Raw genomic sequence first — 111,442 nt, 5'->3', positions numbered from 1 at the left:
ATTCGAAGGCCGCATCACCCCAACGGTGATCTAGATTCATGCGCCAGAACTGGATCCACCGATGTTCTGACAGTCCCCTGCCGCGGTCCTGGGTACGGGCATCGCTCCGGCCCTGGTGGCTGCTGGGGTCGGGATGGGCGCGTACTACGGGACCCGGTGGGCCTACGGCAAGCTTCCGGACGGAGTCAAGGGCACCATTGATGACGCGGTTGGTGCGGTCGGTCATTCCATCGGCAATGCATGGAATTCGATGTTTGGGTAGGGATGCGTTGTGTTCTGGAAATACGTTAAGTGGCTCGGAAAGTGCTTTGTCTATTGGGTTGCGACGTTTATCAGCGGCGGCCTCGACACCGGCGACCCCCCGCGCCGTCCTCGGCGCGGGATACAGGACTATCCGTCATATAACCCGGATGCCGATGGACGGAAATGAACCTGTGAAAAACAGCGATGTGCGGTCTCGGCGTACAACGGTGTTGGTCGCAGCCGTATGCGGGTTAGCGGTGTATCTCGGCGCCGTCGCATTGTTCGGTTACGCGTGGAGCCACGCCCAATCGGATTGGGCGAGGCTCGGACTCGTGGTAGCAGGGCTGTGCGTGGGGACGCCGATGATCATCGGCGTCGGCCACGTTGGGCGGGCCGCCGGTCGGCGGAATCTCGTCTGACCACGCCTCCGTGAATTTTGGAGGCGGGCGCAAAGTAGTGAATCGTCCCGGGTCTGATGCGCACCTCCTTTCTTGGGAAGGTGATCTTATGCCCAATGTCTATCCAACCGAGGTGCGGGAGAAGGCGATAGCGTCCGTTCGTGCGGTGGATTTTGCGAGGGCAACCGGAGGCCGCTCCCATTGCCCCGCACTCGAGGGTGCGGGCCCGTCTTCGGCAGCGGTCCTCGAGGTAGTCGGGCTGTCTTCCTTTGGAGCGCAGGGTGGAAGTCGCTATTCAGTTGCCGATCTTGAACGTGTTTCCGTTGGTGTCCTCGCAGTGGTGATAGGACATGGCGTGGCTGCGTCCCTCGACGTTGGGCCAGGAGCATGTCCAGTTGTCGATGGTCAGGAAATGTCCTTGGCCTTGTGATTGGGCGAGGTTGTTGATGTAGTGCTGGGCGGTCGTCAAAGCGGTGGGGCAGTGGACCTCACCGTGCAGGACGATCACTGGAAGGGATTTGCTGTTGGCGACGATGAAGTCGCACATGATTCCGGCAGCGGTGAGCTTCCGGGCGGTCGGCGGCAGTGAGGGCCATGGGGTGTCATTGGTGGGTGTGCTGTCGAATGGGGTGATGTCATCGGTGGGACTGCGTGCAATGCGTGTTTCTTCTGCTGGGCAGTCGAAGTGGGTGTTGTCGAATGCGTGGCCCGGAGTCGGGAGGTTTTCCCGTGTGGCGCCTTCTTGCCAACTGGCGGCGCGGTAGGTGTAGTCCATTCGCGTGCGGGACCGAAGTCCATGCCGGTGATTTGGGTGATTGTTCCCGGAGATTTTGGTGCGCACCGACTGTAGCTGTAGTCACCGCCGGCGGTGGCGTAGGTATTCCATATGTCGCGGTTGCCCCATTTGCTGTAGAGCGAGCCATCGACGGGTGTGAGTGAAGTCCGATTCAGGGTGAGGACTTGGAATTCGTTGTGGTCAGCGAATTCACCTGTCCACAGGATGAGTTCGGGTGTGCCGTCACCATCGATGTCGGTGACGGTCTCGAGTGCGGCATCCTGTTTGCCTGCGAAGCTATCGCTGGTGGGTCCCAGTCCGCCTTGTTGGCTCGAGGTAGAGCCAGGGTAGGTGGCGACAGAGTCGCTGAGGCCGACGTGAACTTGCAGGCTGGGTCCGGTGGTGATCGCGATGGCGATGGGGCTTGAGGGGGGCAGGTCCGCTCAGGGGTGCGTGGGCAACGATCCGGCACATGGATCCGGTGTCTGGGGCGGCGCTGCAGGGGTCTGCGTAGTCGGCTTGGGGTTCGGGTGGTGTCGTTGTGCTGGTCAGCTTGGGTGTGGGGGCGCCGGCCACCGGCGCCGGATTCGGGTTCGTGGTTGATCCACAGGATGCGAAAGTGCAGGTCCAGTTTGCGTTGCACGAGCCGGCGTAGAGCCGAGTCCGCGAGCAGCTTGTACTCGCGTGGCCGACGGCGATTCCGTTTGGCTGCGTGGTCGGCGGACCGCGGAAGGTAGCGGCCGTGCGCATTTGGTTCCCGAAGCGGAGGGCGGTTCGGCCGGCCCCGAATTTCCACATGCATTCCCAGCACCGCGGCGTAACCACGATGCGCTCGTATCTACGTCATGGCAATTGATGGGTGTGGTCGAACCTGTCGACGGACAATCCCATGACCGGAACCGTTCCCGGCGTTGTCAGCGCGCCCCGGAGACGGTCACGCGCCAGGTCGAGACGGGAGGCGATGTGAGTGGGATTGTCCGCCGACGATGCGGGCGATCGCTTCTGCGCAGGATCGGGCGGTCAGCGTCGGCGGCGGGATCGACGTGTCCCACTGCCGTCCACGGGTGATCCACGCGGTGGACAGGCCGGCGGCCCGTCCGCCTTCTATGTCCGCGACTGGGTGGTCACCGACCATCCAGCCTCCGTCGAGGCCGATTCCGGTCGCTGCCGCCGCTTTTCGGAAGATCCGCGCGTCGGGTTTGCGGACCCCGACCGCTCCGGAGATCACCGATCCGGAAAGGTGCCGGTCGAGACCCGAGAGAGCGAGCTTCGCCTCCTGTTGGCGTGCGTCCCCATTGGTGACGACCACGGGGGTCCACCCGGCGGCGGACGCGGCAGTGAGTGCGTCGAGAACGTTCGGTTGGACGCGGATGTCGGCCAGGTGCTCCATCAGAGCCTCGACGATCGAGTCTGTCGATCGCGTGAGCGTGTAGCGCTCACGGATCGCCTCGGCGAGCTGGCGCCGTGGCTGGTAACCGTCCCGATCGGCCCCGATTAACCACTGGGCCTCCTGGGCGCCGCCGCCGAACTGTGCGACGAATCGTACGCACCAGGTACCGAATGCGGCGGTACGGTCGATGAGGGTGTTGTCGAGGTCGAGCAGCAGCAACGACACGTCATGAAGCCTATCTACACGTGACCTTCTGTGTTGCGGGGGGAGTAATCGGACCTGCGACTGTCGGAGCTGTCTGTCACACTCGAGGTATGGAGGGGGCCAACAAGTATGCGCGTGAGGTGATTGCTGCGTTGCGTCCGGTACTGCCGGCGCGGACGCTCGATCATGTGAGTTTCTCGCTGGAGACCGGTCAGGTCGACAAGGCGCTGATCGAAGCGCTGGGTGGGGCGGTCAAGCACGAGGTGACCGTTCCCGCCATTGTGGTCGAGGCGGTGCGGAAGTTGCTGGCGGAGGGGTCGTTGCGGCGCCGCGATGCCCGTGCGGTGCACCGGATGCTGCCGCGGCTGCGCGTGGACACCGGGACCTGACTCGTGGGCACCATCCGCATGATCACACGGGATGGAATGCGGTGGCCGGTCACTGTGTACGTCGTCGCCGCGGTTTGGGTGTGTTGGTGCGGCCGCCTTGGCCGGGCCGGTTGTTCGCCACTGATCGCCGCCCTGGTGGCATCTGGGCTGTGCGGAAGATTTGGAGGGCGGGTAGGCGGCGGTCCCCGAACATGCGGACTGCAGTTTCTCGCTGTGCCGCGTGATGGTCGGCCCACCTCGGGGTCGGGGTCACGTCGCGCTGCGTTCGTCGGATTCGATCGCCTCACACAAAGCTTCCCGGGTGGCCGGGGTGCCGGTGATCGCGTACTCGGTCGGACCGTTGATCAGCAACCTCTGCCAGGTGGTCGGGTCGAATTCCAGCGGGCGGGTCGCGGACAGAAACGTCTCGACGGTCCGCAGGAACCGCACCGGGTCGTCGCGGAAGGGAAAATGACCGGCGCCGCGGAAGATTTCGAGGTGCGAACCGGGCAGCGCGGCATGGGCCAGATACGCGTGATCGACCGGGATGACGACGTCCCGATCGCCCCAGATGAGCTGGACGGGGACGTTCTCGGTCAGGTAGCAGCGGTCGAGCATCGTGACCACCTGCCCGCGCCAGTCCATCACCGCACGCAGGGTACGCAGGTAGGCAGCGTGAGCGGTCGGCTCGGCCAGCCCTGCCAGGATACGAGTCAGATCCGCGGTGTCGTGCAGCGCCGCACCGAGTGGGAGGCCGGTGCCGCGGATCTGATCGTGGACGGTGCCGATCAGCCGCACGGCGGGCAGTGCGCCGGGAAGGCGCAGCAGTTTCAGGGCCTCGTTGAGAACCGGCACCGAGCTGAGCCGGAGAAGGGGATGGACCTCCTTCGCGACGCCACCGGCGGAGACGAGGATCAGCCGATCGACCATCTGCGGGAACTGATACGCGAACTGGGCCGCGACCCCGCCGCCGAGAGAGTGCCCGAGGATGGTGACACGGGCGACGCCCAGGGCGGCGAGCAGATCGCGCATCCCGTTCGCGTACGCCGCGACGGAGTAGTCGGCACGCGGCTTGTCGGACCGGCCGTGGCCGAGTAGATCGGGGGCGATGACGGTGTGCGTGCTCGCCAGGTGCGGGATGATCTCGGCCCAGGTGGACGAGTCGTCACCGATACCGTGCAGCAACAACAGCGCAGGACCGTCCCCGGCCATGCGCACCGCCCGCCGATACCCGTGGATGGTGCGGAACACGGTCCGCACCCCGGTCTCGGGAACAGGTTTCAGAGTGCGACCTCGCACATTACTCATCTCGCCCGCCTTCACTGCGTCGGGCCCACATTCGGACTCCATCGGGTAGTTAACGGAAATGTAGCTGGACGTTACTTCTCGAGTTGAGATGTGTGCAAACCCGTGAAACAGTAACATCCGAATTTGCGGTGATGCCCGGTCCCGTTCCCTAGTTTCCGGCGGCGCATCCTGCCTGATCGATGTGTAACCACCAATTCACGGAAGGCGCGTCCCGTGTTCAAAGGATTCAAAGATTTCGTGCTGCGAGGGAACGTCCTCGACCTCGCTGTGGCCGTCGTGGTCGGCGCCGCGTTCACGGCCATCGTCACGTCCTTCACTCAAAACGTGATCAACCCGCTCGTCGCGGTGGCCGGCGGCGGCAATGAGCTGGGGTGGGGCTACCAACTTCTGGCGGACAACCCAGCGACCTTCGTCAACCTCGGCGCGGTCGTCACCGCGGTGATCAACTTCGTGATCATCGCCGCGGTCGTCTACTTCATCCTCATCGTCCCGGCCAACGCCGCGAAGAAGCGGTTCGTCACCGAACCAGGGGACAAGAAGGCCAGCGAAACGGACCTGCTCATCCAGATCCGAGACCTCCTCGAAACCCGGCTGGACACCAAGGGAACCCCGGCTGTGACGATCAGCCCCCGCAGCCCTCTGTCCTGAGCCGCCACGGCGGCCGACGTGGCCAGTGTGGGGCGCCCGCGACAGGAGTGGCCCGGCACTCGGCGCGCATCCGATCCAGTCCACGGTCCACGGTCCACGACGTTGTCCAATTGCTTCTCACCGTGGAGAGAGGTCGACCTGCGTACGGTTGGGACTGTGTACGGCTGGGATGCGCATCGCCTGGCCGACGACCTTCAGGCCTGCTGCGAGCCCCGGCAACCGCGAGTTCGGCCGAGCGCTCGGGGTCGACGCCGAGGTCACCGGGCCACGCCACGGGCGAGTACTCGGGCTCCCGCCTGGTCGGGCACCGTGACCGCGTCAAAGGGAAGCACTGGCTGCGGTCAGCATTCACTGGGCGCCGAGCTCGTCCCGGTGACGGCCCCCTACTGGTGCGGTTACAGGCAGTCGAAGTGACGTGGACGAGGGGAGGCTACCGATGTGGTGATACGCCCTGACCTGGACCAAGCCCTACCACTGACAATCGCCGTGTGGCGCTACACCGAGTAGCCCCCGGGCGTGGGGCATTGCCGTCCGGCGATGACTTCTGCGTCACGGAAAATACCTTTGAGCTGCATATATAGAAATCTCTCTGTACGGTGATGGAAGCGATCGAACGTATGGCACGGAGGGGGCTGGGCTGCATGACCACTGCACACATCGCCACCACACCCACCGCATCACGCGGTGTCGAAGAGTCGGTGCGGTTCGCAGCTGCAGGGGTTCGTCTTGCCGGCGGCACCGTCACCGAAGCCGACAAGGCGGCTGCGCGCCGCGTTGCTCGTGGCGTGAGCACTCCAGAGGAAGAGTTGGCGGCGTTCCGCGAGGAACTCGAACTCTGATCGTCCATTGCCTTCGACAACTTCACAGTTTCGTTCCACGCCGTTACGGCTACTACCCCGGCGTGGGTGATCCGATCCGCGAGGCAGCAGAAAGGCAGTTCCGGAAGCTGGTGGCCGAGAACCTGGGGCGCGGGCGTGGCCGCACAGAGTTCGTCGCCGGCTCGCCGATTACTGGGGCGAAATCAATACTGGTGGAAGGCCATCATCCAAGGAGTGATGTCGTCGCCGATGTCGTCGAGGGTTCGTCCGTCCGAACGGTTTGCACGGCGACGGCAACGGGTGCCTGTCGGCTGAAAGTGTGCTTGCATACTGCGTTCGAACTCATGGATTCGCTGCCGCGGTCTCGTCTGCACGGTTCGGAGGAGCGCGGTGCCACGTCGCTCTCACTGCCCGAGTGGCTGACGCGGTCGATTATCGTGTAGCCGGCGTTCGAGGTCAGTCGGTCAAGCACCGCACGCGGAGTTGACGGGTGCCTTGTTGATTCGGTCCCACAGGAATTTTGCCGCAAGCGGCATCCCGGTCGCCGCTCCGAAATCGTGACTAAGAGTTGATCCCGGTAGCAGCGGCGGTGTGATGTCGTCTTGTGTGTATTCGACTTCCGCCCCCAATGCGCACCATCTGTCTCTCAGTGCTGCAATGGAATCAGCGGGAACGATGTCGTCGTTGGTGGACGTGTGCAGGTATACCGGGGCAGAGGGGGCCGTGCGACCGATCTGTTGATCGTCGACTACCGCCGCGAGTTCCGGCTCTTCGGACAGGATCTGCGAGAAGGATTTTCCATCGACGCTGTAGTCGGTACTACGAGTACCCAACGATGTCAGCCCGGTATCCGGCACGCATTGCGTCGCGCTGGTCTTAAGCCATTGCTTTCCCTTGTCGTTGAGCCGCTTGTCGAAGATCGGCCCTAGCTCGGGGTACCTCTCCATCAGGCTGTTGAGGGTGTATCCGATCGCTCCGGTGAGCAGTGACCCATCTGCCTTGCGGAGAACTTCGCGCAGGTCGGGATCGGCGGCCCCCGCATAGGTTCCGAGCATATTCAGCTCCGGTGCCCGTTCACCGACGATTTCTGCAGCGGATGCGCTCGCCCCGCCGCCTTGGGAGTAACCCCAGAACGCGATCGGCGTGGAGTCAGGCAGATTCCACAGTTGATTCGAGGCCCGCGCGGCATCGACGACGGCGTTGCCCTGCTCGACTCTGTTGACGTAGGTGTGAATCCCGGGAGTGCCGAGTCCGATGTAGTCGGGCATGACTACGCGAAACCCTGCGGTGAGCAGCAGGTCCGCATCTGTGACGTTGTAGTTGACGGGCAGGCTCAGCTGAGGGCTGATCTGAATATTGAAGGCCCACGCAAGGTTCTTCGAACCGGCGCATTGATCGCCCTGGCCGAACGTACCCGGAGCAACGACGACGGTAGGCCGTTCGCCGGGGCCTCGCCAGGGAAACGCGGGCGTGATAGCTGCGCCCGTGGTGGCCACGGGAGTTCCGTCCACGAGAGTGGAGGTGTACATGATCTTCTCGCTGTTACCCGGCCACGTGTCAGGGATGCCGGGTATCTGGCCGAACAGGGGGGTGGGCTCGGACTTGATCATCGTGCCCTCCCCTGCCGGCAATATCGTGGGTGGTTGATAAAAATCTTGCGATTCCGCGTGGGCGAGAGCGGGAGTCATGGAAACGGCTCCGACAGCGAGTAAGCCCACTGCCGCGAGACGGAGGAGCGCAGCCTTATGCATTTCTTCTCAGATCTTCCGTGTCAGACATTGGTGTCTAACTTTCCTTCAAAGTAGCGTACTTGTGATGGGACTCGCAATGGGGGTTGCGCATCGGTGTTCGCCACAGTTGGCGTTCATGAGCGTGCTTGCAGGCGAGCTGCTGCCGAGGAAGATTCCTGGCCTGCGGAGAAGTGCCGGGATGCCGAATGGTCTCGACGAGAAGAGAGAGGATCGGATTTCGGATCAGCTGGTCGAGGCGTCGGTGCCGATCAGAGCGCTCAGAATCGTGGACATGACTTTGACGAGACCGTCGACGGGCGGACGGGTGGGGGCAGTGCTCCACTGGTGCACGAGAGCCATGAGTGCGCCGATGAACGCCGTCGACGCCATGTCGTATCCGCCGGGGGGAACAAAATCCTCACCCACGGCATTTTGAACTGTCGTTTTGAAGAACGCGACCCATTCTGTGCGACGCGCTACTCGGTGTGCTTCCACTCGGGGACTGACCCCGACGATGTCTACGAACAAGATCTGGGCTCGCCGAGGATCAAGGCCGATCGACTCGACGAACGCCGTCATCGCCGCTTCCGCGCGATCGGCAAGTGTCGCGGGGTTTTCGGCGGCGATCGCGGTCAACATCGCGTCCCGCGCGTCGCTCTGAATCTGGTCGTACAGTGCGATCAGCAGATCTTCACGGCTGTCGAACTCGTCGTAGAACTGTTGTCTTGCAAGACTCGCGGCGGCACAGATATCTGCGACCGAACTTGATGCGTAACCCTTGTGCGAGAAGACGTCCAGCGCAGCCCAAATGAACTGCAGTCTTCGTTCGGCACGCCGAGCCGATACGGGTCGACCACCGTAGTTTCGAGTCTCGTCGCTGACCTCCTGCACGTCGTACATGATAGTCCCCTCCCTCGGTGGGCGACGCAGAGACCTCAGGCGTAGATCGCCTCCACGTCGGAAGCGTAATGTGCGAGGACGACGTCACGTTTGATCGACAGCTTCGGCGTCAGTTCTCCGGCACTCTGAGTCCATTCGGTGTCGAGGATGCGGAACTGTTTGATCTGTTCCGCCTTCAAGACCATTTTGTTGGTTTTCGATACCGCGCCGTCGATTTCGGCGTGCAGGCCGTGAACGAGTTGCAGGTCGGAGACGGATACTTCCTGGGGCAGGCCTCGCCGCTCCCGCCACGCCCGAAGCGCCGTGGAATCGAGCGTGATCAGCGCACTGACGAAGGGGCGTGCGTCGCCGAGCACCATCGCCTGATTGATCAAAGGATGGGCACGGAGGGCATTTTCGAGTGGGGCCGGCCGATGCCGTTGAAGTAGTGCCCGAGTCGTGTCCCGAGAGGCACGCCGCCTGAGACGACGTGGGTGCACTGCCCTCCGAGCGCGGTCTTGATTTTCGTAACGCGTCGACGCCATGATCGCCACGCGATCCCCCAGCGTGATACCCGAGGCGATCAACCCGGCAGCGCAGCTGTGACGTGCTCCGCGAATTCTGCCGCAGTGACATCGGTCCACTGTGCGTCCTCACCGCGTTTCCTGAACGCGACGAAGTTCGGCGACTCGGCTGCGTAGCGAAATAGGTTATCAGCCAAAGATATCCGATTCGGCGATCAGTGTGACTGGTAAGTTGAAAGCGCGCATGTCTGTCGATTCCCTTCGAGAGGCAGCTCGATGGCAGTCTCCCGCCGGGTTCGACAACTGTCAGGCACAAGCATCTCACTCTGTCGAGTGCTGCCTCTGCGCCGCGCGCAACTTCCGGCCCCACCGGGTGCCTAATACTGCAACGCCAGTTATGGGACGTGTCCGAGGTTCAGGTGGTCAGGTTCAGCGCGGCGGCCTCCGCGGTCTGCGGTCGAACCGCAGTTGTCACTAGTCGGACTATCCGTTGTGCCCCCTCGACTGCCGTGCCTGCGTCGGTTCCGTGCAGGCCGAGTACCGGGTCGAGACCTTGCACGTGAGGTGCCAATGCGATCTGAGGGAGAAGTACCAACAAGGTCGCCAGAAGAGCTGCACGATCGGCGTCTGCGCGAATCTGACCGCTCCGCACACCCGCATCGATGATTGGCTCGAGCATGGCGAGGTAATGCGGATCGATAGCGGCTCGGACCGCCGAGCGGCCGCGCGCATCGGGTTCGAGCGTCGAGGCTGCGGTCAAAGCACGCTCGACAGGATGGTCAAAAAAGTAGCGTACCCACCGCTCGACCATGCTCTCCAGTGCACCGAAGAAGTCCACGTCCCAGGGAAGCGTAACCGCGTATTCGTTCATCGCTGCCCGCACCCGCTCACCGGACAACTCGGTCAGATGGGCATACAGGTCGGCCTTGTCATCGAAGTACTGGAATAAACTGCCCTTTGACACGCCCGCGTTACGGCAGATCGTGTTCAGGCTGGCTCCGCTGTAGCCGTGGGCGCAGAACTCATCCTGCGCTGCACTTAGCACGGCGCTGCGCCGCGCCTCCGGTAGCCGCGCCCAGGTCGATGTCGGCACCCGTCCTCCTTCTTGCGTTTGACGACGTATAAGAGCTGGTCTAGCTTATGACCACTGGTCACATGACCGGTGGTCACACGGAAAATGGAGATGTCATGCCAACCTACACCGATCCACCAACCGCGGCCGACGCCAATCCGATCGAGCGAGTCCTTTCGCGGATTCGTACCAAGTCCGCCGATCTTCCTACCCCCGAGGAGGTTGAAGGCTTTCGCCTGGCTCAGAAGCTCTCTTTCTCCTGTGCCCAGGCCGTGGCAGCCGAGATGCGACCCGGCTGGACCGAAGGCCAGACCCAGGACTGGATGACGAGCTACCTCCACGACCATGGGGTGAGGACCAGCTTGCACAAACCGATCGTTGGTTTCGGCCCGCGCTCCCTCGCGCCCGATGCCGAGTGGTTTCCCGCCAAAGGCGCCGGCTTGACGCTCGAGGACAACGACGTCGCCATCATCGACTGCGCACCCATCGTCAACGGTTATGCCGGTGATGTGGCGTACACAATCCAAGTGGGCGATGTCCCTGAGCTCACCGAAGCGATGGACTTCCTGTCCGATCTGCGCAATCGCATCCCGGGACAGTTCACCCTCCCGGAGACTGCGGCCACGATATTCGAGTGGGTGACAGGCGAAATGGAAGGGGCCGGCTACCAGAATGCAGTCAACGGATACCACGGTCACATCCTGGGTCACCGCGTCTATCGTCACCGGCCTGCCTCGGCCAACTTCCGCCACTACCTGCCGACGGTGCCGTTCGGCTACAAGGCGAGCTGGCATTCGCCCGGCTTCCTCCTGAAGTCGATACGTCGTGCCCTCATGCCTGAGCTTCTGGGCCCGTTCCACACAGGGCCCAAGACCGGTGTTTGGGCGATCGAACCTCACCTGCGCGTCGGCACGAAGTACGGCGTCAAATTTGAGGAGCTGCTAGTCGTCGAGGATGGGTACGCATATTGGCTCGACGACACCTCTCAGAAGCGCATCGTCATAACGGCTGGGAACTGAACAGCTGGACAGGAAGGTGAGCTTCCGCCGGATCGAACAGATTCACCAGCCCCGCCGTCGCGACGGCGCACGCTTACCACCGAGGCTACAAACGCACGGGGCACGACAGTCACGGCCCACCATCCGCCATTGCCAGCAACCTGCCTGGCCGAGATCACTTGGAGTGTCGGCTTATTCGAATTGTGCGGCCTCCACGGTGAGCTTAGCTCAGCCCGACGTGCCGTGCGTCTGTGCAGGCACGGTGGCCGACGTCCGACCAGGCACCTGATCACCAGGTATCACCTCAGCTTGGTTGAGGCTGGCGCCGCGACACACCGAATCTCGTCGGGCACTCGCGACTGACGCTGGCGGCACCCGTACAGGAGGTCGCCGAGACCCCGAGCTCCACACCATCGGCAGAGTCCGAGAACCCAATCACAAGGGCTGGAACAACTCGTTAGAAAGGGCGGATAGATGGCACGCGCGAAGTTTGCTGACTACCTGGATAAGAACATACTGATCACAGGGGCGGCGTCGGGACTTGGACTCGCACTGACGCACCAATTCGTGCGCCAAGGCGCCCACGTCATCCTGCTGGGGCGTTCTGCGGACAAGCTGGAGCAAGCGCTCACGAGCATCCAAGATCTGGGCGGTAGTGGGACCGCGCAATCCGTCTCGGTGGACGTGGTGGACAACGAAGCATTGCAGGCTGCGCTCGAGCCACTCCTGACCGAACTCGGTGGGCTGGATGTCGTAATCAACAACGCGGGTATCAGCGGAGAAGCCTACATCGAGGATGTGCCTCTGTCGGAGCACCACAGGTTCATGGAGACAAACTATTTCGGGTGCCTGAACGTGATTCAGGCGACTCTGCCCTACCTGAAAGCCAGCCATGGCACGTTGATCAATGTGGCGTCAGTCGCTGGCCTGCTCGGTTCCTTCGGTTTCTCGGCTTATTGCGCATCCAAGCACGCGCTGGTGGGGCTTACCGAGGTCCTCAAGTATGAGCTCGAGCCACAGGGAGTCAGGGTGCATCTCGTGTGTCCGAGCGAATTCATGACCCCGATGGTTGAGTCACTGGAGATAGCTCGGACACCCGAAAATCGTGCGGCTACCCAGACCATTCCTCGGGTGACGACGGAGCTTGTCGTGGCGGAGATACTCGACGGGATCGATGCCGGTATCTACCGAATCATTCCAGGAATTCGGACGAGGGTGCTGGTCCGAGTCGGGCTGGCTTTGCCGGGATTGAGTCGCTGGCTGGTCGCCAGGCGCATTGGTGCTGTCTACGTCGGCCCCGGACGGCCGTCCCCTCGGGTAATCCATGATCGGCGGGTATTAAGTGCAGTCGGACGAGTCGCACTACAAACCGGCGGCACCGCGCCGCCACGGCCACGCCTGGGCATCGTCATCGGCGGGAAGGGTGTAGCGCCCGGCGTCACACCGCAGGCCGGTGTCTCGATACAGCCACCCCACCGCCACGAACATCCGAATTGCTGTTCACGGACCAAGTCGCGCACGGCGGCCTGTGGCTCGCAGCGTACGAACCGCGCAGCGCTCTGGCGGTGGCTGCAGTCTTCGGTGCGCCGGCAATCGGGAAACTCTGACACTCAGAAAGGCTCGATCCAGTGACCTCGACGGACCTCGAATCCACCCCTCGCCTATAGCGCTCGCGTGTTCTCCGGCTGGAGGAATAGTCAAATCCTTGAGTTAGGCGACCTCCGATACCAGGGTCAGCGCGCTCGAGGGCGCTTGCTGCACGGGTCGGGTCTGACGCGCGGAGTTGATGCGTCTGGCGGCGCAGCGGGTGCTCGAGGCTCCCGGAATGATCGAACACGCGGTGAATCGCGAGATCTTCCGCGGCGAGAAGAACAGAGCCCATCTGATGGCCCGCCACGCCCGACGCCAGGCGCGGCGCCGCACGCAACCGGACTGACCCGCCGGGCACCCTTCCGCACCCACAGGAACTGACCGACCGCTGCTGTGGGTCAGTGCGTGGAAGCCTGGGTGCGTGTCGATGTATCCGCCTCCGGCGGTTTCCAGGCCACCTGCGGTGTCCTCCGAATTGAGCGGCGCTGCGCTCCCCTGGAAGAGCGGCGGTTATCTGCGGGACCTGCTCGCGGGGCGATCAGCTCGGCGATCGTCGTGGGGGTCCCCCATCTGGCGCAGATGACTGCGGACCCCAGATCAGGGTAGAGCTTTCGACGCAGCACAGTGAACCATTTTCGGTACCGGCGGCCGCTCCGGCTCACTGCTGAACCGAACGCGGTCTGAGCACGACCGATACTCCGGAATGCCGGGCACGCCTGAACACGCATTACCCGCTCACACGATCGGTGAGAATTCGGTCCATTCTGAGGTGGCCGCGCGGACGGCGGATTTGGTGTGATGATCTGCGGTGATGGGGGTTCCACCGATATCGTCGACGAGGTGCGTTTGCGGGAAGTTGGTGTGGTTGACAGGGCTTGCGCGTCACGGCGAGCGACGTGAACTGAGCAGCCGCGGTGGTCGGGCCCAAACTTTCGTTGGAGGTGTGTATGACGGTCGCTGACACGGTGGCGCCGCTGGTTCGCGCGGTGCTGGGGGCGCAGGTCCCGGTAGGGATCAGGTGTTGGGACGGTAGTCGCAGTGGGCCTTCGGACGCGCCGTGGCAGGTGCACATCGTCAATCGGCGTGGTTTGCGGCGGTTGCTGTGGGCGCCGAACGACCTCGGTTTCGCTCGGGCCTACGTGTCCGGCGACATCGACGTCGAGGGAGACCTTCTCGCCGGACTGGACGTGTTGGAGCAGGTGTCGGATCCGAGTCGGGGACCGGGTGTGCGGATCGACAGGCAAACGAAGAAGGCACTGGTGACAGCGGCGCTGCGCCTGGGGATCATCGGGCTGCCACCGAAGCCGCCGGCGGAGGAGATGAAACTGGCGCGCGGCGGGCGCCGGCACGACAAGGGTCGTGACGCTGCCGCGATCAGTCATCACTACGACGTCGGCAACGACTTCTATCGACTCGTGCTCGGTGAGTCGATGACCTACTCGTGTGCGTACTGGGCGCAGCAGAGTGAGGATTTGGGTGCGGCCCAGTACGCCAAATGCGATCTGGTGGCGCGCAAGCTCGGCCTGACCGCGGGGATGCGGGTACTCGACGTCGGCTGTGGGTGGGGGACCTTTGCACTGCACGCGGCACGTCACTACGGCGTGCACGTCGTCGGTGTCACTCTGTCCCAGGAGCAGGCGGACTATGCCCGCAAACGGATGGTCGACGAGGGCGTGGGAGAGTTGGTGGAGATTCGAGTTCAGGACTACCGCGACGTCACAGACGGCCCCTACGATGCGATCTCGAGCATCGGCATGGCCGAGCATGTCGGCGCCGCGATGCTCGCGACCTACGCCGCGGACCTGTTCGCGCTGCTACGCCCTCGGGGGCGGTTGCTCAACCATGCGATCTCGCGGCGACCACGCAAACCTGCTGCCAAATTTTCGAAGACGTCGTTCATCGATCGCTATGTGTTCCCCGACGGAGAAATCGAACCGATCGCGACGATGATCGAGGCGCTCGAAGGGGCCGGTTTCGAGGTGCGTGACGTCGAGGCGCTGCGCGAGCACTACGCGCTGACCCTGCGGGCCTGGGTGGGGAACCTGGATGCGAACTGGGACGAGGCAGTGGCCTATAGCAGCGCCGGGCGGGCACGAGTGTGGCGGCTGTACATGGCCGGCGCGGCGTTGGCTTTTGCGGCGAACCGGCTCGGGGTCAACCAGGTTTTGGCAGTCAAATGCGCCGAACGGGGGCAGAGCGGCATGCCCGGTACTCGTGCCGAACTTTTGCAGCCATCCGCCCCGATACCGTCCCCGCCGGGTCTCGAAGTTCCAGGTCGAGGCGTGCCTTCTGGACACCTCACTCTCGATCCCGGCGCACAGTAAGCCGGGTTCGCCGCGCCGTTGACCGGATGCAGCTGACAGCGTAGTTGTCCCCAGGGGTATGTATGACTCTGATAGGGAAGGGTCGGTGGGGTTCTTCCCGGAGCCGCTCAACGTGCCCCACTCGATTTACTCCTCGGGCGGAGTGCCCAGAGTCGCGAACATCGCTTTCACCACGGCCTCGATGAGTGCTTGGCCCAGTCCTCGATGAGGGTCTTGAACCTCGAACTCCTTGAGGGTGAAGCCTTGCCGTGTCGCCGATCAACGTCAAGAATGCTTCCCGCGCCGTCTCCGGGAAATCGCACCTCAGCGCGTTCTTCGCGCGTCGAACAAGTGTCGGATGGTGTCGATAGCCTGCTGGTCATGACGATCGCCCAGGGACTACGCACCGCCGAGCTGCCCGCGGCTGCTGTTATCAGCGACACCGCGGTGTTTCCAGATCTGTCGGAGGCGGTGGCTGCGCGGATCGGGCGGGCGATGGCCGAGTCCCGGTCCGAGGGCACCCGCCGCACCTACGCGTCGGCGTGGCGGCGGTTCGAGCAGTGGTGTCACACGCACGGCCACGCCTCGTTGCCGGCGCACCCGGCGACGGTCGCGGCCTACCTTGTCGACGCCGCCGACACCATCGGCTCGGACGGTATCCGGGTCCGTCGTCGAGCTCTCCAGGCCGGTTTCGATCCCGCCCTCGTGACTCAGCTCGGCGGACACTCACTGCGTGCCGGGTTCGTCACCCAGGCCTTCAACCGAACCGTCATCGGCGTCGAATGGGCGACTGGATCACCGCGAATCACCGCTTCCTCGCCAGAACGTTGGACGTTGTCCTGAACCGTCTCGCCCGTGGTGTGTTTCATCCTCCAACACCGAACTTGGTGCCACTGGATCGACTTCCTGCTGAACTTGCCGGTCCGCTCCCTGCCGCCGTCTCGTGCGCACGGTTGTCGTACCGAGCTGAAATCAGCGCCATGACGCCTTGCCTCCGAACCCGATGAAACGCCGATCGTTAGCTCGGCTGGAACCTCATTCCGCCCTTATAGACAGTGATTTTACCTCTTCAAATTACCGAACGACTGCTAGGGGGCGCTCGTGGTCGTGGCGCTATTCTGGGGTGGTCGTGTGATGGGTGGAGCGGGGATGGAGACGATCATGTGTGCTGCGAAGGTGACTGATTCCAGTGCGCGTACCGGGCGGCAGGTGATTCTCGACTCTGCGGTGGCCAATATGAATGAGCGCGGTTATCACGGCACCTCGATGCGTGACATTGCCCGCGGCGCCGATATCACTGTTGCGTCGATCTACCATCACTTCGCGTCGAAGCAGGAGATTCTGCAGGAAATCATGGTGCGGGCCTTGCACGACGCCCTCGCGATGACTCGGGGTGCATTGTTGCGTTCGGGGGGTTCCCCGGTCGATCAGCTACAAGCGTTGATGCGGGCATGGATCTTGTTCCACACCACTCGTCAGTTGGATGCGATGGTCGGCGCCACCGAGTTACGCAGCCTCGATGACGTCGGTCGTCGACTTGTGGTCGCCCTCCGGGACGAACAGGAACACCTCTTCCGCGACGTCATCGAGCGTGGTGTGGAGGAGGGTGATTTCGCGACGAAATACCCGCGGGACGCCGTCCGAGGAATCATCAACATGGGCCAGTCGGTGTGTGCGTGGTGGCGCCCTGACGGCCCTATGAAGCCCGACGAACTCGCCGATCGCTACGCCGACTTGGCCCTCGCGATGGTGAGACCGGTCGTCCCGCGGGGTTGAGCCGAAATCCGGTTTCGTCAGCGCACCGATGTGTTGGCGAAGCGTTCCTTCAGCGTGCGTTTGACGAGCTTTCCGGTCGGTGTCCGGGGAAGGTCGTGGGCGAATTCGATTCGGCGGGGCAGCTTGTACTTGGCGATGCGTTCGCTGAGGTAGTCGAGTAACTCGGTGGCGAGGGCGTCGTCGCCGTCGACCTCGGTTCCCGGGTCGATGACTGCGGTGACGATTTCGCCCATCTCGTTGTCGGGCAACCCTATTACGCAGGCGTCGAGAACTTTGGGGTGCTCGACGAGGGCGTTCTCGATCTCCTGGGGGTAAATGTTGACGCCGCCGGAGATGATCATGAACGAGTCACGATCGGTGAGGAAGAGGTAGCCGTCCTCGTCGAGGTAGCCGACGTCACCGGTGGTGGTCCAGGTGGGGTGAACCGGATGTTGCGCGCCGCGGGTCTTCTCCGGTGCGTTGTGGTACTCGAACGGCAGGGTGTCGCGTTCGAAGTAGATCGTCCCGGTCTGCCCTGCCGGCAATTCCTCACCCCGATCCCCACAGATGCGGACGATGCCGAGCGCGGCGCGTCCCACCGTGCCGGGTTTGGACAGCCATTGTTCGGTGTCGACGAGGGTCATGCCGTTGAGTTCGGTGGAGGAGTAGTACTCCGACAGGATCGGCCCCCACCACTCGATCATCTGCCGTTTGATCTCGACCGGGCAGGGTGCGGCGGCGTGCACGGCAACCTGGAGGCTGGACACGTCGTAGCGGGCGCGCACATTCTCGGGGAGTTTGAGCATGCGCACGAACATCGTCGGCACCCACTGGCTGTAAGTGACCCGGTAGCGCTGGATGTACTCCAGCGCCTTTTCGGCATCGAAACGGTCCATCACAACGACGGTGCCGCCGAGGGCTTGAACGGCGGCACATGTGCGCAGTGGCGCCGCGTGATAGAGCGGCGCCGGCGAGAGGTAGACCGTCTCGGCGGTGACGTCCCACACCGTGGCGTTCATGGTGGTCATGGTGTCGCCGGGCTCGTCGACCTGACGGTCCGGCAGGGCCGGTTTGATGCCCTTGGGCCGGCCGGTGGTGCCGGACGAGTAGAGCATGTCCGCTCCACGAGGTTGGTCCTCGAGCGGTACGTCCGACTCTGCGGCGGCCGCCCGGTCCAGGTCGGCATAGCCTGCGAGGGGACCACCGAAGGCCAGTCGGTGCTCGGTGCCGGGTGCCAAATCCCGGAGTTCACCGGCGATCTCCGTGAGTGTCGCATCGACGAGCACAGCCTTCGCGCCGCAGTCGGTGACGATGTAGGCGGCCTCTGCGGCCGTGAGATGCCAGTTGACCATCGTGATGTAGAGGCCGGAGCGCATTGCTGCCCAATAGATGTCGAATACTCGCGGCGTGTTGCGAGCAAGCACGGCGAGATGGTCCCCCCGCCGCAGCCCCAGCGCGCGCAGATGTCGCGCGATGCGAATCGAGTTGGTTTCGAGCTCGGCGAAGGTGACGGTCTGACCGGACCCAGCCATGATGAGGGCCGGCTTGGTGGGTGTGGTGTCGACGTACGCACCGGGATACATCAGGTCTCCAAACGATCGTGTGCTGTACAGGTCAACGTCGCCGGGTGGCGAGAACGGCGAGGCACCCGAGCGCGAGAGCCGACAGTGCGGTGATCAGCAGGCCCACCCGCCAGAGATTGGCCACCTCGCCGTTGATGAGAGCAACCATAGCCATGGGTGCCATGCCGCCGAAGATCGCCGCAGCCTGGTATCCGAGCGAGGCACCCGAGTAGCGGATCTCCGGCGGGAAGAGCTCGGCGAACAGGGCGGCTTGGGGTCCGGTCTGGAACGACATGACCAGGCAGGAGACGATCAGCGCCACGGCCAGCGGCCAGATGTTCTGAGCGCTCGACGCTCCGACGAGCTGCCACATCGGGACGGCCCACAGGCCCATGCCGACGATCCCGATTCCATAGATCAGCTTGCGGCCGTAACGGTCCGACAGGTACGCGGTGTACGGCACCATGGGCACGAGCACACCGGCGGCAACAAGGATGATCGCCAGTACGTCGGAGCGGGCGATGCCGAGGGTGGTGGTCGCGACCTGCACAGAACCGGTAATGGTGATGTAGAACATCACAATGCCGACCAGGTAGGTGCCGCCCGCCAACAGCACCGTGCCGGAGTTGTGCCGAAGAACTTCCAGGATCGGTGAGCGCCGTTGCGTGGGCGCGGTCGCGAGCTTGGCCTCGACCCGCTGGAATTCAGGCGTTTCTTCGAGGTAGCGGTGAATCGCGAAGGCAACGAACAGCATGAACAAGCTGATCCAGAACGGCACTCGCCAGCCCCACGACGTGAACGCGTCCGGAGAGACTGCCCAGGCCACGATCAAGAAGATCGCGTTGCCCGCCACCACGCCGATCGGTATGCCGAGTTGGGCGAAGCTTCCATAGAAGCCGCGCCTGTTCGCCGGTGCGTATTCGGTGGCCAGCAGAACCGCACCGCCCCACTGCGCACCGACGGCCAACCCCTGGCAGATGCGCAGCAGGACGAGCATCGCGGGGGCGAGCCAGGCGATCGACGTGCTGGGGACGAAGCCGATCAGGGTGGTCGCAATTCCCATCAGCAAAATTGCGGTAACCAGAACGGGCTTGCGGCCGACTTTGTCACCGAAGTGGCCCGAGACGATCCCGCCGATGGGACGGGCGATGAAGCCGACTGCGACGGTCGCGAACGAATTGAGGGCGGCGACGACTTCGCTGTCGGTAGCGAAGAACGTCTTGTTGAACACCAGCGCCGCGGCGGTGGCATAGATGAAGAAGTCGTACCACTCGAGAGAGGTCGACACGGCGGCGGCGAGCGCCGCCTTACGGGCGGCTTTCTGTTGGGACGGCGTGGTCTCTGTCGAGGACGCGCCCGTTGCGACGTGCTGCGCCGGGGAGGTCGGGGAGGTGGCCATGAATGCCTCTTTCACGGTAGATCCGAGATGTCGCCTAGCGATCGTTCGGTTGCTGCCGGAGAACCTATGTGACACGGCGCACCGTCGTCAACACCCTTTCGAGCGAATGTTGGGATTCGGCACGCAGACCAGGTGTAACGGCCCATTCACCAGGTATGGCGGGAGGTCGTGCACCCGGGGGGCGGGCCTATGAGCCGGCTCCTTCGGCGTTGACATTTAGCGATCGTTAAGGCAACACTGGAAACGGTAGCCGATCGATCGTTCGGCGATAATGGAACAACGAAGGGGCCACGCGAATGACGACGTCCTCCGCCGAAGCGACCGTAAGTGACGATCGGGAGAGGGCCGCGGGTCTCGATGTGGCGGCGCTGACGACCTATCTCTCCGACGCGCTCGACGAAGGACTGGGTGGGCAGCTGACGGCGTCGTTGATCAGCGGTGGTCGGTCGAATCCGACGTATCGGGTGACCGACGGGACCCGAATCTGGGTGTTGCGGCGTCCGCCCTACGGGCACGTGTTGCCCAGTGCCCACGACATGAAGCGCGAGTTCACCGTGATCCGGGCCCTGTCGGGTACCGGCGTGCCGGTGCCGCAGGCGGTGCTGCTGTGCGAGGACACCGAGGTGCTCGGCGCGTCGTTCTACCTGATGGAACTGGTCGACGGCACACCGGTCGGCACCGTCGAACAGGCCTCCGCTCTCGCACCGGCCGAGCGGCGGCGACTTGGATTCGCGCTGGCCGACACCCTCGCGGACTTGCACGAGGTGGACCCGGACGCAGTCGGACTCAGCTCGTTCGGCCGACCGGACGGCTATCTCGAACGTCAACTCGATCGGTGGGCGCGCCAGTGGGAGGCCTCGCGCACCGCGGACCGCCCGGAGGTGGCGGTGCTGCTGGACAAGCTGCGACGCGCGCTCCCCGTGACCCGATTCCCGGGCATCGTGCACGGTGACGTCAAACTCGACAACGTCCTTGCCGCGCCCGCCGATCCTGGACGGATCGTGGCGGTGCTGGATTGGGAGATGGCCACCCTCGGTGACAGTCTCGCGGACGTCGGGATCATGCTCAGCTTCTGGGACCAGCCCGGCTCGGTGGACAACCCGATCACCAAAGGTCTGGCTCGCCTCGACGGATTCCCCACCCGCGCGGAACTCCTCGACCGGTACGCCACCCGGCGGGGGATCGAACTCCCGGACGTCGACTGGTACACCGTGTTCGCCGACTTCAAGATCGCCGTCATCCTCGAGGGCATCGGCGCCCGGCACGCGCAGGGCGACACCGTAGGGGAGGGCTTCGACCACATCGCCGACATGGTCGGGCCGTTGCTGCAGCGTGCCCTCGACCTGGCTGCGACCTCGACAGTGACCGAACTGCGTCGCTGACCGCATCGACAAGAGAGACCGAGAAAATGGATTTCGAGTACAGCCCGAAAGTGCAAGATTTGCAGGCGAAGCTGACCACGTTCATGCAGGAGCGGGTACTGCCGGCCGAGGCAATCGCCGAGCAGCAACTCGCCGACAAGCCCGACCACTGGGGTGCACCACCGATCGTGGCCGACCTGAAGGCAGCCGCGAAACGCGAAGGCCTGTGGAACCTCTTCCTGCCCGCGCGAGAGGGTGCGGGCCTGACGAACCTCGAGTACGCACCACTGGCCGAGCTCACCGGGTGGAGCCCGCTGATCGCGCCCGAGGTGTTCAACTGCAACCCGCCGGACACCGGCAACATGGAACTGCTGCACCTCTACGGCACCGACGAACAGAAGCAGCAGTGGCTCGAACCGCTTCTCGCCGGCGACATCCGGTCGTGCTTTTCGATGACCGAACCCGAGGTCGCGAGTTCGGACGCGAACAACGTCCGGCTCGAGATCGCCGAGGACGGTGACGACTGGGTGCTGACCGGCCGCAAGTGGTGGTCGACTGCGGCGCTACGGCACGACTGCCGGGTCGCGATGGTCATGGGCGTCACCGACCCGGACGCCCCCGTCGGACAGCGGCACAGCATCGTCCTCGTGCCGATGGAGACACCGGGGGTGACCATCTCCCGGTCCACCACGGTTCTCGGCTTCACCGACCGCCACGAGGGCGGGCACGCGGAGATCGTCTTCGATCAGGTGCGTGTCCCCAAGGCCAACCTTCTCGGCCCGCGCGGCAAGGGCTTCGCCGTCGCGCAGGCTCGCCTCGGTCCGGGTCGCATCCATCACTGCATGCGGTTGATCGGCATGGCCGAGCGGGCGATCGCGTTGATGACCGAACGCGCCCGCACCCGGGTGGCTTTCGGCAAGCCCCTCGCCGACGAGGGTGTCGTGCAGGCGACCGTCGCGGACGCGCGGATCCACCTCGATGCCGCCCGGTTACTGGTGCTCCGGGCCGCCTGGCGGATGGACGTCGAGGGCACCAAGGCGGCCCGTCACGACATCGCCGCCGCCAAGGTGATGGTCCCGCTCACGGTCAAGCAGATCGTCGACGACGCGATGCAGATCTTCGGCGGCGCCGGACTGTCGCAGGACACGATCCTGCCCGTGCTGTACGCACAGGCTCGGTTCTTGCAGATAGCCGACGGCCCCGACCAGGTGCACCGCCGCTCGCTCGCCCGCGCAGAATTCGCCGCCACCCCGGTTTTGAACGAAGTCCGCTAGTCACCGCGTGATCGTCACTCGCGGGGCGGTCGCCCTGCTGGACGCCCACACGTCATGGGAGGTAGCAAGCCAGTGCCTGGTCCACTCCACGGTCTCGAGGTCCTCGAACTCGCCGGAATCGGCCCCGGGCCGCACGCGGCAATGATCCTCGGCGATCTCGGAGCCGATGTCGTGCGAGTCGAACGCCCCCAGGGCGGACTCGATGTGACCAATGGGAAACCCGATCACATGCTGCGCAACCGCCGCTCGGTCAGCGCCGACCTGAAAACCGACGAAGGTCGGGATCGCGTTCTCGCTCTCGCCTCGGTCGCCGACGTGCTGATCGAAGGCTTCCGGCCCGGAACGACAGAACGGCTCGGCCTCGGGCCGCAGGACTGTGCCGAGGTCAACCCCGGCCTGATCTACGCCCGCATGACCGGCTGGGGGCAGGACGGTCCGCTCAGTACCCGGGCCGGGCACGACATCAACTACATCTCTTTGACCGGAGCTCTGCATGCGATCGGTGACCCCGAGGGCAAGCCGACACCACCGTTGAATCTGGTCGGTGACTTCGGGGGAGGGTCGATGTTCCTCCTCGTCGGTATCCTCTCCGCCCTGTTCGAACGGCAACGATCTGGTTCGGGGCAAGTTGTCGACGCCGCGATGGTCGACGGAACCAGCGTGCTCATGCAGATGATGTGGGCCATGCGCGGTGCGGGGGCGTGGACCGACGAAAGGGGAGCCAACCTCCTCGACGGCGGTGCCCCCTTTTACGACACCTATCGCTGCGCGGACGGCAAGTGGATCGCCGTCGGCGCGATCGAGCCCCAGTTCTATGCCCAGCTGCTGGATGGCCTCGGCCTCGATCCCGCCGAGCTACCCGACCAGAACGACCGCGAGCAGTGGCCGACCCTGCGGAAACGCCTTGCCGCCGTCATCGCCACCCGAAACCGGGACCAGTGGGCCGCAGTGTTCTCCGACACCGATGCATGTGTCACACCGGTGCTCGCGCTCGACGAGGTGGCCGCTGGTCACCATGTGGCACACCGAGGCACGCTCATCGAGATAGACGGGGTGCGGCAGGCGGCGCCGGCGCCGCGTTTCTCCCGAACACCGTCCGCATCACCGAGGAGCCCGCGACCGGTCGGGGCCGACACCGACGCTGTACTCGAGGATTGGCTGGGGGTCTCGGCCCGGCAAGGTTTCGCAGAGGTCGAGCAGATCTGAGCCAGGTGTCGGTGCGCCCAGCCATACCGGAACTTCACATGCCCACCAGGGCAATCAATGATCACGCAGCACTGCTGCACGCCCGCAAAGGATTTCGTGATGAGTCTTCCTTCCGTCCTGCAAGACCGGTTGCGCCTGCCCGTCGTGGCGTCGCCGATGTTCATCGTGTCCGGTCCCGACCTGGTGATCGCCCAGTGCACCTCGGGTGTGGTCGGCTCCTTCCCGTCCCTCAACGCGCGGCCACAGCCCGTCTTGCGGGAATGGCTCACCCGCATCACCGAAGAGCTGGCCAAGCACGACGCCAACAACCCGGAGTCGCCGTCCGCCCCCTTCGCGGTGAACCTGATCGTCCACAAGAGCAACGACCGGCTCGACGAGGACCTGGCCACCGTCGTCGAGTTCGAGGTCCCGATCGTCATCACCTCCCTCGGCGCCCGCACCGACGTCAACGACGCCGTCCATTCCTACGGCGGCATCGTTCTGCACGACGTCATCAACAACAGGTTCGCGAAGAAGGCCGTCGAGAAGGGTGCCGACGGTCTCATCGCCGTCGCCGCGGGTGCGGGTGGACACGCAGGCACCCAGTCACCGTTCGCGTTGCTGCAGGAAATCCGCGAATGGTTCGACGGCCCCGTGTTGCTGTCCGGCTCGATCGCCCACGGACGTTCGGTACTCGCCGCGCAGGCCGCCGGCGCCGATCTCGCCTACATCGGGTCCGCCTTCATCGCCACCGACGAGGCCAACGCCGACGCCGCCTACAAGCAGATGATCGTCGACTCCACCGCCTCGGACATCATCTACTCCAACCTCTTCACCGGCGTGCACGGAAACTACCTCCGCGGCAGCATCGAGGCCGTCGGACTGGACCCGAACAACCTCGCCCAATCCGACCCATCCGCCATGGACTTCGGTGTCGGCGAGACCGCGGACACCGTGGCGAACTCGAAAGCCAAGCCGTGGCGCGATATCTGGGGCGCCGGACAGGGTGTCGGTGCCGTCGACGCGGTGGTCCCGGTCGCCGAGATCGTCGAACGCCTGACCCACGAATACGCCGACGCGAGAGCGCTCCTGCAGGCGTGAGAGAAGCACTTCCGCACCCGGAATGTAACTACGGCGCTGCCCCGATCTCGCAGACCAGTGATCGCGTGTGTCACACACCACATCTTGCCGGGTGCTGTGGCTGGTCAGCGGTGTTGCGGTGGATTCACGGCGAGATGCCGTGACACCGGACGAGCTATGACGGAATGTCAACGAAACTGACGGGCACCGTCCATGTGTTGATGGAGAGAAGGTTCCGGCGGCGGAGCGGGGCGGCCGCCGGACCGGTTCACCGCGGAAGAGTGGTCGCGGTGGCGTTCCCTCGGTTGTGGTGCTGACGTAGCGAGTGTGCTGCCGCGGTGACGAGCCGTTCGGCGGGTACGTCGAGTGTGGCGGGCGCGCTCATTCTCGGACATGCCACCCCAGATGCCGTAACTCTCGGCGGTGGTGAAGGCGTGGGCGCGGCAGTCGGCGAGCACGGGGCAGTCCTGGCAGATCTGTTTGGCGGCGCGCTCACGTTGGGCCCGGGTCGAGCCGCGTTCACCGTCAGGGGAGAAGAAGATCTCGGTGTCGGCACCGCGGCAGGAGGCGCGGCCTTGCCAAGCAAGGTTGATGAGGTGGTGCGGATGATCAGGCACTGCGGGATAAGTCGCTTTCGGAGTCGAACGGTCAAACGATTCGCTGGCAAGAGCGGGCACGCACTAGTGCGAATGGCGGGGTTGGGCCAATCGCCGACGGTGCGTGCACAAAAATCGATACGGGTATGGGTTGGTGTGGCCTCCTTAGGGAGAAGGGAGTTGGACCGAGTCCGCGCAACAGCGCTCGCAAAGGCGTTTGCGACACGACGCCGCAAACGCATCAGGATTTCACTCTTGATGCTGAAGAGGAGTTCGTCAGCCAGCGACTGCTGCAGTCGCTGCGGCACCTCATCCGCAACCGAAGTGGGAGTGTGTTGCGCTGATGCCTGGTCTCGACATCGGGTGGGCTGGGAGGCGTCCGGATGTCCGGGGTCTCCACACACCGTTCTTCGTCTCGCGAGCAAGTGAAACGGTGTGATTTCGAGGCTATCGACACTCTGGTGGACAAATCAGAGGAATCGCTCAAAAGTAACTGGCGTCACATCGGAGGCGCCGAACAAGGGCACACGATCGGGTGTGGTCCAGCGTGTTACCAATGGTCAAGGTCCGGAGCCCGTTGCCGGTACCAGCTCGCCGCGACGCAGCCGCGCGGGGTGGGCACCAGCGCTCTCGTCACCATGGCTGAAGCGTGTCGTTATCCGTTCATATGATGTGGATCGATCTCACGCGGGCACCGCTTCGATGACGGAGGAGCGGGGGCCGGGTGTGATTGATTCCAGCGTGAAACCGTGACCACTCAACAATCGGCGCCATTCGGTGGCCGTCCGTTCCCGACCACCCAGCAGAACCAGCATGTGGAGGTCCAGTAGGGCCATGGGGTGGGCGGTAGCCACTTCGGGCAAGACTTGCTCGACGATCAGCAGGCGGCCGTTTCTCGGGATCGCTCGCCGACAATTGCGGAGAATCTTGCCAGCGGATTCGTCGTCCCAGTCGTGCAGAATCTGGGACAACACATATACATCACCATTCTGCGGGACCTCTTCGAAGAAGTCGCCACCGACAACAGTCGTTCGGTCACCAATTCCGGCCGAGCAGAACGTCGATGCCGATTCCGCGACGACGTGCGGCAAATCGAACACTGTGCCCCGCAGGTGTGCGTGACTCCGGAGTAGGCGTTCGATCAATGTGCCGGCCCCGCCGCCGATATCGACGACGGTCATTGTTTCCGTCCAGTCGCGGTTGAGCAACGGCAACAGGCGCACCTCGACCAGTCCTGCTTGGCACCTGTCGAATTCATCAGCCGCCGAGGGGTTCTCGGACAACCACTCGAAGTATGGCCTTCCGAACGCCTCGGTGAACGACTCTTTCCCGGTTCGGACAGAGTGGAGCGAGTGTCCCCACACGGTGTAGGCCTCCTTTGACATCAGTCCGACCAGGTGACGCAGTGAACCGGGAGTGTCGACCCGTAGGAGCCCGCCGGCCTCCGTCAACGCAAATCGTCCCGCGGTCTCTTCCGTGAACAGTCCTTCTGCCACGAGTACCCGCATGAATCGGCCGAGAGCATCGGCATCGGCGCCGACACTGGTTGCAAGATCGGGCAGCGAGCGGGATCCATTCGACAATTTGTCGGGGACTCCGAGTTCGCAAACGGCAGCAATTGCCTGGGACACGATGTATCCCATAATCTGCTTTCTGACCCGGTTGTTGATGTCGCTCATGCTCATGCCGCCTGGGGGAGTCCGGGAAAGAGTGGCACCTTTGCGGCACTCTGCAAATACGACGCGCCTGCCGTGCCACCGGTTCCCGGTACTGTGCCGATGACCTTCAAGGTGATGCCCCAGTGGCCACGCTTCATCGCACCCCACGCGCGGTCGAGACGCCGCATCGATTCCTCGAGAGGCACTGCATCAGGGAGTGCATGCCGCATCGCCAGAAATACGGTTTCCAGAGTCGGCTGCTCGTCGTGGACCTTCGGGGCGTGGTCGGTGCTGCGTTGGCTACGCGGCGCGCACGCGAACTCGACGTCGCGGAATGCGCGCGACTGAACAGCGCTCCGCCCATGGGTGAAGCCGCGAATGATGGAGAAGGCGTCGACCGGCATCGTCGTCAGAACACGGAAGAGAGCAGGTATCGCCTCGAGGCGACCTGACGCCCGATCGAGGCGATTCTTCGCATCAGCGGCATTTCCGTCGAGGAGGTCCGTGATCGCCGTCGATATCGCCGTTGCAATCTGCCGGTACAGGCCCTCGAATATCTGGATGCATCGGATGAACATCTGCTCGTCGTGCAGACGAGTCGTCGGCAGCAAAGTCAGCCGAACTGCGGCTCCGATGTCTTCGGGAACACTTCTCAGCGCCAGCGTGGCAGCAGAACCAAACGAGTCGTAGGTGGCACCGGCCTCGGCAAGCGCTGCGGCGCCCTCCGCAGCCACACTGGGATCGAGCTTGAAATCGGGTGCGAGACGGGAGAGTTGTGACACGACTCGGACGGCCGCACGCGTCCTGACCGATTGGGGAGGTCGGGGCGCCGCTGCCAACGCTCTTGTCTCCAGCAGTGCGAGGTCGATGGCTGCCGCGGTTACGAACGCGTCGACACGCTCGCAGTCGGCCGATCGGACGACCTGGTCGAAGTAGTCGAGTCCGACATACGACGAATAGGAGGCATCGTTGTCGTCGAACGTCATCGGTAGCCATTCGCCGAGAACCGGGTCGGATCGGGATATGCCGTGGAGATCGCGCAACATGGCCGCGACGTGTGGCCGCACACCGTTTCGTCCGACCACCTGATAGTGGTCGACGACGGCCGTGAACGGAAACTCGGTGTGTCCCGCGGCCCATTGCCGGAGCGCTTCCGGTACCTTGCGGCCGGACCGGGTATCGGGCGATGCGTCAGCGGCCTGAAGGCAGGTGCCGCCGACACCGATCGGGGTGCTGTGAACGAGTTCAGCTTCAGCTTCGAGCAACGTTTCGGAAATCAACAAGGGATGTGCCTTTCATCCGTTCCTGCTCTGCGGTATTCCGCAATCTTGTGTGCCGACAGGCAAAACGGATAGGCACCCTAGGGAGCCGCATCGGCCACCCCTGCTGCTGGGGTGAAGCTTCGGCCCCCTAGGGTGCCTATTCGCCGGGCCGACGCGCGCTGACCATTGGGTATCAGAGAAGCCAGGGTTTGGATAGCGAGGGCAATTGACCACCGACGACGGGCAGCGCAGGAGACACATCATCCTGATCGGCGGGCATGATGAAACATTCCCGCATTTCGCGGGGTTGGGCTTCGAGTTCACCGTTCTACAGCTGCACGGCGCGATTGGTCCGAACCTGCGCGGCCTGACCGAACGCATCAGTCCCGTGGCTGATTTCGGTCCGGACACCGTGGTCGCTGAGATCACACGAATAATGAGGTCCGAACGGGTCGACCACATTTTCTCCTTTACCGAGGGTGGGTTGCTTTCCGCGGCCCTTGCAAGCCACCGCCTCTCTGTCCCGGGTCTCGACCTCAGCGCATGCGAGCTGTGTATCGACAAGCAATTGATGCGGTCATTTCTCGACAGCACCGAGTTCGCCGTAGCGAACACGATATGTCGCACGCCGGCCGAGGTACGAGCCTTCCTCCTCCATCACCCCCAGGGGCTGGTTCTCAAGGAGCCGGCTGGGTCGGGCAGCGAAGGCGTGTTCATCGTCCGCGACGAACGCGAACTGACCGCGGCGCTTGCCGAGCTGACAGGGGACGGTTTCGTCATGCTCGCCGAAGAGTACTTACCCGGACGCGAAATCAGTGTCGAGACCCTGACCATCGACGGGAAGCATCGAGTTCTCGCCGTGACGAACAAGAAGCTGCACAGAAAATCCCTTGCAGAACAACAGCACATCATCTCACCCGATGTCGTGGACGACGACATGTTCCACATTGTCAGTGACTACTGCGAAAAACTGCTCACCCGAATCAATTACCAGCACGGGCCGTGTCATATCGAGGTAAAGATCACGGTTGGCGGGCTTCGCCTGATCGAGATCAACAACCGGGTGGGCGGCGACTACATCGGGCTTCTGGTCGAACTCACGACCGGCGTGAGCCAATTCAGAGAAACGGTTCGTTGCTGGAGCGAAGTCGACTCGTCCGGCGTCGGCCGGGAACAGGCGCGATATACCTACGCCGCGTCACACCAATTCTACGAACCCATCGACCCCGAGTCTCTTCGGAGCGCGCTGCGGGGCGTCGACATCATCAGGCTCCATATCGAGCCGGCACCGTTGCGACTCGACAGACCCCGGACAAACGACGACAAGATCGGTTGGATTGTATTCGCCTGCAACGAGAGGGAGCCATTCAAGCGAGCCATCGACTATCTCGACGTCCACTGTTCCTGAAAATCAACGCGATCATGGAAACCGCGTCCTCTAATCAAGAAGGGAAGAAATCGATGCAGATTATTGCCAGAAGCGCTCTCGAAACGATCAACGAGGTGGTGGTCGACGGCCATGTCCACAATCTGGGTGTCGTCAAGATCTTCTCCCAACACCCGGAACTGGCCCAGTTCATTCCCGCTTCCAGCAATCTGGCGATCAGCTGGGTCAGGTTGGAATGCGGTCAGGTGCTATCTGTGCACAAACACCCGGAAGCGAGCCTCATCCTGGTCTGCGAGGGTTCCGGACGAACGATGGGTAGCACAGAGCAGGACGTCGCTGCGGGAGACATGATCCTCGTACCCGGCGACTCATGGCACGGCTTCGAGGGAACTCGCAACGGGTTCTGGGCGCTGTCGATCCAGTTCAACGGCAAGGCCCTGTACGAAGATACCGACAACCCGAACGCCATGTTTGCAGCCGCTGGGTCCGGTCCGGCGGTCGTGATCCTCGAGGACAACGAGAAGTACCTGGAGCAATTCAGGAACAGCAGTCTGCTGCGGTTGATCGACACCTCCTCGATGACCGACCCGGGCGTTCGCGAAAGACTACTCGACTGCCAGCAAGCCTGGTCGGATGTGTTCCAAGATTTGCTGCACCTGCGTGTGGCGATGACTACTGATCCGCAACACAAGCATGTCGCACTCGATCATCTGGTCGAAGAACTGGGACACAACAACAACCTCAGACAGCAACGGAACTCGTCGCACTCGCCGGTCTCAGATGCGACGTTCGTATCGACAATGGACTGGTTCAGGCAGCAGATGCTCTGCAGGAGCGACATGGTGCGAACGTTGCTGATGCACGTAGTGCTGGAAGGTAGTGGCGAAGTCTGGCACCGAGAAGCCGCGCGCGCGTTTCCTGGCATTCCACACTTCCAAGAGCATGGTGAAGACGACGGCCACCATGTGAGCATGGGGATCGACCTTCTCGATCGAGCAAATCCAACGGAGATCCACGAATTGCGGGAAGCGCTCGGCGAGGGATGGACGATGATCACACGATTGTGCGACAGAATCGCTTCCATCGCCGTAAATGACACCGCAGACGCCACGCCGTCCACATGCTGAGTGCGCTGAAAAGAGTCGTCTGGTTCGAGATTCCTCGTTGTGGAACCCAGTTCGACCGGCATACCAACGCGTTTCATCTTTCGCGATGGCAGCGCTGGTGCGAAGCTGCGCGACAAGACGACCTGAACGCGCCCCAAGGCGAGCGACTCCACAGATCCGTGCTCAGAGCCCTCCGTCGCGACGTTCTGCTTGCGCTCCTCGCCATAGCGTTCAACGCTGGTTGCGCATTCGGCGCAGCTGTCACGCTGCGATCACTGATCCAGCACCTCGTCGAACCCGGCACACCGCCGATGGTGAACCTGACGCTGGGGATCACCTGCATACTGCTGACGTACTCGGCGTGGTTGGCGCTCAACCACACCTTCCTGCTCGCCGAACTGGCAGGCATCGGAGCCCGGACCTACATCGAGCAAAGACTGCTACGGAAGAAGCGCGACGGTGGCGGTTCCGACCGACCCTCCAGCGTTGTCACGCTTGTGGACCGTGAGGCGGCGCGCGTCGAAGCTGCCTGGTCCGGCCTGGTATTCATGATTCTGGCGCTCGCCACGTTAATTTTCACCTCTGCGTTCTTTTTCGTGGCACTGGGGCTGAGTGCATTGTCGGCGCTGGCGATCATTGTCATCAGTTCGATGGCGATATTCTGGATTGCCAAACAATTGACCAACGCTCACACAGAATTATCGGCAATTTCGGCGGAACGCATCGACGTCGGCATGTTCTCGATCAACAACCGAGGGATTGCGTGGCTGAAGAACTGGAACGACGACCTGATACGGCGCTACGCCGACAAGCGTGATGGCGAAGAGCGCTCACTCGAGAGGGCGGCGCGTCTTGTCGCGGCGATCAACCTCATATCTACTCTGACACCGGTCGTAGGGATGCTCGCTGCAGCATTTACCCAGCGGGCTTATCTAGGTCATGTGGATCCAGCGGGCCTGCTGTCGGCAATGGCGTTGATGGGGGGTCTGAGATCGGTCGCCAACAATGTGCCCGAACTTGCCCAGAGCATTTCGCAAGGCGTAGTCGGGCACACCAACGTTGCGAAATATCTGTCCGGCACCGGCCTGTCAGACGCCGATGCGAGCACCGTCCAACTGCCGACGACAACGGCAAAGCACATCGCTGTCGTCGGCGCAGCGGGTAGTGGCAAAACATCGATTCTGAAAGCCGGCGCGCGGCTGAACAACCGACTCGGTAGGACGACGATCTTCGTCCCGGACGAACCATGGATCTACCCGGGCGGACTGTATGAGAATCTGTGTCTCTATCGACGCGACTTTTCGGATGACGAAGCGGCCCGAGCACTGGCGCAGTCCAGACTGCCCGACACCTTCTATGCCGAGTACCTCGACACCAAGTCGCCACCTCGAACCGAGGCCTGGGACGTATCCCGTGGGCAAGGAAAGCGGCTGGAACTGGCGCGGGCATTGCTGGCCGAGCCGGCGTGCGTTCTCATTGATCAGCCCACATCAGGTCTGGACGCCGACCTGGGGAGAGGGTTGCTGAGCTCACTCCTCCGGGGGCCGTGGAGCGACACGACCGTTGTCTATGCAACAGACAAACCCGACGAGATCGACTCGGCGGAGGAAATCTGGGTGGTGGCCGACGGCGCAGTGGTCGAAGTCGTACGTGATCTGACGACGCCGTCGGATCTTCTACCCGAAAGCTCGGGGTGGCGCACTCCCGACGAACGTTCACTCCCTCGCCATCCTTCCCGCCGCACGGATGTGACGGAAGACCGGACGCCGTCCAGGCGTAGCTTGATCAGGTTCGGCATCGCGAAGGTCGCACTCGTTGCGTGTGTCCTGTTCGTGTGCCGAGAAGTTTTGACGATCATCGGTGACTACGTGGCGGCCAGTGGTCTGTCCACCGCGAATGTGGCCGAGTCGTCGATGATTCTGGTCTGCGTAGTGTCGGCCGGTGCGCTCTTGTCGATATCCGGCGCCTTGCTGACGGTGCGACGCAGTATCGGTGCGGCATCCCGACAGTGCGTGCGGTACTTCTCGACAATCATGAGCCCGACGTTCGATGGCGAGGCAGTCGATCAGGTCGACCAAGATTCGCAGAGCAAGCTCACGTGGGATCAACGACGTGTCGACGAAGTGTTGCCCGCAATACTGCTGCATACGTTGGGTGCGGCGGCGCTTCTGATCACAACCACCGGTTTCGTCTTGAGTAAGAACATCTTTGCGGTGCTTCCTTGTGCTGTGATGTGCCTCGTCTACTGGCACACTTCACGGCGATCGGACAACCGACTGCGGTACTTCAACGAGTGCGAGATCGGAACGACGTCGGCTTTGTTCGCGCGGGTCGAGGCAACGACACGGAGTTCGAGCAGATTCGAGTTGGCAAGAGACAACGCGGTTCTCGTGAGTTGGCTGAACAGGAGCCTGATGGATCGCGCCCTGGCTTCGATGAACAATGCTGCGGCGCGGCGATGGTTTACCTACAAGCTCGATCTGATGGGGGTGCTCTTCCTGTCGGTCATCGTGGGTTCAACGGTATTCGTCTACGCCCAGGGCGGCCTCGGCCTGACCAATGTCCTGGCGCTGAGTCTCTCATACAGCCTGATTGCACTCTTCGCAAGGTTGGGTAGTTGCCTGGTCGAACTCAGGCAGGTGCTGGACAGCGCGGATCGCCTGCTCACACCTCCGCACCCCGCCGCACCGAACCGAACGTGTCCGACGATGAAAGACGACGCACTCGTATCGTTCACCGATGTCGCATTCGTCGCCAGGCACACCGGTGCACTGCTGCTCGAGCACCACACCGAGTCGTTCTATCGCCGCGACATCGTGGTGATCACGGGTGCCAGTGGGGTGGGTAAGTCGACGTTCGCAAAACTTGTCGTGGGTACATTGCGCCCGACCACGGGTGTCGTCTCGACATTGGGCCGGACGACAGGATACGTGTCGGATTCGCACGACCAAGACGTCCTCCTGCTGACATCGAGTCCGATATTCAAGCCAGGACGATTGTCCGAGCACTTCCACAGCCCCTCACCTCAGGAACTGGCTCGTGTAGTCCGTTACCTCGACGCTGAGGATGTCGTCGAGCGGCTACATTCCGGGTTCGACGAAATAGTTCCCTGCAGCGGTCTGTTGAATCTGAGCAAGACGGAACTGCAACGTTTGGCACTGCTCGATGTGATAATCAATCCGCCCGCGATCGCGATTCTCGACGAAGCCACGTCGGAGTTGAGTGCCGAAGCGGAACTCACCGCATTGCGTGCCCTGACCTCTGCACTTCCGGACACCCTCTTCTTCATCATCACCCACAATCGCGAGCTGGCGAGACTCGCCAACCGAATCTTCCATTTCAACGATGAAAGACGTCTACTCGAGATTTCGGGCGAGCCGCCCGCAACAGCCATCGATCGACGCTCGACCGACAAGGAGGAAGTCGATGGAATGGCAACCCCAGCGAATTGCGTTCTGTGACAGCCATAATGTTTCGGAGCCGCATCTCCCACTGGTGGACATCGCTCACTGGGATGCTCTCCTCCAGAGAAGGGAGATCAGGAACTACGGGCTACACCGAGAGCGCGCGTATGTCGGCCCGGGATACTTCTATATGCCCGTGTCCGACGAGCCCGACGAAGGGAGACTGGCGGAGTTGCTGGAGCTGGCCTCCGCCGCCGACTGGTTGTTGGTTCCCTCTCTTATCAGATCCCAACGCTTACCCGATTCTCGGGTCATCGCGGTTCCGTTCATGCAAGCAGCGTACTTTCGGTCGTCCGGACGTGTGGATTCGACTCTGCGAGCAACCGTCGGAGATCGGCAATACAAGGCAATCAGAAAGCTCACCACGAAAGCTGAGGCGGCGTGTGAAACCCAAATACACCGTCTGTCAGAGCTGGTGGAAGACGGCCGCGCCCTGCACGATTTCGCCGTTCTACAAGCACTGAATGTGGCGAAGTATGGGCACTCCAGGAATCTATATACTGCCGACGTTCTGCGAATGTTGGCACGTTCGTCGGAAGGAACGAAATACTATCTGAAGCTGGACTACGAGAAGTCGACCAATGCGCCCGTGAACGGATCGCTGAGTTATGCCGACGACGAACGCGGTGTGTTCACGATGCTCGTTCAGGGGCTGGACCGTGATCGAATTCCGCGTGGGCTCAATCTGTATATCACCGACTATTACCAGTTGTACCAGTTCGCCGATCGGCTGGGTTTCGAGGACATCTGCCTGGGCCGCGGCGCAATCGAGAGCAAGGTTCGGGTGGGCGCAAATCATATTGTCGACCTGGACAACTGGCTGATTCCGGTCAACACACGCCAGAGACAAGCGATGCACGACTATGCGATATCGGGGTAGGGAAACCAGATGATCAGCGACATGTCCTGGGCGGACGGTAACTTCGTCCGATACGACGATATGACTCTGTCACCCGCGACTCATTCATTATCCTATGGGTCCTCGGTGTTCGAAGGTATCCGTAGCTACGGCGGGAACATCTTCAAGCTCGACGATCACTTGGACCGGCTGCGGCGGTCTGCTGACGTGTTCGGGCATACGGTGCCGTATTCGAATGCAGATCTGGCCGATGCGTGCTACGAGTTGCTGAGAGTGAACGAGCTGAGCGACGCATACCTGAAGTGCCTGGTTTTCTACGACGATTCGGATGTCAGCTTCAGGGCGCAAGGATGCTCCAGTCGGGTAGTCGTTTTTGCGCTACCCTTTTCTGCGAATTCTGCACCAGCGAATTATCGGCTTGCGACGGCAACGTGGAGGCGTGCGCCGGCATCGTGCCACCCCTATCAGGCGAAGACATCGTCGACTTACGCGTTGAGCTACTTGAGCTACCATCAAAAGGCCGATGGTTATGACGACGTCATCTTCCTCTCGACCACCGACACGGTGTGTGAGTCGAGTGGTTCGAATGTGTTCTTCATCAAAGGGGGCGCTTTGCTCACACCCACCACGGAATTGGCGCTCGCCGGAATTACCAGAAAGGTGATCATCGACGAGCTGTCTCCGCGGTTGGGCGTATCTGTCACGGAGCGCAATATTTCCTACGCCGAGCTCGCATCGTTCGACGGAGCATTTTTGTGCGGAACCGCGATGGAGATCACGAAGATTTCCTGCATCGACGAGATCCATTACGAGACGGCTCCATTGGCGGATGCGCTCGCAACCGAGTATCAGCGCCTGACGAACAAGAAGTCGGCGCTGTGAAACCCGGGCTCCCGACCTCAGGTCAGGTGCCGGGCGAAGAACCGGTTGCCGGCGTCTCCCTCGAACTGTGGGACGCCGGTGTGCCCGCCCATATTGGCGTGCAGCGTCTTCTCGTTGGAGCCGAAGGCGTCGAACAGGTCCAAGGCCTGCTGCCGGTCGTTTCCTTCGTCGTCCCACTGCAGCAGGACCTGCAGCGGAATGGTGACCTGCCGCGCCTCCTCGAACATGGCGTGGGGCACGAAACTCCCGGCGAACAGGAGGGCGGCCGAGATGCGTGGTTCCACCACCGCCAACCGGATGCCGATGGCGATCACCCCTCCCGAGTACCCGACCGGGCCGCTGATCTCGGGCAGCTCGAGGAGAGCGTCCAGGGCGGCCCGCCATTCCGGGACCGCCTTGTCGACCAGCGGGAGGATGAGCCGGTCGACGATCTCGTCACTGACCGGATCACCGGCCTCGAGCGCCCGGCGCAGGTCGACGCGGGCCTGCTCGGCCACGGCGGAGCGGTTCCGGTCACCGCTCCCGGGCAGCTCGATGGTGGCCGCGGCGTATCCCGCCGCCGCGGCGTGCCGGGCCCGGCCCACCAGTCTCGGGTACATCATGTGCAGTCCGCCGGGATGACCGACCAGGATCAGCGGCGCCGGTGCGGATACGGATCCGGGCGTCCACAAGATGCCTGGGATCTCGCCGAGGGAAAATGCGCGTTCGAGGACGCCGTCGTCGAGGCGCTGTTCGGAGGTGAAGTGCATGGTGGTGCCCTTTCGGGAGTGCTCGTGAATGGCGCTCCCGGACGACCTATCGTCCGACCGTGACCCCGGAGGGGAGCACCCATGTCGATACTGCGTTCACGGGTACCACCTCCTCGTTCTCTAGCACGGCCTCCGAAAGGTAGCAGTGGCCGCCGTGGTCCGCCAACCGGTTTTTGCTGCCGCGCGCTGTTCCTCCCGACCACCGGGACGACGTCTACCCGCACCGATCGGAGTCCCGAGCGCGCACTCGCACGTCGCCCTGCTGATCGGCACCACACTCGACGAAGTCAGCCTCGGTCTCGTTCAGCCCGGGAGTAGTGCGCGCACGGCGTCGATGGTGTCGGCGTCGGCGGGGTCCTTGTCGGGCCGGTACCGCAGAACCCGGGCGAATCGGAGCGCGACGCCGCCGCGGTAGCGGGAGCTGACCTGCACGCCGTCGAGTTCGATCTCGACGACGATCCTCGGATGCAGGAACACGGTATGGGAGTCGCGGGCGCGTTCATGTCGCGGGAATTCGTCCGTCTGCCACTGCAACAACGCGTCGGTGAGGCCTTTGAACGTTTTCCCCACCATGATCGGATCACCGCCGTCGGGGTCGCGGGCCCCGAGATGCAGATTGGAGAGGTAGCCGGTACGCCGGCCGTAACCCCATTCGGCGCCCAGGACCACCAGGTCCAGGGTGTGCTCTGGTTTGACCTTCTGCCACGCCCGACCGCGGCGCCCCGCCGCGTAGGGGGCCGACAGTGACTTCACCATGACGCCTTCGTGCCCCGCGGCGAGGGCCTCGTCGAAATGTGTTGCCGCTGCGTTGGCGTCGGGCCGGCGCAGTCCTGGGATGCGATGCTGCGGGGCGACGGTTTCGAGGGCGTCGAGGCGCTGCTCGAGTGGGGCGTCGAGCAGGTCGATTCCGTCGAGATGCAGGCAGTCGAAGAAGTACGGGTGCAGCAGTAGCTCGCGGGCACTTTCGGCGCCGAAGCGGCTCATCGTTTCCTGGAAGGGGCGGGGACGACCGGAGTCGGTCAACGCCAGTGTCTCACCGTCGAACACCGCGGACTCGCAGGGGAGGCCGGCGACGAGTTCCACCAGTTCGGGGACACTGCCGGTGATCTCACGCAGCGTGCGGGTGAAGATGTGGACTTCATCGAGGTTGCGGTGCACCTGAATTCGCGCACCGTCGAGCTTGAACTCGACGCTGACGTCACCGCCGAGTTCCGTCCAGGCGTCCGCGAGGGATTCGGCGGGAGAGGCCAGCATCGGCCGGATCGGTCGACCCACCTCGAGGCGGAACGCGCCGAGCGCCTCCACTCCGCCGGCGAGCGCCGCGGTCGCAGTGGCCGGCAGCCGCCCCGACAGCATGAAGGCGCGGCGAACCGGCTCGACGGGCAGAGCGGCCGCGGCGGCGATGGCGTCGGTCATGATTCCTTCGAGTGCGCCCTGTCGAAGATCTCCTGTCAGCAGCCGAACGAGGAAGTCGCGTTCGCCCGGCGTCGTTCGGGTAAATAGGTCGGTGAGCAGAGTGCGTCGTCGTTCCGTCGAGCCCGATCCGGAAGTCCCGGCCAGCTCGGTGAGCAGTCCGTCGACATCGGCGACGGTCACGGTGGAGTGATCCGCGGGCGTGGCGGGGAGGTCGGCGAGCATCCGCCAGCCGATGCCGATCCGGCCCTGCCGCAGTTCCCCGGAGAGCCAGGCCACCACGGGCTCGACCTCTTCGGGTTCGAGGTCGGCGAGCAGTGTGCGCAGCGCCTCGATCTTCACCTTGCGGGACCGGGTGGCCCCCACAGCACGCGACGTGTCCACGATCCGCGAAACCAGCATTCCCCGACGGTAGCTGGATCGATGCTGCGGTGCACGGTCAGCAGTTGGGCCGTCCGGACGTAATTCTCGCAGTTGAGGAAAAGCCGCGGAGGGTCTCCCTCGGTCACCACCATCAGCTCTCGAGATACTTCAGCGCCGACTGGGCGGCGTTGAAGCCGCACATGCCGTGGACTCCTGCCCCCGGCGCGGTCGCGGAGGAGCACAGGTACACCCCCGGGATTCCGGTGGAATACGGGTCGAGGCCGATGCGGGGCCGCATCGCGATCTGCAGTGCGGTGTTGGCGCCCACTCCGATGTCGCCGCCGATGTAGTTGGCGTTGTGCTGTTCCATCTGCGCCACCGAGCGCACGTGCTGCCCCACGATGCGGTCTCGGAATCCTGGTGCGAACCGCTCGATCTGGTCGATGATCGCCTGCGTGGCGTCGCCCGAATAGCCATGGGGCACATGTCCATACGCCCAGACCGGGTTGATATTCCCAGCGGAGCGGGACGGGTCCGCCAGGTACTGCTGCCCAAGGAGCACCGTCGGCCTCGCGGGCATGACACCACGCGCGATCTGTCCTTCGGCCTCAGCGACCTCTTCGAACGTTCCGCCGAGATGCAGCGTCCCCGCGGCGCGGCAGTGCTCGTTGGTCCACGGAACATGGCCGTCGACGGCGAAATCGACCTTGAAGGCCGCCGGCCCGTATTTGTACCGGCGGTAGGCGCGGGCGACCCTGCCCGGCAACCGATCACCCGCTATTCGCAGCACGGCACGCGGCGCCACGTCGAGCATCACGAGGTCCGGTGAGCCCAGCGAATCGAGGGAGTCGACGTACACCCCGGTCTCGATGGTGCCGCCGAGCCGGCCGAGCAGCGACGCCATCGCGTCGGTGATCGACCGGGAACCGCCCTCCGCGACCGGCCACCCGTACGCATGGCCGGCGGCGGTGAGCATCAGACCCACGGAACTGCTCATCGGGGTGTGCAGAGAACTGAACGCGTGGGCCGCCACCCCGCCGAACAGGGCCCGTGTCTCCGGTCGCTTCCACCGGCGGGCCGTCAGTGCCGCCGGGGCGAGCGCGTTGACGCCGAACTTGGCGAGCTGCAGAGGATGCGCGGGCCAGTGCGCGATCGGACGGAACACGTCGCCGGTCAGCTCGTCGAACGACGTCGACAGCCGGCCGAACATCCGCTGCCAGGCCTTGCCGTCCTCGCCCATGTTCGCGGCGGTGCGGTCGATGTCGCGCCAGAGCACCCCAGCCGATCCGGAGTCGAGGGGGTGGACCAGGTCGATCTCCGGCCACAGCCACCGAAGTCCGTAGTCGCCCAGCCCGAGCGACTGCAGAAAGGGCGAAGCCACCCCGGTGGGGTGGAACGCCGAGCAGTCGTCGTGGATGAGGCCGGGGAGGGTGAGTTCGGAGGAGCGGGTGCCGCCACCGATCGTGTCCTTGGCCTCGAGCACCCGCACCGACACGCCCTGCCTGGCCAGGTGGATGGCGGCAGCGAGCCCGTTGGGCCCGCTGCCGACCACTACCGCAGTTGTCACGAGGTAGTCCTCACTTCAGTGCCATCGCCATCGGCGCCTCGGTCACCACTTCGTGTGCGCGTTGCGAGGCATCCCGTAACGACCATTCAACCTCGAGGGGGATAGGCCCGTCAGGCAACCAGGGCTGCGCGTCCACGGCATCCTTGACCAGGTACGACCCCGTTGAAGGGACAACGTTCCGTTCAGCGTCGAGATCGGGACACGACGGCGCGCACCCAGTACACGGCAACGCCGACACCGAGGACGACGATGCCCCACACCACCGAGGGAAGGGGAAGGAACGCGGCGAGGATCAGACATCCGGCCGCACCCGTCGCCGCGACGAGCCGGGACCGTAGCTGCGCAGACAACGTCCACGCAGAGGCGTTCGCGATCAGGTAGTAGACCAGCACGGCGAACGACGAGAACCCGATGACTCCCCGCAGATCCGCTGTCGCGGCGAGGACAGCCACGACGGTTCCCACGGCCAGCTCGGCGCGGTGCGGTACCGAGTAGCGAGGGTGGACGGCGTCGAGGACCCGGGGGAGGTTTCCGTCGCGGGCCATCGCGAACGTGGTGCGGGACACGCCGAGGATCAGCGAGAGCAAGGAACCGAGTGCGGCGACGACGGCGGCCACCCGCACGACAGGTTCGGCACCAGCGAATCCGGCGGCAGCGACCGCCTCGGCCAGCGGGTCGGTCGCGGCGGCCAGCCGGTCCGGACCGAGGACGGTCAACACCGCGACCGCGACCAGGAGATACACGAGCAGGGTGACTGCGAGCGCAAGGGGGATGGCCCGGGAGATGGTCCGGCGCGGGTCCCGAACCTCCTCACCCAGGGTGGCAATACGTGCGTACCCGGCGAAGGCGAAGAATAACAAGCCGGCCGCTTGCAGAACGCCGGTGACGCCGTAACCCCGGGTCAGTACCGGGCCGTCGAAACCCGTGTCGGTTGCGTTGAGGCACAGCAACACGACCAAGGCCAGGACGGCGAGGACGAAGAACACGATTCCGCGGGTGGCCCACGCCGATTTCTGAACACCCAGATAGTTGACCGCGGTGATCACCGCGACGGCGACGACCGCGATGACGTGCTCGTAACCCGGCCAGGCGTAGGCGCCGACGGTCAGGGCCATGGCCGCACAGGAAGCAGTCTTCCCGACGACGAAACCCCAGCCGGCCAGGTATCCGAAGAAGGGGCCGAGCCGTTCGCGGCCGTAGACGTACGTCCCCCCGGACTGGGGGTAGAGCGCTGCCAGGCGCGCCGAGGAGTTGGCGTTGCAGTAGGCGATCACCGCTGCGACCGCCAACCCGAAGAGCAACGCGCCGCCCGCCGCGGCAGCAGCCGGAGCGAGCGCCGCGAAGATGCCGGCCCCGATCATCGACCCGAGGCCGATCATCACCGAGTCGAATACACCCAGTCGGCGTTTGAGCTGCGGCGCCGATAGCGGCTCGGTCATGCGGTCCCTTCCGGCGGTCGACGATGGTCGGTCGCCGACGCTACCGCGCCCCGTCCGAAACCGCCGACCACGCCGATCGGGTCACTCGCTGAATTCGCCCATCACCGGATGCCATTCGCTGACTCGCAGGTTCTCCACGAGTTTCGCCTGAACGAACGGATCCTGCTGGAACAGTCGAGTGACCGTTTCTTCGTCGGGCCCATCGGCGATGATGAAGGCGCCCGTGCCGTCGGCGAGGGGACCGGTCGAACGCACCACCTTCCGCCGGATCATTTCCGCGATCCAGCCGCGATGATCGCCCCGGTGATCGTCACGCCGCGACGACGTCTCCGGGTTGTAGGTGTATTCCACGACGAACAGAGACATGCTGTTCTCACTTCCTCGGGAGACTCCCGGTGTCTTCAGTCTGCAACACTCACTCGTCGAGCGGGACCCCGTCGACGACGATTCGGGTGGCATCGCCCGGGAGAAACGACACATGGTCGTCGATGCCCGACGCCTCGGCCGTCGTGAACGGGTAGTACCAGGCAGCGTCGTCGACAGGCTCGTCGGTGCCCGACCCCGCGAACGACAGGTACGACGCGGTGCCCTTGTACGGGCAGGACGTGCGGGTGGGGGAGTCGGTGAAAAACTCGCCGCGCACGTCGATCCGGGGAACGTAGTAGCGGACGGGTAGTGAAGTCTCGAACAGAAGTTGCGGCCGGACACTGTCGGCGACCAGAGTGTCGCCGATGTAAACCTCGACATGCCGGGACGAGGGTAGGACGTCGACCCGCACATACGGGTCGCGGGCGTGCACGAACACCTGCTGGTCCTCCTCGTACCAGGCGTCCATCTTGTTCCAGTAGAACGAGACGTACGTGCTCAGATCCAGCGAGTCGTCGAGGGGCGCGTCGTATCCCCACAGCGCCTGCTCGGCGCGGCGGTCGCTCACCACCAGGTCCCAATACCGGGCCGTTCCCTTCCACGGGCATTGAGTCGTCGTGGCCACGGGCTCGAGGAACTCGGTCCGCACATCGTCTCGGGGAATGTAGTAGACGGGCGGCAGCCCCTTCTCGAACAGGTACACCGCGCGCGTCGTGTCGGCGATCGGCTGTCCGGCGAAAAACACCCGAATGCGCCTGTGGCTCTGTTCGATCGAAATTCGGCCGTTCGCTGCGGACTGCTGGACCGCGGCGGCATGAGTGAGAGCGGTAGACATCGGCGCCTCCATGGAAGGCCCCGCGGCCGTGCGCCTTTGTGGTAACCGGAGCTACCAAAAATTCGCACGGACAAGGAGCGTCAGCGGGTGATCGTGTTGATTACGTCGAACACGGCGGGCGGCGGGATCTCCTGCGGCAACTTCGGGCGGATCACCTCGTCGAAGAACTTGTCGTGGTCGGCCTGGGACTCCCAGATCTCGGACACCGTCATGCCGTCACCCTCAGCGAATGCGTAGTGGGCGATGAAACCGCTGGCATTCCGGAGCGCATCGGTGGTGGGCGTGGCAACCGCGGAGTACTGATCGGCCGTCATCCCTGAAGCGTGGTGTCGTACTACAACAGACATTGGTTTGTCCTCTCGATGACTGAAGCCGTACCTGCCGGTCACACGGGACGGGAGAGCACGGTAGATACAACCCTTCTCGGTCGAAAACGGGCGGTCAAGGCTCGACACGCCTAGGGTCGAGGGCACGGGTGTCGACGCCCCGGGCTCACCATTAGCGCTGCGACTCCGGCGCTGACCACCCAGAGGGTGAAGGGGTACAACGCAAGCCGTTCGGTGGCGCCGAACGACGTGCCGGGGACGGCGATGGCGATGGTGCCGAGCATTCCCGCGAGGCAGCACGACCCCGTCCAGACGGCGAATCCGCGCCACCGCTCGAACAGCGCCACAGCGAGGAAGGCGAGGGCTGCGTTGCGGGCCACGAATGTGGGGGTGGCGACGATCTGGTGCAGGCCGGCGTCCACGTTGATGGGCACCAGTCCGGTCAGTGCCGCCAGCACGAGTAGGGCCAGGGCGGTCACCCGCAGCCGCCCAGCGGGGAGGAATCCGCGCAATCCGACGGCACCGACGACGATCAGCACACCGGTCATGACGAAAGCACCGTTCATCAGCGCGTGAAGGGGCGAGCAAATTCGGGCGACCGCCAGTTGGGATGCGGATCCGTCGCATCCCGTGGCACCGAGCTTGCTGATCGAGTCGGTAGTCGCCTCGTACCGTCTCGGCCACGCTGCTGCGGTGACCACCTCCGCGACGAAGTACAGCGACATCAGTACCCACGCTGCGCCGCCTACGCGCACGGCACGGGCATCGTGTGCTGAGCTGATGTTCAGAACGCTCACCTCTTGTGAACCGTCGCGTTGTGCGCGGCCTCGACCCACGCTACAGACGCTTGCCCAGTATCGTGTGATTGTTGACAATCCCAGGGCGTGACTCGACCATGTAGCCATGGCCTTGCCGACTACGCTTCCCGGACGGGACTTCGAGACGGAGGGGCAGGACGCGCGTGGCTGAGCTGACCCGTCTTGCCACCAGCCTCCGCGCTGACCTGGCGGCGCGGGGCATCGACCTCGACACCGGGTCCCGACGGCGGGCCGAGTACTCCTTCGATGCCTCGAACTACCGCGTGCCGCCGCTGGCCGTGGCGTTTCCACGCACCGTGGACGATGTGGTGTCGATCGTCCGGGCATGCACCGACCGTGCGATACCCATCACCAGTCGCGGCGGCGGTACCTCGCTCGCCGGCAACGCCATCGGCAGGGGAGTGGTCCTCGACTTCTCCCGGCACATGGCCGCCGTCCACTCTGTGGATGCCGTCGCGCGGACCGCCGTCGTCGAACCCGGGATCGTTCTCACGGACCTGCAGAAGGAGGTCCAGCTGGCGACGGACGGGGCTTTCACCTTCGCCCCCGACCCGTCGAGTAAGTCCCGCGCCACCGTCGGTGGTGCGATCGGGAACGACGCCTGCGGCAACCACTCCGTGCGGTACGGGCGCACATCGGATCACGTGATCGCGCTCGACCTCGTCACCGCCGGGGGACATCGGTTGACCACGACCCGGAACGGTGTCCGCGCCACCGACCCCGACGACGCGTCCGCCGTGGCCGAAGCAGAACGGATCGGGACCGGGCTGCGGGACCTGGCCGACAGTCACCTCGCCGAGTTCCGGCTCGAGCTCGGTCGGATCCCGCGGCAGGTGTCCGGATTTCATCTCGCGAACCTGTTGCCGGAGAACGGATTCGACGTCGCTCGCGCCCTGGTCGGGAGCGAGGGGACGTGTGCGGTGATCGTGGCCGCCACCGTGGCGCTGGTGCCGGTGCCCCCGGCGGCGATGCTGTTGTGCCTCGGCTACCGCGACCTGGTGGACGCGGCGCGAGACAATGCGATGCTCCTCGCGTACGCACCGGCGGCGATCGAGGGCATCGACTCGGCGATCGTCGACACCATGCGACACCTCCGCGGCGCCGACTCCGTCGTGGGACTTCCCGAAGGCTCGGCGTGGCTGTACGTCGATCTCGACGGGGACGATTCCGCCGAGGTCGAGCGGCGCGGCGCCGAACTGGTGTCCAAGCTGCGGGCGGCGGGACGGCTCGTCGAAGCCCGAGTGGTCGCGGATCCCGCCGAACGCGCGTCGCTGTGGCGAGTGCGTGAGGACGGCGCCGGACTGTCTGCGCGGCTCGTCGAGGGCGGTGAGTCGTGGACCGGATGGGAAGATTCCGCAGTCGCTCCCGAGCAACTCGCCGACTACCTGGTGGACATCAAGGCGCTTCTCGCCGAGTTCCACCTCACCGGAGTGATGTACGGCCACTTCGGTGCCGGATGCATGCATATTCGCATCAACTTCGATCAGCGCACCGAGGAAGGCCGGGACGTCATGTCGCGGTTCATCCACCGGGCGGCGGAACTGTGTGTCCGGTTCGGCGGTTCGATGTCGGGCGAGCACGGCGACGGACGCGCACGCTCGTCGCTGCTACCGCTCATGTACTCGCCGACCGTGATGTCGGCGTTCGCCCAGTTCAAACAGCTCTGGGATCCGGCCGCGCTGCTCAATCCGGGCAGCATCGTCGATCCGGAACCACTGCTCGGAAGTCTCGCACTCGACGGCGTCGACCCACGACCCTGGCAGACCAGCTTCGACCTCACACCCACCAGTGAGGTGCCCGTCGCCCCCTTCGTCCACGCGGTGCAGGGCTGTATCGGCGTGGGCCGCTGCCGCGCGTCGACGGGCGGCGTGATGTGCCCCAGCTTCCGGGCGACCGGCGACGAGAAGGACTCCACCCGCGGCCGGGCGCGTGCCCTCCAAGAGATGGTGCGCAACTCGCCGACGATCGCCGACGGCTGGGCCTCCGAGGACGTCAAGGAGTCCCTGGACCTGTGCCTGTCCTGTAAGGCGTGCTCCACCGACTGCCCGGTGGGTGTCGACATGGCCACCTACAAAGCCGAATTCCTCGACCACCACTACCGCGGCCGACTCCGTCCACTGTCGCACTACTCGCTCGGCTGGTTGCCGGTGTGGCTTCGGGCCGCGGAACGGTCGGCTCCCGTCGTCAACACACTCACCACCGGACGGCTCGCGAAGATCGCTGCCCGCCTGGGTGGTATCACCCCCCACCGAGAACTGCCGGAGTTCGCTTCGCGCAAGCAGATTCGGCGTGAGGTCGGGAGCACGTCGGGAAATTCGACCGCTGATGTCGTGCTGCTCGCCGACACCTTCACGCGGGGTTTCCGGCCGCAGGTAGTCGGCGCGGCCGCGCGGGTGCTCGAGCAGGCGGGGCTCAGCTCCCAGTGTCGCAGCGACGCATGCTGCGGCCTGACCTGGATTTCGACCGGCCAACTCGATCGTGCCAAGAGAACCTTGACCAAGGCGGCGAAGCTGCTCGACGACGGCACAGACCGTCCCATCGTCGTCCTCGAACCCAGTTGTGCTGCGGCACTGCGCAAAGATCTGCCCGAACTCGTCCACACCGATGCCGCACGACGGGTTGCGGCCAGAGTGCAGAGCTTCGCCGGTGCGGTGCTCGACCGCGTCGCGGCGGGGTGGCAACCGACCCCCGTGCTTCCGGAGGACGTCACCGTGCAGACCCATTGCCATGAGTACGCGGTGTTCGGTGCGGCCACCCAGCGCAAAGCCCTGCAAGCAGTAGGCGTGGCGCGGGTGCGGGAAGCGACCGGATGTTGCGGCGTGGCGGGGAACTTCGGATTCGAGGACGAGCACTACGACGTCAGTATGCAGGTGGCCGAACAAGCCCTCGCCCCGGCCCTACGCGCGACCCCCGACGAGGCCGCGGTCCTGACCGACGGATTCAGCTGCCACATGCAGGTGCGCCAACTCGAACCGTCGAGGTCGTCGATGCACCTGGCTGAACTCCTCGACCCGGGGCCCTAGGCGGCCTGTTCGGTTCACGCTGATTCTGACGATGGCGGCGGCCGCGGTCGTGGTGAAGCGTGGAGGGGCAGATGTCCGCGCCGACAGGAGTGTCCTTCATGACCGAACTTCTCGACCTGAGTACCGACGTTCTCGTCATCGGCGGTGGGCCCGCCGGTGCGTGGGCGGCTCTGCGCGCCGCCCAGTCCGGCGCCGACGTCGTCCTCGTCGACAAGGGGTACTGCGGGACGAGCGGTGCGACGGCACCCTCGGGAACCGGGGTCTGGTACGTGCAGCCCGACCCGGCCGAGCGCGCCAAGGCGAAGGCCAGCCGCGAGACGCTCGGCGGTCACCTCGCCGACCACCAGTGGATGGACCGTGTCCTGCACCAGACGTACGTCAACATGAACCTTCTCGGCGAGGAGGGAAGGTATCCGTTCCCCGTTGACCCCGACACGAGACAGCAGATCCGCACCGGACTGCAGGGACCCGAGTACATGCGCCGGATGCGGGCGTGGATCAAGAGGGCAGGCGTCCGGATCCTCGACCACTCACCGGCGCTCGAGCTCCTTGTCGACGCCGACGGCGTGGTACGCGGCGCGGCGGGATACCAGCGTCAGGATCACCGCGACTATCGCGTCGCTGCCGGCGCGGTCGTGATCGCCAGCGGGGGTTGCGCATTCCTGTCCCGCGCGCTCGGCACCAACGTCGACACCGGGGACGGTGCGCTGATGGCGGCGGAGGTGGGGGCCACGTTCTCCGGGATGGAATTCTCCAATGCTTACGCCATCGTGCCCGCCAACTCGACCATCACCAAGACCGCCTACTACGGCTACGCCACCTTCTTCCGCGCCGACGGAAGCGTCCTCGAGGGTGCCGGCTCGACCAAGGGTCGCTCGGTGATAGCGCGCACGTTGCTGTCCGAGCCGGTCTACGCGCAGCTCGACCGCGCCGACGACGTGGTGCAGCGACAGATGCGACTGGGTCAGCCCAACTTCTTCTTGCAGTTCGATCGTCGCGGCATCAACCCGTTCACCGACCGCTTCGAGGTGAGCATGCTCGCCGAAGGCACCGTGCGAGGAACCGGCGGCATCGACGTGGTCGACAACAGCTGCGCCACGACGGTTCCCGGATTGTTCGCGGCCGGCGACGCCGCCACCCGTGAGCGCATCTGCGGAGGATTCACCGGTGGCGGCAGCCACAACTCGGCATGGGCGATGTCGTCGGGCAGTTGGGCCGGGACGGGTGCCGCCGGCTTCGCTCGTTCGGTGGGCCGGATTCGCGCGTCCGAGCTCCGCGCGGTGGGCCGAGCCGGGCTGCGGCCGACGTCGCGATCCGAAGTGGACGCCCCGGCCGTCGTGGCGGCCGCGCAAGCGGAACTGCTCCCGTACGAGAAGAATTTGCTGCGTGACGGAGGACGCGTTCAGGGTGCCCTCGACGAACTGGAGTCGTTGTGGACGGTGGTGTCTTCGGGCCTCGGCGCCGACTCCGGTGACCAACGGGTCCGGGCCAGGCAGGCGGCGGCGATCACTGCAGTCGGCCGCTGGATGTACCACTCGGCGCTGGCACGCACCGAAACGCGGGGCATGAGCAAGCGAGCCGATTTCCCCGACCTCGACCTGTCCCAGCACCATCACATCCTCACCGGCGGCCTGGACGAAGTGTGGACCGCGGCCGGAGCGCTCAAAGGTGCAGAATTGCAGGTGGCTTCGTGATCGAGGTGGTGCTGGCCGAGGCGTGCATCGGCTGCGACAAGTGCGTCGACGCATGCCCCACCAACGTCTTCGACCGCACCGAGTCGGGGGTTCCGGTGATCGCCCGCCAATCCGACTGCCAGACGTGCTTCATGTGCGAGGCGTACTGCCCCGTCGACGCCCTCTACGTCGATCCTCGGTCCACGCCGCTGCCGGACGGTCAGCACATCGCCGACGAGCACATCGGCCGCTACCGGGAAAAGCTCGGATGGGGAAAGGGGCGAATCGCCGGATCGCTCACGGCGATCGGCCCCGCCCTGCCGCACGGCGCGCCGCCGCCGAGGCTCCGCCCGTGAGTGGTTGAGGAGTCCAGGGACTCGTTTACCGCTCACAGCGAGGAATACCGTCGTATCGTCGCGAGTTGGTGTTGTTGCCTGCACCGGCGAATCCGAGCGAATCGAGTAGATCGGAGCACGACGTGTCCGAGATGACCATGAGCAAAGCCGATCGTGAAAAGTTCCTCGCGGCACTCCATGTGGGCGTGATCGCGGTCGATAGGGAAGGTCGTGCGCCTCTCGCCGTTCCCATCTGGTATGGCTACGAACCCGGCGGTGAGGTCTATGTGTGGACCGGGCGGGGATCGCTGAAAGAACGCCTGATCCGGGCGGCGGGTCGATACAGTCTCGTCGCCCAGGACGAGGCGCCGCCGTATCGGTATGTCAGCGTGGAAGGTCCCGCGAGATTCGACGAGTCACCGACTGCCGATGACATCCGTGGCCTCGCCACCCGGTACCTCCCCGCCGACGAGGTCGACGCCTTCGTGGAGCAGTCCTTCGACGCAGCCAGTGCCGTCCTCATTCGCATGCGGCCCGAACACTGGCTGAGTGTCGACTACGGCAAGGGTTCCTGACACCCGAACGCGCAGAGCAGCGCTCAGAAATCGACATTATCGTCGGGGCCCTCGCCCGTGAGCGCGTCGACGACGGCAGCAAGGTCGGTGGTCGAGACCGCGCCGGCCGGTTCGCTGCGTCGGTCCTCGAGGCGGACCGGGCGCGACTGCTCGACGTGTGGTCGTGCATCCGTCATGGGAAACAACTCCTTCTGCGAGTGCCCGAGCGGCCCGGGAGGAACCGTCTCGACCCCCATCCTCCACCTGCCGTATTGCTCAGTAGTTACCAGCTAATTACTGGACGCTGCGTCCTGGGTGACGGAACACCGCCGGTCATGCCACCAGCTCATTCTCACCACTCCTGGTTCTCACGCTGTCTACCTCCACGATCCGCGACTTCGGTGGAAACCGCTGCACCGCCCACCAACTCGTAGGTCTGGCTGTGACGTTCGCCCGCAGATAGCTGATTTGGGCGAACGTCCGGGTACCGTCGACAGGAAGGACTGTTTTCGAGTTGTGGGGGAGGAATGGCATGGCACGCATACGCACGGCGGCAGAAGCAGAGGTCAACGCAGCCGAGCAGATGCAGCGACTCGGATACCACGACGCCACCGCGCTGCTCGGTGGTGTGGACGGCGGTATCGACGTGTATTCGGCGCGGGCCTATGCGCAGGTGAAATGGCGCGGCGGACGCGCAGACCGGGCGGATCTGCAGAATCTGTACGGCGCCCGCGGCACGAGCTCCGGCCGCGACCTTCTGTACTTTGCGGCCGCCGGATACACCGACGACGCCGTCGAGTACGCCGAGGCACTAGGTATCGCCCTGTTTCGCTGCGAGGCCGACGGCGAGACACCGCCGGTGGGCAGCCACGCTCCGAAGTTGATTACCGCCGCGCGTCACTCGGCGGTTGCGGTGGCGTCGGCACCATCGCAGGCGCCGGCACCTGGCAAGGCGTCGCCCGTGCTCTCCGTCGCCCGCACTGTCTGGGCGCGGGTCGCGGCATTCCTCGGTGCTCACTGGCGCCTGATCAGCGCGATCGTGTGCACGCTGGTCCTGCTGATCGCCCCCTTCGGCGAGGGAGACGTCGGACTGCGCGTCTTCGCCACGATCGCGAGTGTGGTCGGCGCCCCGGTGTTTTGGTTGCTCTACCTTCAGCACCGACAGGTGCCGGGCAGGTAGCAGGGCTATTCGGTGGGCAGTGCCTTCAGAGACCTGACGGTGGCGACGCAGGCGCGCGCGGCCTCGGCGCCCTTCTTGACGAAGTGCTCCCCGAAGAAGGTGAGGTGCTCCTCGTGCTCGTGGAAGTGGTGCGGGGTGAGCACCACCGAGAACACCGGCACATCGGTGTCGAGCTGCACCCGCATGAGGCCGTCGATCACGGCGGTGGCGACGAATTCGTGCCGGTAGATTCCGCCGTCGACCACGAGCGCAGCCGCCACGACGGCGTCGTATCGTCCGATGAGCGCGAGGCGGCGAGCGTGGAGCGGAATCTCGAAGGCGCCCGGCACCTCGAAGAAGTCCAGCTGGTCCTTCGAGTACCCGAGCGTGGCCACCTCGTCGGTGAAGCCGTCGCGGGCGCGATCGACGATGTTGCGGTGCCACGTGGCCTGGATGAACGCGATCCGTCCCTGACTCTCACTCATGGTCTGAAACTACTGCACCGGTCCTAGCGTTGCGAACGCGGCAGGGCCGTGGATCGACCCCAACCGGACTCACCGGTGAGGTGCTCGAGCAACGGCTGGATCCGATACGGCAGCGGGCTGGTCAGGGCAATCGTGGTGGTGGAGTGGGTGATCCCGGGGAGATTGGCGATCTTCTCGAGCAGCTTCTGCAGTTCGGCGTGCGTCGACGTGGCCACGCGCACCAGCAGGTCCTCGCGGCCGGTGGTCGCATGAATCTCGATGACTTCCGGCAGGTCGACGAGCCGGTTGCCGACCGCGGTGAGTTTGCCCTGCTCGAGTTCGAGTCCGACGAAGGCCTGAATCGGAATGCCCACCTGAGCCAGGTCGAGGTTGGGGCGGAAGCCGGTGAGCAGTCCGCTGGTCTCCATCCGCTTCATTCGGGACTGAACGGTGTTGCGGGCGACGCCCAGCGAGTTGGCGAGTTCGGCCACGCTCATGCGTGAGTCCTTGCCGAGCAGTCCGAGCAACTGCACGTCGAGCTTGTCGATGCTGAGCACTTTGGGCACCTCCGGGAAGTGACGACCGTCACCTGTTGCGTGAACTGATCAGTTGAACCGATTTGCGTTGACCAAATCTTAGACCAGATACAGGATCAAGCTCACGAAATGCTCAACGCGACGGATCGGGAATCGCAGATGACTCAGCTAGACGACGCTCGTACCAGTGCAGCATCCTTTGATCTCGCCGACCGATACCGGGCCGACTCGGGCCCGGTGTTGATGACCGGTGTCCAGGCCATCGCCCGCCAGATGGTGGAGCAGCACGAACGCGACCGCCGCGCGGGACTGAACGTCGCAACGTTCGTCTCCGGCTACCAGGGCAGCCCCCTCGCCGGCCTCGACCGCACCATCGCCGCGATCCCCACGTTGAGCACCGATCACGACGTCAAGTTCGTGCCCGGGATGAACGAGGAACTGGCCGCGACGTCGGTCTGGGGCAGCCAGGTGGACCTTCCCGCCGGCGAGCGAACCCACGACGGTGTCGTCGGCGTCTGGTACGGCAAGGGTCCCGGTCTCGACCGCGCCAGCGACTCCATCCGGCACGCCGCCATGTACGGCGCCAACGCCCGCGGCGGTGTCCTCGTCCTGGTCGGCGACGACCCCAACGCCAAGTCCTCCACCATCCCCTGCGCCAGCGAGCGGTCGATGGCCGCGATGGGAATGCCGGTGTTCTTCCCGCGCAACGCCGAGGAGGTCATCGCCTTCGGCCTCTACGGGGTGGCGCTGTCGCGGATCTCCGGCTGCTGGTCGGGCATGAAGATCGTCGCCGACGTGGCCGACGGACTCTGGACCCTCGACCGCAACTTCGCCGACCTCGACATCGTGCTCCCCGAGATCGAGTGGAACGGCAGGCCGTGGTCGTATCGGCAGCGTGTGCTGGCGTCCCCGCCCGACAGTGTCTACGCCGAGGCCGACCTCTACGGGCCGCGCTGGGCGATGGTCGAGGCGTTCAACGCCGCCAACGACATCGACCGGATCGAGGTGAACCCGCGCAGCGCGTGGCTGGGCATCGCCGCCGTCGGCACCGCCTACGACTCGCTGCGCCAGGCCCTGCTCGACCTCGGGCTCGGCGACTCCCAGCTCGAGGACGCCGGCATCCGCATCCTCCGCGTCGGCATGCCCTACCCGCTCGGCGCCGACAAGGTTCGCGAACTCGCCGACGGCGTCGAGCAGGTCCTCGTGGTCGAGGAGAAGATGCCGTTCGTCGAGTCGCAGCTCAAGGACATCCTCTACGGCGCCGCGAGCGCTCCTGCCGTGCTGGGCAAGAAGAACGCGCAGGGCAAGAACCTGATCCCCGTCGACGGTGAACTCACCGCCGCCCGCCTCACCGGGCCGCTGCGCCGCGTCCTGAAGGATCGGGTCGCGCTGACGCCGGCCCCGCCGCCGCGTCTCGAGCTGACCGTCCTCCCGACGTCGCGCACCCCGTACTTCTGCTCCGGCTGCCCGCACAACCGGTCCACCGCGGTGCCCGAGGGTTCTATCGCGGGCGGCGGCATCGGCTGTCACACCCTGGTCACCATGTCGGGTCGCACCGACAGCTCCGTCACGATGCTCACGCAGATGGGCGGCGAGGGCGCGCAGTGGATCGGGCAGGCCCCGTTCACCGATGTCCCGCACATGTTCCAGAACGTCGGCGACGGCACCTATTTCCACTCCGGTCAGCTCGCCGTGCAGGCGTGCGTCGCCGCCGGCGTCAACATCACCTACAAGGTGCTCTACAACTCCGCCGTCGCGATGACCGGCGCGCAGGACGCCGAGGCCGCGCTGACCGTCCCGCAGCTGACCCACAAGCTGGCGTCCGAGGGCGTCAAGCAGATCATCGTGTGCGCCGAGGACCCCAAACGGCACAAGGGAGCCCGCTTCGCGGCCAACACACTGCTGTGGGACCGCACCCGTCTCGACGAGGCGCAGCGCGTCCTGCGGGACATCGAGGGCGTCACCGTGCTGATCTTCGATCAGCAGTGCGCCGCCGAGGCCCGCCGCAAGCGCAAGCGCGGCAAGCTGCCCACCCGCCGTACCCGCGTCGTCATCAACGAGGCGGTCTGCGAGGGCTGCGGTGACTGCGGCGTGAAGTCCAACTGCCTGTCCGTGCAGCCCGTCGACACCGAATTCGGTCGCAAGACAAAGATCGACCAGACCAGCTGCAACACCGACTACTCCTGCCTCGAGGGCGACTGCCCGTCGTTCGTGACGGTCGAGCTGCCCGAGGAAGACGCGCCGAAGACGTTGCACGAGATCCCGGTTCCGCCGGAGGTCGGCGACCCCGATCCCGCCGTGTGGACCGGAACGCACAATCTGTTCATGGCCGGTGTCGGTGGTACGGGCATCGTCACCGTCAACCAGGTGCTGGGCATGGCCGCGTTGCGTGCCGGGCTGCACGTCGAGGGACTGGACCAGACCGGTCTCAGCCAGAAGGCCGGACCCGTCACGTCGCACCTGCGGCTCAGTGATCAGAAAACGCGTTCGGGGAGTTCGGCGCCGTCCAACCGGATCAGCCCCGCGACCGCCGACTGCGTCCTCGCGTTCGACCTGCTGACCGCGGCCGACGCCAAGTACGCCGGGTACGGCAGCTCCGAGCGCACCATCACCGTCGCATCGACCAGCCAGACCCCGACCGGCGACATGGTCTACGACCCCGCTGTCCGCTACCCGGACGAGGACAAGCTGCTCGAGCGTCTCGACGTCTCGGCCCGCGAGCTCACCGCGATCGACGGGCTCGCCGCCGCCACCGCATTGTTCGGCAGCACCGCCGCCGCCAACTTCCTGCTGGTCGGCGCGGCCTACCAGGCCGGCGGACTTCCCGTTCCGGCCCGCTTCATCGAGGAAGCCCTCGAAATCAACGGGGTGGCCGTGGAGTCCAACAAGGCTGCCTTCCACTGGGGACGCGTCGCCGTCGCCGACCGGGAAGCCTTCCTCGCCGCCACCAGCTCGGCCGCCGTGCCGCAGCGCAGCGACACCGTCGTTCCGACGCACCTGTTCGCCGGGTCCACCCTGGGCGGTACGACGCTCGAGCTCACCGAACGTCGCGCAGCCAATCTTGTTGCCTTCCAGGGTGACCGGGTCGCCGCCCGCTACATCGCCCTGGTGCAACAGGCGTGGGACGCCGAGCGCGAGCTGGGCGACCGCACCGAGTTCAGCGAGTCCGTCGCCGCCGGGTTGCACAAGCTCACCGCCTACAAGGACGAGTACGAAGTGGCCCGGATGCTCACCGACCAGGCCTTCCTCGACGCCGCAGCGGGCGAGGTGCCCGGCGCCGGCAAGCTGACCTACAAGCTGCATCCGCCCGTCCTCAAGGCGATGGGCCGCAAGAACAAGATCGGACTCGGGCCACGCTCCCACGTCGCCCTCAAAGCCCTCGCCAAGGCGAAGTTCCTGCGCGGCACCGCCTTCGACCCGTTCGGCTACGCCAAGGTTCGCCGGCTCGAGCGTCAACTGCTCGCGCATTTCGAGTCGACGGTCAGCGAACTGATCGCCGATCTCACCGCCGAGAACTACGACACCGCCGCTCAGATCGCCGCAGCACCCGACCTCGTGCGGGGCTACGAAGACGTGAAACTCCGCAATGTCGCCGTCTACCTCCAGCGTCTCGCCGAACTCGGCGTCGACACCTCGACCATCACGATCACCACTCCGGAAAGGTCCTGAGAAAAGATGACTCTCACCGTCGAACGTACAGATACTGCGCTGCCCGAGAAGGCTGGTGTCTTCGGACGCACCGACTTTCCCGCCGACTCGGCGCACGAGCAGGTCACGTTCTTCCAGGATCCCGCCACCGGCCTGAAGGCGATTGTCGCGATTCACGACACCACACTCGGACCTGCCCTCGGGGGCACCCGCTTCTACCCGTACGCCGACGAGGCCGCCGCGCTCGAGGACGTGCTGCGGCTGTCGCGGGGCATGACCTACAAGTCGGCGATCGCCGGAGTGGACCTCGGCGGCGGCAAGGCCGTCATCATCGGCGACCCGGCCACCGGCAAGTCGGAGGCGCTGCTCGAGGCGTACGCCCGCTTCGTGCAGACGCTCGGCGGCCGGTACATCACCGCCGGTGACGTGGGTACCAACTCCGACGACCTCGACGTCATGGGCCGCGCCACCGACTACGTCGTCGGACGCAACACATCCGCCGGCGGGTCCGGCGACAGCGCGCCGATGACCGCGCTCGGTGTCTTCCAGGCCATGAAGGCCGGCGCCCAGGCCACGTGGGGGACCCCCAGCCTTGCCGGGCGCACCGTCGGCGTCGAGGGCACCGGCAAGGTCGGCTACCAGCTGATCAAGTTGCTGCTCGCCGACGGCGCCTCGGTGGTCGCCACCGACGTCAACGCCGCCGCCCTCGACCGGGTGGTCCGCGACTTCTCCGAGGTGAAGGTGGCGTCGAGCGTCATCGATCAGAACCTCGACGTGTACGCGCCGTGCGCGATGGGCGCCACCCTGACCGACACCTCCGTCGCCGCGATCACCGCCGAGGTGATCTGCGGTGCCGCCAACAACCAGCTCGCCCACCCCGCGGTCGAGCACGACCTCGACGAACGCGGCATCACCTGGGTGCCCGACTACGTCGCCAACGGCGGCGGCATCATCCAGGTGGCCGGCGAACGCATCGGCACCCCGGCAACCGACGTCCGCGCGCAGGTCGAGAAGATCTTCGACACCGTCGTAGAGATCCTCGACACGGCCCGACGGAACGGCATCCTCGCCGGCGCCGCAGCCGACGCCGTCGCGGAGGCACGCATCGCTGCAGCCAGGTAGGCGGCTCCGCCGCCCGTGAGTGGTTAACGAGTCTCTGCACTCGTTAACCACTCACGGGCGCGAAGCGCCTACGCTCTCCCTCATGGAAAACGAGTTCGTCCGCTGGACCGAGGACGGCACCGAGCATTCGGCGGTGTGGCGGTCTACCAGCGGTGCGAGGCCGCCGAAGAAGATCCGGGTGGCAGACGACACCATGACAGCCGACGAGGCCTACCGTCTCGCTTGCGAGGGGACCGCGCTGTTGTGGCGCGGCGACTTTCACAACGCCCGGCAACTGTCCGTCGCAGTCGCGAAGCGTACCGACCGCAAACCGCGCAAGGCCTCGGACGACCCCGCGACCGCATTTCACTTGCACCGGCAGACGCAGTCGAGGCGGGCGGGAATTCTCGGCATGCTGCTGGTCCCGTTCGACGCCGATCAGTCCGTTCCGTTGCGACGGGCTCCCGACGTGCGGCAGGCCGTGCTGGAGGCCTACGGGCCGAGCGATCAGCCCACGGTCACCACTCTGCGCGACCTGCTCGGCGCGATCGGTGCCCACGAATGGCAGAAGAAGGGCGTCGACATTCCGGCCCTGGGTGCCAGAATTCATCCCGGATACGGCGTGTTTTCCCCGATCCGCGGCGAATATGTCGACCTGGTAGCGGACACCCCGCTGCCGTCGCTCGAGAAGGCATTCGACATCGGCACCGGAACGGGTGTGCTCGCGGCCGTTCTCGCCCACCGCGGCGTGAAGAAAATACTTGCCACAGAGGTTGATTCGAAGGCCCTCGCCTCCGCCCGGGCCAATCTGGAGCGACTCGGATACTCGGACCGCGTGCAGCTGGTGGAGACGGACTTGTTCCCTGAAGGTCGGGCACCCCTGGTGGTGTGCAATCCGCCGTGGATCCCCGCCAAACCCACCTCGCCCATCGAGTACGCAATCTACGACCCCGACAGCGCGATGCTCCGCGGCTTCCTCGGGGGTCTGACCGAGCACCTCGAACCCGGGGGAGAGGGCTGGCTCGTGCTCTCCGACATCGCCGAGCATCTGGGACTGCGCAGCCGGGACCAACTTCTGGCCCTCTTCGACGAAGCCGGACTTACCGTCGCCGGACGCCGCGACGTGACACCGCGGCACGGAAAGGTTGCCGACCGCACCGACCCACTGCACGCCGCGCGCGCTCGGGAAGTGACGTCGCTGTGGCGGCTGGTGCCCTCGACGCGATAGGCCGGGACGTGGCGCACCGAGAAATACCCGTGCGCCATAGGGTGGTGAGTTGTGCCGCCGCCTTCTCCTTCTTCGCCTACCCGCTTCCAGGGTGTGTTTCCTCGGGCACGGGCGTTGCCGCCGCCGGTGAAACTGCTGTTGTCGTCGATGGTCCTGTTCAACGTCGGCTTCTACCTGGTGGTCCCGTTTCTCGCCGTCCATCTGTCCGACGATCTCGGCTTCGCGGGCTGGGCCGTCGGGCTCGTCCTCGGTCTGCGGATGTTCAGCCAGCAGGGCATGTTCTTTCTGGGCGGCAGCGTGGCCGATCGGTTCGGCGTCCGCCCGGCCGTGCTCGTGGGGATCGCGATTCGGGTGGTCGGCTTCCTGGTGCTCGGGTTCTCGGACACGATGATCGCGGTGGTTGTGGGCGTGCTGCTGATCGGTGTCGCCGCCGCCCTGTTCGCCCCGGCCGTCGAGTCGGCCAATGCCGTGTACGGCAGAAAGCTGCAAGAGCAGGGCGTCATGCGGCGCACGGATCTCTTCGCGATGGAACAGATGTGCAGCCGCACGGGGACGGTGATCGGGCCCGCCCTGGGGGCCGTGCTATTGGCATTCCCGTTCTCGTGGACCGCGGTCACGGCGGCGATGCTGTTCGCGGCGATGTGGGTGGGTTTCTACCGCTGGCTGCCCGCCGACGACGACGCCGCCGTGGCAGTGCGGGAGGCAACCACGCTGCGGTTCGTGTGGCGAAGTGTGCTGACCAACAAGAGCTTTCTGGTGTTCGCCGGGCTGTGCAGCTTCCAGTTGCTGGCCTACAGCCAGCTGTATTTGATGCTGCCGGATCAACTCGAGCGGGGGCTCGGCTCGCAGGCCGCCCTCGGCTGGTTCTACGTCGGAGCCGCCGTGTTCGTGATCGTCGGTCAGACTCCGACGGTGGCCTGTGCCCACCGCATCGGGCACCGGGCGGCAATCCTCGGCGGGCTGACCCTGATCGCCGTGTCATTCCTCGCTCCGGTCGCCGGCGCCGGACAGGCGGCTGCGCCGCTGATCCAGATCGTCCTGTTGGCAGTGTGGGTGGTCGTACTGCACCTGGGACAGATGCTGATGATTCCTCCGATGCGCGACACGATCGGCGCCCTCGCCGGCGAGACCAATCTGGGTGCACACTTCGGGATGCTCAACACGATCGGCGGGGTGCTCTGCCTGCTCGGGTCGCTGGCGGTGGGGGCGATCTTCGACCTCGTCGATCTCGGTCGTGTCCCAGCGGCCACCTCCTGGGTGGCGGTGTCCGCTGCCGTGTTCGCCGCCACCGCCGCCCTCGCCGTGTGGACGGCCCGCGCCGGAGCCGTGCGCGCGATTATGCCCCGACGGGTGTCCGGTTGATCTTGTCGACGAACTGGTCGAGAACGAACGGGATGGTCAACGGGTTCGGCATCGACACGGCATCGCTCACGACGGGATCGAGTCCGACGAGCCCACCGGATCGCACGACCTCGAGATTGGTGAACGCCGGCAGGGACGTGAGCCGCTCGCGAGCCGCGTCGTAGTTGTCGACGAGCAGCACGTCGCCGTCCAAGAGGTCGAGGTTTTCGGGGGAGACGTCGAAATAGAGCGCGTTGTCGAAGCGGGTGCTCAATGCGGCGGGCAGCACGAAGCCGAGCTGGGTGAGCAACTGGCTGCGAGCAGCGGAGGGGCTGAAGGCACGCAGCGACCCGTCACCACGGACCGTCACCAGGACGGCCGACTTGCCGGCGAAGTGAGGGTTGGCGGCGCGCGCGCGAACGACGGCTTCCTCCACCTCACGGACCTGCTCGGCGGCGCGTTCGGGCAGCCCGACCGCGGCACCGATCCGCTGGGTCACCTCCTGCCACGGCAGCACCCAGTCGGTCTGATCGGCCGCGTGGAGCACGGTCGGGGCGATAGCGCTGAGCTGCTGATACGTGCTCTCGTTGATCGCGTTGTTCACCGCCACGATGAGGTCGGGAGCCGATGCGGCAATCGTTTCGACGTCGAATGAGCTGGTGGCGTTGGCCAGCGCTATCGGGTCGGCCCCGCCCAGGCTCGCGTCGGCCCACTGGCCGATACCGTCGTCGACAGAACCCTTCCAGACCGGGACGAGGACGGGAATCACGCCGAGGGACAGCAGAACGTCGGCGTCACCGATGCCGACAGCAGCGACCCGCGTCGGTGCCTGGGTGAGGGTCGTGGATCCGTGCACGTGGTCGATGGTGACCGGAAAGGCCCCCGGCTCTGCGCCAGAGGCGTTTTCACCGGCTGCGGCGGGCGACGAATCGCTGTCCGAGCCGCATGCTGACACGGCAAGACCTGCGACGGTCGCGAACGTCAGGGACAACACGGCACGTCGACTGAGGGTGGAAGGCATGAGGCAGGGTCCTTTCGAGCACTTTGGGTACCCTAATATAGGCGACGGGCCGGGCGGCCGGTTGGGCGAGCACTCGGGCCCTAATGGCGACTAGTGCGGGCTGGGGACAGCACAGTGCGCCGTCACGGTAGTCGGAACTACCACAACGGCGCACTAATAAGGTTCAGCGCTTCTTGACGTGCGAGACGATCTCGGGATCGACCTGCCCGTTCGACTTCGACTTCTTGTCGGCGCGCTTTTCTTTCAACGACTTACCGGACTTCTTGGACATGGAATTGCGGGGCGATTTGTCGGCCATGGACTCATCCCTGAACAGCGGAACCTGGACGGTGCCGATAGTGCCGACACTACGCCACATTTCGCGTAGACCGGACCAATCACAGAAGAGGGCCGTCAGGACGACGGGTCGTCGAACAGAGTCTGCTCTTCCGGGTTGTTGAACAGACCCATCTGCTCCGGCCGCGGCTTCGTTTCGGAAGCTGGATGAGGGGGCGGAAGGACGATCGTGCGCAGAGCGTCACGCAGATCTCCGACTACCCGCTCCCAGCCGTCGGCATGCGAATCGGACGTCTCGGCCATCGCCGTCTCGGCGTGCTGACGGAATTCGTCGGCGTCCCGGCGGAGCTGCGCGACCCACTCGGTACCGGTGTTGAGCAGCGACACGATGAGGTCGCGGTCGTGACCACAGACGTCGGCGACGACCGCGGCATCGGTACCGCCGTCGCCCTCGGGGTCGAGGTGGAACAACGTGAGCAGTTCGTTGGGCAGTTCGGCGGCCGTCATGCGGCTTTCGACGATGATGGCCGGCTCCTCATCGGGGTCGTCGTCCCGGCGGAAGAACAGCTGTCCGCCGAACCGCGCCGCGAAGTCACCGTCGACGGTCCTCAGGAAGTCGGAGAACACCTTGCAGCTGTCGGTGAGGTGCTGCGGGACGAACGGATTGCCCGACACCTCGAGGAACGCCGACAACCGATCGTCCACCAGCACAAACTTGATCCGCGACCACGTCCGGTTGAGGTCCGCGGTGACCTCGGCTGCCCGGGTGCGGTCGCTGATGTCGTGGATGAGCGGCGCGAAGAGCTGAACATCCACCGAGTCGGCGAGCGGGCCGATGAAGAGGATGGTGTTGCCGACCCGAATCGGAACGTCACCGTCGGGGTCCCGCTCGGGTAGCAGGCCGAGCATCGGGACCAGGGACAGCGTGATCAGCTCGTGGAGATGCTCCGCGTCGCGTGGAACGACTGCTGCGGCGGGATCGAGCTGGGTGACCAGGGGCGGACGCACCGCGACGGGATCGAATGCTGCGGCCGGGTCGGTGCTGGACGTTTCGGTGCTCAGGAACGCCGGATGCGTCACTCCCCACACGTCCCGGAACGCGGCGACGGTCATCGCGGCAAGCTGATCGGACCACGACTGCTTCTTGTCGACGAAGAACGCGGGCGACCCGTCGTCCGCCTCGTCGTCCGGACCGCGGGTCGGTCGATTCCAGCCCAACTCGGTGAGGTAGTGCTGTTCGGCGTCCGACAACATGCGGTCGGGGTGCAGATAGTGGTTGGACGGCACCTCGCAGCGCACCGTGTCGCCGTCCCAGACGACGAATTGGATGCAGGGCATCAGTCCACGAGATTCGTCGAGCTCCTCGAAGCCCGATTCGAGTACCAGAAGGTCCTCGTCGCGCATCGCTGCCAGGTAGTCGGCGAGGCGACGCTGGAACTCGGCCCAATCGCGATTTACGCTGACGTCCAGATCGAAGTCCTGCATGTCTGCTCCGTCCGGCTCGGCCACGGGTCACCTACTTTCGCCCTACACGGTAGTCGCGAACGCCGACACCGCAGCGCGGGAGGGGACGAAACGCTCAGACGGGGTGCCCGGCGTCGATACGTCCGGTCAGCCGGTCGACTGCGGCGAGGAGGTCCCAGGACGTGCCCGGCTCCACCGCCACCGTCGTATCACCCCACACCAGGTAGCGACCGTCGCCGTCGATGTCGCGCCAGGCGAGACCGCCCACCGGTTGCGAGGAGCGCCGCCCACCCCGGATCACCACGATGGTGCCCTGGCTCGTCGATGACTGCTCGAGGAGCTTCGTGACCGCACGGGCCCGCAGGGACCGCTCTGCTGGTCCGGTCATCTCCGCGCGGGTGACCACGGTGCCGGGGGCGTGCCCGGCGTCGACGTCCGGAAGCTGGGCAATCAGCTGGCGGGCGAGGTCGTAGGGCTCGCAGCGGCGGAGCACCACTTCGGCGCCGGCATGCTGCTGGGCGGCGATCGCATGCCCCCGGGCCGTGGCCCCGAGCAGTCGGATCGGGGTGTTGCTGCACTCGCCCAGAGAACCCGAAATCTCGATCCGCAGTTCCGGCTCGGCGAGCACCCCGAGCGCGGCCGCGAGGTGGTCGTGTTCGGGACCGGACAATTCGTCCCTGACTCTGCTCTGCTCGGCTGCATACTCCGCGGCGTCGGCTTGTCGGCTCCCACCACGGAAGGGAAACGGGAGACGATCCTGTCCGGTCTTCGCCCACAGCGCCGGGAATTGCCCGGCGCTCAACGTCCACTGCGTCACGCTCAGCGGCCGATCACAGCCGGGGATACGTGGGGCAGTGGGCCGATGACCGGACTCCCAGGATCGATGTTCCTGAGATACGTGTGCTCCTCTGCGGGCGCCTGCTCACCGGTGCCCGTCGACTGGGACTTCGCGGCCGGCTTCTGGGCAGGCGCGGCTGCCGACGCCTGGTGGGCAGCGACCACCCGGTTGGCGTACTGAGCGACCCCGCCACCGACGGCGCCGGCCAGGGCCGCACCCGCCACGGACCCCGAGCCCGAGCCCGTTCCGGCGGGCACATCGTGCTGTCGGGGTACGTCGGTGAAATCGTCGTGAGGGCTTTCACCTCGTCGGTGCTCATTAGGAGAGTCCTCCGGGCGAGTATCTTCTGCCACCTGTGGATCGCTGGGGATCCCGTGTATTCCGTTAGGGCCGTAGTCGAATCCGACGGGCTGGCCAGTGGCGGCGGCGTGCGTCGAAGTAATCTCGCCTGCGTCGGGCGTTCGAGCATCCAGGGTGGGGAGCTGTCCGCCCGCAGTCTGGTTTGCCGACGAGTAGACAGAGCCCATCGCCGCTTTCGCCGCGTCCTCCGCAGCCACGGATTCGGCTTCACCGCTCCAATTCCACGGCATCACCCGCGTCCAGTCTGTGGCGTACCCGACCGGTTCGCCGACAGCTGCCCGGACCGCCTCGGCCCCGGCAATCGCCTCCCGCAGCGCCGCCCCGACGTCGCGGAAGCCTTCACTCGCCGGGTGCGCGCCAACGACGTAGGAGTCGATCGCGGAGGCGGCAGCCCCGGCAGCGGGTCCCCGCCACCCGCTCGCGAGCGCACTACGGGTGGCGTCATGAAAAGCGGTGATCGAGTCCTGGAATCGGCGGCCGATCTCGTCCCAGGCGGCCGCCACCGCCTCGGACGTCGCCGGCGACATCGCCTCGACGGCGCCTCTGATCGCGCGGTGGTCCCACTGCTCCGACTGGAAGTTCTCGCAACTCGCCCGGTGGTCGTACTCGTCACTCATGTGAAGCCCTCCCATGCCGGCCACTCTCGGTCCCCGAATGGATCCCCCCGATCCGGCGGGAAGCAACCTTACAGGCGGCTCGACGCGTCACACCATCACGAATCTTCGCGACGGTCCGGCGACGCTCAGCGCTGCGGACGGGTGGTCACCGGAGGAATGGTGATCACCGGACGGGTCGTCGTGGTGGTGGTCGGGGTCGGTTGGGCGGGTATTCCCGCTGCGGCCCGTGCGTCGGGCGCCTCGGTGGTGGTGATCACCGGTGCGCGCGTCACCGGGGGCTGGGTGACCGGGGGCTGGGTGACGGGCGCCCGGGCGACCGGAGGCTGGATGACGGGGGCAACCTGGACGGTGGGGCGAGGAACGATCGTCGCAACGGGGGCCGGCGGCAGGGGCGCCGCTGCGGACGGCAACGTGGTGGTGGGGGCGGGCTCGGTGGTGACCGGGATCGCTCGCGGTGTGGTGAGGTCCGCCATCTGCCACGTCGGAGTCGGTGGCACGAAAACCTGGTAGGTCGCGGGCTCGGCGCTGTAAGCACCGGCGGCCTGCAATCCCTCCGAGGACAGCGGGGGTGGCGCCACATACGCATTACTGCTGTCGAACACCCCGCCCGCAGCGCCCACCATGAGGCCCGAGACCGCGGATACAGCGGCAATCGCAAGTGCCCCGATCGCTACGGTTCTGTCGTCCATTCGCTACCTGTCGTCGGCGTCCAAATGCGTCCACCATAGAGGGTGGCCTGCTCGAACGCCGCACGTGTACGCCCGCCGAGCGCATCCGGAAGGTTCGCTCGAAAGTTGCCGGGTTCGGCGCACGCTGACGAGAACTCTTGTTCGGTACAGCCCCCACGATCACGATCGATCGGTGTCCATATCGCTCCGACCGGGGGTAATGATGTCGCTACTCGACAAGTTCTTCCGCCGCACGCCGCTGTCCGCACGAGCCGGGGTGGCTGTCGCTGCGTCCGCCATCCTCTTCGCGTCGTGACGGTTAACTCACCCGTGAGTACTTGTTGACAGCGGGGTGTGCAGAAGTGCTCACGGGTGTGGACTCACGGATGAAGCGGCCGATCTCCCGAATCGCCTTTCTGCCCTCGGGGAGCAGCCCCGCAGCGGCCTGGAAGACGTGCACCTGGCGTTCCCAGATCTGCAGTTCGCACGGGACTCCCGCCTGGGAGAGTCGTTGCGACATCAACTCCGCGTCGACGTACACCATTTCCTGTGAACCGGTCTGGATCAGCGCGGGCGGCATCGCAGCGAGGTCGCCGTCCACGGGGGAGGTGGACGGTTGGTGCCCGCCGCGGGTATCGAGGCGTTCGATGAGTGTCGACAGTGCGCCGACCGCGCGCCGGGGGAACACCGCGCACAGGTCGGCGTTGGGGTGCGCCAGCTTGTTGACCGGATCCAGGTCGGTCAGTGGCGACAGCGCGACATCCGCGGCGGGGCGGGGAAGTCCCTGCCGTAATGCTTCGAGCGTCACCATGAATGTCAGGAAACCGCCCGCGGAGTCGCCGGCAATGACGATCCGATCGGCGGTGTAGCCGTGCGCGAGAAGCCAGCGGTAGCCGTCGACCCCGTCGTCCACCGCCGCGCGGATGGGATTCTGCGGGATCATCCGGTAAGCCACGTTCAAGGTGGACGCCTGGGATTCGGTCGAGATACGAGACACCATCTGCCGGTGCGAATTGATTCCGCAACACAGGAAGGCGCCGCCGTGCAGGTACAAGATGGCCCGGTTGCCGTTCTCGCCGGCGGGGCGGATCCATTCGGCGCGGCAGTGGGGAAGTCGGATCGGCCTCCGCTGGGTCCCACGGACGGGGCCGAGGGAGTACCCGAGATAGTCGACCACCCCGGTGGGCCACGGCAGGTCGGGGTAGCGGGCCCAGCCGTCGAGGAACGGCCGGACGGTGCGCCGGAGGGTGTGCGCGAGGGCAGCGGACTGCACGCTCGTCCCCACGAAGTCGCGCCGGGTCAGCGGTAGCGGCGAGGGGCAGAACTCCGCAGATGCAGTGCTCATGGCCTGCCTCCTTCGGTCCGCGGTCGTTCGGTGACGCCCGTGGTTGGGGTCACCGTTCTTGCGCCGCACGATCTATATCGGAGTTGTGCGCACGGACGCTACGCCCGACGTACCATCCACAGGAAAGTCGTAATGGAATAGTGACCGAGCGGGGGTGAACGTCCAGGTGGGGATAATGCCGGTTACCGATTCGATATTCCTGTTAGGCGAATCGAGGGAGCATCCGATGCATGTCGGGTCGCTCGAATTGTTTACTCCGCCCGACGATGCCGGGCCCGACTACGTGAAGACGATGCTCGACACGATGCTGTCGCACAAGACCGTCGACTCCACGTTCCGGAAGAAGCCGCAAGGTCCCGTCGGCAGCGTCGGCAACCTGTGGTGGGCGGACGAGGGCGACAACGTGGATCTCGAATACCACGTTCGGCATTCGGCGCTGCCGGCACCGTGTCGGGTTCGGGAACTGCTGACGCTCACCTCCCGGCTGCACGGCACACTTCTCGACCGTCACCGCCCCTTGTGGGAGATGTACGTGATCGAGGGGCTCAGCGACGGCCGGTTCGCCATCTACACCAAGTTGCATCATTCGCTGATGGATGGCGTATCCGGGCTCCGGTTGCTGCAGCGCACGCTGACCACGGACCCCACGGTGCGTGATGCACCGCCGCCGTGGAACTTGCCGCGTGGGGAGAAGAAACCGGACAGCGGCGGTGGTCTGGACCTCGGATCGGTGTTCGGCGGCCTCCGCCGCACGGTCGGTGAGGTGGCCGGTCTCGCCCCGGCATCCCTGCGCATCGCCCGTACCGCGCTGGGGCAACACGATATGAAGTTCCCGTACGAGGCGCCCAGGACCATGCTCAATGTCCCGATCGGGGGCGCGCGGCGTTTCGCCGCCCAGTCGTGGTCGCTCGAGCGCGTCAACGCCGTGCGTAAGTCGGCGGGGGTGAGTGTCAACGACGTCGTGCTCGCCATGTGCGCCGGAGCGTTGCGCCACTACCTGACCGAACAGGACGGATTGCCGGACGCGCCGCTCATCGCCATGGTTCCCGTCTCCTTGCGTGACGAGAAGAAGGTGGACGCCGGAGGCAACTCCGTGGGGGTCACGTTGTGCAATCTGGCGACAGACATCGAGGACCCGGCCGATCGGTTGTCGGCCATCTCGGCGTCCATGTCCCAGGGAAAAGAGTTGTTCAGCAGTCTCACCCCGATGCAGGCGCTGGCGTGGTCGGCGGTCAACATGTCGCCGATCGCCCTGACTCCGATTCCGGGCGTGGTGCGCCTCACGCCGCCGCCGTTCAATGTGATCATCTCGAACGTTCCCGGACCACCGAAGACGATGTACTTCAACGGATCCCGTCTCGACGGGCTTTATCCGACGTCGGTGGTGCTGGACGGGCAGGCCCTCAACATCACCCTCACCAACAACGGTGGCAATCTCGACTTCGGGGTGGTGGGATGCCGGCGATCGGTTCCGAGTTTGCAGCGGATCCTCATCCACCTCGAAACGGCGCTCGCGGAACTCGAGAAGGCGCTGTTGTGACGTGACGTTGCTCGAGCGGGGGCGCGGCGTGGTCAGCCTCGCCGCGACTCCTGCTCGACCAGCGCGCGCTTCGACTCCTCGTGCAAGACCTCGAGAAGTTCGTGTTCGACGTCCGCGAACTCCGGCGACGTCATCATCGACAGCTCCCGGGGGCGGGGCAGATCCACGGTCACCTCACGCCGGACGGTGGCCGGTCGTGCCGATAGCACGACCACCCGGTCCGACAAGTACACGGCTTCACGAATGTCGTGGGTGATCATCAGCACCGTCCACCGATAGCGCTGCCACACCTCCTGCAACCAGGCCTGCATCTCGGTGCGGGTCAAAGAATCCAGGGCACCGAACGGTTCGTCGAGGAGGAGAACTGGGCGCTCCTGAACGACGGTGCGGAGCATCGCAGCGCGTTGCCGCATCCCGCCCGACAACTGGCTGGGTCGCGCGTCCTCGAACCCGGCGAGGCCGAACACGGGGAAGAGGGCGCGGGCGCGTTCGCGTGCGTCACGTCGGGGCATGCCCTGCACCTCGAGACCGAGGGTGGTGTTGTCGAGAACGGTGCGCCACGGGAACAGAAGGTCCTTCTGCGGCATGTATGCACACTGGGCCGAACCGCCACCGGCCGCGGGCACCGGCGTGCCGCCGATCGTGACGGTGCCGGAGTCGGGTCGGTCGAGGCCGGCGAGCATCGCGAACGCTGTGCTTTTCCCACACCCGCTCGGTCCGATGACCGACACGAACTCGCCCGGTTCGACGGTGAACGACACCGTGTCGAGTACGGGCCGGACGCCGCCGCGGACGGGGAAGGCCTTGGACAACCCGCACAGTTCGACCCGCGCGTCGTCAGTCATTACGGCTCCTCTCGGCGGCGATCCACGGCGCGACGGCACGTTCGACCGCGAAGGTGAGCAGGTAGAGACTGACGCTGATCACCGCGGTCACCAGCACCGCGGCCAACACCAGGTCGGTCCGGAACGAGTTCTTCTGGGTGGCCATGTAAATGCCCAGACCCGAGGTAGCGCCGACGTATTCGGCGAACACCGCTCCTACGACGGCGTAGGTGATGCCGATCCGCAGGGCCGTGAAAAAGCGCGGAATTGCCGAGGGCAGCCGGACGTAGCGGAACTCCTGCCACCGGGACGCGCCCATACTGCGCAGCAGTGATCCGGCCTCCCGATCGGCCGCCGCGAACCCTTCGATCAGGCCGATCGTCATCGGGAAGAAGGTGGCGAGCGCGATGACGAGAATCTTGGGCAGCAAGCCGAAGCCGAACCAGATGATCATCAGTGGTGCGATGGCGATGATGGGCAGTGTCTGCGACACCACGAACAGCGGCACGAACGCGCGCCGCAGCCACGGCGAGAAATCGACCAGAACCGCGAGCGCCCAGGCACACAGCAGAGACACCGCGAAGCCGATGATGGTGACCTGAAGGGTGGCGGAGGCATGTCCGGCGATGACGTCGCGGGCACGCCACCCCTGCGCGACCACACGGAGCGGCGACGGCAGCACCTGCGGACGGATTCCGCTGACACTGACATAAATCTGCCAGGCGACCACCAGCGCCACGACGACCACGAGCGCAGGGAGTCCCCGCCGCAGGACCGAGGACGTCCCCGGCCCCGCGGATCGCGAACTCGTCTCAGGGTGTGTCGAGGTACTCATTGGTGAAATATGTCGACCAGTCGGGCTCGGCGGTCACCTGCGCTCCGTCGGGTCCCGTCAGCAAGCCGTGTTCGAACAGGAATCCCGAGTACCCTGCCCACTTCTCCGTGGTCTGTGTACCGACGGTCCCGGCGGAATCTTTCATGTACTGGGACGAGAGCATCTGCTGGCTTTCCCGCACCAGCGACTCGTCCGGGAACGCACCGGGATTGGCGTCGATCAGCATCTGCGCGGCCTGATCGGGCTGGTCGGCCGCGAACTGGTAGCCCCGCTGCAGGGCCTGGACGAACTTCCGTGCCTCCTCGGGGTGCTCGGCCATCCATCCCTCGTTTCCCTCGATCACGAGTGCATACGCGTCGGGAAATCCGAAGTCCGTGTAGTGGAAGTACCGCATCGGCGTTCCCTGGTGCTCGGCCTCGATGCCTTCCCACGCAAAGAACGACACGGTGAAGTCGGCGGTGCCGGAGTAGACCGCCTCGTACGCGGACGTGCCGAGGGTGACGGTGGTGAATTCACCCTTGCCGCCATCGTTGCGGATGATCTGTTTCAGCGTCGCTTCGCCGTCGGGGTCGGCGAAGCCCGCGTAAATCTTGCCGTCCAAGTCCCGAGGGCGGGTGATGTCGGGGCGGTCCGCCCTGACCGCGATGCCCGTGGCCCAGTGCTGCAGAGGTGCGAGCACGGACTTCGTCTGGGCACCCGCAGCCTTGGAGAAGGTCGCCGAACTCTGGAAACTCACGCCGAACTCGGCATTGCCGGCGTCGACGAGCGTGTCAGGGGACGTGTCGTTGTACGGCAGAACCTCCACGTCGAGTCCGGCGTCGGCGAAATAGCCCTGTTCGAGGGCGACGAACAAACCGGTGTGATTGGTGTTCGGCGTCCAGTCGAGGGCGAATCTGATGGTGTCGTCCGACGACCCGTTGTCGGCGCACCCGGCCAGTACGGAGAGTGCGGACACGAGGACGACGGCTGCAGCGGCGGCGCGCTTCGTGCGCGCGAAGAACGTCACGACTTCGGCCACTTCTGCTCGTTCAGGGCGGTATCCCAGAACAGGAGTTCGTACCGGCTGGCGACGACGAACGCCTCGATCATGGCCTCACGCTGCGCTTCGGTGGCGGCATCGGCGGCAGCGTCCACCAGTTCGCGGGCGGTGGCCACGGCAGCGTGGAACTCCTCGGCATCGTAGGTGGTCACCCACTGCGCGTACGGATGCGATGGGTCCGCGGAGAGCACCTCGCGGGCGCTGGCGGCGAGTCGTCGTCCCACGTCGGCGTAGATCCAGAAGCAGGGCAGTACCGCAGCCGCGGCAACCGGATACGGCTCGGTGGCGGCGACGGCGGTCAGATAGGAGACGTACCCGAGGCAGGCCTGCGAATGCTGCGGCTGAGCGTCCGACGCGGGCAACTTTCCGCCGCTCAGCAGATTCTGGTGCAAGCTGGCCTCGACGGTGGCTGCCGTGGCGGCGGAGTTGGCCCAGAATCCGGCCGCGACGGGGTCCGGAGCGTGCGCGGCCACCAGTGACAGTGCTTTCGCGTACCCGGTGAGGTACAGAAAGTCCTGTTCGATGTACGTGCGGAACACGTCCAGCGGAAGAGTGCCGTCACCGAGCCGGCGGAGAAATTCGAGCGCGTCGATCGCGTCCCGCAACACCGTGGTCCGGTCCCACAAGAGGTCCGTGAATCGGGTGTGCCGGCCCACGACGGCGGCATCATGGACAGAGCTGTTCACTACAATGACATCCCTTCGTCAGCATTACCTGAGCAGGTTCCCGGGTGTGATCTCAGCCCCGCCCGTGCGGAGCACCCCGTGTCAGAACAAGCCGACCCTAGCACCGCCCGCCGGGAGAGCGGAAAAGCCCCGTTCACTCGGACGCCCCTGCGCATCGTTGGTACCTTGGCCGGAGATTCCCGGTGAGGGGGTGTCAGTCGTGGAAGTCGAGAAGTCCGGCGACACGCTGGTCGTCCGCGCCCGCGACGGAGCGGTGTGCGGGCACGCCGACGGCGACGTCTACGCATGGAAGGGCATCCCGTTCGCGGCAGCCCCCGTCGGCGCCCTGCGCTTCCGGGCGCCGGCCCCGCCGTCGCCCTGGAACGGTGTGCGCGACTGCGCCATCTTCGGGCCCATGGCGCCGCAGGGGAACGGCACTGCCGTGCCGATAGACGCGGGACTCGAGATGGACGAGGACTGCCTCTCGATCAACGTGTGGGCCCCGGAACCGGACGGCACACCGCGGCCGGTGATGGTGTGGATCCACGGGGGTGCGTACTGCCTGGGAACGGCGGCGCAGAGCATCTACGACGGGCGCATCCTGTCCACAGTCGGTGACCTGGTGGTGGTGTCGTTCAACTACCGGGTGGGTGCGCTCGGCTTCCTCGACCTGTCGTCGTTCTCCACGGCCCGGCACGTGTTCGAGACGAACATCGGACTGCGCGACCAGGTCGCGGCACTGGCATGGGTGCGCGAGAACATTTCGGCCTTCGGCGGGGATCCGGACGAGGTGACCGTGTTCGGCGAATCGTCCGGCGCCGGATCGATCACCACACTGATGACCTGTCCGAGCGCGGAAGGACTGTTCCACCGTGCGATCGCGCAGAGCCCACCGGCCACCTCCGTCTACGGGAGCGAGCGCGCCGCCACGGTGGCCCGGCAATTCCTCGACATCCTCGGGCTGGCGCCGGAGGAGTCCGCCACTCTGCTCCGCCTTCCGTACGACCAGATCATCGAAGCCAGCGACACGCTGGTCAACGAGGTGCCGACCAAGATTCCGGGCACACTCGCCATGGCGCCTGTCGTCGACCGCGACTTCCTGCCGCGGTACCCGGTGGCCGCATTCCAGAAGGGGTACTCCCACCGGATCCCGCTCATCATCGGTTCCAACAAGGACGAGTCCTCGCTGTTCAAGCTGATGAAGTCGCCGTTGCTGCCGGTCACATCCGATTCGGTGCAGGAGATGCTCCGGGCCATCGCCGCCGATCATCCCAACCTCCCCGCCAACCGGCTCGCCGACATCCTGGCCGCCTACCCGGACCACGGAAAATCTCGGGGTGCGCTGGCGATGTCCCGAGATGCCGCGTTCCGGATGCCCGCCCTGTGGGTGGCGGACGCACACAGTCGCCACTCACCGACGTGGATGTACCGGTTCGATGCGGCCACCCCGATCCTCAAGGCTGCGCGCATCGGGGCGGGGCACGCCACCGAGCTGCCGTACGTGTTCGGCAACTTCGGCACCCTGAACGTCGATCCCACGTTCTGGTTGGGCGGGCGCAAGACGGCACTGGAGGTGTCCGGCCGCGTCCAGCGCCGATGGCTCGCGTTCGTCCGGCACGGCGTTCCGGCGGCGTTGGACGGGTCGAAACACTGGGCTCCCTACGACGAGAACACTCGCGCAACGCTGCTGATCGACAGCTCCGACACCCTCGTACAGGACCCGGACCGCGAGATGCGCCTGGCCTGGGGCAACGAGGTGATGGGCTTCAGCTGACGGTCTCCGGGGCGTCCAGTTCCTTCAGGACCGGAAACGCGCAACAGGCGATACCGAGGACGAGCACCGGGACGGCGAGCACGAAGAACGTCGGCTGAATGCCCCAGGCGTCGATCATCGGCCCGGCAAGCAGATAGCCCAGCGGACCGGCAGCGTACGCCGTGGACGTCATGACCCCCGTAATCCGTCCGCGCATGTGCTCGGGGCTACGAGTTTGCATGGCGTAGTTGGCAATCGGGCCGACCGGTCCGAAGACGAGGCCCTGCAGCAAGGCCAGCGCGAGGATCGCCCACAGGGGCGGGAGGAACGCCATGGCCACCATGGCCGCGCCCAGGACGATCACTGCGACGAGCATGATCACCCGTCTGGACACGAAGGGGGAGAGCGGCCCGTACGCCAGGGCGCCCACGACTCCACCGACGCTCAGTGCCATCAGCACCGAACCCAGCTGTGCGGGTTTGTCGAGTTCGGTGAAGTACACCGGGAACACGACGGACTCGACAGGCAGGTACAGCGCCACCACCGCCATGTCGACCAAGGCGATCGTGCGCAGAAGGCGGTTGTGCCACACGAACTTCAAACCCTCGACGGTGCCGCGCCAGAGGGAGGTCGGCGCCGACGAGGCGTCGGGCCGGCCGGCATTCTCGAGCCGGAGGAAGGTGATGGTGACGACGGACAAGACGAAGCCGAGGGCGGTCACCCACAACGTGTTCTCGGCCCCGACCGTGGCGATCAGGACCCCGCCGATACCCGGTCCGACCAGGTAGGCCACGTTGTAATTGGCCTCGTAGAGGCTGTTCATCCGGTCGAGCGACCACCCGGCCGACGTCGTGGCTGCAGGCAGCATCGATTCCCTCGCGGCGATGCCTGCCGGGTCGAACGCGGCGCCGACTGCCGCGAGGACGGCTATGACCAGGACCGACAGGCCCGCCGTGTTCGCCACGATCGGGATGGCGGCAGCCGAGAGTGCGGAGAGGCAATCGGAGATGATCGAGGTGCGGCGCCGACCGAACAGGTCGACGACCGTGCCCGCGAACAGACTCGACACCAGAAGGGGAAGAGTGGCCGCGCCGGCGACCACCGCGGCGTCGGAGGCGCGGCCGGTTCGCTCCAGCACCAACCACGGCAACACGACGATCGCGATACCGTTCCCGGTGGCGGAGAACAGGGTTGCCAGATTGAGCAGCACCAGAGGGCCGAGCCGACGAGGCACTGCCGTCTCGGTGGCGGTCACGGCTGAGTCCTCTGGTCGGAGCGAAAAGGTGTTTACTCGACGCTAACAGCGCCGCCGAGACCGCCGCGACCCATTTTGCACTCGTCACTGATTGCGCTGCAGCGTCAATTCCGCGAGGGTCCGAGCCCCCGCACAAGGATCGCCCGTACCCGAACGGTTCTGCACCCACCAGGTGATCACCCCGGAGTAGGCGGCGGTGATTCCGCACGTCGCACTGTCACCGGGCCGCCGGGCGGTGAAGGCCGACGCACCTGCGACGGAGGTGGTGTCCACCTGGTAGCCGAGCCGATCGGCGACATCACGCTCGCGCTGCAGCGAGTTGTTCTCGAACCAGCCGAACGTCACGTCGAGGGAACCGGCATGCGACAACACCGTCCACATGCAGACAGCCCCGTAGAAGTACTGGTCGATTCCGTCACCGCTGAGCACCTCCGCGATCTTCTCGTTCGGGACCGCCTCACACTCGCGCAGCAGCTTGTCGAATCGGTCGGAGCCACCGACGCTCATACCTGCACCTTCAGGGAGGGGAGTGCCGGTGATCGAGTTACCGCACCCGGTCAGCAGGAGCACTGCCGCGACAACGGCGGCGAATGTGCGGACGGCGCTCATTTCGCCTTCTTCAGAGTGAGGTCGACGAGAGCGCTAGGAGCCGCGCACGGATCGGATGGTGTCACGCCGACGCCGTACCGGACCAGCCAGTGCACGAAATCCGCCTCCGTCGCCACCGCCACCTCACAGAATCCCTCGTTCTGTGAGGAAAACCCCCGATGCCCGGCGATGTCGAGGTCGTGGACCTCGTGCCCGATTCCCTGCGCCACCGACCGTTCCCGGTCGATCGGGCTGCCGCGGTACCAGGTGAACATCACATATCGGGCTCCGCCGTCGGCCTCCCAGCGGCATTTGATTCCATTGCGGGACACGGGCGTGAGCCCGGACATCCCCGCCCGCTCGTAGACCTCGCCGTCGGTGAGTGAGCCGCACTCGCCAACGAAGGCTCCCGGCTGGGCGGCCGTCGACGTCCGCGGAAGGGTGTCCGGCATGCCGGCATCGTCACCGTTTCCTGATGCGCAGCCGACCAGTGTGAGGGCGGCGGCAGCGGCACACAGGCCGCGGACGGCCAGACGGTCCGACTCAGACGAGCTCCGCATAGCTCGGATTCTCGGCGATGTAATGCTCGACGTACGAGCAGGACGGAACCACGGAGAAGCCACGGTCCTTCGTGTCGTCCAGGGCAGCTTTGACCAGTTGAGCGGCCAGTCCCTGCCCCCGGAACTGCGGGTAGGTGACGGTGTGGTGGAAGTCGCGGACACCGTTCCTCTCGGCGTAATCGGCGTACCCGGCGAGCTGACCGTCGAGGAAGATCTCGAACCGGGACTCGGATACGTCGTGCTCTACCTTGACCGCCACAACCACTCCTCTGTTCGCATCGAGCGTGCAATGCTGCGCACACTCGCAGATTACCGTCAGTCGGCGAGGTTGGTGCGCAGGAGCATGACGTTGTAGTCGGACCAGGTGGTGGCGAGGAAGTACAGATCCGACCCCTTCGACCACGGGTGCATGTATGCGCCGTACAGCTCGGGCACGTCGCGGCTGCTCACCAACACTTCCGGTGCACTCCAGCCGGATTCGAGCCGATCGGACCGCCGCATGACCACCGAGTTGCCGGCGTCCGTGTACATCGCGACGAACTGGCCGAGGTACTCGTTGAACTGCACGGACAGCTCGCTGACGGGCCCTGGGATCACGGGTGCGGCAAGGGCAGCATTCGCCTTCACCCATGCCTTGCCGTCCCAGTACTCGTACGCGGTGAGGTTTCGAATCTCCGCTTCCGGCACGCGTGACAGCCGAGCGTCACCCGAACGGCCGGACGGCGTGCCGAAGGCGTAGACGAAACCGTCGTGTTTGACGTAGGAGCCCATCTGGAAGTTCTCGGCACCGGTGCCGGGCACATTCGGACGCAGAGTCAGCGGGTCCGTGACCCAGTTCTCGCCGTTGTCGACGGAATACGCGATTCCCGACGCGTTGGTGTCCCATTCGCCGGGAGCGCCCCAGCTCCGCACGGACATGTAATTGATGTACTGCACGGGACCCACCGAGATGCCGGTGGTGGGGATGACAGTTTGCTCGACGCCCGGAATCTTCTTGCTCTGGATGATCTCCTTGGAGTGATTCGGGCGGTCGACGGGCGAGTTCTCGATACTCATGCCGTTGGCGAGATCGCGGTCGCTGCTGCGAAGCAGAATGTTGCTGCGCCAGTCGCCCACGAGCCCGCACAGAGGATTGTCGCTGAGGCCGACCGTATCGCCGAAGGCGGTGAGAACTTGGCCGGCTCCGTTGTCCCACATGATGCCGAGGTCGGTTCCGAGGACGCTGAATCTGAAGATCGTGTCGTTGGGACTGCGGGGCCCGGTGATGTGTGCGACGGCCTGCGTGTGGCCGCGTAGTTCGGGAAGGCGGCCGTCGCTGCCGTTCAGCCATGGAATCGGATTGATATCGTTGTTCGAGCTCGAACCCAGGCTGCCTGATCCGAGGCACGGCGCCGCCGTCGCAACGGAGGGGGACCACGCGAAAAATGTGCAGGTAGACGCCAATAGAGCGGGCATGGCCAGTGAAACGACACGGCGGAGCTTGGTCACGGGCGCACCTCTCTGCGACATTTCGAGCAGGTCCGGTCACGCTAGCAACACCTCAGCTGTCACACCAGCCCCTTGCATAACCATTTGGGTACCGTGACGGCCGCGGAAACCTACAGAATGGCGCCCGGGTTGAGGATTCCCAGAGGATCGAGCGCCTGCTTCACCCGGGCCGTCACATCCATGACGTCCTTACCCACTTGGTCGGGAAGCCACGCCTTCTTCAGCCTTCCCACCCCGTGTTCACCGGTGATGGTTCCCCCGAGGGAAATGGCGAGATCCATGATCTCGCCGAATGCGAGCCTGGCACGTTCCGCCATCGCGGCATCCGCGGGATCGAACACGATGAGTGGATGCGTATTGCCGTCGCCGGCATGAGCAATGACGGCGATCAGCACATTTCGTGTCCGTGCGATGGACGCAATACCTTCGACCAGCGCGGGCAGCTTCGGCAGTGGGACTCCGACGTCCTCGAGGAGCAGGCTTCCGAGTCGCTCTACTGCGGGAATGGCGAATCGCCTTGCCGCTGCAAAGGCTTCGCCCTCCTCGGGATCGTCGGTGGTGAACACCTCTGACGCGCCGCTCGCGGTGCAGGCGTCGGCCATGAGCGAGATCTCCTCCGAGGCAATCGCCCCCGGTGCATCCGAGCGGGCGATGAGCATGGCTTCTGCAGTCCGGTCCAGGCCCATCTTCAGTGCATCCTCGACGGCGCCGATCGTCGTGCGGTCCATGAACTCCAACATCGACGGGCGCAGCGAGCGCGTGATGGCCAGCACGGTGTCGGCGGCCGCCTGCACCGACGCGAACGTCGCGACCAAGGTGCACGACGGCGGTTGCGCCGGGATCAGTCTGAGGGTCACCTCGGTGACGACTCCGAGCGTGCCCTCACTGCCGACGAAAAGTTTGGTCAGCGACAGTCCGGCGACATCCTTGAGGCGGGGCCCGCCCAACCGCACCGCCGTTCCGTCGGCGAGCACCACTTGCAGGCCGAGCACGTAGTCGGTGGTGACCCCGTACTTCACGCAGCACAGCCCGCCGGCGTTGGTTGCCACGTTGCCGCCGATGGTGCACATCTCGAACGACGAGGGATCGGGCGGATACCACAACCCATGTTCCGCGGCCGCCGCCTTGACCTCGGCGTTGAGCAGGCCGGGCTGGGCGACGGCGATACGGGTGACGGGGTCGACGTCGATTCGGCGCATCCGCTCGGTACTGACGACGACGCTGTCCCGTACCGCGGTGGCACCTCCGCTGAGGCCCGATCCGGCCCCGCGGGGGATGACCGGGACCCGATGTCTGCCGGCCCAGCGCAGCACCGCCTGGACCTCCTCGGTGCGCGTCGGCCGTGCAACGGCGGCGGGCAGGACAGCGTCCGGGTCGCGTGCCCAGTCGTGGCTGTAGGACGCGAGAAGGTCCGGATCGGTGAGCAGGCATCCATGGGGGAGGGCGGCGTCGAGTTCCGCGAGAACGTCCGGTGCGATCGTCATGTTGTGCTCCTCGCGGGCGGGGGCGGCGTACCCGACGGTAGCGCCGCCCGGACTGGCCTGCACCCGATTTGGTCGATCGTCCAACTGAACCGATTCGGAGGCTTCGCTTCAGATATCGCCTCAACCTGGACGTTCAGTACAGGTCGGGGCGCGTCTCGACCGCTCAACTTGTTACCGACGCGTACGAGTCCCACTATGTGAGATCGGGGGTGTTAATTTTTTTGCCTTGGACGACGGAGGGGTATAGAACCCTCCCGCGCGTGAAACCTGCAGGTAGTCGCGCCTCGGGGCGAATTCGGACTTGGGAGTTTTCGATGTAACTCAGGTCACATTCGTCACTCTGTTACCGGATCGTATCGAGGGGGCAATGCAAAAAAGCACTTTCCCGGGTTAGCGTTCTGCATCGTCAAACACCGGCGAGGCGTTACACCCAAACGGAGAATCTCACGAAATGTGAGCCAGATCGCAACTTGGGGCCGGTTTTGCCGCACCGACCCGGAAGGACCCGCACGATGCACGCACTCCACCGAGACCCCAGCAGCTACATTTCCGCGATGTTCTCGTACGAGTTCATCGACGGTGGTATCGACTACGACTCCATCGAACAGATTCACCGCGGGGAATTCGATGAGTGGGTCTTCGCCCTGGCCGGCTCGGGATTGTTCACGAACGACGAAGTTCGCGCGATGGTCACCGAGTGGAGTCTGAATCCCAAGGTTCTCCTCAACACGCTGCTCGCCGACGCCGACGAGGTCACCGCCAAGCGCTGCGAGGTCACCTGGGCAGCACTCGACCGCGTCGCTCCTTTCGCGCCGTCGATGCCGGTCGCCGTCTTCGGCTGACGTTTCCCGGGGTCTCCGCAACTGGCACGCGCGGTGCTTCGTCACATGAGCTCGGTGGACTGTCCGTCCACCACGATTACCTGTTCGTCCGTCAAGGTGCGGTACTCGATTCCTGCGAGCCGCAAGGCGGCGACGGTACGCCGGACAGCGGCCGCGTCCTCCAGGGGCACCGTCTCTTCGCCGCCTGAGGGCGTCGCAGGCGGGTGATGCGGCACGATCGCGAATGGCACCACCCCGAGGCCGTCCCAGATCGGCTGCATGCCGCAGGTCTCGAAAACCTCCGACGGGTCATCGGAGGAGTCGAGACCGCGCAACGTCGGTGTCATGACGCAGGCGCCCGCGCTGTATCCGGCGTAGACGAGCGAATCGTTTCTCAGCAGGTCGCGAAGAACATCGTCCGCACCACTACGCGCCATCTGGGCACGCAGGACGAACGTGTTTCCGCCCCGCACCCAGAGCATGCCGAATCCCGCCAGCCGGTCTCTCAGCCCGCTCGTGCCGCCGTTCTGCGTTCCGATGTAGTCGCGAAGATCGACTTCCTCCGGCGAGAACCCCAGGCGCCGCAGCGGCGCCACATCACTGACCACCGCTGAGGCGCGGGCGGACGGTGGCCAGGCGTCGGCTGCTGCCGCGATCACGCCCACTCGTCCCGGCTTTCCGACGAGCGACATCAGCGGTGCGGGGTCGGCTCCGAACCGGTAGGACGACAGGAACAAGCGCATCGCGGTCAGATCGTAAAAGTGAGATTGTCGACGATCTGCTTGCCGACGGTGGCGTCACCGCCGAGGGTGATGGCGTCGCGGTGATCGGCGGCCTTCACCCGGCCCCCGGCAAGACGGGTGAACAGCCGGGAGTCGAGTGTGATCGTCGTGGTGGCGTCGCTCGGCAACTCGTCCACCACCGCTGCGCGCCCGTCGACGGCGACGTGGATTTCTCTCGCGAGCGGACCAGTCAACTCGAGGGTGATGCGCGAGCCCGACGGCGCCTTGCCACGCTTTCCGACGAGGAACCCGACCGCTCCCATGATCTCCTCGAACGCGGTGTCACCGCGGACGCCGCCCTCGTCCCCGGCCACACCCAGCGCGTCGCGGATGTCGAGTTCGTGCATCCAGCAATCGAACACGCGGACCCGCATGAACCGGAGATAGGGTGCTGGGCCGACCGGTGTGGCGGTCTCGGCGTCGAACATCTCATCCGTCATCTGCGCCAGTTCGGAGCGCCTGCGCTCGGTGATGTCCCGGAAGCGATCGAGCATCTCGGTGCCGGGGCGCCCGCGCAGTCCCTCCACCCACCGTTCGTTGAACGCTCCGATCTCGTTGCGCACATGCGCGAATCCGTGGACATCGACGGTGGTGTGCGGTGCCGGTATCCCCGCGAGCATCGATTCGGTACCGATCAGGTGGGCCGCGACGTCGTGCACGGTCCACCCGGGCAGGGGGGTGGGCGTGAACCAGTCGTCGCCCGTCACCGAGGACAGCAACTGGTCGAGCACGTCCCATTCTTCGAACAGCGCGTCGAGTATCCGTTCCTTCTGTAGGGCAGTCACGTCTGATGACCCTCCTCTCGCTTCAACTGTAGGACCTTGCCGGGTGGTGGCCCGGTGTTTTGGCCACAGGAAAGTCTGCGGCCGCTGAGCGTGAACGGGCCCCGTCCGCGGATGCCTGTGGTAGACCGATGATGAGAATCTCCATTAACAAAGGAGCATGGATGTTTCCCGGAAATTTTGTCGCCACCGCCCCGGACAAGCCGGCCGTCGTCCGGCCGTCGACGGGGGAGCAGCTCACCTACCGGCAGCTGGATGAGCGGTCCATCCGGTTGGCGCGACACCTGCGTGGGCTCGGCCTGAAGGTCGGGGATCATCTGGCTCTGGTGTCGAGCAACGACCTCCGTGTTCTGGAGGTCTATTGGGCGGCCTTGCGATCGGGCCTCTACATCACCGTGGTGAACTGGCACCTCACCGCGGACGAAGCCGGCTACGTCGTGAACGACTGCGGAGCCGCCGTTCTCATCGCCTCGTCTGATGCGGCACGGGCGATTCCCGCCGACCCGGCCCAGTTGCCCGGCGTCCGGCACCGGCTCGTCTACGGCGGTGAACTGGACGGCTTCGACAGCTACGACGCGGCGGTGGCGGCGCAGTCCGGCGAACCACTGGAGACGCAACCTCGTGGGCGGGACATGCTCTACTCGTCGGGCACCACCGGCAGGCCGAAGGGAATCAAACCCGCACTGCCGGAAGGTGAAGTCGACTCGACGACGGACCCGTACACGGCGGTGTTCGCGCCCATGTACGGATTCGACGCGGACACCGTCTACCTGTGCCCCGCGCCGCTGTATCACGCGGCGCCCCTCCGCTTCTGCGGCACCATCACGTCCGTCGGCGGAACCATCATCCTCATGGACAGGTTCGACGCAGAGGAGGCGCTGCGCCTGATCGAGAAGTACGAGGTGACGCACAGTCAGTGGGTTCCCACCATGTTCGTGCGAATGCTCAAGTTGCCGAAAGAAGTTCGCGAGAAGTTCGACGTGTCGAGTCTGAAGGTGGCGATTCATGCGGCAGCCCCCTGCCCGCCCGAGGTGAAGCGTGCGATGATCGACTGGTGGGGCCCGGTGATCCACGAGTACTACGCCTCCACCGAAGGTGCCGGCGCCACGTTCATCGACAGTGCGCAGGCACTCGCCAAGCCGGGATCCGTCGGGCACGACGGGGTGATGGGCATCGTGCACATTTGCGACGACACCGGTGCGGAGCTGCCCACCGGTGAGATCGGAACGGTGTACTGGGAGCGCGAGGAGCGGCCGTTCGAATACCACAACGATCCGGCCAAGACCGAATCCGCAACCCATCCCAGTCATCCGACGTGGACCACCAGCGGTGACATCGGATACCTCGACGACGATCGGTTTCTGTACCTCACGGACCGGGCGGCCTTCATGATCATCTCCGGCGGGGTGAACATCTACCCGCAGGAGTCCGAAAACATTCTCACCATGCATCCCAAAGTCTTCGACGTCGCGGTGATCGGTGTGCCCGACGAGGAAATGGGCGAACAGGTCAAGGCTGTGGTCCAACTCGTCGACGATGTGGAGCCATCGGAGGCGGTCGCCCGTGAACTATTGGACTACGTGCGGGACCGGGTGACGCACTTCAAGGCGCCTCGGAGCATCGATTTCTCCGACGACCTGCCGCGCACGCCCACGGGCAAACTCGTCAAGCACAAGCTGCGGGCACGGTATCTCGCGGGCGCGAAGACAATTGGCTGATCAAAGAGTCCCCGCGTTACTGCGCGCGGGCACTCTCGGCGTCCGTTCTCGTGGAACGACGGCGGGAGACTGCGTACAACACGACTCCGACGGCAAGGAGTAGCGCCGCACGCAGCCAGGTGGCCGCGCTCTGCTGGGTGAGCAACGCCACGCACGTGACGAGGGCGAGGATCGGGAATATCGTCGGGGCCCGGAAGTGGCGGTGCTCCACCGCATCACGACGCAACACCAGGACCGCGATGTTGGTGCTGATGAAGACGACGAGCAGCAGCAGAACCACCGTCTCCGCCAAGGCCGACAGCGAACCGGTGACGCACAGAGCCATGGCGACGGCAGTGGTCGCCACAATCGCCACCCAGGGAGTCCGTCGCCGCGGGAGGACCCGTGCGAACGGACGCGGAAGCAGTCCCTCGGACGCCATTCCATACGTGAGCCTGCTCGCCATGATCATCGTCAGCAGTGCGCCGTTCGCGACGGCGACGAGCGCGATCAGACTGCACAGGCGAGATGGAACGCCGACGTCGGCGGCGGAGACCACTGCCAGCAGCGGACCGGACGATGCGGCGAGTTCGCCGGGTGGTAGGACCACCGAGACCGCCAGTCCGACGAGGACATAGACGGCGCCCGCAGTCAGCAACGCTCCGAACAACGCCCGCGGGTACACCGTGCGCACGTTGGTCACCTCTTCGGCGACGTTCGCGGACGTCTCGAACCCGACGAACGAGTAGTAGGCGAGCAGTGCGGCGGCCAGCACCGCGAGCGCCGGCGAACGGCATTCGTCGAATTCGACCACCCGGCTCAGGGTGCCGTCACCACGTCCGAGCACGATGCCGGCCAGAACCACTACCAGGACCAGGCCGGTGACCTCGACCACCGTCATGACGACATTGGCGCGCATCGACTCCTTGATTCCCCGGGCGTTGAGCAGTCCGACGAGGAGAAGGAACGCGAGTGCCGCCGGGACGGTCGGCACATCCAGGAACGCGGCGAGGTAGTCGCCGGAGAATGCGAGTGCGAGCCCCGCTGCGCTCGTGACTCCGGCGGCGAGCATCGAGAACCCGACGAGGAACGAGATCAGCGGTGTCCGATACGCCCGCTGGGCGAACACCGCCGCCCCACCGGCGCGCGGATACTTGGTGACCAGTTCGGCATACGAGGTCGCCGTCAGCAACGCCATCACCAGTGCCAGCAGCAACGGCACCCAGACTGCGCCGCCCACCTCGCCGGCGATGACCCCCACCAACGCGTAGATTCCGGCACCCAGCACGTCGCCGAGGATGAAGACGAAGAGGAGCGGACCCGTGATCGCGCGGGCGAGAGGGGTCCCGTGTCCGGCGTCCTCGTCGAGGTGCTCGGCATCTCCCTCGTCTACTGGCCGGGCGCAGCGTCGAATAGTTCATCCCGTCTGCCACGGTGACGTGCCGCCACCTCGGATGCAGTCATGTACCCACGAGACACGGTCCCAAACTGAGGACAGTTACGCGGTCCGTTCGCACCCGCACCGCGGACACCGCGGTGCCGTCCGGTCCGTGAGGAACAGTCCGCAGTCGGGGCAGACACGGTCGAGCCAGCACACGGAGTCGCCGCCCAGATCCTCGTCCGTAAGGTCGCCGGGGTCCGCCTCGCCCGTCACAGCTGACCGCGCAGATAGTCGGCAAGGACTTCCGCATGACTGTGGGTGACGTCCTTGGTGGCGGTCAGGAGAACGATGGGTCGTCCGTGCGCGAGCTCCCGAACCCTCGCGACGGCCTTGCGTCCCGGCGGGGAGTCCAGCTCGGACACGTACCGTTCCCGGAACTCGCCGAATGCGGCGACGTCGTGTGAGTACCAATGGCGAAGCTCGGTCGAGGGTGCGAGATCGCGTGCCCAGTCGTCGAAGTGAAACGCATCCTTACGGAGGCCGCGCGGCCAGAGGCGGTCGACGAAGAGTCGGAGTCCGTCGCCGTCGGTGGGGTGGTCGTAGACCCGTTCCACCACCACTGGTGAGTCGACGTCCGTCTCCGGACGTCCCTGTCGTTTGTGCATCACCGAACCTCCGCTTCTGTGCGGGTTTCTCTCCTCACCCTACGACGCGGCCGTGTGTGACTGGCCTCACAAACTAGAGGAAAGGTGGGTGAGAACGGCTGTTCGGACTCGATTCAGACAGACTCCGGCCGGCTTCTCTGTTCACTACGTCACGCGGTCTCTGGCTATCATCAGCTGAAATCAGTCGAGGCTGGGGACATATTCCGCTCATCAACGGTTGGTTGCCGCTCGTCGCGGCATGCAGACCATCTACCGCAGGAAGTCGATAAATGGATACATCGCAGAGCGCGGCGCAGCCGCGCCCGACGGTTGGCGTTCCTCGTGAGTCGAACGAGGGCGAACGTCGGGTGGCCTTGGTGCCGAAGATCGTGGCCGCATTGACGGGTAAGGGTGTCGATGTGGTGGTCGAGTCGGGTGCCGGTTTGGGCGCCTTGATCCCGGACGAATTGTATGTCGGGGCGGGCGCGAAGATCGGCGATCCGTGGTCGGCGGACGTGATCGTGAAGGTCGCGCCGCCATCGGACGAGGAAGTGGGCCGGCTGCATGCCGGGCAGACGTTGATCGGGTTCCTCGCCCCCCGCAATCAGGACAACCAGGTCGCCGCGCTGAAGTCGGCGGGGGTGCAGGCGTTCGCGGTCGAGGCGATCCCGCGGATTTCCCGCGCCCAGGTGATGGACGCGCTCTCCTCGCAGGCGAACGTGGCCGGATACAAGGCGGTGCTGCTCGCGGCGTCGGAGTCGACCCGGTTCTTCCCGATGCTCACCACCGCGGCCGGCACCGTCAAACCCGCGACCGTGCTGGTGCTCGGGGTCGGTGTCGCCGGTCTGCAGGCCCTCGCCACGGCGAAGCGGCTCGGTGGCCGGGCCACCGGCTACGACGTGCGCCCGGAGGTGGCCGATCAGGTTCGCTCGGTCGGTGCGCAGTGGCTCGATCTGGGGATCGACGCCGCCGGTGAAGGCGGGTACGCCCGCGAACTCACCGAACAGGAGCGCGCGCAGCAGCAGCAGGCGCTCGAGGACGCGATCAAGGGCTTCGACGTCGTCATCACCACCGCCCTGGTGCCGGGACGTCCGGCCCCGCGCCTGGTGACCGCCGCCGCGGTGGAGGGCATGAAACCCGGCTCCGTGGTGGTCGACCTGGCCGGGGAGACCGGCGGTAACTGCGAGCTCACCGAACCCGGTCAGACCGTGGTCAAGCACGGGGTGACGATCTGCTCGCCGCTCAATCTGCCCGCATCGATGCCCGAGCACGCCTCGGAGCTGTACTCGAAGAACATCTCCGCGCTGCTCGAGTTGATGTTGGTCGAAGGCCGGTTGGCCCCCGATTTCTCGGACGAGGTCCTTGCCGCGTCCTGCGTCACCCGTGAGGAGGGTGTGTCCTAGATGTATACCGAATTGTTGGCGAACATCGCGATCCTGGTGTTGTCCGGGTTCGTGGGGTTCGCGGTGATCTCGAAGGTCCCGAACACGTTGCATACCCCGCTGATGTCGGGGACGAACGCGATCCACGGGATCGTGGTGTTGGGTGCGCTGGTGGTGTTGGGCAAGGTCGACAATCCGCCGTGGGGTCTGCAGGTGATCTTGTTCGTGGCGTTGGTGTTCGGAACGATCAACGTGGTCGGTGGTTTCGTGGTGACCGACCGGATGCTGGGCATGTTCAAGTCCAAGCCCGCTTCTCCCGCCGCTGCTGTTGCTGAGAAGGGTGGGGACAAGTAATGGGATATGTGGTCAACGTGTTGTACATCGTGGCGTTCTCGATGTTCATCTACGGTCTGATGGGTTTGACCGGGCCGAAGACCGCGGTCCGCGGTAACCAGATCGCCGCGGTCGGCATGGGTGTCGCGGTGGTCGCCACCCTGATCGCGATCCGGGACACCTCCAACTGGGTGCTCATCGTCGCCGGTCTCGTGATCGGTGTGGTGTTGGGTGTGCCGCCGGCGTTGCGGACGAAGATGACGGCGATGCCGCAGCTGGTGGCGTTGTTCAACGGGGTCGGCGGCGGCACCGTCGCCCTGATCGCCTACGCCGAATTCCTCGACTCGGACGGGTTCACCGCCTTCGCGCACGGTGAGTCGCCGACCGTGCACATCGTGATCGCCTCGCTGTTCGCGGCGATCATCGGATCGATCTCCTTCTGGGGATCGGTGATCGCGTTCCTCAAGCTGCAGGAAACCCTGCCCGGCCGCCCGATCGGCATCGGCCGGTTGCAGCAGCCCCTGAACGCGTTGTTGCTGATCGGCGCCGTCGCCCTCGCGGTGATCATCGGGATCAAGGCCATCGACCCGACCGGACCCACCAGCCAGTGGTGGATCGTCGGAGTCCTCGTCCTCGCCGCGATCTTGGGGTTGATGGTGGTGCTGCCGATCGGCGGCGCCGACATGCCCGTCGTCATCTCGCTGCTCAACGCGCTCACCGGCCTGTCCGCCGCGGCCGCCGGTCTGGCCCTGAACAACCAGGCGATGATCGTGGCCGGCATGATCGTCGGCGCGTCGGGTTCGATCCTGACGAACCTGATGGCGAAGGCGATGAACCGGTCCATCCCGGCGATCGTGGCCGGCGGGTTCGGTGGCGGCGGGGCTGCCGCGGTCGCCGATGACGGCACGGTGAAGACGGCGAAGTCCACCTCGGCAGCGGACGCGGCGATCCAGATGGCCTACGCCAACCAGGTGATCGTGGTCCCCGGCTACGGGTTGGCCGTCGCGCAGGCCCAGCACGCGGTCAAGGACATGGCCAAGCTGCTCGAGTCGAAGGGCGTCGAGGTCAAGTACGCCATCCACCCGGTCGCGGGCCGGATGCCCGGGCACATGAACGTGCTACTCGCCGAGGCCGATGTCGAGTACGACGCGATGAAGGAAATGGACGACATCAACGACGAGTTCGCGCGCACCGATGTCACCCTGGTGATCGGGGCGAACGATGTCACCAACCCGGCCGCTCGCAACGACCCGTCGTCGCCGATCCACGGGATGCCCATCCTGAATGTGGATCAGTCGAAGTCGGTGATCGTGCTCAAGCGGTCGATGAACTCCGGGTTCGCCGGTATCGACAACCCGTTGTTCTTCGCCGACACCACCTCCATGCTCTTCGGCGACGCGAAGAAATCCGTCGCCGACGTCACCGAGGAACTCAAAGCCCTGTAGGCGGCTCCGCCGCTCGTGAGTGGTTAACGAGTCCCTGCACTCGTTAACCACTCACGGGCGCGAAGCGCCTACCGGTGGCGGGAGAAGACAATAGCCGCGGTGTCGGGCCGAAGCGCCTCACGCTCCGCGGCGACGGGGGAGTACAGCATCAGTATCGACGCCAGCGCCCACCAGATCGACGCCACGACAAGGCTCGCGACGAGCCCGTAGACGCTGATCGGTTCGACAAGGGCTGCGGCCCCCGCGACGCCGAGGATCAGGGCGAAGCCCAGTCCAGCGACCACGGGCCGGAATCGGGGCGCCGACACGAGGATCGCCGAGCCGTACAGGGCGGCGACGGCGACGACATGGCCGCTGGGCAGCAGAACGGTGGGCGCATCCGACGCCCATGCCCGGACTGCGGCGCTGGTGAGGTTCGCGCCGAGACAGAGCAACAGGATCGCACCCATTCCATACGACAGTTTCCGCACCGTCGCGACCACGGCGAGGACGACGGTCGCGACCAGTACGGAGTTGACGTCGACGACGTTGATCACCTGGTCCGCGATGGACCGTAACGGCTCCGGGAACGAGAGCGCTGTCGAGGCGGGTTTGGCGAGATACAGCGCGCACAGCAACACCACACCTGCCGCCGATAGGGCAAGACGGTGAACGCTGCGGCGCAGCGTGCTGTTCGATTCGGTCACGGTATCCAGCATGCCAATCCACGCTGAACGAACTATGAGAGTGCACTGTGATCCCGGTGTACGGAGTGGGGTGTTCGCCGGACCGCACCGGCACACGCTGCGGCGATCAACACACACCCCAGCGGCACCACCATCGCCGTTGTGAGGGGAATCACCTGAGTGATCCAGCCGATGGTGGCGGGGCCTGCGAGGAATCCCACATATCCGAGTCCGACGACGCGGGACATGTTGGTGCCCGCGGAGCCTGAGCCGAGGTTTCCGGCGGCGGTGAAGATCTGGGGGACTCCACCGGACAGTCCCAGGCCGAACAGCGCCCAACCGAAGATCGTGAGCGGGAGTGCGCCGGACACCAGCACGAGCGTCATTCCGCCGCCGGCGAGCAGTGCGCCGTAGCGGACGACGGCGACGGGCCCCAGTGCACCACTGACCCGGTCGGCGGTGAACCGTCCTACCGTCATCATCACCGAGAAGGCACCGAAGGCGAGGGCGGCGACCGAGTCGGAGGTGGCGAGGTGCTCCTTGACTTGCAGTGCGCTCCAGTCGTTGGCGGCGCCTTCGGCGAGCATGAGCACGAACGCGATGCCGCCGAGCCCCAGGACTCGCGCCGACAGTCGTCCGTGTGCCTTCTCGGCGGATCCGTCCGTCGTCGCGGTGCGCGGCCGATCCTGCATGAGCCACCGCGCGCTCGCGCCGACGACCGCGATCCCGACGCTCCCGGCGACCAGGAGTGCCGCGGCGGGTGTCCAGTCGGCGGCGAGTGTCGCGGCGCCGACGAGCGATCCCGCGACCCCGCCGATGGAGAAGAGAGCGTGGAAGGCGGACATGATGGGCCGCCGATAGCGCTGTTCCACCTCGACGGCCTGCGAGTTCATCGACACGTCTAGGGCCCCGTTGGCGAACCCGAAGACGAGAAGTGCGAGACCCAGCTGCCACGCCTCGGTGGCCAGTCCGGGACCGATCGTGGCGACCGACAGTGTGAGCCCGGCGGCGATCACGGTCCGCCTGCTTCCGAACCGGTCGGCGAGGGGTCCGGTGAGTTGCATGCCGAAGATGGCGCCGATCGCGAGAAGGAGGAGCAGCGATCCGAGCGTGGAGTGGCTGATGCCGGTACGGTCCTCGATCGCGGGAATGTGCACCACCCACATCCCGAGGAGGAACCCGTTGATCCCGAAGATCGCGAAGATCGCAGCCCGGGCGGATCTGAGCGGTTCGGGTACCCGTGCGCGCTTGTTCACCGCGGGCGGTTGAGAAGTACTCACGGGGCCAACGTACCCAGCCTCAGAGTTGTGCGAGCAGCGCGACCGGGTCGTGCAGCATTGCGGCGACAGAGGACAGGAACTTCGACCCCTGTTCGCCGTCGACGACGCGGTGATCGAAGGACACACTCAGCGTGGTGACCCAGCGGACGGCGAGCTCGCCCTCGTGTACCCACGGCCGCTGGGAGACACTGCCCAGGCACACGATCGCGGATTCGCCGGGGTTGATGATGGGTGTGCCTGTGTCGACACCGAAGACACCGACGTTGGTGAGCGAGATGGTGCCGCCGGTGAGTTGAGCGGGATCGGCTTTACCGCTGCGCGCGATGGCGGTCAGTTCGGTGATCGCCCGGCAGAGTTCGAGCAGGCTCAGCGACTGCGCTTCTCTCACGTGGGGGACGACGAGACCACGCGGAGTGGCCACGGCGATACCGAGGTCGACGTAATGCTTGGTGACGATCTCCTGTTGCTCTTCGTCCCAGGAGGCGTTGAGATCGGGGTGCTCACGTAGGGCAACGATCATCGCCTTCGCGGCGATGCTGAGGGGAGTCACCGACAGCCCCTCGAATTCCCGCCGGCCACGAAGATGTTCGAGGAGTTCGACCGAACGCGTGACGTCGAGGGTCACGAATTCGGTGACGTGGGGCGCGGTGAACGCACTGCGGACCATGGCGGCGGCCGTCTGCTTCCGCACGCCCCGCACAGGGGTGCGAGTCTCTCGCTCGCTCGGCCCGGCCGCCACGCGCGGTGCGGCGGAACCGGCGTACTCCTCGACGTCGTGCCGGGTGACGGCCCCGGACGGACCCGTGCCCGGGACAACGGTGAGGTCGATCCCGCGCTCGCGTGCTGCCAGCCGGGCGGCCGGCGAGGCGTCGGGACGTACGCGTTCGGGCGGTGCCGTGCCCTCCGGCGACGCGGGCGCGCGTGGGCGTGCACGCCTGCTCTGCGCGGCGGCCTCGGGTCCGTACCCGACCAGCACTGGAGTCCGGGTAGGTGGCGTGTCCGACACCGAGTCGGTCGCGATCCTGATGAGCGGTGTGCCCACCGGCACGGTGGCCCCGGCGGGAATCAACAGCTCCTCCACGACACCTGCGTAGGGCGACGGTAGTTCGACCAAGGCTTTGGCGGTCTCGACCTCGGCGATGACTTGATTCAGTTCGACGTTCTGGCCGACCTCGACGGACCACGACACCAACTCGGCCTCGGTCAACCCCTCGCCGAGGTCGGGCAGGCGGAATTCCTGCGCCAACGGACACTCCTCTCCTTCGGGCCTCTCCGTCGGGCCTCTCTTTCGGGCCTCTCTTTCGGGCGGAGCCGGTCAGGCCGCGAGGCTGCGGTCCACGGCGTCGAGCAGGCGATCGGCGTCGGGGAGGTGGTGGCGTTCCAACTTTGCCGGGGGATAGGGAATGTCGAAGCCGCCTACGCGCAGAACCGGCGCCTCGAGCTGGTAGAAGCATCGCTCCGATATCCGGGCGGCCACCTCGGCGCCGAGGCCGAGGAACGTCGACGCCTCGTGTGCCACGACGAGTCGGCCGGTTTTGCGGACCGATCGTTCGACGGTGGGGAAATCGATCGGGGAGAGGGACCGCAGGTCGATCACCTCGAGGGAGTTGCCCTCCTGCTCGGCGATCGTCGCAGCCGACAACGCCGTCGTTACGACGGAACCATAGGTGACTATCGTGGCGTCCGAGCCCTCGCGCAGTACACGCGCGCTGTGCAACGGCAGGTAGGGGGCGGCGTCCACATCGAATTCTGCTGTGTCCCAATATCGCCGCTTCGGTTCGAAGAACACCACCGGGTCGTCCGACGCGATCGACTGCTGGATCATGTGGAAGGCGTCACCGGGGTTGCTCGGGGTTACCACCCGCAGCCCGGCGGTGTGCGCGAAGTAGGCCTCGGGGGACTCCGAGTGATGTTCGACGGCCCCGATTCCACCGCCGTAGGGAATCCGGATGGTCAGGGGTGCCGTCACCTTTCCCTCCGTGCGGTAGTGGATTTTCGCGACTTGCGAGACGATTTGGTCGAAGGCCGGGTACACGAAGCCGTCGAACTGGATCTCGCACACGGGCCGGTATCCGCGCAGCGCCATACCGAAAGCCGCGCCGATGATCCCTGATTCGGCAAGCGGAGTGTCGATCACGCGGTTGTCGCCGAAATCCTTCTGCAAGGTGTCGGTGACCCGGAAGACTCCGCCGAGGCGTCCGACGTCCTCACCCATGATCACGACCTTGCGGTCCCGTTCGAGTGCACGCCGCAGACCTGCTCCCACAGCCGCACCGAGCGACATTCTTGTGGTGCTCATGACAGTGCCTCCTCGGTGTCGGTGACCGCTGCGAGGTACGCGGCGTACTCGGCGCGCTCCTCCTCGAGGAGCGGATGTTCGCTGGTGTAGACGTGATCGAACACGCTGAGCGGCGGCGGCGTGGGTGCGCCCACAGCCCCCGACCGGAGTCGCGCGGCGATCTCGTCGGCGGTGGTCCGAACCCGGGTCAGGAACGCCTCGTCGAGCAGGCCTTCCCGGTCGAGCAAGCGGTGCATGCGGTCGATCGGATCGCGGGCCTTCCATTCCGCGGTCTCCGCCGAAGATCGGTACCGCGTGGGGTCGTCGGAGGTCGTGTGGGGACCCATCCGGTAGGTGATGGCTTCGATGAAGGTGGGGCCGCTCCCCTCGCGTGCGCGCTGCGTGGCCTGGCGGGTGACGGCGAGGACGGCGAGGACATCGTTGCCATCCACCCGGACGGCCGGCATCCCGTAGCCGGCGGCACGCTGGGCGATCGGAACGGGACTCTGCAGGTGCACCGGTTCGCTGATCGCCCATTGATTGTTCTGGCAGAAGAACACGACCGGGGCGTTGAAACTCATCGAGAAGCCCAGTGCCTCGGCGATATCTCCCTGGCTGGTGGCACCGTCACCGAAGTAGGCGATGGTCGCGATCTCGGCACCGTCGAGGTGGGCGCCCATTGCGTATCCGGTGGCGTGCAGTCCTTGAGATCCGACGACGATGGCCGGGTTGGTGACTTTCACCGCGTGTGGATCCCAGCCCGAGTGGGCCGTTCCCCGCCACATCCGGGTCATGTCTGCAGGATCGACGCCGCGGCAATAGGCGACGGCATGCTCGCGGTAGCTGACGAAGGCGTAGTCGTCGGGGCGGAGGGCTCGGGCCGAACCGACCTGCGCTGCCTCCTGGCCGAGCATGGGCGCCCACAGGCCGAGTTCGCCTTGTCGTTGCAGAGCAGTGGCTTCCACGTCGATGCGGCGGGTGACAACCAGATCTTCGTACAGTGCGCGCAATTCGTCCGGACCGATATCGCGCACCAGGTTCGTGTACTCGGGCCGCAGGACCCGTCGGCCGTCCGGCTGTAGGAGCTGGACCGGATAGGCAATCTTGTCGACCATCGGACTCACCTCGCTGTGTCGAGTCCCGGAGACCTTGTGAGTTCGCGGGAGACGTGCGCTGCGTTCAGGACGTGTATGTGTCCTACTTCACAGCATCCACGGGAACGCGAACTGCGCAAGTGGTCCCATTTCGGTAGAGCACATTGCCCAGCCGAGGGGCCCGCGGAGGAGTCGTACTGCGTCTTATGACCAGTCCGGACGCCGCCGAAGCTGAACTGTTATGGAGTGGTGATCCGAGGATCCGTCCGGCGTGGCGGTATCGGACCGAATCCACCTCGCCGTTACCGCCGGTGCGTCACGGTTCCCACCGCACCGGGCCCCCGAGCGGTTAGCATCGAGCGCGTGAATGCTGTGGGGTTGAACGAAGATGCCGTCTCCGCGTGGATTGCCGGACTCGGTGTAGGAGCGATCGCACCGCTGAGCTTCGAACGGATCGGAAACGGTCAGTCGAACCTCACGTATGCGGTCAGTGATGCAGGTGGCGGTCGATGGGTGCTTCGGCGTCCGCCGCTCGGAAACCTGCTCGCCTCGGCGCACGACGTGGTCCGGGAACATCGAATCCTGTCCTCGCTGCAGGGTTCGGACGTGCCGGTGCCGAAAATTCTCGGACTCACCGAAGATCCCGAGGTGACCGACGCCCCACTCGTGTTGATGAGTTACGTGGCCGGCGTGGTGATCGACAGCATCGGGGTCGCCAAGAAATTGACACCCGAGCAGAGGCGCGGTGTCGGGCTCGCGATGGCGCGCGCGCTCGCGAAGATTCACGCCGTCGACCTGGCGGACACCGGGCTCGAGGACTTGGCGAGCCACAAGCCCTATGCGGCAAGACAATTGAAGCGTTGGGCAGACCAGTGGGAAAAGTCCCGGACTCGTGATGTACCGGAGGTCGAGCAGCTTGCGGACATTCTCCAGCGCAACATGCCCGAGCAGAAGGAGTTGTCGCTCGTGCACGGTGACTTCCATCTGAGCAATGTCATCACTTCGCCCGAGGAGGGCGAGGTGCTCGCCGTGGTGGACTGGGAACTCTGCACCCTCGGAGATCCGCTGGCTGACGTCGGTGCACTTCTGGCCTATTGGCCGGAGGCCGGTGACGAGGATGCCGGACCCTTCCCCGCTTCCACGCTGGAGGGTTTCCCGACGAGGGCCGAACTCGTGGAGGCGTACACCCAGGAAACCGAGCGCGACGTCACTCATGTGGGTTATTGGCACGTTCTGGCACTGTGGAAACTGGCGATCATCGCCGAAGGCGTCCTGCGTCGGGTGACGGACGATCCACGAAACCAGGCCGAGACGGGTGCGCCCACGGTCAAGCTGATCGACGGCATCATCGCCCGGGCCGTGGCCACGGCGGAGGCCGAGGGCCTGCGCTGAACCGAGGCGCTGCTCAGTGGTGCCGGGCGCTCACTTCGTGCCCGGCACCACCAATAGCTCTGCCGCACTGAAAATGTCGGGTGGGATGGGCACCGGCTTGCGCGTCTTCGCGTCGACGTACACGTGGACGAATCGGCCGAGAGCCGCCAGGTCGAGGGCCTCGCCGCGTTCCCGGAAGATGGCGAGCGCGTACACGATGCTGCGAGTGCCGAGGCGCTCTATCGATAGTCCCACCTGGAGGCGGTCCGGGAAGGTCAGTTCACCGAGGTACTTGCAGGATGTCTCGGCAACGACGCCGATCGCCGGCAACTCCCGGATGTCCGTGCCCGTTTCCGCGATCAGCCAGGCGTTGACCGCGGTGTCGAAGTACGAGTAGTAGGTGACGTTGTTGACGTGACCGTAGTGGTCGTTGTCTGCCCAGCGGGTGGGTACCGGCCAGAGGACCGGGAAGTCGTCGGCGGTCGGCAAGGCGGGAACGTCGTCGTGTTTCATCGGTTCGACCTTAAACGGCGGGGTTCCCGTGCCCTGGGCAGGCCCGCCGGACGTGCCGCGCATCGGGCAGAATCGCGTCCTATGTCCGTACCCGACAGTGACGTGCGTTCGCCTTCTTCCGCCGCCCAGCCGGTCAGTGCGGGAATCGTCACGGCCCTGGTGGGATTCACCAGTTCCTTCGCCGTGGTCCTCACGGGTCTGACCGCGGTCGGCGCGAATTCCGCCGAGGCGGCGTCGGGCCTCCTCATACTGTGTGTGACGCAGGCACTGGGGATGCTGTGGTTGTCGCGGCGTTATCGCATGCCGATCACCCTCGCCTGGTCGACGCCCGGCGCCGCGCTCCTCGCCGGGGCCGGGACCGTGGGCGGTGGCTGGCCCGCTGCGGTGGGCGCCTTCGCCATCGTGGGTGTTGCGATCCTTCTCACCGGGTTGTGGCCACGGCTCGGGCGGGTGATCGCCGCAATTCCTTCCGCGTTGGCGCAGGCGATGCTGGCCGGGGTGCTGCTGCCCCTGTGCCTGGCCCCGGTGCTCGCGTTACGGGACGCACCGCTCGCCGTCGCCCCGGTCGTGCTGGTGTGGCTGATTCTGCAGCGGTACTCCACACGGTGGGCGGTCCCGGCAGCATTCGCCGCTGCGGGTGTGGTGATCGCCGTCAGCCTCGTCGTCGGGAAAGTCGGACTGGATGCCAGCGCCTTGCTGCCGGAGCTGGTGCTGACGACACCGACGTGGTCCTGGCAGGCATTGATCGGGATCGCCGTGCCGCTGTACATCGTGACCATGGCGTCGCAGAACATTCCTGGAACCGCGGTGATGAAGTCCTTCGGATACGAGGTCCCGTGGCGGCCCGCGATGCTGGTGACGGGGATCGGAACCCTGGTGGGCGCACCCGCCGGTGGGCACGCCATCAACCTCGCGGCGATCAGTGCCGCCCTCTCCGCGGCACCCACCGCCCACCCCGACCCCCGGAAACGGTGGCGTGCGACCTTCACCGCAGGCTGGGCATATCTGGTCCTCGCGGCCTGCTCGGCGGCTGTGGCCGCGCTCATTGCGGCGGCTCCGGTGGGCGTCGTGGAGACGGTGGCCGGTCTCGCCCTACTCGCGACTCTGGGTGGTGCGCTCGCGTCCGCGCTCGCCGACATACGCGAACGTGAAGGGGCTGTCGTCACTTTTCTGATCGCGGCGTCCGGGGTCAGCGTCCTCGGAATCGGTTCGGCCTTCTGGGCGCTGATCGCCGGACTGATCGTGCGGACGGCCCTGCACTTCCGGAGATAATGGGCCGATGACGACCATCGAGGTAGTGCAGGGCGACATCACGACCGTGGCGGTGGACGCGATCGTCAATGCGGCCAACCCCGCCCTTCTCGGCGGCGGCGGCGTGGACGGAGCGATCCACCGTGTGGGAGGACCGGACATCCTGGCCGAGTGCAGGACGTTACGGGCTACGGAACTGCCCGACGGACTGCCAGCAGGGGAGGCTGTGGCCACGACGGCGGGGAGGTTGCCGGCCCGGTGGGTGATCCACACCGTCGGACCGGTGTACTCGTCTTCCGAGGATCGATCACACCTGCTGCGGGGTGCGTACCTGAGCAGCTTGCGCGTGGCGGCCGACCTCGGCGCGGAATCGGTTGCCTTCCCGCTGATCTCGGCCGGTGTCTACGGGTGGCCGGCCGACGACGCCGTCCGTCAGGCCGTCAGTGCAGTGCGCGGATCGGACAGCGGTGTGCCGCGCGTCATGTTCGTGGCGTTCGACGCGCGGATGGCGGAAAGGCTTCGCGCGGCGGTCGGGTGATCCGCGACCCGCGCGTGTTTCACGACCGCGAATACTCCGACGCCCGCCGGATCTCTTCCGGAGAGGGGCGGACGCCGGTGTAGAGGACGAACTGCTCGGCCGCCTGCAACGCGATCACCTCGGCGCCGGTGATCACGGTCTTGTGGCGTTCGGCCGCCGCTCTGATCAACGGCGTGGTCGGGGGCATCGCCACCACGTCGAACACCGCCTCCGCGGCCTCGATCGCGTCCAGTTCGAACGCCAAAGCGTCCTCCTCGGCGCCACCGGCCATCCCGATCGGCGTCGCGTTGATCAGCAGGCCCGGACGAGCGTGACCCAATTCGGGTTGCCACGAAAAGCCGTACTGCTTCGCGAGCGCGCCGCCCGTCTCTGCGTTGCGGGCCACCACGGTGACATCGGTGAACCCGAAGTCGCGTACTGCTGCCACCACCGCCTTGGCCATCCCACCGCTGCCCGCGACGGCCACGGACAGTGAATGTGGAAGTGCGTTCTCCCGCATCAAGTTTGCTACTGCCTGATAGTCGGTGTTGTAGGCGTGCAGCACGCCGTCCTCGTTGACAATGGTGTTCACCGACTCGATGACCGACGCCGACGAGTGCATGACGTCTACGTGGTCGATCACCTGCTCTTTGAACGGCATCGAGATACCGGCCCCGCGGATACCGAGTGCGCGAATTCCGCCGACCGCGGCCGGCAGGTCGGTGGTGGTGAACGCTTTGTAGACGTAATTCAGACCAAGCTCACCGTAGAGATAGTTGTGAAATCTGGTGCCGATGTTGCTCGGTCGACCGGAAAGCGAGATGCAGAGAACGGTGTCTTTGTCGAGCGTGTTCATCAGCGCAATACTAGTGGTGGGCTCCCATCCGCGCGTGTTGTCGGCTCCGAATACCCCGTGACCACAACAAAGGAGCACGGCTGCATGACTACCACGATCGGTGACCGGCCCCACGCCGCACGAGCGCCCGAGAGGCGGCGGCATCTGTTCTCCCGTGCACTCGCGGGAGTGATCGCCGCCGGTGTCGTTCTCGCGGTCGGTGAACTCGTGTCGGTGCTGATCGACCAGAACAGCTCGCCCTTCTATGCGGTGGGTTCCACCACGGTCGACCGCAGTCCGGCCTGGGCGCGCGAGTTCGCCATTTCGACGTTCGGAACGAACGACAAGCCGGCGCTCTTCGTGGGGATGACACTGCTGATCGTGTTGCTTGCCGCAGCGGCAGGCATCGTCGAGCGACCGCGCGCCCCCTTCGGCAGTGCCATCCTCGGAATTCTGGGCGCAGTCGGCGTATTTGCCGCCACACAACGCCCGAGCGCCTCGTGGGTCTACGCGGTGCCGACGCTCGCAGGGGTCGCGGCCGGAATCGTCGTACTCCGCATCTTGACGGCGGCGGCGCAGATGCAGGAAGGGGCCGATGGTGCGGATTCGCGGTTGCCCCGCCGAAAGTTTCTCGTGCTCGCGGCCACTGCTGCTGCGGCGGCAGCGGCGGCGGGAGCTGTCGGACGGCATCTGGGCCAGCAGATTGCCGGGGCCATCGACAACCGTCGGAATTTCGCGATTCCCTCGGTCGCGGACAAGGCGTCTCCGATCGCTCCGGGAACCGACATCGGCGTACCGGGCGCCACCCCGTTCGTCACCGCGAACGACGAGTTCTACCGCATCGACACCGCGCTGCGGGTCCCGCGGATGACGACGGACAACTGGGAGCTGCACATCCACGGAATGGTGGATCGGGAACTCACCCTCACGTGGGACGACCTCGTTGCACGGACCCCGGTCGAACGGATTATCACGTTGACGTGCGTGTCCAACGAGGTCGGGGGAGTCCTCGCCGGCAACGCCACCTGGATCGGGTACCTGATCAGGGATCTCCTCGACGAGGTGGGCGTCGGTGCCGAGGCCGACATGCTGCTCTCGACGAGTATCGACGGCTTCACCGCAGGTACACCGATCGAAGCATTGCGCGACGGGCGCGACGCAATTCTCGCGGTGGCGATGAACGGTGAGCCCTTGCCGTTCGAGCACGGCTACCCCGTGCGCCAGGTCGTGCCCGGTCTCTACGGTTACGTCTCCGCCACCAAATGGGTGGTGGACTGGGAGTTCACCCGCTTCGACGCGGCCGAGGCGTACTGGACGCAGCGGGGGTGGGCCGAGAAAGCACCGATCAAGACCGCCTCCCGCATCGACGTGCCCGCTCCCTTCGCGCCGTTGGTACCGGGTCCGGTACTGGTCGCCGGAACCGCCTGGGCGCAGCGCCGAGGAATCGAGACGGTGGAAGTGCGGGTAGACAACGGCCCGTGGGAAAAGGCCGCGCTCGCACAGCAATACACCATCGACACCTGGCGTCAATGGACCTGGGAATGGCAGGCGACACCGGGCCTGCACACACTGCAAGTGCGGGCGACGGACCTCAGCGGCAACGTACAGGTCGAAGAACGGACCCCGCCGATTCCAGGCGGCGCCACCGGGTGGCACACACGCTCGTTCACGGTGTCCTGAGGAGCTCACGGGCACCTTTCCGCCACATCGGCGAGTGCCTTCCGGTCGGCGACGGTGACAGGAAGGCCGTACTCGACGGCGACGCTGAGATACTTGCCCGCATAGAAGCAGTGATACGCGGGATTCGGCGGAAGCCAGTCGCCGGGAGTCTGGTCTCCCTTGTCCTGGTTGTCGTCGCCGTTGACGGCCAGCAATTCGAACATCACGTCGTTGGCGAACCGCAGTCGGCGCTCCAGTGGCCACGTGGACGCACCCATGTCCCAGGCCGCGGCCAACGGGTAGACGTGGTCGATCTGCACGGCCTTGGCGTCGCTGCGGTCGAAGGTGACGTCCTCGCCGGAGTACGGGTCGGCGAGGACCCCGCTCAGCACGACACACTCCCGGGTGCCGTCCCGGAACGACACCGATCGCAGGTCGGTGGCCAGCACGTTGTTGCGGGTGTCGCATCCGTCGTGCCCCGCTGGAGCGCCCTGGGCGTCTGTCCACGCCGGACCGAAGACGCACTGTTCCTTGCCTGAGCACCCGCGTTGGTACCCACCCGGGTGCGGGCGGGACTCGACCGTGTCGACCTGTGCCAGCAACTGTTCGATGTGCTCGCGCGGCGGACTGCCGGGCGCCGGGCCCGGCCCGCTCAGATCAAGGATCGATACCCCGCAGCCACTGACCGCAAGAGCCCACAGCACGACATACAGAACCCTCATTGCGTCCCCCCGGCGCTCGACGAGTGTCCGAACCGTCGACCCGCAGTATTGCGCGGGCCACCGACACGTCAGGCGAAGGGTAACTGCACGGCGGCGATCGAGGACAGGTGGGCACCGTCGTGCCCGATCACCCACGACCCACCACTCTCTCGGCACTCCGCCAGGACGTCGAGGGTGCGGAGGAGGAAGAAGATGGCTTCGCTGGGGACCGGCGTGATGGCAAGTTGATGCGCCTCACCGTGTTTCATCCCGTCGAGCCAGACGCCGGACTGCCCGTCGAGGCGGATCGTCACGATGTGCGTTGCGTCGACGAAAGCATACTTTCGCTGCTCCCACGGGGTGGTGAGTGCGTATCCCTGCTCGAGAACCTGAATGAGGATGCTCATGGGCCGACTCCGAGTCTCCGGCGTGGCGGGCGGACAAGTTCCAGCATCTCACCTGCCTCCTGCACGACGCCATGGCCCGGGCGGCGGAAATGTCGACACGGCGGTCGACCTCCGGCCGCTCTACCCGGCGCTGCTCGGATCGGCGGTGAACCGGTCGAGGACGGCGCGCGCACACCGCACAACCGTCGAGCGGTCGTAGGAGACGACGTAGTCGAATTCGCGTTCCGAATCTGCCTCTCCGCGGTGAAGATCCACGGCGGAGAGAACGCAACCGAAGTGGGGGCCCAGTACCACGACGTTCCACTCCTCCACCAGCTCATCGTCCGCCGCGAGGGGAGCCTGATGAATGCCCTCGTCCACCGTGTGACCCATGCCGACGCCGTACACACCCGCGTAGGCGATCCGGCTCGCCATGTTCTGCCAACGGGTGCGCGTCCGGTCGGTGAAGTGCTCGGCGCGCTGGAAGGTTCCCAGCACCAGGGTTTCGGGCCCCGCGGCGGCGGCGTGCGTCTCGAGGGTGGTGCTCATGGTCACCAGGAGTCGCTTGAGACTGCGGACAGCGGTGCGCCCGGAGGAGGCGATGGCGTGTGGTGAGCGCGAGTCGTGGTCGGGAGTGTTCCAGGTCGGCGTGGGCGGGAACGGCTCGACAGTCGCGGAAGCCGGCCACGACGCCGGGGCCGACTCGATGTCCTCGAGATGCTCGCCGACCCCGTACGTCGCTCCCAGGCTGAGCGCACGCCGGCGCTGCACCTCGGTGCCCACTCCGGTGGCGACCACCACAGCACCGGAACTCTCCACGCGTGCAGCCACCGCATGCGCGGTGCGGGCGATGTCCGAGTCCGGGCGACGCGTGATCATGACGGGCGCGAGGAGGATGATGTCCGGCTCGATCAGCGACAGCAGTGCGATGGCTGCGGGGTGGGTGCCTACATCGTCCACGGCGATGAGCCTTCCGCGGCCGCGTGCATCTGCGACGGCCCGCAGTGCGCGGGACGGATCGGCAGTGAATATCGCGGCGGTGACCACGACGATCTCTCGGCGCTGGCACTCGGGATCAGCCGCGCGATTCTCCAGGCCGGGGAGGGAGTCGAGGTCGATCGACACCAGTACGGGAACGCCGTCCGCTGCGACCGTACCGGCGACGTCCCAGGTGAGATGGTCGAGCTCGCGCTTCTCGTTCATGGCCCGGGCCACGGTCCGCAGTGCTTCGGGGGTCGCGAGTGGGCCGTCCGCTGGCCCGCGCAGCTGCACCTCGAGAGCGGCGAGGGCCCCATTGTCCAGGCGTCGCACGGCCGCCGTGTGCGGCGAGACCGCCAGTCCGCCCACCTCAGCAGTGTCGACGGACCGGTCAGGATTGTCGACGGACTGGTCAGGGGCGAGAACGAACATGCCGCGATTCTCGCACTGGTGCTCGCGCGCCGCAGCAGGGCACGGAGATTGCCGTTACCATTCCGTGACTATTCGTTATTGTTTCGTGACTTTGTGGTCGCCCCCGCGACATGAGCGGCGGCAACGATCAGGACAGCGTCGTACGGTTCGGTCTCAGTAGAAAAGGTGGCGAACATGAGTGACTCACCGAAAATCGGGCGTTACCACGATGCTCTCCTCGCTCTCACCCTGGCGACAGATCGACCCGCACGCCTCGTCGAGACGGCGGCAGGTGTAGGTGTGCGCGTCGATCTGACGCTCGGCTGTCACCTCCTGGCGATCGCCACGGCCGACGGCGCCCTGCGGGATGCCGACGCCGATGGTGGCTGGACGGTGCACTTCGTCGGCCGCGGATCGGTCGACGCCGAAGAACCACTCGTCACCGTGCACGGCGACTGGCTCGTCGATGCGGTCGACCAGGTCTTGGCCCGAGTCGGTGCGCTCGACGGCCGGCAGTTGTGCCGCCCGACCCCCGGCCGGTCCACACGCTGGCCCTCCGCCGCTCGCGAAGCTGTCTGACGGGACGAGCCGAGCGGCGGGCGACTAACCCACCTCGATCACGACCTTGCCCGCCGCGTGGCCGGACTCGACCAGCGCCAGTGCCTCACCCGCCTGCGCGAAAGGGAAGCTGTGAGTGACCCGCGGGTCCAGGACACCGGAGGCCACCAGGGCAGCCAGTTCGGCGAAGACTGCGGTGGTGCGCCTTCGTTCCACGCCCGAACCGCCGAGATCACGGGCAGCGAGCGGGTCGCCGACGCTGACGATCGCGGCCGGATCTCGGGCGACCCTGACCGCATCGGCCAGCGCGTCACCCCCGACCAGGTCGAATACGGCATCGACCGGCTCCGATATCCGCGTCGCCAACCCGGCGCCGGACTCGAGCCACTCCGCGCCGAGCGACTCGACCACGTCACGCTTACTCCGGCTCGCGACTCCGAGAACAGCGATGCCCCGGGCGGCCGCCAATTGCAGCGCAGCGACCCCGACGCCGCCGCCGGCACCGATCACGAGTAATCGGCTTCCTGCGGGCAGGTTCAGCGTGGACATCGCGTCGTAGGCGGTGCCTGCTGCCACGGGAAGGGTGGCGGCGTCGGCGAAGGAGACGGACCCGGGCTTGTGTGCCGTCGACGACGCATTCAGCATCGTGTGATCGGCGTACCCGCCGTAACCGGTGGCCGTCGCTCCGAACACGGCATCGCCGACCGCGAAGTCGGCGACCCGAGGACCGACCGCGGTGACCACTCCCGCCACCTCGCGGCCCAGCACTGCCGGAAGCGTGACGGGCACGGTGTCCTTGCGGGTACCTGCCCGCACCTTCCAATCGGCGGGATTCACCCCGGCCGCGTGCACAGCCACCTGCAGCTGTCCGGGGCCCGGGAACGGGATGGCAACGTCGAAGAACTGCTGGGTTTCGGGGCCACCGTACTCGCGGAAGCCGTATGCGGTGCTCACGCCTCAACTCCTATCACGGACGGCGCGTTTCGCGGATCGGGCACGACGAAGCCCGCCGGGTATCCCGGCGGGCTCATTGTCGACAGGTCAGGAGCTGCCGAACAGTCCGCCCAACGATCCTGTGCCGCCCCCGCCGCCACCCTCGCCGCCCATCAAGGGTCCGAGCGACTCGAGCAGGGCGAGCAAGCCTTCGAGAATCTGTGCAAAGTCCATGTCTTCCTCCGATCACTGCAGTGGTTCCGGCAGCGATCCGTGGTGCGCTTCGGCGCGGACAGCCGCCACCACGTTCATCGGTCCGGCACCGGCCACGGTTACACGGAAAATGCAGGGACTTCGGATGCTGTCGGCTCCGCCTGATTGGATGGGTCCATGCTGCACGGTCTCTGGACACCGGGTTCGGGACTCATGCTGTGGGTCGAGGACCGGGATCTCGTGGCGGAGGAGTCCGCCGCCGATGCTGTCGGCCGGGTATTGCAGCGCAGGTTCCGGCACCATGTCAAGGTGCCGATGCCGGCGCCCTCGGGTCCGGAGCTGGTCGAGTGGCCGGCGGTGGCTTTGGCCCCGCCCGATGCCGCGGAGTTCCTGCTGGCGGTGTCGCCGTGGGATTCGCGGATCGCCGGCGATTTGCGGTACCTCGCCCATACGGTGCGCGGAATCGAGCGATGGGCGCGTGCCGGTCGGGTGGTCCCCGAGACGCATCGTGCGGAGGGCACATGGTGGCCGCGTTGGCGACTGCTCGGCGGTGAACGACAGCGTGCCTGGCTGACCGAACTCACTGTCGCGATGCCGCCGGTGCAGCGCCACGGGAGCGGCGCACGCTCCGTGCTGGACGACCTCGTCACCGAACTCACCGACCCGATCACCCGTCATGTTCTCGGCCACCGCCCGCTCGACGGTCGGCGCAGCCATCCGCCGCATCCGTTCCTCGCCGCGCTCGTGCACGGCGATTCCTACGACGAGGGAACGCCGCAACTGTCCGGTTCGCTCGACCGCTGGCGTGACAGCCTCACCGTGGACGAGCCCGAACTGGTGTTGCGCCTGCTCGAACCGGACGACGCCGACGTCGAGGGGGACTGGGATCCGGACACCGCCCTGTGGCGGCTGGAGGTGTGCCTGCGTCCGGAAGGCGAAGCCCCGGTTCCGATTCCCCTGCATCACACGGACGCGAGCCGCCTCCAGATCGGTGTCCGCAAATTGACGGAGGCCGTGGCGGCGTATCCGCGACTGCAGGATGTGCCGAGCGACCCCGACAGCCTCGATCTGTTCCTCCCTACCGCGGTCGTGATCGACCTGGTCGGGCACGGGGCGGTCGCGTTGAAAGAGAAGGGCATCAGCCTGTTGCTGCCGCGGGCCTGGAGTGTGGCGTCGCCGTCCATGCGGTTGCGGGTCAGTTCGCCGGGGACCCCGGCGAGCGCGGAGAACCGGTCGGTCGGCAAGGACCAGTTGGTGCAGTACGACTGGGAGCTGGCGCTCGGGGACACCGTCCTGACGGCCGCCGAAATGACTCGATTGGTCAATTCCAAGAGCGATCTGGTGCGGCTGCGTGGTGAATGGGTGCGGGCCGATTCCGAAGTGCTCGCTCGCGCGGCACGCTACGTGACGGAACGGCAGGGAAGTGGCGACCGTGCCATCGTCGACTTGATCAAAGACCTTATTGCCGATGATCTCTCGCGCCTTCCGGTGGACGAGGTGACGGCGAGCGGGTGGGCTGCCGCGTTACTCGAAGGCGACGTGCAGCCGGAGCAGGTTCCGGTCCCCGAGCGGCTGGACGCCACCTTGCGGCCGTATCAGCAGCGGGGGCTCGACTGGCTGGCGTTCATGAGCAGGCTCGAACTGGGGGCCGTCCTCGCCGATGACATGGGCCTGGGTAAGACCCTGCAACTGCTGGCGTTGCTGGCGCACGAGAACGCGCCTTCGCCGACACTTCTGGTGTGCCCGATGTCCGTGGTCGGCAACTGGCAACGAGAGGCGGCCCGCTTCATTCCGACCTTGCGTGTGCATGTCCACCACGGCCCGCAACGGCTGACCGGTGAGGAGCTGACGGTTGCGGTCGGTGCGAGTGACCTCGTGATCACCACATACGCGTTGCTGGCACGCGACCTTGCGCAGTTGAAGGAACAGCAGTGGCGCCGGGTGGTGCTCGACGAGGCGCAGCACATCAAGAACTCGAAGACGTCCCAGGCCAGGGCTGCCCGTAGTATCCCCGCTGCGCACCGGGTGGCGTTGACCGGCACACCCGTCGAGAACCGGCTCGACGAGTTGCGTTCCATTCTCGATTTCGCGAATTCCGGCATCCTGGGCTCCGAGGCGATGTTCCGCAAACGCTTCGTCGTTCCGATCGAGCGGGAGCAGGACGAGACCGCGGTGGCCCGGCTGCGGGCCGTCACCTCACCGTTCGTGCTCCGCCGGGTAAAAACCGATCCGGCGGTCATCGCCGACCTCCCCGACAAGTTCGAGATGACGGTGCGCGCCAATCTCACCGCAGAACAGGCGGCGCTGTATCGGGCGGTGGTCGACGACATGATGGCGCAGATCAGGGACAAGAAGGGGATGAAGCGCAAGGGTGCCGTGCTTGCCGCGCTGACCAAACTCAAGCAGGTATGCAACCATCCGGCGCACTTTCTGCGGGACGGGTCCGCGGTGACGCGCCGCGGTCAGCACCGGTCGGGAAAGCTCGGTCTTGTCGAGGACATCCTGGACTCCGTACTGGCCGACGGCGAGAAAGCGTTGCTGTTCACCCAGTTCCGCGAGTTCGGCGATCTCGTGGCACCGTACCTGTCGGAACGTTTCGGTACCGCCGTGCCGTTTCTGCACGGAGGCGTCACCAAACAGAAGCGCGACGACATGGTGGCGGCATTCCAAGGTGACGGCGGACCGCCGATCATGCTGCTCTCACTCAAGGCGGGGGGTACCGGGCTCAACCTCACGGCGGCCAATCACGTCGTGCACCTCGACCGATGGTGGAATCCGGCGGTCGAGAACCAGGCCACCGACCGGGCGTTCCGCATCGGGCAGCGCCGAGACGTCCAGGTGCGGAAACTGGTGTGCGTGGGCACGCTCGAGGAACGGATCGACGCGATGATCGCGACCAAACAGGAGTTGGCCGATCTCGCGGTCGGAACCGGTGAGAATTGGGTGACGGAGATGAGCACCGAACAGCTCGGCGAGCTGCTGCGACTCGGCGACGAGGCGGTCGGCGAATGACGGATCGGCGACCGGCACCGCATTTCGCTCGGTACGGCTCACGACGACCGGTGCAGGGCGGCCTGGCAGCACGCTCGCGGCGGGGAGCATTCGGCCACACCTGGTGGGGACGGGAACTGGTCGACATCATCGAGTTCGTCGGCGACAAGGGGCGGATGAGTCGTGGCCGCAGCTACGCGCGCAGCGGACAGGTCGTCTCCCTCGAAATCAGCCATGGGATGGTGACCGGCGAAGTCCAGGGCAGCCAGCTCCAGCCGTTCGTCGCAACCGTCTCGATCGACCGGCTCGACGAGGACGAGATCGCCGAATTGGTCACGCTGGTGCGGAAACAGCCCGGCAGCCTTGCGATGCTCGCGGGTGGGGCGGTGCCGGAAATTCTCGGTCCCCTCCTGCTACCCTCCGGCTCTTCGGCGCTCCACTACGACTGCACCTGTCCGGACGACGGCTGGCCGTGTAAGCACGCCGCTGCGGTCGCATATCTGACCACGGAGCGGATCGACGAGAACCCCCTGGAGATACTGACCCTGCGCGGGGTCGACCTCGACATGCTGATCGAGGGAGTCGGCGGTGGCAACGCCGAGGAAGATGTCGCCGATTGGTTCGGTGACAGCGCCCAACTACCCGCCCTGCCCGACACCGACTTCCGGGCGGCGGTCGACGACCTCGACCCCCTGCTGCTGCGCAAGGCGATCCGATCCGTGTGCGCCGATGAGCGCGAGGTGGACGCCGCCATCGCGGACCTGAACACGCTATATCAGCATCTCCGTTGATCCTGGCGTTGGGTGATGTGGTGCTCCCCGCCGTGTGCGGGAAAATCGGTAGGTGACCCTGCACGAGCTGTGGGCAGCGGCCTGGCCGATGATCGTCGGTGCGGCTGCCGGCATCGCTGTGCTCTGGCTGCTGCTGGTGGTCGCTCTGATGCGAACAAATTCCGGGACCATGCCCGTCACCGATGTACTTCGGTTGTTGCCGGATGTCGTGCGTCTCGTGCGTCGACTGGCGGGAGATCCCACGCTACCCCGGGGCATCCGGATCCGGCTCACGCTTCTCCTGATCTACCTCGCCGCACCGATCGACGTCATACCCGACTTCATCCCCGTCATCGGATATGCCGATGACGTACTGGTGGTGGCTCTCGTTCTACGCTCGGTGACCCGTCGAGCGGGCGCACACGCACTTGCCCGGCATTGGCCCGGCACTCTTGAAGGTCTTGCGGCCGTTCATCATATCGCGCAACCGCGAACGCACCGTCGTGCCTGACGGTGCGTTCGGTTGGGAGGCGCTCCGGAAAGCTCGCTCCGCGTCAGTGTTTGAACACGTCCTTGACTCGCTCGGCGGCCTTCTTCACACTGGCCTTCCTTTGGTCCGCTTTGCCGATGTTCTTCAGCTCGTTGTCTCCGGTGGCCCGGCCGATCGATTCCCGGGACCTTCCCGCAGCGTGCTGGACGGCGTTCTTGGCCTTGTCGACGATGCTCATGGCGTGCTCCTCCGAGTGGATGACGTCCACTGCAATCCTAATCCGATTGCGGTTCGGCCACTCGACTACTTCTCGGGTGCACATCCTTTCGATGCGCCCCCGGCCGCACCCGGACTAGGCTGGCGTTCGTGCGGTCGGCATCGACCGACCGGGGATCGGGAGGAGCCTGCCGTCAGCCGCAAACCCTGTGACACGCGTGAGTTCACCTATACCGAGGTGGGCGCCAGTCGTGACCTTCCGTTTCCGAGTGGATACCACCATCTCGACGAGCAGAAGGTGATCGGTCGTGGTTCCGCAGTGTTCGACTCCGCCGTCGCACAGCTGTTCACCTGGGGGATGCACCGCGGCGCCGGCGTGAAGGTCGGCCTCAATACTCCTACGGCGACTCCCGACGCCGCCGTCGAGCTTCGGTGGGGGATCGGTCCGGTCGGACTCGCCTTCTGTTGCCGCGTGATCTACGTCGTCGACGAGCCCCGTGTCAAGGGTTTCGCCTACGGGTCGCTCGAGGGACACCCGGAAACGGGGGAAGAGCGATTCGTCATCGAACACCGACCGGACGACGCCGTCGTCGCGAGTATCTCCGCTTTCTCGCGGCCCGGCCGGTGGTTCACCCGACTCGGCGGCCCCGCGAACCGGGCAGTGCAGAAGGTGATGACGCGGCGCTATCTCGACGCGTTGGTGTCACAGAAGCGATAACTTCGCGTCCTGCTGTCGGAGAACTGCATGCACGGCCGCGCCGTATGCCAGATGCGGGACGATGTCGCTGAGCCAATCCTGGACCGACCAATTCCGCGGATCACTGATGCCGCGGACGGCGATCGGGATGTCCGTGGCAGCCATCGCACCCGCACCGATGGCTACGGCACCTGCTGTCGGCGACAAGCGAAATCCGGTGCGGCGGACCAGGCCGGCGCCCACTGCAATGCCCAGGCCTACAGCAATTCCGCCGAGTGCGCCCAGCCCCGTCCGGCGGGACTGCATGGCACTTCCGCGCCCCGGTATTCGAACTCCGAGACTCGCGGCGACCGAATCGATCGTCTCTTCGGGGACCGTACTTGCGGGACGGCCGCGGACCACCATGTCGAGGTACGTCACCGTGTTGAGTGCGGTCACCCCGGCCGCTCCGGCGACGAGTCCGGACGTGACTGTGTTCATGACGACCCTCCCCGAAAAATTCGGCCGGATGCAGCGCGGATGCGCTCACAGAGCGAGCATCCCCACTCGGTGGAGTCGGCAAACCTCACAGGTAGCAGTCGGTGGCGGCCGCTGCGGTCAAGCCAAGGACAGCCGCTCGACGTGCCGCACAGCGGCCTCGAGGTGCCGGTCTGCGGTGGTCAAATCCAGACGGGCGTCACTGAGGTTGTCTATCACCTCGAGCACCATGGATTCGTCGCTGCTGGTGAGCATGCTCCGGTCGAGCAAGTCGAATGCTTCGGTCAGGTCCTTGATCCGCTGTTCGAACGCGTTCAGATCGGACCGCAGTCGAGCGGTGGACTGGGCAAGGTCGTCAACCGTCGCGGTCATGCCGGCACCCCTCGTTCGCACCACGTCGGGTCGCGTCCGCGGAAAACCGGGCGGCCTGACTCCACCAAGGAGATACCACCGTTCCTTGATTGGTAAACCAGGCGCGCCGGTTTCGTCGACGGGCATACGGGCGAACGATGCGGGTTATGGTCGTGCGGTGACCGATCCGTGGCAGCCCGGCGCGGCCGGAGTGCTGGAACTTCCGTCGGGTCGACGCGTGCGCGGACGGGGGCTGAGGCGCCCGCTTCCGCCCGCTCCCCATCCCACCTTTGCGCTGTATCTGCTGGGCCGCCGCCCGCCGTTCGTCGAGTGGGAACATCGCTGGCTTCGCTGGCCCGATTTCTGGTTGCCGTCCGATCGCAGCGAGGCGACGGCTGCGCTACGCGAAGTGTGGGCGCGCGCAGAGTCGGATCGCGTCGAGATCGCCTGTGGGGGAGGCGTCGGGCGCACCGGCACAGCGCTTGCCTGCCTCGCCGTACTCGACGGAGTGCCCAACTCGGCGGCGGTCGACTACGTCCGCCGGCACTATTCTCCCCGTGCCGTGGAGACACCGTGGCAACGCCGGTTCGTTGCTCGCTTCCCGTCTGCCGACGGGCCGTGAGTCGTCGGCGTGACCGACGGTTGGCTCACGACGCCCGGCGTCTCGCGATTCACACCTAGACATGCAAGGACATCCAACTATAGGATGGGCTATATATTCGGAACTCCCTGATTCATCGAGCAAGAAACGGGTTCGCACAATGGTTCAAGAGCTATCCCACTTCGTCGGCGGCAAGCGTGTACCGGGTGCCTCCAACAGGTTTGGCGACGTCTACGATCCCAACACCGGTGCGGTGCAGTCGCGGGTGCCGCTGGCGGACAAGGCCGAGACCGAGGCGATCATCGCCAACGCGGTGGAAGCGCAGCGCGAATGGGCCGCTTTCAATCCGCAGAAGCGCGCACGCATCCTCATGAAGTTCCTGCAGTTGGTGCAGGGCGAGATGGACTCGCTGGCACGCCTGCTCTCGTCCGAGCACGGCAAGACCGTTCCCGACGCGAAGGGCGACATCCAACGAGGACTCGAGGTCATCGAGTTCGCTGTCGGCGCCCCGCATCTGCTCAAGGGTGAGTACACCGAGTCCGCGGGCACCGGCATCGATGTGTACTCCATGCGCCAGCCACTCGGTGTCGTCGCCGGGATCACCCCGTTCAACTTCCCGGCCATGATTCCGCTGTGGAAGGCTGGGCCGGCCCTCGCGTGTGGTAACGCCTTCATCCTCAAGCCCTCCGAGCGCGACCCCTCGGTGCCGCTGCGCCTCGCCGAACTGTTCCTCGAGGCCGGTCTGCCGGCCGGAGTCTTCAACGTGGTCAACGGTGACAAGGAAGTGGTCGACGTCCTCCTCACCGACGATCGCATCAAGGCAGTCGGTTTCGTCGGGTCCACCCCGATCGCGCAGTACATCTACGAGACCGCTGCTGCCCACGGCAAGCGCGCGCAATGCTTCGGCGGCGCCAAGAACCATGCCATCGTCATGCCCGACGCCGACCTCGACGAGGTGGCCGACGCGCTCATCGGCGCGGGTTACGGTTCGGCCGGCGAGCGCTGCATGGCCATCTCGGTTGCCGTTCCGGTCGGCGAGGAGACGGCCGACGCTCTCGTCGCGAAGCTGAAGGACCGTGTCGCCGGCCTGAAGATCGGTCGCAGCGACGATGAGAACGCCGACTTCGGACCTCTGGTCAGCAAGGACGCCCTCGAGCGCGTCGACAGCTACATCCAGATCGGCATCGACGAAGGTGCGGAGGCCGTGGTCGACGGCCGGGGCTTCACCCTCGAGGGGCACGAGAACGGCTTTTTCGCCGGCGCGACCCTGTTCGACAAGGTCACCACCGACATGCGCGTCTACAAGGAAGAGATCTTCGGACCCGTCCTGCTCGTCGCCCGTGCCGCGGACTACGAGGAAGCACTCCGCCTGCCGACCGAGCACGAGTACGGCAACGGCGTCGCGATCTTCACCCGCGACGGCGACACCGCCCGCGACTTCACCAACCGCGTGAACGTCGGCATGGTCGGCGTCAACGTCCCGATCCCCGTGCCGATCGCGTACCACACCTTCGGCGGGTGGAAGCGCTCCGGCTTCGGCGACCTCAACCAGCACGGACCCGACTCGTTCCGCTTCTACACCAAGACCAAGACCGTGACCCAGCGTTGGCCCTCAGGCAAGAAGGAAGCAGGGCCCGAGGGTCGCTCCGCAGGCTCCGCTCCTGACAACCACTTCGTCATCCCCACCATGAACTGAAACGGAACCCCATGTTCACCTTGACCGATGACGAGCGGGCGATCAGTGAGACGGCCCGTGACTTCGCGGCCGAGCATTTGGCGCCGTATGCCGTGGAGTGGGATCAGACCAAGCATTTCCCGGTGGATGTGTTGCGGAAGGCGGCGTCGTTGGGGATGGGCGGGATCTACATTCGGGAGGATGTGGGTGGCTCGGAGCTGACCCGGGTGGACGCGGCTCGGATCTTCGAGCAGCTCGCGAGGGGGTGTCCGTCGATCGCCGCCTACATTTCGATTCACAACATGGTGACGTGGATGATCGACCGGTTCGGCACCGAGGAGCAGCGCCGTGCGTTCGTGCCGGGGTTGTGTGCGATGGATCAGTTGGGTAGTTACTGCCTGACCGAGCCGGGTGCCGGGTCGGATGCGGCGGCGTTGAGTACCCGGGCGGTCCGCGACGGTGATTCTTTTGTCCTGAATGGGGTCAAGCAGTTCATCTCCGGTGCGGGGACGTCGGATGTGTATGTGGTGATGGCCCGCACCGGGGAGGGTGGGCCGAAGGGGATTTCCGCGTTCATCGTTCCGAAGGAGTCGGCGGGGCTCTCGTTCGGGCCGAACGAGGTGAAGAT

At 65.6% G+C, this 111,442-nt stretch carries 108 protein-coding genes and 1 riboswitch; of the genes, 48 read left to right on the top strand and 60 right to left on the bottom strand.

Annotation, left to right across the window (positions count from 1 at the left end):
• The 3 genes from R4P95_RS30095 to R4P95_RS30085 form a co-directional block, all read right to left on the bottom strand.
• Positions 1-226 (bottom strand): hypothetical protein (locus R4P95_RS30095; RefSeq protein WP_317747071.1); only part of this gene is annotated, 226 nt, incomplete at its 3' end.
• 710 nt (positions 227-936) lie between these two features.
• Positions 937-1,416, bottom strand: a complete 480-nt coding sequence (locus R4P95_RS30090) for a hypothetical protein (RefSeq protein ID WP_317747072.1) — start codon at positions 1,414-1,416, stop codon at positions 937-939.
• 934 nt (positions 1,417-2,350) lie between these two features.
• Complete coding sequence (locus R4P95_RS30085; RefSeq protein WP_213572779.1) at positions 2,351-3,031, bottom strand: HAD family hydrolase; 681 nt, start codon at positions 3,029-3,031, stop codon at positions 2,351-2,353.
• Positions 3,032-3,120: 89 nt separating this feature from the next.
• On the opposite strand from R4P95_RS30085, the gene R4P95_RS30080 reads away from it, so the two are divergent.
• Positions 3,121-3,399: a hypothetical protein gene (locus R4P95_RS30080; RefSeq protein ID WP_213572778.1), complete on the top strand. Its 279-nt coding sequence runs from the start codon at positions 3,121-3,123 to the stop codon at positions 3,397-3,399.
• A 249-nt stretch (positions 3,400-3,648) separates the two neighbouring features.
• Here the strand turns inward: R4P95_RS30080 and R4P95_RS30075 are convergent, their stop codons facing one another.
• The gene (locus tag R4P95_RS30075) at positions 3,649-4,686 is read right to left on the bottom strand and encodes an alpha/beta fold hydrolase (protein WP_213572777.1); all 1,038 of its coding nucleotides are present in this window, start codon (positions 4,684-4,686) and stop codon (positions 3,649-3,651) included.
• Between the two features lie 213 nt (positions 4,687-4,899).
• On the opposite strand from R4P95_RS30075, the gene mscL reads away from it, so the two are divergent.
• The 3 genes from mscL (at position 4,900) to R4P95_RS30060 (ending at position 6,595) form a co-directional block, all read left to right on the top strand.
• The gene (gene mscL / locus R4P95_RS30070) at positions 4,900-5,334 is read left to right on the top strand and encodes a large conductance mechanosensitive channel protein MscL (protein WP_213572776.1); all 435 of its coding nucleotides are present in this window, start codon (positions 4,900-4,902) and stop codon (positions 5,332-5,334) included.
• A 641-nt stretch (positions 5,335-5,975) separates the two neighbouring features.
• The gene (locus tag R4P95_RS30065) at positions 5,976-6,173 is read left to right on the top strand and encodes an antitoxin VbhA family protein (protein WP_249353874.1); all 198 of its coding nucleotides are present in this window, start codon (positions 5,976-5,978) and stop codon (positions 6,171-6,173) included.
• A gap of 62 nt (positions 6,174-6,235) precedes the next feature.
• On the top strand, positions 6,236-6,595 hold the full coding sequence (locus tag R4P95_RS30060; protein ID WP_317747073.1) for a hypothetical protein: 360 nt from the start codon (positions 6,236-6,238) through the stop codon (positions 6,593-6,595).
• 21 nt (positions 6,596-6,616) lie between these two features.
• Here the strand turns inward: R4P95_RS30060 and R4P95_RS30055 are convergent, their stop codons facing one another.
• From R4P95_RS30055 to R4P95_RS30040, 4 genes are all read right to left on the bottom strand, one after another.
• Positions 6,617-7,762 carry a lipase family protein gene (locus R4P95_RS30055; RefSeq protein ID WP_317747074.1) on the bottom strand — a complete coding sequence of 382 codons (1,146 nt, stop codon included), beginning with the start codon at positions 7,760-7,762 and terminating at the stop codon, positions 6,617-6,619.
• A gap of 363 nt (positions 7,763-8,125) precedes the next feature.
• Positions 8,126-8,782, bottom strand: coding sequence for a TetR/AcrR family transcriptional regulator (locus R4P95_RS30050; RefSeq protein WP_213572773.1), 657 nt, complete (start codon positions 8,780-8,782; stop codon positions 8,126-8,128).
• Between the two features lie 35 nt (positions 8,783-8,817).
• Complete coding sequence (locus tag R4P95_RS30045; protein ID WP_213572772.1) at positions 8,818-9,141, bottom strand: hypothetical protein; 324 nt, start codon at positions 9,139-9,141, stop codon at positions 8,818-8,820.
• Positions 9,142-9,700: 559 nt separating this feature from the next.
• The gene (locus tag R4P95_RS30040; RefSeq protein WP_213572771.1) at positions 9,701-10,378 is read right to left on the bottom strand and encodes a TetR/AcrR family transcriptional regulator; all 678 of its coding nucleotides are present in this window, start codon (positions 10,376-10,378) and stop codon (positions 9,701-9,703) included.
• A gap of 95 nt (positions 10,379-10,473) precedes the next feature.
• Between R4P95_RS30040 and R4P95_RS30035 the strand changes: the two genes are divergently transcribed.
• The 6 genes from R4P95_RS30035 to R4P95_RS30010 all read left to right on the top strand — a co-directional run bounded on the left by R4P95_RS30035 (position 10,474) and on the right by R4P95_RS30010 (position 17,024).
• Positions 10,474-11,376 (top strand): M24 family metallopeptidase, encoded by a 903-nt coding sequence (locus R4P95_RS30035; RefSeq protein WP_213572770.1) that lies wholly within the window; start codon positions 10,474-10,476, stop codon positions 11,374-11,376.
• Positions 11,377-11,829: 453 nt separating this feature from the next.
• Positions 11,830-12,987: an SDR family NAD(P)-dependent oxidoreductase gene (locus tag R4P95_RS30030; protein WP_317747075.1), complete on the top strand. Its 1,158-nt coding sequence runs from the start codon at positions 11,830-11,832 to the stop codon at positions 12,985-12,987.
• 154 nt (positions 12,988-13,141) lie between these two features.
• Positions 13,142-13,291 carry a hypothetical protein gene (locus tag R4P95_RS30025; protein ID WP_317747076.1) on the top strand — a complete coding sequence of 50 codons (150 nt, stop codon included), beginning with the start codon at positions 13,142-13,144 and terminating at the stop codon, positions 13,289-13,291.
• A 601-nt stretch (positions 13,292-13,892) separates the two neighbouring features.
• Positions 13,893-15,269 carry an SAM-dependent methyltransferase gene (locus R4P95_RS30020; RefSeq protein WP_249353872.1) on the top strand — a complete coding sequence of 459 codons (1,377 nt, stop codon included), beginning with the start codon at positions 13,893-13,895 and terminating at the stop codon, positions 15,267-15,269.
• A 360-nt stretch (positions 15,270-15,629) separates the two neighbouring features.
• The gene (locus R4P95_RS33710; RefSeq protein WP_397517760.1) at positions 15,630-16,091 is read left to right on the top strand and encodes a hypothetical protein; all 462 of its coding nucleotides are present in this window, start codon (positions 15,630-15,632) and stop codon (positions 16,089-16,091) included.
• A gap of 318 nt (positions 16,092-16,409) precedes the next feature.
• A complete protein-coding gene (locus tag R4P95_RS30010) occupies positions 16,410-17,024 on the top strand; it encodes a TetR/AcrR family transcriptional regulator (protein ID WP_317747077.1) in 615 nt (204 codons plus the stop codon).
• 17 nt (positions 17,025-17,041) lie between these two features.
• Here the strand turns inward: R4P95_RS30010 and R4P95_RS30005 are convergent, their stop codons facing one another.
• Both R4P95_RS30005 and R4P95_RS30000 read right to left on the bottom strand, forming a co-directional pair.
• Complete coding sequence (locus R4P95_RS30005; protein WP_317747078.1) at positions 17,042-18,586, bottom strand: acyl-CoA synthetase; 1,545 nt, start codon at positions 18,584-18,586, stop codon at positions 17,042-17,044.
• Between the two features lie 31 nt (positions 18,587-18,617).
• Positions 18,618-19,964, bottom strand: a complete 1,347-nt coding sequence (locus R4P95_RS30000) for an MFS transporter (RefSeq protein WP_317747079.1) — start codon at positions 19,962-19,964, stop codon at positions 18,618-18,620.
• Between the two features lie 296 nt (positions 19,965-20,260).
• Between R4P95_RS30000 and R4P95_RS29995 the strand changes: the two genes are divergently transcribed.
• The 4 genes from R4P95_RS29995 to R4P95_RS29980 all read left to right on the top strand — a co-directional run bounded on the left by R4P95_RS29995 (position 20,261) and on the right by R4P95_RS29980 (position 24,885).
• Positions 20,261-21,346: a phosphotransferase family protein gene (locus tag R4P95_RS29995; RefSeq protein ID WP_317747081.1), complete on the top strand. Its 1,086-nt coding sequence runs from the start codon at positions 20,261-20,263 to the stop codon at positions 21,344-21,346.
• Positions 21,347-21,372: 26 nt separating this feature from the next.
• Positions 21,373-22,599: an acyl-CoA dehydrogenase family protein gene (locus tag R4P95_RS29990; RefSeq protein WP_317747082.1), complete on the top strand. Its 1,227-nt coding sequence runs from the start codon at positions 21,373-21,375 to the stop codon at positions 22,597-22,599.
• 72 nt (positions 22,600-22,671) lie between these two features.
• Positions 22,672-23,805 (top strand): CaiB/BaiF CoA-transferase family protein, encoded by a 1,134-nt coding sequence (locus tag R4P95_RS29985; RefSeq protein WP_317747083.1) that lies wholly within the window; start codon positions 22,672-22,674, stop codon positions 23,803-23,805.
• Positions 23,806-23,904: 99 nt separating this feature from the next.
• The gene (locus R4P95_RS29980; protein ID WP_317747084.1) at positions 23,905-24,885 is read left to right on the top strand and encodes a nitronate monooxygenase family protein; all 981 of its coding nucleotides are present in this window, start codon (positions 23,905-23,907) and stop codon (positions 24,883-24,885) included.
• A gap of 167 nt (positions 24,886-25,052) precedes the next feature.
• Here the strand turns inward: R4P95_RS29980 and R4P95_RS29975 are convergent, their stop codons facing one another.
• From R4P95_RS29975 to R4P95_RS29965, 3 genes are all read right to left on the bottom strand, one after another.
• Positions 25,053-25,481 (bottom strand): WhiB family transcriptional regulator, encoded by a 429-nt coding sequence (locus R4P95_RS29975; RefSeq protein WP_317747085.1) that lies wholly within the window; start codon positions 25,479-25,481, stop codon positions 25,053-25,055.
• 662 nt (positions 25,482-26,143) lie between these two features.
• On the bottom strand, positions 26,144-27,139 hold the full coding sequence (locus R4P95_RS29970) for a methyltransferase (RefSeq protein WP_317747086.1): 996 nt from the start codon (positions 27,137-27,139) through the stop codon (positions 26,144-26,146).
• Positions 27,140-27,141: 2 nt separating this feature from the next.
• Positions 27,142-28,401, bottom strand: a complete 1,260-nt coding sequence (locus tag R4P95_RS29965; RefSeq protein ID WP_317747088.1) for a hypothetical protein — start codon at positions 28,399-28,401, stop codon at positions 27,142-27,144.
• A gap of 205 nt (positions 28,402-28,606) precedes the next feature.
• On the opposite strand from R4P95_RS29965, the gene R4P95_RS29960 reads away from it, so the two are divergent.
• From R4P95_RS29960 to R4P95_RS29940, 5 genes are all read left to right on the top strand, one after another.
• Positions 28,607-29,788 (top strand): acetyl-CoA carboxylase biotin carboxylase subunit family protein, encoded by a 1,182-nt coding sequence (locus tag R4P95_RS29960; protein WP_317747089.1) that lies wholly within the window; start codon positions 28,607-28,609, stop codon positions 29,786-29,788.
• Positions 29,789-29,802: 14 nt separating this feature from the next.
• Positions 29,803-30,894, top strand: coding sequence for a cupin domain-containing protein (locus R4P95_RS29955; protein ID WP_317747091.1), 1,092 nt, complete (start codon positions 29,803-29,805; stop codon positions 30,892-30,894).
• Between the two features lie 158 nt (positions 30,895-31,052).
• Positions 31,053-34,334 carry an ABC transporter ATP-binding protein gene (locus tag R4P95_RS29950; protein ID WP_317747092.1) on the top strand — a complete coding sequence of 1,094 codons (3,282 nt, stop codon included), beginning with the start codon at positions 31,053-31,055 and terminating at the stop codon, positions 34,332-34,334.
• The gene (locus R4P95_RS29945) at positions 34,300-35,217 is read left to right on the top strand and encodes a hypothetical protein (protein ID WP_317747094.1); all 918 of its coding nucleotides are present in this window, start codon (positions 34,300-34,302) and stop codon (positions 35,215-35,217) included. Before R4P95_RS29950 ends, R4P95_RS29945 begins: the two co-directional genes overlap by 35 nt.
• A gap of 9 nt (positions 35,218-35,226) precedes the next feature.
• Entirely contained in the window at positions 35,227-36,078 is an 852-nt protein-coding gene (locus R4P95_RS29940) for an aminotransferase class IV (RefSeq protein WP_317747096.1), read from the top strand.
• 17 nt (positions 36,079-36,095) lie between these two features.
• Here R4P95_RS29940 and R4P95_RS29935 read toward each other — a convergent pair whose 3' ends face one another.
• The 8 genes from R4P95_RS29935 to R4P95_RS29900 form a co-directional block, all read right to left on the bottom strand.
• Entirely contained in the window at positions 36,096-36,827 is a 732-nt protein-coding gene (locus tag R4P95_RS29935) for an alpha/beta hydrolase (protein ID WP_317747097.1), read from the bottom strand.
• 303 nt (positions 36,828-37,130) lie between these two features.
• Complete coding sequence (locus R4P95_RS29930) at positions 37,131-38,642, bottom strand: ATP-dependent DNA ligase (RefSeq protein WP_213572762.1); 1,512 nt, start codon at positions 38,640-38,642, stop codon at positions 37,131-37,133.
• Positions 38,643-38,754: 112 nt separating this feature from the next.
• On the bottom strand, positions 38,755-40,170 hold the full coding sequence (locus R4P95_RS29925) for a phytoene desaturase family protein (protein ID WP_213572761.1): 1,416 nt from the start codon (positions 40,168-40,170) through the stop codon (positions 38,755-38,757).
• Between the two features lie 182 nt (positions 40,171-40,352).
• Positions 40,353-41,609, bottom strand: a complete 1,257-nt coding sequence (locus R4P95_RS29920; RefSeq protein ID WP_213572760.1) for an APC family permease — start codon at positions 41,607-41,609, stop codon at positions 40,353-40,355.
• 81 nt (positions 41,610-41,690) lie between these two features.
• Positions 41,691-41,975, bottom strand: coding sequence for a YciI family protein (locus R4P95_RS29915; protein WP_317747098.1), 285 nt, complete (start codon positions 41,973-41,975; stop codon positions 41,691-41,693).
• 49 nt (positions 41,976-42,024) lie between these two features.
• Complete coding sequence (locus R4P95_RS29910) at positions 42,025-42,810, bottom strand: DUF427 domain-containing protein (RefSeq protein ID WP_213572758.1); 786 nt, start codon at positions 42,808-42,810, stop codon at positions 42,025-42,027.
• 80 nt (positions 42,811-42,890) lie between these two features.
• A complete protein-coding gene (locus R4P95_RS29905; protein WP_249353861.1) occupies positions 42,891-43,124 on the bottom strand; it encodes a hypothetical protein in 234 nt (77 codons plus the stop codon).
• Between the two features lie 143 nt (positions 43,125-43,267).
• Entirely contained in the window at positions 43,268-43,933 is a 666-nt protein-coding gene (locus R4P95_RS29900; protein WP_317840520.1) for a DUF998 domain-containing protein, read from the bottom strand.
• Between the two features lie 164 nt (positions 43,934-44,097).
• On the opposite strand from R4P95_RS29900, the gene R4P95_RS29895 reads away from it, so the two are divergent.
• The 4 genes from R4P95_RS29895 to R4P95_RS29880 all read left to right on the top strand — a co-directional run bounded on the left by R4P95_RS29895 (position 44,098) and on the right by R4P95_RS29880 (position 49,560).
• Positions 44,098-46,977, top strand: a complete 2,880-nt coding sequence (locus R4P95_RS29895) for an FAD-binding and (Fe-S)-binding domain-containing protein (protein WP_317747099.1) — start codon at positions 44,098-44,100, stop codon at positions 46,975-46,977.
• Positions 46,978-47,075: 98 nt separating this feature from the next.
• Entirely contained in the window at positions 47,076-48,671 is a 1,596-nt protein-coding gene (locus R4P95_RS29890) for an FAD-binding protein (RefSeq protein WP_317747100.1), read from the top strand.
• Complete coding sequence (locus R4P95_RS29885) at positions 48,668-49,006, top strand: ferredoxin family protein (RefSeq protein WP_213572754.1); 339 nt, start codon at positions 48,668-48,670, stop codon at positions 49,004-49,006. The genes R4P95_RS29890 and R4P95_RS29885 overlap by 4 nt, the downstream gene beginning before the upstream one ends.
• A 137-nt stretch (positions 49,007-49,143) precedes the next feature.
• Positions 49,144-49,560 (top strand): pyridoxamine 5'-phosphate oxidase family protein, encoded by a 417-nt coding sequence (locus tag R4P95_RS29880; RefSeq protein ID WP_397517765.1) that lies wholly within the window; start codon positions 49,144-49,146, stop codon positions 49,558-49,560.
• 23 nt (positions 49,561-49,583) lie between these two features.
• On the opposite strand, the gene R4P95_RS29875 is transcribed toward R4P95_RS29880, so the two are convergent.
• On the bottom strand, positions 49,584-49,736 hold the full coding sequence (locus R4P95_RS29875; RefSeq protein ID WP_162603204.1) for a hypothetical protein: 153 nt from the start codon (positions 49,734-49,736) through the stop codon (positions 49,584-49,586).
• Positions 49,737-50,071: 335 nt separating this feature from the next.
• Between R4P95_RS29875 and R4P95_RS29870 the strand changes: the two genes are divergently transcribed.
• On the top strand, positions 50,072-50,719 hold the full coding sequence (locus R4P95_RS29870; RefSeq protein ID WP_317747101.1) for a restriction endonuclease: 648 nt from the start codon (positions 50,072-50,074) through the stop codon (positions 50,717-50,719).
• Positions 50,720-50,724: 5 nt separating this feature from the next.
• On the opposite strand, the gene R4P95_RS29865 is transcribed toward R4P95_RS29870, so the two are convergent.
• Positions 50,725-51,183 carry a 6,7-dimethyl-8-ribityllumazine synthase gene (locus tag R4P95_RS29865; RefSeq protein ID WP_159921032.1) on the bottom strand — a complete coding sequence of 153 codons (459 nt, stop codon included), beginning with the start codon at positions 51,181-51,183 and terminating at the stop codon, positions 50,725-50,727.
• A gap of 23 nt (positions 51,184-51,206) precedes the next feature.
• Entirely contained in the window at positions 51,207-51,719 is a 513-nt protein-coding gene (locus R4P95_RS29860; RefSeq protein WP_109328528.1) for an Lrp/AsnC family transcriptional regulator, read from the bottom strand.
• Between the two features lie 138 nt (positions 51,720-51,857).
• Here R4P95_RS29860 and R4P95_RS29855 point away from each other — a divergent pair, with 138 nt between their 5' ends.
• The 4 genes from R4P95_RS29855 to R4P95_RS29840 all read left to right on the top strand — a co-directional run bounded on the left by R4P95_RS29855 (position 51,858) and on the right by R4P95_RS29840 (position 59,037).
• Positions 51,858-55,367, top strand: a complete 3,510-nt coding sequence (locus tag R4P95_RS29855) for an indolepyruvate ferredoxin oxidoreductase family protein (RefSeq protein ID WP_317747102.1) — start codon at positions 51,858-51,860, stop codon at positions 55,365-55,367.
• 6 nt (positions 55,368-55,373) lie between these two features.
• Positions 55,374-56,468 carry a Glu/Leu/Phe/Val family dehydrogenase gene (locus R4P95_RS29850; RefSeq protein ID WP_317747103.1) on the top strand — a complete coding sequence of 365 codons (1,095 nt, stop codon included), beginning with the start codon at positions 55,374-55,376 and terminating at the stop codon, positions 56,466-56,468.
• A gap of 82 nt (positions 56,469-56,550) precedes the next feature.
• Positions 56,551-57,675, top strand: a complete 1,125-nt coding sequence (locus tag R4P95_RS29845) for a methyltransferase (RefSeq protein WP_213572749.1) — start codon at positions 56,551-56,553, stop codon at positions 57,673-57,675.
• A 51-nt stretch (positions 57,676-57,726) separates the two neighbouring features.
• Positions 57,727-59,037, top strand: coding sequence for an MFS transporter (locus R4P95_RS29840; RefSeq protein ID WP_317747104.1), 1,311 nt, complete (start codon positions 57,727-57,729; stop codon positions 59,035-59,037).
• On the opposite strand, the gene R4P95_RS29835 is transcribed toward R4P95_RS29840, so the two are convergent.
• The 6 genes from R4P95_RS29835 to R4P95_RS29810 all read right to left on the bottom strand — a co-directional run bounded on the left by R4P95_RS29835 (position 59,012) and on the right by R4P95_RS29810 (position 64,281).
• Entirely contained in the window at positions 59,012-60,037 is a 1,026-nt protein-coding gene (locus R4P95_RS29835; protein WP_213572748.1) for an ABC transporter substrate-binding protein, read from the bottom strand. The genes R4P95_RS29840 and R4P95_RS29835 overlap by 26 nt on opposite strands.
• A gap of 163 nt (positions 60,038-60,200) precedes the next feature.
• Entirely contained in the window at positions 60,201-60,335 is a 135-nt protein-coding gene (locus tag R4P95_RS29830; RefSeq protein ID WP_257792473.1) for a hypothetical protein, read from the bottom strand.
• Positions 60,336-60,430: 95 nt separating this feature from the next.
• Entirely contained in the window at positions 60,431-61,822 is a 1,392-nt protein-coding gene (locus tag R4P95_RS29825; RefSeq protein ID WP_317747105.1) for a T3SS (YopN, CesT) and YbjN peptide-binding chaperone 1, read from the bottom strand.
• 70 nt (positions 61,823-61,892) lie between these two features.
• Positions 61,893-62,579: an ESX secretion-associated protein EspG gene (locus R4P95_RS29820; RefSeq protein ID WP_317747107.1), complete on the bottom strand. Its 687-nt coding sequence runs from the start codon at positions 62,577-62,579 to the stop codon at positions 61,893-61,895.
• A gap of 17 nt (positions 62,580-62,596) precedes the next feature.
• Complete coding sequence (locus R4P95_RS29815; protein WP_317747108.1) at positions 62,597-63,592, bottom strand: hypothetical protein; 996 nt, start codon at positions 63,590-63,592, stop codon at positions 62,597-62,599.
• A 125-nt stretch (positions 63,593-63,717) separates the two neighbouring features.
• Positions 63,718-64,281 (bottom strand): hypothetical protein, encoded by a 564-nt coding sequence (locus R4P95_RS29810; RefSeq protein WP_317747109.1) that lies wholly within the window; start codon positions 64,279-64,281, stop codon positions 63,718-63,720.
• Positions 64,282-64,453: 172 nt separating this feature from the next.
• Between R4P95_RS29810 and R4P95_RS29805 the strand changes: the two genes are divergently transcribed.
• Positions 64,454-64,576, top strand: a complete 123-nt coding sequence (locus R4P95_RS29805) for a hypothetical protein (protein ID WP_283254021.1) — start codon at positions 64,454-64,456, stop codon at positions 64,574-64,576.
• 3 nt (positions 64,577-64,579) lie between these two features.
• On the opposite strand, the gene R4P95_RS29800 is transcribed toward R4P95_RS29805, so the two are convergent.
• Positions 64,580-65,605: an alpha/beta hydrolase gene (locus tag R4P95_RS29800; RefSeq protein ID WP_213572743.1), complete on the bottom strand. Its 1,026-nt coding sequence runs from the start codon at positions 65,603-65,605 to the stop codon at positions 64,580-64,582.
• A gap of 166 nt (positions 65,606-65,771) precedes the next feature.
• On the opposite strand from R4P95_RS29800, the gene R4P95_RS29795 reads away from it, so the two are divergent.
• Complete coding sequence (locus R4P95_RS29795) at positions 65,772-67,145, top strand: wax ester/triacylglycerol synthase family O-acyltransferase (protein WP_317747183.1); 1,374 nt, start codon at positions 65,772-65,774, stop codon at positions 67,143-67,145.
• A 32-nt stretch (positions 67,146-67,177) separates the two neighbouring features.
• Here R4P95_RS29795 and R4P95_RS29790 read toward each other — a convergent pair whose 3' ends face one another.
• From R4P95_RS29790 to R4P95_RS29775, 4 genes are all read right to left on the bottom strand, one after another.
• On the bottom strand, positions 67,178-67,990 hold the full coding sequence (locus R4P95_RS29790) for an ABC transporter ATP-binding protein (RefSeq protein ID WP_159921050.1): 813 nt from the start codon (positions 67,988-67,990) through the stop codon (positions 67,178-67,180).
• Positions 67,983-68,804, bottom strand: coding sequence for an ABC transporter permease (locus R4P95_RS29785; protein ID WP_213572741.1), 822 nt, complete (start codon positions 68,802-68,804; stop codon positions 67,983-67,985). Before R4P95_RS29785 ends, R4P95_RS29790 begins: the two co-directional genes overlap by 8 nt.
• Positions 68,782-69,810: an ABC transporter substrate-binding protein gene (locus R4P95_RS29780; RefSeq protein WP_397517764.1), complete on the bottom strand. Its 1,029-nt coding sequence runs from the start codon at positions 69,808-69,810 to the stop codon at positions 68,782-68,784. The genes R4P95_RS29785 and R4P95_RS29780 overlap by 23 nt, the downstream gene beginning before the upstream one ends.
• Complete coding sequence (locus R4P95_RS29775) at positions 69,807-70,529, bottom strand: TenA family protein (RefSeq protein WP_317747111.1); 723 nt, start codon at positions 70,527-70,529, stop codon at positions 69,807-69,809. Before R4P95_RS29775 ends, R4P95_RS29780 begins: the two co-directional genes overlap by 4 nt.
• Positions 70,523-70,618, bottom strand: a riboswitch (TPP riboswitch). (Overlaps the previous gene by 7 nt.)
• Before the next feature lie 110 nt (positions 70,619-70,728).
• Between R4P95_RS29775 and R4P95_RS29770 the strand changes: the two genes are divergently transcribed.
• Complete coding sequence (locus tag R4P95_RS29770; RefSeq protein ID WP_317747184.1) at positions 70,729-72,282, top strand: carboxylesterase/lipase family protein; 1,554 nt, start codon at positions 70,729-70,731, stop codon at positions 72,280-72,282.
• Here R4P95_RS29770 and R4P95_RS29765 read toward each other — a convergent pair.
• From R4P95_RS29765 to R4P95_RS29740, 6 genes are all read right to left on the bottom strand, one after another.
• The gene (locus R4P95_RS29765; RefSeq protein WP_213572740.1) at positions 72,275-73,516 is read right to left on the bottom strand and encodes an MFS transporter; all 1,242 of its coding nucleotides are present in this window, start codon (positions 73,514-73,516) and stop codon (positions 72,275-72,277) included. The two genes, R4P95_RS29770 and R4P95_RS29765, sit on opposite strands and share 8 nt — an antisense overlap.
• Positions 73,517-73,600: 84 nt before the next feature.
• Complete coding sequence (locus R4P95_RS29760) at positions 73,601-74,125, bottom strand: DUF3558 domain-containing protein (RefSeq protein WP_317747112.1); 525 nt, start codon at positions 74,123-74,125, stop codon at positions 73,601-73,603.
• Positions 74,122-74,664: a DUF3558 domain-containing protein gene (locus tag R4P95_RS29755; protein WP_317747113.1), complete on the bottom strand. Its 543-nt coding sequence runs from the start codon at positions 74,662-74,664 to the stop codon at positions 74,122-74,124. Before R4P95_RS29755 ends, R4P95_RS29760 begins: the two co-directional genes overlap by 4 nt.
• The gene (locus R4P95_RS29750) at positions 74,648-74,923 is read right to left on the bottom strand and encodes a GNAT family N-acetyltransferase (RefSeq protein WP_109328564.1); all 276 of its coding nucleotides are present in this window, start codon (positions 74,921-74,923) and stop codon (positions 74,648-74,650) included. Before R4P95_RS29750 ends, R4P95_RS29755 begins: the two co-directional genes overlap by 17 nt.
• Before the next feature lie 56 nt (positions 74,924-74,979).
• The gene (locus R4P95_RS29745) at positions 74,980-76,152 is read right to left on the bottom strand and encodes a DUF4185 domain-containing protein (RefSeq protein ID WP_317747115.1); all 1,173 of its coding nucleotides are present in this window, start codon (positions 76,150-76,152) and stop codon (positions 74,980-74,982) included.
• A gap of 110 nt (positions 76,153-76,262) precedes the next feature.
• Complete coding sequence (locus tag R4P95_RS29740) at positions 76,263-77,636, bottom strand: FAD-binding oxidoreductase (protein WP_213572736.1); 1,374 nt, start codon at positions 77,634-77,636, stop codon at positions 76,263-76,265.
• Between the two features lie 512 nt (positions 77,637-78,148).
• On the opposite strand from R4P95_RS29740, the gene R4P95_RS29735 reads away from it, so the two are divergent.
• Positions 78,149-78,478: a hypothetical protein gene (locus tag R4P95_RS29735; RefSeq protein ID WP_109328568.1), complete on the top strand. Its 330-nt coding sequence runs from the start codon at positions 78,149-78,151 to the stop codon at positions 78,476-78,478.
• A 41-nt stretch (positions 78,479-78,519) separates the two neighbouring features.
• Here the strand turns inward: R4P95_RS29735 and R4P95_RS29730 are convergent, their stop codons facing one another.
• The gene (locus R4P95_RS29730; protein WP_213572735.1) at positions 78,520-79,200 is read right to left on the bottom strand and encodes a Type 1 glutamine amidotransferase-like domain-containing protein; all 681 of its coding nucleotides are present in this window, start codon (positions 79,198-79,200) and stop codon (positions 78,520-78,522) included.
• 5 nt (positions 79,201-79,205) lie between these two features.
• The gene (locus R4P95_RS29725) at positions 79,206-80,024 is read right to left on the bottom strand and encodes a maleylpyruvate isomerase family mycothiol-dependent enzyme (RefSeq protein ID WP_317747116.1); all 819 of its coding nucleotides are present in this window, start codon (positions 80,022-80,024) and stop codon (positions 79,206-79,208) included.
• A 161-nt stretch (positions 80,025-80,185) separates the two neighbouring features.
• Between R4P95_RS29725 and R4P95_RS29720 the strand changes: the two genes are divergently transcribed.
• Positions 80,186-81,739 (top strand): AMP-binding protein, encoded by a 1,554-nt coding sequence (locus tag R4P95_RS29720; RefSeq protein WP_317747118.1) that lies wholly within the window; start codon positions 80,186-80,188, stop codon positions 81,737-81,739.
• Positions 81,740-81,755: 16 nt separating this feature from the next.
• On the opposite strand, the gene R4P95_RS29715 is transcribed toward R4P95_RS29720, so the two are convergent.
• Together R4P95_RS29715 and R4P95_RS29710 are read right to left on the bottom strand one after the other, a co-directional pair.
• Positions 81,756-83,132 carry an APC family permease gene (locus R4P95_RS29715; RefSeq protein ID WP_317747186.1) on the bottom strand — a complete coding sequence of 459 codons (1,377 nt, stop codon included), beginning with the start codon at positions 83,130-83,132 and terminating at the stop codon, positions 81,756-81,758.
• 236 nt (positions 83,133-83,368) lie between these two features.
• The gene (locus R4P95_RS29710; protein WP_159921074.1) at positions 83,369-83,764 is read right to left on the bottom strand and encodes a DUF488 domain-containing protein; all 396 of its coding nucleotides are present in this window, start codon (positions 83,762-83,764) and stop codon (positions 83,369-83,371) included.
• Positions 83,765-84,033: 269 nt separating this feature from the next.
• Here R4P95_RS29710 and R4P95_RS29705 point away from each other — a divergent pair, with 269 nt between their 5' ends.
• Genes R4P95_RS29705 through R4P95_RS29695 form a run of 3 tightly spaced genes read left to right on the top strand, consistent with a single transcriptional unit; the run spans position 84,034 to position 86,903 of the window.
• Positions 84,034-85,146: a Re/Si-specific NAD(P)(+) transhydrogenase subunit alpha gene (locus R4P95_RS29705; RefSeq protein ID WP_213572732.1), complete on the top strand. Its 1,113-nt coding sequence runs from the start codon at positions 84,034-84,036 to the stop codon at positions 85,144-85,146.
• Entirely contained in the window at positions 85,147-85,479 is a 333-nt protein-coding gene (locus R4P95_RS29700; RefSeq protein ID WP_109328582.1) for an NAD(P) transhydrogenase subunit alpha, read from the top strand.
• Complete coding sequence (locus tag R4P95_RS29695; protein WP_213572731.1) at positions 85,479-86,903, top strand: NAD(P)(+) transhydrogenase (Re/Si-specific) subunit beta; 1,425 nt, start codon at positions 85,479-85,481, stop codon at positions 86,901-86,903. The genes R4P95_RS29700 and R4P95_RS29695 overlap by 1 nt, the downstream gene beginning before the upstream one ends.
• Before the next feature lie 68 nt (positions 86,904-86,971).
• Here R4P95_RS29695 and R4P95_RS29690 read toward each other — a convergent pair whose 3' ends face one another.
• The 5 genes from R4P95_RS29690 to pdhA all read right to left on the bottom strand — a co-directional run bounded on the left by R4P95_RS29690 (position 86,972) and on the right by pdhA (position 92,241).
• Entirely contained in the window at positions 86,972-87,589 is a 618-nt protein-coding gene (locus R4P95_RS29690; protein ID WP_213572730.1) for a hypothetical protein, read from the bottom strand.
• Positions 87,590-87,621: 32 nt separating this feature from the next.
• Complete coding sequence (locus R4P95_RS29685) at positions 87,622-88,848, bottom strand: MFS transporter (protein WP_317747120.1); 1,227 nt, start codon at positions 88,846-88,848, stop codon at positions 87,622-87,624.
• 19 nt (positions 88,849-88,867) lie between these two features.
• Positions 88,868-90,094, bottom strand: coding sequence for a dihydrolipoamide acetyltransferase family protein (locus tag R4P95_RS29680; RefSeq protein ID WP_213572728.1), 1,227 nt, complete (start codon positions 90,092-90,094; stop codon positions 88,868-88,870).
• Positions 90,095-90,163: 69 nt separating this feature from the next.
• Positions 90,164-91,147: an alpha-ketoacid dehydrogenase subunit beta gene (locus R4P95_RS29675; RefSeq protein WP_213572727.1), complete on the bottom strand. Its 984-nt coding sequence runs from the start codon at positions 91,145-91,147 to the stop codon at positions 90,164-90,166.
• Positions 91,144-92,241: a pyruvate dehydrogenase (acetyl-transferring) E1 component subunit alpha gene (gene pdhA, locus R4P95_RS29670; RefSeq protein WP_213572726.1), complete on the bottom strand. Its 1,098-nt coding sequence runs from the start codon at positions 92,239-92,241 to the stop codon at positions 91,144-91,146. The genes R4P95_RS29675 and pdhA overlap by 4 nt, the downstream gene beginning before the upstream one ends.
• A gap of 342 nt (positions 92,242-92,583) precedes the next feature.
• On the opposite strand from pdhA, the gene R4P95_RS29665 reads away from it, so the two are divergent.
• Positions 92,584-93,612, top strand: coding sequence for a phosphotransferase family protein (locus R4P95_RS29665; RefSeq protein WP_250770218.1), 1,029 nt, complete (start codon positions 92,584-92,586; stop codon positions 93,610-93,612).
• A gap of 30 nt (positions 93,613-93,642) precedes the next feature.
• Here the strand turns inward: R4P95_RS29665 and R4P95_RS29660 are convergent, their stop codons facing one another.
• On the bottom strand, positions 93,643-94,104 hold the full coding sequence (locus tag R4P95_RS29660; protein ID WP_317747121.1) for a thioesterase family protein: 462 nt from the start codon (positions 94,102-94,104) through the stop codon (positions 93,643-93,645).
• 81 nt (positions 94,105-94,185) lie between these two features.
• Here R4P95_RS29660 and R4P95_RS29655 point away from each other — a divergent pair, with 81 nt between their 5' ends.
• Positions 94,186-95,376, top strand: coding sequence for a benzoate/H(+) symporter BenE family transporter (locus R4P95_RS29655; RefSeq protein WP_317747122.1), 1,191 nt, complete (start codon positions 94,186-94,188; stop codon positions 95,374-95,376).
• Positions 95,377-95,383: 7 nt separating this feature from the next.
• Positions 95,384-95,893: an O-acetyl-ADP-ribose deacetylase gene (locus R4P95_RS29650; protein WP_317747123.1), complete on the top strand. Its 510-nt coding sequence runs from the start codon at positions 95,384-95,386 to the stop codon at positions 95,891-95,893.
• A gap of 19 nt (positions 95,894-95,912) precedes the next feature.
• On the opposite strand, the gene R4P95_RS29645 is transcribed toward R4P95_RS29650, so the two are convergent.
• Positions 95,913-96,728 (bottom strand): shikimate 5-dehydrogenase, encoded by an 816-nt coding sequence (locus tag R4P95_RS29645; protein ID WP_317747124.1) that lies wholly within the window; start codon positions 96,726-96,728, stop codon positions 95,913-95,915.
• A gap of 84 nt (positions 96,729-96,812) precedes the next feature.
• On the opposite strand from R4P95_RS29645, the gene R4P95_RS29640 reads away from it, so the two are divergent.
• Positions 96,813-98,387 (top strand): molybdopterin-dependent oxidoreductase, encoded by a 1,575-nt coding sequence (locus R4P95_RS29640; RefSeq protein WP_317747126.1) that lies wholly within the window; start codon positions 96,813-96,815, stop codon positions 98,385-98,387.
• A gap of 5 nt (positions 98,388-98,392) precedes the next feature.
• Here the strand turns inward: R4P95_RS29640 and R4P95_RS29635 are convergent, their stop codons facing one another.
• The 3 genes from R4P95_RS29635 to R4P95_RS29625 form a co-directional block, all read right to left on the bottom strand.
• The gene (locus tag R4P95_RS29635; protein ID WP_317747128.1) at positions 98,393-99,088 is read right to left on the bottom strand and encodes an HNH endonuclease family protein; all 696 of its coding nucleotides are present in this window, start codon (positions 99,086-99,088) and stop codon (positions 98,393-98,395) included.
• A 68-nt stretch (positions 99,089-99,156) separates the two neighbouring features.
• Complete coding sequence (locus R4P95_RS29630) at positions 99,157-99,474, bottom strand: hypothetical protein (protein ID WP_159921106.1); 318 nt, start codon at positions 99,472-99,474, stop codon at positions 99,157-99,159.
• A gap of 120 nt (positions 99,475-99,594) precedes the next feature.
• Entirely contained in the window at positions 99,595-100,863 is a 1,269-nt protein-coding gene (locus R4P95_RS29625; protein WP_317747129.1) for a DICT sensory domain-containing protein, read from the bottom strand.
• A gap of 174 nt (positions 100,864-101,037) precedes the next feature.
• On the opposite strand from R4P95_RS29625, the gene R4P95_RS29620 reads away from it, so the two are divergent.
• Positions 101,038-101,421, top strand: a complete 384-nt coding sequence (locus R4P95_RS29620; protein ID WP_213572717.1) for a hypothetical protein — start codon at positions 101,038-101,040, stop codon at positions 101,419-101,421.
• Between the two features lie 24 nt (positions 101,422-101,445).
• On the opposite strand, the gene R4P95_RS29615 is transcribed toward R4P95_RS29620, so the two are convergent.
• Complete coding sequence (locus R4P95_RS29615) at positions 101,446-102,354, bottom strand: NADP-dependent oxidoreductase (RefSeq protein ID WP_317747130.1); 909 nt, start codon at positions 102,352-102,354, stop codon at positions 101,446-101,448.
• 87 nt (positions 102,355-102,441) lie between these two features.
• On the bottom strand, positions 102,442-102,567 hold the full coding sequence (locus R4P95_RS29610) for a hypothetical protein (RefSeq protein WP_317747131.1): 126 nt from the start codon (positions 102,565-102,567) through the stop codon (positions 102,442-102,444).
• Positions 102,568-102,723: 156 nt separating this feature from the next.
• Here R4P95_RS29610 and R4P95_RS29605 point away from each other — a divergent pair, with 156 nt between their 5' ends.
• The 3 genes from R4P95_RS29605 to R4P95_RS29595 are packed head-to-tail and all read left to right on the top strand — an operon-like array spanning position 102,724 to position 106,818.
• Complete coding sequence (locus tag R4P95_RS29605) at positions 102,724-105,558, top strand: DEAD/DEAH box helicase (protein ID WP_317747132.1); 2,835 nt, start codon at positions 102,724-102,726, stop codon at positions 105,556-105,558.
• The gene (locus tag R4P95_RS29600) at positions 105,555-106,328 is read left to right on the top strand and encodes an SWIM zinc finger family protein (RefSeq protein WP_317747133.1); all 774 of its coding nucleotides are present in this window, start codon (positions 105,555-105,557) and stop codon (positions 106,326-106,328) included. The genes R4P95_RS29605 and R4P95_RS29600 overlap by 4 nt, the downstream gene beginning before the upstream one ends.
• Before the next feature lie 58 nt (positions 106,329-106,386).
• Positions 106,387-106,818 (top strand): YkvA family protein, encoded by a 432-nt coding sequence (locus R4P95_RS29595; RefSeq protein ID WP_397517763.1) that lies wholly within the window; start codon positions 106,387-106,389, stop codon positions 106,816-106,818.
• A 43-nt stretch (positions 106,819-106,861) separates the two neighbouring features.
• Here the strand turns inward: R4P95_RS29595 and R4P95_RS29590 are convergent, their stop codons facing one another.
• Entirely contained in the window at positions 106,862-107,035 is a 174-nt protein-coding gene (locus R4P95_RS29590; protein ID WP_109334986.1) for a CsbD family protein, read from the bottom strand.
• A gap of 216 nt (positions 107,036-107,251) precedes the next feature.
• Here R4P95_RS29590 and R4P95_RS29585 point away from each other — a divergent pair, with 216 nt between their 5' ends.
• On the top strand, positions 107,252-107,731 hold the full coding sequence (locus tag R4P95_RS29585; protein ID WP_317747135.1) for a DUF1990 domain-containing protein: 480 nt from the start codon (positions 107,252-107,254) through the stop codon (positions 107,729-107,731).
• On the opposite strand, the gene R4P95_RS29580 is transcribed toward R4P95_RS29585, so the two are convergent.
• Both R4P95_RS29580 and R4P95_RS29575 read right to left on the bottom strand, forming a co-directional pair.
• Positions 107,717-108,190, bottom strand: coding sequence for a hypothetical protein (locus tag R4P95_RS29580; RefSeq protein WP_213572712.1), 474 nt, complete (start codon positions 108,188-108,190; stop codon positions 107,717-107,719). The genes R4P95_RS29585 and R4P95_RS29580 overlap by 15 nt on opposite strands.
• A 117-nt stretch (positions 108,191-108,307) precedes the next feature.
• Complete coding sequence (locus R4P95_RS29575; RefSeq protein WP_159921120.1) at positions 108,308-108,559, bottom strand: hypothetical protein; 252 nt, start codon at positions 108,557-108,559, stop codon at positions 108,308-108,310.
• 157 nt (positions 108,560-108,716) lie between these two features.
• Here R4P95_RS29575 and R4P95_RS29570 point away from each other — a divergent pair, with 157 nt between their 5' ends.
• The 3 genes from R4P95_RS29570 to R4P95_RS29560 all read left to right on the top strand — a co-directional run.
• Positions 108,717-109,160 carry a protein-tyrosine phosphatase family protein gene (locus R4P95_RS29570; protein ID WP_213572711.1) on the top strand — a complete coding sequence of 148 codons (444 nt, stop codon included), beginning with the start codon at positions 108,717-108,719 and terminating at the stop codon, positions 109,158-109,160.
• A gap of 139 nt (positions 109,161-109,299) precedes the next feature.
• Positions 109,300-110,835, top strand: a complete 1,536-nt coding sequence (locus tag R4P95_RS29565; protein WP_213572710.1) for a CoA-acylating methylmalonate-semialdehyde dehydrogenase — start codon at positions 109,300-109,302, stop codon at positions 110,833-110,835.
• 11 nt (positions 110,836-110,846) lie between these two features.
• On the top strand, positions 110,847-111,442 hold a 596-nt coding region (locus R4P95_RS29560; RefSeq protein WP_317815958.1), incomplete at its 3' end, for an acyl-CoA dehydrogenase family protein.

It is taken from the genome of Rhodococcus sp. IEGM 27, assembly GCF_033142305.1.
Lineage (GTDB): Bacteria > Actinomycetota > Actinomycetes > Mycobacteriales > Mycobacteriaceae > Rhodococcus_F > Rhodococcus_F oxybenzonivorans.
Note: the sequence above shows the minus strand (reverse complement) of the source record. Positions and strands in the feature narration are given on the sequence as shown.

What these genes read in the sequence shown, in the direction of transcription:
- R4P95_RS29890 (WP_317747100.1), top strand. Translation starts at nt 47,076, where the DNA reads ATGACCGAACTTCTCGACCTGAGTACCGACGTTCTCGTCATCGGCGGT.
- R4P95_RS29600 (WP_317747133.1), top strand. Translation starts at nt 105,555, where the DNA reads ATGACGGATCGGCGACCGGCACCGCATTTCGCTCGGTACGGCTCACGA.
- pdhA (WP_213572726.1), bottom strand. Translation starts at nt 92,241, where the DNA reads ATGGTCGACAAGATTGCCTATCCGGTCCAGCTCCTACAGCCGGACGGC.
- R4P95_RS30080 (WP_213572778.1), top strand. Translation starts at nt 3,121, where the DNA reads ATGGAGGGGGCCAACAAGTATGCGCGTGAGGTGATTGCTGCGTTGCGT.
- R4P95_RS29590 (WP_109334986.1), bottom strand. Translation starts at nt 107,035, where the DNA reads ATGAGCATCGTCGACAAGGCCAAGAACGCCGTCCAGCACGCTGCGGGA.
- R4P95_RS30055 (WP_317747074.1), bottom strand. Translation starts at nt 7,762, where the DNA reads ATGATCAAGTCCGAGCCCACCCCCCTGTTCGGCCAGATACCCGGCATC.
- R4P95_RS29740 (WP_213572736.1), bottom strand. Translation starts at nt 77,636, where the DNA reads ATGACGATCGCACCGGACGTTCTCGCGGAACTCGACGCCGCCCTCCCC.
- R4P95_RS29790 (WP_159921050.1), bottom strand. Translation starts at nt 67,990, where the DNA reads ATGACTGACGACGCGCGGGTCGAACTGTGCGGGTTGTCCAAGGCCTTC.
- R4P95_RS29565 (WP_213572710.1), top strand. Translation starts at nt 109,300, where the DNA reads ATGGTTCAAGAGCTATCCCACTTCGTCGGCGGCAAGCGTGTACCGGGT.
- R4P95_RS29655 (WP_317747122.1), top strand. Translation starts at nt 94,186, where the DNA reads ATGTCCGTACCCGACAGTGACGTGCGTTCGCCTTCTTCCGCCGCCCAG.
- R4P95_RS33710 (WP_397517760.1), top strand. Translation starts at nt 15,630, where the DNA reads ATGACGATCGCCCAGGGACTACGCACCGCCGAGCTGCCCGCGGCTGCT.
- R4P95_RS29620 (WP_213572717.1), top strand. Translation starts at nt 101,038, where the DNA reads ATGAGTGACTCACCGAAAATCGGGCGTTACCACGATGCTCTCCTCGCT.
- R4P95_RS29695 (WP_213572731.1), top strand. Translation starts at nt 85,479, where the DNA reads ATGGGATATGTGGTCAACGTGTTGTACATCGTGGCGTTCTCGATGTTC.
- R4P95_RS29720 (WP_317747118.1), top strand. Translation starts at nt 80,186, where the DNA reads ATGTTTCCCGGAAATTTTGTCGCCACCGCCCCGGACAAGCCGGCCGTC.
- R4P95_RS29630 (WP_159921106.1), bottom strand. Translation starts at nt 99,474, where the DNA reads ATGAGCATCCTCATTCAGGTTCTCGAGCAGGGATACGCACTCACCACC.
- R4P95_RS29580 (WP_213572712.1), bottom strand. Translation starts at nt 108,190, where the DNA reads ATGAACACAGTCACGTCCGGACTCGTCGCCGGAGCGGCCGGGGTGACC.
- R4P95_RS30045 (WP_213572772.1), bottom strand. Translation starts at nt 9,141, where the DNA reads ATGGTGCTCGGCGACGCACGCCCCTTCGTCAGTGCGCTGATCACGCTC.
- R4P95_RS29635 (WP_317747128.1), bottom strand. Translation starts at nt 99,088, where the DNA reads ATGAGGGTTCTGTATGTCGTGCTGTGGGCTCTTGCGGTCAGTGGCTGC.
- R4P95_RS29880 (WP_397517765.1), top strand. Translation starts at nt 49,144, where the DNA reads ATGAGCAAAGCCGATCGTGAAAAGTTCCTCGCGGCACTCCATGTGGGC.
- R4P95_RS29785 (WP_213572741.1), bottom strand. Translation starts at nt 68,804, where the DNA reads ATGAGTACCTCGACACACCCTGAGACGAGTTCGCGATCCGCGGGGCCG.
- R4P95_RS30075 (WP_213572777.1), bottom strand. Translation starts at nt 4,686, where the DNA reads ATGAGTAATGTGCGAGGTCGCACTCTGAAACCTGTTCCCGAGACCGGG.
- R4P95_RS29815 (WP_317747108.1), bottom strand. Translation starts at nt 63,592, where the DNA reads ATGAGTGACGAGTACGACCACCGGGCGAGTTGCGAGAACTTCCAGTCG.
- R4P95_RS29930 (WP_213572762.1), bottom strand. Translation starts at nt 38,642, where the DNA reads ATGCTGGTTTCGCGGATCGTGGACACGTCGCGTGCTGTGGGGGCCACC.
- R4P95_RS29945 (WP_317747094.1), top strand. Translation starts at nt 34,300, where the DNA reads ATGGAATGGCAACCCCAGCGAATTGCGTTCTGTGACAGCCATAATGTT.
- R4P95_RS29995 (WP_317747081.1), top strand. Translation starts at nt 20,261, where the DNA reads ATGACGACGTCCTCCGCCGAAGCGACCGTAAGTGACGATCGGGAGAGG.
- R4P95_RS29645 (WP_317747124.1), bottom strand. Translation starts at nt 96,728, where the DNA reads ATGAACACGCTCGACAAAGACACCGTTCTCTGCATCTCGCTTTCCGGT.
- R4P95_RS30020 (WP_249353872.1), top strand. Translation starts at nt 13,893, where the DNA reads ATGACGGTCGCTGACACGGTGGCGCCGCTGGTTCGCGCGGTGCTGGGG.
- R4P95_RS29760 (WP_317747112.1), bottom strand. Translation starts at nt 74,125, where the DNA reads ATGAGCGCCGTCCGCACATTCGCCGCCGTTGTCGCGGCAGTGCTCCTG.
- R4P95_RS29935 (WP_317747097.1), bottom strand. Translation starts at nt 36,827, where the DNA reads ATGCACTTCACCTCCGAACAGCGCCTCGACGACGGCGTCCTCGAACGC.
- R4P95_RS29755 (WP_317747113.1), bottom strand. Translation starts at nt 74,664, where the DNA reads ATGCGGAGCTCGTCTGAGTCGGACCGTCTGGCCGTCCGCGGCCTGTGT.
- R4P95_RS29940 (WP_317747096.1), top strand. Translation starts at nt 35,227, where the DNA reads ATGATCAGCGACATGTCCTGGGCGGACGGTAACTTCGTCCGATACGAC.
- R4P95_RS29955 (WP_317747091.1), top strand. Translation starts at nt 29,803, where the DNA reads ATGGAAACCGCGTCCTCTAATCAAGAAGGGAAGAAATCGATGCAGATT.
- R4P95_RS29675 (WP_213572727.1), bottom strand. Translation starts at nt 91,147, where the DNA reads ATGAGCACCACAAGAATGTCGCTCGGTGCGGCTGTGGGAGCAGGTCTG.
- R4P95_RS29710 (WP_159921074.1), bottom strand. Translation starts at nt 83,764, where the DNA reads ATGCACAAACGACAGGGACGTCCGGAGACGGACGTCGACTCACCAGTG.
- R4P95_RS29875 (WP_162603204.1), bottom strand. Translation starts at nt 49,736, where the DNA reads ATGACGGATGCACGACCACACGTCGAGCAGTCGCGCCCGGTCCGCCTC.
- R4P95_RS29735 (WP_109328568.1), top strand. Translation starts at nt 78,149, where the DNA reads ATGCACGCACTCCACCGAGACCCCAGCAGCTACATTTCCGCGATGTTC.
- R4P95_RS29910 (WP_213572758.1), bottom strand. Translation starts at nt 42,810, where the DNA reads ATGTCTACCGCTCTCACTCATGCCGCCGCGGTCCAGCAGTCCGCAGCG.
- R4P95_RS29605 (WP_317747132.1), top strand. Translation starts at nt 102,724, where the DNA reads ATGCTGCACGGTCTCTGGACACCGGGTTCGGGACTCATGCTGTGGGTC.
- R4P95_RS29915 (WP_317747098.1), bottom strand. Translation starts at nt 41,975, where the DNA reads ATGTCTCTGTTCGTCGTGGAATACACCTACAACCCGGAGACGTCGTCG.
- R4P95_RS30035 (WP_213572770.1), top strand. Translation starts at nt 10,474, where the DNA reads ATGCCAACCTACACCGATCCACCAACCGCGGCCGACGCCAATCCGATC.
- R4P95_RS29870 (WP_317747101.1), top strand. Translation starts at nt 50,072, where the DNA reads ATGGCACGCATACGCACGGCGGCAGAAGCAGAGGTCAACGCAGCCGAG.
- R4P95_RS29810 (WP_317747109.1), bottom strand. Translation starts at nt 64,281, where the DNA reads ATGGACGACAGAACCGTAGCGATCGGGGCACTTGCGATTGCCGCTGTA.
- R4P95_RS29830 (WP_257792473.1), bottom strand. Translation starts at nt 60,335, where the DNA reads ATGGCCGACAAATCGCCCCGCAATTCCATGTCCAAGAAGTCCGGTAAG.
- R4P95_RS29845 (WP_213572749.1), top strand. Translation starts at nt 56,551, where the DNA reads ATGGAAAACGAGTTCGTCCGCTGGACCGAGGACGGCACCGAGCATTCG.
- R4P95_RS30005 (WP_317747078.1), bottom strand. Translation starts at nt 18,586, where the DNA reads ATGTATCCCGGTGCGTACGTCGACACCACACCCACCAAGCCGGCCCTC.
- R4P95_RS29920 (WP_213572760.1), bottom strand. Translation starts at nt 41,609, where the DNA reads ATGACCGAGCCGCTATCGGCGCCGCAGCTCAAACGCCGACTGGGTGTA.
- R4P95_RS29970 (WP_317747086.1), bottom strand. Translation starts at nt 27,139, where the DNA reads ATGAGCGACATCAACAACCGGGTCAGAAAGCAGATTATGGGATACATC.
- R4P95_RS29610 (WP_317747131.1), bottom strand. Translation starts at nt 102,567, where the DNA reads ATGGACTTTGCACAGATTCTCGAAGGCTTGCTCGCCCTGCTCGAGTCG.
- R4P95_RS29800 (WP_213572743.1), bottom strand. Translation starts at nt 65,605, where the DNA reads ATGAGCACTGCATCTGCGGAGTTCTGCCCCTCGCCGCTACCGCTGACC.
- R4P95_RS29700 (WP_109328582.1), top strand. Translation starts at nt 85,147, where the DNA reads ATGTATACCGAATTGTTGGCGAACATCGCGATCCTGGTGTTGTCCGGG.
- R4P95_RS30050 (WP_213572773.1), bottom strand. Translation starts at nt 8,782, where the DNA reads ATGTACGACGTGCAGGAGGTCAGCGACGAGACTCGAAACTACGGTGGT.
- R4P95_RS29575 (WP_159921120.1), bottom strand. Translation starts at nt 108,559, where the DNA reads ATGACCGCGACGGTTGACGACCTTGCCCAGTCCACCGCTCGACTGCGG.
- R4P95_RS30030 (WP_317747075.1), top strand. Translation starts at nt 11,830, where the DNA reads ATGGCACGCGCGAAGTTTGCTGACTACCTGGATAAGAACATACTGATC.
- R4P95_RS29855 (WP_317747102.1), top strand. Translation starts at nt 51,858, where the DNA reads ATGACTCAGCTAGACGACGCTCGTACCAGTGCAGCATCCTTTGATCTC.
- R4P95_RS29730 (WP_213572735.1), bottom strand. Translation starts at nt 79,200, where the DNA reads ATGCGCTTGTTCCTGTCGTCCTACCGGTTCGGAGCCGACCCCGCACCG.
- R4P95_RS30025 (WP_317747076.1), top strand. Translation starts at nt 13,142, where the DNA reads ATGCGTCTGGCGGCGCAGCGGGTGCTCGAGGCTCCCGGAATGATCGAA.
- R4P95_RS29990 (WP_317747082.1), top strand. Translation starts at nt 21,373, where the DNA reads ATGGATTTCGAGTACAGCCCGAAAGTGCAAGATTTGCAGGCGAAGCTG.
- R4P95_RS29905 (WP_249353861.1), bottom strand. Translation starts at nt 43,124, where the DNA reads ATGACGGCCGATCAGTACTCCGCGGTTGCCACGCCCACCACCGATGCG.
- R4P95_RS30010 (WP_317747077.1), top strand. Translation starts at nt 16,410, where the DNA reads ATGTGTGCTGCGAAGGTGACTGATTCCAGTGCGCGTACCGGGCGGCAG.
- R4P95_RS29865 (WP_159921032.1), bottom strand. Translation starts at nt 51,183, where the DNA reads ATGAGTGAGAGTCAGGGACGGATCGCGTTCATCCAGGCCACGTGGCAC.
- R4P95_RS30000 (WP_317747079.1), bottom strand. Translation starts at nt 19,964, where the DNA reads ATGGCCACCTCCCCGACCTCCCCGGCGCAGCACGTCGCAACGGGCGCG.
- R4P95_RS29835 (WP_213572748.1), bottom strand. Translation starts at nt 60,037, where the DNA reads ATGCCTTCCACCCTCAGTCGACGTGCCGTGTTGTCCCTGACGTTCGCG.
- R4P95_RS29850 (WP_317747103.1), top strand. Translation starts at nt 55,374, where the DNA reads ATGACTCTCACCGTCGAACGTACAGATACTGCGCTGCCCGAGAAGGCT.
- R4P95_RS29640 (WP_317747126.1), top strand. Translation starts at nt 96,813, where the DNA reads ATGACTACCACGATCGGTGACCGGCCCCACGCCGCACGAGCGCCCGAG.
- R4P95_RS30090 (WP_317747072.1), bottom strand. Translation starts at nt 1,416, where the DNA reads ATGGACTACACCTACCGCGCCGCCAGTTGGCAAGAAGGCGCCACACGG.
- R4P95_RS29650 (WP_317747123.1), top strand. Translation starts at nt 95,384, where the DNA reads ATGACGACCATCGAGGTAGTGCAGGGCGACATCACGACCGTGGCGGTG.
- R4P95_RS30065 (WP_249353874.1), top strand. Translation starts at nt 5,976, where the DNA reads ATGACCACTGCACACATCGCCACCACACCCACCGCATCACGCGGTGTC.
- R4P95_RS29625 (WP_317747129.1), bottom strand. Translation starts at nt 100,863, where the DNA reads ATGTTCGTTCTCGCCCCTGACCAGTCCGTCGACAATCCTGACCGGTCC.
- R4P95_RS29660 (WP_317747121.1), bottom strand. Translation starts at nt 94,104, where the DNA reads ATGAAACACGACGACGTTCCCGCCTTGCCGACCGCCGACGACTTCCCG.
- R4P95_RS29980 (WP_317747084.1), top strand. Translation starts at nt 23,905, where the DNA reads ATGAGTCTTCCTTCCGTCCTGCAAGACCGGTTGCGCCTGCCCGTCGTG.
- R4P95_RS29705 (WP_213572732.1), top strand. Translation starts at nt 84,034, where the DNA reads ATGGATACATCGCAGAGCGCGGCGCAGCCGCGCCCGACGGTTGGCGTT.